This is a genomic window from Streptomyces sp. TLI_185 (genome assembly GCF_003814765.1).
GTDB lineage: Bacteria > Actinomycetota > Actinomycetes > Streptomycetales > Streptomycetaceae > Streptomyces.
In genome coordinates this window covers 230,687-343,993 of the sequence record NZ_RKRB01000001.1, presented here as the reverse complement: position 1 = coordinate 343,993, position 113,307 = coordinate 230,687, and the positions used below count along the sequence as shown (strand labels likewise).

The following is a 113,307-nucleotide window of genomic DNA, read 5'->3' as shown; positions in this document are numbered from 1 at the left end:
GGTCGCGGCGATCCTCACCTTCGACGACGAGGACGAGGTCGTCCGGCGCGCCAACGACACCCCCTGGGGGCTCGTCGGCTACATCTTCACTGAGGGCCTCGACCGCGCCCTGCGCGTCAGCGAACGCCTGGAGGTCGGAATGGTCGGCCTCAACACCGGTCTGGTCTCCAACCCGGCCGCGCCCTTCGGCGGCGTCAAGCAGTCCGGGCTGGGCCGCGAGGGCGGCCGCGTCGGGATCGACGAGTTCCTGGAGTACCAGTACCTGGCCGTGCCCGTGCGGTGATCTGCGCCCCGGTGTTCCCGCCCGCCACCTGCCCCGGCGTCCCCCTCAGCGCAGGTGGCGCGCGGTGATCTCCGCCGTGGTGTCGGTCCGGCGACGCGGAAGTGGCCGCCCTGCTCACCACCAAGGCATACGAAGTCCGAGCATCGACGGGGAATGGCCGGCGCCTGGGCATCAGGCGCGCTCGGTTCCCGACCTCGACTTGATGTATTCCGATATCGGAATATGATGGCTGTCATGGCACGAGCAGCGACGACGTCGGACGTGTTCAACGCGATCGCCGAGCCGCAGCGCCGGGACATCCTGGCGCTGTTGCGGGCGGGCGAGCGGCCGGTGAGCGGCCTGGCCCGGGAGCTGGGGATGAGTCAGCCCGGGGCGTCCAAGCATCTGCGGGTGCTGCGGGAGGTGGGGCTGGTGCGAGTCCGAGGGGCGGGCAGGCAGCGCCTGTACGGCCTCGACGCCCGCGGGCTGCGGCCGGTCCACGAGTGGGTCGGCGGGTTCGAGCGGTTCTGGAACCAGACTTTCGACCGGCTGGACACCTACGTGCAGGACCTCAAGCAGACACGGCAGGAGGAATGACCGATGGCACAGGCACGGCAGGAAACGCCGGCGGAGCCGCCGACGGCCGACCGGGAGATCGTGATCTCCCGGGTCATCGACGCCCCACGGGAGCTGGTGTTCGAGGCATTCACCGAGGTCCGGCACCTGTCGCGATGGTGGGGTCCGGAGGGGTTCACCACCACCACGCGGTCCTTCGCGTTCCGTGAGGGCGGGGAGTGGGACTTCGTGCTGCACGGGCCGGACGGGACCGACTACTTGGAGTGGATCCGCTGGCTGCGGATCGTCCCGCCGGAGCGGATCGAGCTGCTGCACGGTGAGTCCCGCGACGACCCGAACGCCTTCGAGTCGGTCCTGACCTTCGCGCCGGACGGCGCGGCGACGCGCATCGAGATGCGCACGGTGTTCCCCACCAAGGAACTGCGCGACGAGGCGATCGAGAAGTACCACGCGATCGAGGGCGGCCGGCAGACCCTGAGCAGCCTGGCGGCCTACGTCAGCGACCTCGCGCGGAATGGGGCGCAGGACCGATGACCGGGAAGGTGTTCTTCACCGTGACGATGTCGCTGGACGGCTTCATCGCGCCCGAATCGGTGCCCGCTGACGGCTTCTTCGCCCCCGACCGGCAGGACGAACCGCAGGTCCAGCGCTGGATGGCGCAGTGGACGGAGCTGCAGCAGTGGGCCTTCCCGCTGCGGTTCTTCCGGGAGAACCTGAAGCTCGGCGAGGGCGGCGAGGAGGGCCGCGACAACGACATCGCGCGGGAGACTTTCGAGCGCACCGGCGCGAGCGTCATGGGCAAGCGCATGTTCGACCTCGGCGAGCAGGCATGGCCCAAGGAGGCGCCCTTCCACACCCCGGTCTTCGTCGTCACACACACCAGGCGTGACCCGTGGCAGCGGCCCGGCGGCACCACGTTCCACTTCGTCAACGACGGCATCGACCACGCCCTCGACCAGGCCCGCGCAGCCGCCGGCGACCGCGACGTCCGCATCGCCGGCGGCGGCGCGACGATCCTGCAGTATCTGAACGCCGGCCTGGTCGACGAGTTCTCGATCACGCTGTCACCGGTGCTGTTCGGCGCCGGCACGCGCCTGTTCGACGGCGTGGACGCAGCCAGGGTCGCGCTGGAACCGGTCCGTTCGGAGTCGTCGCCGCGGGTGACGCACCTGACCTACGCAGTGCACCCACGGTAGCCGCGCCACGCCGACCTCAACTGTCAGGGCCGCTACAGCTTCGCCGCCCGTCCGCCACGCGAGGGCCTGCACCCACTGCGGGACCCGGTGACCGTCCACCTCGACGAGGACGACGAGGGCACCGGCGAATGACGCGGCGTCAGGGCGCGTATGGGGTCGTGATCGATGAGCATCGCAGCTTCCGGGGCGCGTGCCGCGTGGGGTACGGGGCCGGCCCGGCGGTCTGCTGCTGCGCTGGGTGGGCGCGAGTGCCCCGAAGCACTGCCGCCCGCAGGCAGCGGCGGGGCCCTGGGGCTCCGGCTGCGTGCCCGCCGGGATGGTGTGTCAGACCACGGCGAGCCGGTCCACCAGCAGTTCCACCCTCTGCTCGGTGTCCTCCGGCGGCAGTCGTCCCTCCCGCGTCAGGGTGGCAAGCCCGTGCAGGGCCGCCCAGAACGTCTCGGTGAACAGTCCTGGGTGGACGCCGTCCCCGGCGACCTCGCCCAGGCTCTCCAGCAGGGCGGCGAAGGCGTCCTTGAGGGGTTGCGGGGTGTCCTCCTGCGCGTACGCCAGGCCGCCGTCGAGCTGGAACAAGGCGTCGTAGACCGCCGGGTTGCGCTCGGCGAAGTCCAGGTAGGCGTGGGCGAGGGCGGCGACCCGCTCGCGCGGGCCCTTCGCTCTGGAGGTCGCGGCGCGCACCGCCGCGGCCATCTCGGCGGCGCCCTGGAGGGCGACGGCGCCGATGATCTCCCGCTTGCCGCGGAAGTGGCTGTAGAGGACGGGCTGGCTGTACTCGATGCGCTCGGCGAGCCGGCGCGTGGTCACCGCGTCCCAGCCCTGCTGCTCGGCGAGTTCGCGGGCCGTCGCCACGATGAGGCGCTCGCGGTCCGCCCGCTCGCGCTCCTTGCGTTCCTTTACCGACATGATTCGATCCTAGCACCGCTAGACAACAGAGCGGCAGTAGTACTAGCGTTGCCTCATCGGCTAGCAACGCTAGATTCTGGAGGGGTCGTCATGCCCAGCGCTCTCGAGGTCGTCACCACCGTGGTCGTCGGCGTGATGGTGGGGGTGGAGTTCTCCGTCGCCTTCGTCATCAACCCGATCCTCAACGCCCTCCCGGAGGACAGCAGCCAACTCGGCCACGCCCACGGGGGCCGGATGCTCGGCGCCGTGATGCCGGTCTGGTACCTCACTTCGCTCGCCCTTGTCGCGGTCTGGGCCATCGCCGGACGGCACGACCACGGCACCGGCCTCGTCGTCACGGCCGGCGCGCTGCTGATCCTCAGCGTGGTCATGTCGCTTCTGCTGCTCGTCCCGATCAACAACCGGAACAAGACGTGGACCGCCGAGAACCGGCCCGCCGACTGGAAGCAGCAGCTGAACCGCTGGCTCCGCTGGCACTACGTCCGCGTCGCCGTCATCGTCGCCGCCTTCACCCTGCTGGCCGCCGCCCTCACCTGAGCCCGCGGGCACACCCGCCCGGTCGTCAGCCGAACCGCTCGACGGTGCGCCCGAAATGTGGCAGCGCCACCTTTCATCTGCATCCAGGACCCGGACACCCACCCCTTCGAACTCCGCTGGTACTCCTCAGGACGCGGGCGCCGGCGACACCCACTGACCGATAGCGAGAGGAAGGGCCGAGATGGCCGAGTTGCAGAGTCTCGACCCGAACACGCCGATGTTCACGCAGTTCACGGAGAAAACCGGGCCCATCGTCCCGGCCGATACCTTCGTCGTCCCGAAGGAGAGCACTGAGGCGTTCCTCGCCCTCTTTCGGAGGCAGGCGGAGTTCATGAAGGCTCAGCCGGGATTCGTCTCCCTGCAGATGCACAAGGGAACGGCGGGCAGCCGGCTTCTGATGAACGTCGCGGTCTGGGAGTCGACAGAGGCGCTCGCCACAGCGTTCGCCAGCCCGGACTTCCAGCGCATGGCTGCCGGGTTCCCCGACGGCATCGTGTCGTACCCGCACATCTTCGAGCAGATCGACATATGACACGGCAGTGGTAGCCAGGGGAGGGCAGCCGGAGAAGCCCTGCCCTCCCCTGGGCACTCACGCATCCCCGCCATGCCGCGGGGTCGCCGAGACTGCCGACCAACCCACCACGCGTAACCCGTCCTTGATGAGGAGTCCCTATGGCCGTGGAACTAAATCACACCATCGTCCCTGCCCGTGACCCGCAAGCCTCGGCGCAGTTCCTGGCCGACATCCTCGGCCTGACTGTCGATCCGCCGGTGGCGCACTTCTTTCCGGTCACGCTGGCCAACCAGGTCAGCCTGGACTACGACCAGCTGGACGCCTTCGAGCCGCACCACTACGCGTTCATGGTCAGTGAGCAGGAGTTCAACGCCGCCCTCGCCCGCATCGGACATGCCGGGGTCACCCACTATGGCGATCCTGCATGCCAAGAGGGCGGGCAGATCTATCACAGCGAGCGCGCCGAGGGCCGCAGGGGCACTTACTTCCGCGACCCCGACGGACATCTCATGGAAATCCTCACCCCGGGCTGTACCGGACCGTGAGGCCGATGGCGGCCCAGCGGACCACGAATCCACTGGCGGTGGCGAGTGGAGTTCGCCGTCGCGGGCGAGGTAGCGACGCTCAATCAGCCACGTCGGTGTCCGTCCGTCCATCTGCAGGGCAGCACGGTCAAGGGTGCCCCGAGTAGGGCGACCTTGTCCGCCCCACCCGCACCAGTTCGCGTCATCCCACCCGCACCAGTCCGCGTCATCTGGCACGTCATCGGCCGCCCCGGCTACGCCCGCCGCTGAACCCTGCCCCACCCCAGTCTGAACAACGATCTGAACAACGAAGGAGAAGCACCGTGTCGCTGAAGAACGTCAACACCTTCCTGGCTACCGCCTGCACCCTGTTCGTCCTCTACCTCGGGCTGTCCTTCATCCTGGCCCCGGTAGCGTCCACTCAAGGCGTTGGCCTGCCGAACTGGCCCGCCGGCAACGGCGACGGCTTCCTCATCATGAAGGGCACCCGCGAATTCTCGATGGGCCTGGTCATCGGCATCCTGCTGGTGACGGGCCACCGCCGCGCCCTGGGCTGGGTTCTGCTGATGGAGGCCGTCGCCCCGTTCGGCGACATGATCAACGTCTTGGCTCACCACGGCCCCATCGCCGCCGCGTTCGGCATCCACGGTCTGACCTCGGCGCTGATCGCGGTCACCGGCCTCCTGACCCTCCGCGAGACCAGCCAGGCTCACAAGGCCACCGCCCCAGCGCCCGCCTGACAGCTGCACGCCCCGGCGAACCGACGACCATGCCCCCCTGCTCGTGATCGTCACGCACCACCAAATCCGCGACAGAGCCCAGAAGCTGGACCAGAACCCGCTCTCGCATACACAGCCACCCAGACGCCAGCCCATCTGCACTGCTTCCCTTCTGCACTGCTTCCCTTTCTGCCGCCGATGAGTTTCGGTGTGCCGGACGGTCCAAGCCGGCACACCGAACAAAAAGGGAGAACCCGATGGGCACGACGCGCTTGCACCCGATGGCTCACATCGCCCGCCGCATGTTCGAGCTCCTGGAGCCGATCTGCCTGGTCACCTACCTCGCCGACGAGTGCAACGAGGAACTGGCCGCACTGGGCCACCGCACCTACTGGGACGGCTACTTCGCCAGCCGCGCCGCCCCACTGGGACGGGTGCCGGCCCACGTCGTGCACGCAGCCTTCTACAACTTCGCCGACGGGGAAGCCGCACGGCACATCCCCAGCGCCTGGCAGACAATCCCGCCCGAGGCCTCCATCGCCGCACGGGAGCGGGGCAGCGCGGCCTCCCTACGACGCATCCTCGGCGACGAGCTGGCCCACTCCCCGGGCATGGTGCGCGCCGCAGACCTGACCACCAAGGCCGCGACCAGTGCCCCCACCGAAGGCCGCGTGATGTACGCCGGCATGCGCACCCTCGAGGTACCCAGCGACCCCGTCGCCCGGCTGTGGCACTCGGCGACCATGCTGCGCGAGCACCGCGGCGACGGGCACATCGCCGCTCTCGTCGGCGCCCGCATCGGCGGCACGCAGGCCCACGTGCTCTCCGCTCTGGAGATGGGCATCCACCCCCCACAGTCGTTCGGACGCATCCACCACCTGCCCGAAGAGCACCTGACCGCGGTCATGGACGGCCTGCGCGAACGCGGACTCATCGACACCGACGGCCACTTCACCAACGCCGGCCGCGCAACCAAACAACGCATCGAAACCCTCACCGACGAACTCGCCACCCCGCCCTACGACGCCCTGACCCCCGCCGAACTCGACGAACTGATCACCGAGCTCGAACCCCTCACCGCGACCCTGGTGGCCACAGGCTCGCAGTGACACGCAGACAATTGCGACAGATCTTCACCATCATCAAAGAAGGCACCGGACACCGACGCCCCCGCAAAGGACGCGAGTGTCATCTCCAGGGATCGGGACGCACGACGGACCACGCGGCTCGACCCACCCCCGCCCGTACTCCTGACGCAGCACCTGCACCGTGGCTTCGTCGTCCAGGAACGCAGCGACGATGCCGCCGTGATCGGCAGGGCGCGGATACTCTGATCATCCTGTCGAGTCGACGAGCATCACACTGCTTGCCTGCTGCCATGCCGCATCCGAGGCCGGCGCGGTCAAGGCCAACGAGTCCGACTCCAAGCCGCCTCTCCCGCCGACACCGCGCGGCCTCGACGGCCCTCTCAGCCACCGCTGCCGTGCTCAGCCCCCGCCCCTGGCGCCGCGCGCACTCCCGGGCCAGGCCTTCGCCCCCCCACATCACCGGATCCCCCTCTACGCAGCCCAGTCGAGCCCGAGCGCGGCCAGCGCCTGGAGCTTGTCGGCGGTCAGCTTCGCGCGCCTCGACTTCGTATTCGACAGAAACACCCCCAGCTTCACAGGGTGCTCCTGGCCGTCCACCACGATCGTCTCCGTGTGCCCTCGCGGGACCGTCACTGAATTGGTGCGGGCCTTGTACTGCACCAGGGCCGCAACACCCCGCTCGAAGGCACTCAGAGTCATCCGAGGCACTGCTGCGACGGGCCCCTCCGGCGCCGGAGCCGAAGGGACAACACCGACCGCCTCCAAACGCTCGCGCTGCCCCTCCGCCAGCGCCGCCCACACCTCGGGCATCCGCTGCCGGGCCAGCCACTTCCCCACGTCCATGCCGTGGACCGTGAACCCAGGCAGGACCTCCGCCGGGCCCTCCTCACCGCGCAGCAACTCCCGTACGGCCGCGTAGTGACGCTGCCAGTCGGCCGACCACGACGGGTTCCAGTCCTCATCCACGGCCGCCAACGCAGCCCCCCACTCCGGATGCCCGGCCAGCGCACCCGGGCGGCGCAGGTTGGACAGCCACTGCCCCACCGGCTTGTCCAGCACGGACGCCGACCGGGGCGCGCACAACGTCCAGTGCTCCGCGAAGTACACCCGGGCCGCCGCCAAGTTCTCCTGGAACCGCGCATCGACGGCCGACCAGGCCATGCCCAGCTTCTCCAGCCGCTGCGCCCGCTTGCCGGTCATCTGCCCGGCCCCGAACGCCCGCCGCTGCTCCGCCACCCAAGTCCCCAGCGGGAACGCGCCCTCCTTGTGCTCGTACGGCACACGGGCATGGCCCTCACGCTCCGTGAACTCCTTGAGCTTCACCCAGCCGCGCGCCCAGTCCTGCCGCTCCGTGTCGATCACATTGAAGCTGACCCAGTTCGCCACCATCGCCGGGTCACGCGGAGCCGCGAAACGGAGCAGCAGCCGGGTTTCTTCCCCATCATCACCGGGCGCAGCACCGATGTACTCGGACGGCTGAACCACGCCCTTCTGCGGCTCCTGGGGAATGGCGAGTAGCTCCACAACCTCTTCATCGTGGGCCCGCAGACCCTCCAAGACTTTCACCAGGGGCCGGTATGAGCCGGAGGTGAACATGTCCTCCGGCTCTTCCCCCGGCTGGAGGAACACCGGCACGATCAGAGAGGCGAGCTTGCCCTGCCCGGGCCTTTGACGAAGCGCCCGACCGATGGCTTGGACGATGTCGTGCGGCGCCCCCTTGGGGTCCAGCAGGGCCACGGAGTCCACGGCGCGGATGTCCACGCCCTCACCCAGGACACGGCAGTTCGAGAGCACGGCCCGCTGCGCCGTGGATCCGAACGAGCTGAGGACCTCCCGCCGACGTTCAGGGGCGTGATCGCCGCACAGCCAGTCCGCCCAGATCCGAGCGGGATACCTCTCGGGCTGGTCGGCGTGCAGTTTGGCCGCGACACGCTCCAGGCCTTCCGCGTATGCCTGGGCCTCGATGGTTCGGTGGTGGAAGGTGATGCAGGTCGACAGGTTGTGCTGCGTCATCGTGTGCAGGAGCGCGGCCTGGAGCGCGCCGAGACGCTGCCCGCGTACTTTCTCCGTGTGCCGGTCCTCGCCCATCAGCCGCTCGGGCGTGACGACGGGATCCTTCAGCTCCAGAACGATGATCTGGTAGCGCGCCAGCAGCCCCCGGGCGACGGCCGATGCGAGCGAGAGCTTGTACAGGACGGGCCCGAAGACGTTCTCGTCGTCCATGGAAGCCGCCATCTCCCGCGGCAGCGGATCCCGCACCTCCTCAGCAACCTCGCGGCTGAGCCGCTCTTCCCAGATCCGCGGCGTCGCCGTCAGGTACAACCGCCGGAACGCCGGGATGACACTCTGGTCGTGGATGTCCGCCCACGCCTTACCCATCGAACCGGAAGTCCTGTGCGCCTCATCAACGACCGCGAGGTCTACTGGATCAAGCTTCTGACCGTAAGCACCCTCGAACGCCTCCGCCAGGACACCCAGCGAGGCGTACGTCGCATAGATGGTGACCGGCCCGGAGCCGTGCCACAGCGCCAACTGGATCGGATTCGTGGTGGAGCGCACCTTCAGGCCCCACAGCTCCGGATCGTCCTGCAGCGAGCACACCGCAACCGCCGGCCCCTTGTGCCCGACGTCGTGCCACGCCTTCACCGTCTGCGCCAGGAGGTCCAGCGTCGGTACCAGAACGAGAGTGCGGCCGTGGGGCACAAGCCGCTTGGCCGATGCGGCGGCGATGATGGTCTTCCCCGTGCCACACGCGGCGTGCACCTGCCCGCGCAGACCATTCCAGCGAATACCGCCCGGCGGGATGTCGAGGCCGCGCACAATGGCGGCTACGGCCTCGATCTGGTGGTCACGCAGTTTCACGGCCATGCCCCGTGGTCTCCTTTTCGCGGAATGTGGCATGCAATCCTAAAAGAGAGCACCGGAGCGGCGAGGGTCCAGGGGAGTTGGTGCTGTCTCGCGGACGGCGCTGCCGTCAGGGCGTGCGGCCGCACCGCCCGGGAGTCGGCCTGCGCTTGATCGGTGAGCAGACCTGGCTTGACTCTGTCGGGGATCTTGGAATTGCCGAGGTCAGCTGCCCAGGGTTCGCCAGGACTTCGTCCGGGCTATCTCGCGCTGGTCGAGGTAGTTCTGGAAGGCAGTCGGCCGGCGGGGCGGGGGTGCTTCCTCGGCCGGCGACAGTCCGCTGAGACGCTCGATGTTGACGGCGATGGCGGTGAACACGTGCTGTAGGTGGGCTTTGTGCTGTCCCCGGTAGTGGCAGCGGCGCATGCCGTGCCCGTGGGCGGACTCGTTGACCGTGCCCTCCACTCCGGAGCGGACCGCGTAGCGGGCCTTCCACTCGGGCGTCTGTTGCTCGGTGCGGACGCGGAGTTGCAGGTCGCGGAGTTCTCGTGGGGGAAAGCCCACGGTCCGTGCGCTGTCACGGGTGGTGGTGCACTGGGTACGGGCCGGACACGGTCGGCACTGGCTCTTGGTGAACCGGGCCACGATCAGCGGGGCCGCGGTGGGCGAGGACGTCGGGTAGGGGCCGTGCCAGCCCTGGCTGACCTGGCCCTGGGGGCAGGTGACCTGCTGCCGGTCGTAGTCGATGTGGAAGTCGTCCCGGGCGAAGCCCTCGTTTTGGCGGTGTTGCCGGGTGGGGTTTGCCCCGGAGCGGCCCGTCGACGGTGACCTGGTGTTCACGGGCGCCTTGTTCCAGGTGGGGCAGCGAGGTGTAGCCGGCGTCGACCAGGCTGCTCGGCGGGCAGCAGCCCGCGGCGCGCGAGGCGGGTGTGAATGCCGGGCAGAGGGCGGTGTCAGTGCCGCGGGCTACGGTCGTCGCGTCCCGGTGTGGACGTTTGCGCTCTCGCCCGGCCTCCTACAGCGGCCGGGCGAGAGCGGCGATGCTCGCCCCTCAACTACTCGGCACGGGGGCGGGCAGCCGCTGCACCCCCGGCATCCCCGCACCGGCCACCGGCTCCGCCCCTGCCAGGCAGGTGATCGTCTTGTTCCGCTCCCGCGGCGCCAGCAGCCCGGTCAGGTACTCACGAAACCCCCGCCGCTGGGCCAAGCTGAAGAAGAGGTCGTCGAACCGTGCCACGTACTCCTCCAACGGCCCCGGCGCGGGCGGACACGGACGGCGAGCAGTCATCTTCAGCCCCCAGCAAGGCAGTTGACTCCTGCCACCGACCTACGACCAACCCGATCTGCCGTCAACCCACACCACCGCCGGATTTAACGAACTACCGGTAACAGCCCCCGCACCGACATCCAGTTCAACAAGCGGCTGCGGGTCGTCTTTGACGATCTCCAGAAGGCGTTCGGGGACGTGGCGCTCCGTCACGGCATCACGCACGAGGAACTGGGCCAGGCCATCACCTACGTGACGAAGCTGGTCGAGTACGGCCCGTGACGCGGGCTCGGCGATCACGGTGGAGGGGATGCCCGCGTGCGTGGCCAAGCAAAGTGGCGAGACCGGTCAGGATTCGAGAAGCCCAGGCCACCGCCCAGCCCCTAGCGTGAAGGACATGGCAACCACCACTTCCACCGCAGCCCACACGATCCTCGCGTCCGTCACCCTTGAGGTAGCCGACCCCGAGGCCGCCCGCCGCTTCTACAGCGCCTTCGGCGTGGACACGTACATACGCCTGCGGGCGTCCGAGGCGCACTCGACCGGCTTTCGCGGCTTCACCATGGCGCTCACGGTGTCCGGGCCGGCCACCGTCGACGGCTTCGTCGCCGCCGCCGTGGACGCCGGTGCCGCGGTGCTCAAGCCCGCCACGAAGTCGCTGTGGGGTTACGGCGGCGTAGTCCAGGCCCCGGACGGGACGATCTGGAAGATCGCGACCTCGGCGAAGAAGGACACCGGCCCCGCCACCCGCGAGATCGACGAGGTCGTCCTGCTGCTCGGTGTCGAGGACGTGAAGGTCACCAAGCAGTTCTACGTAGGCCGGGGCCTGACCGTGGCCAAGAGCTTTGGCGGCAAGTACGCCGAGTTCGCCCCCGGTCAGTCCAGCCCCGTCAAGCTGGCCCTGTACAAGCGCCGCGCGCTGGCCAGGGACCTCGGCGTCCCCGCCGACGGCACCGGCTCGCACCGCATCGTCCTCGGCAGCACTGCCGACGCCTTCACCGACCCGGACGGCTTCGCCTGGGAAGCCGCCGCGCCGCCCGCCTCCACACCGTCCTGACTTCCGATCCTGTACTTCCGCACCGCCCTGTCTCACCTTGTGCGAGAGGAAACCTGCTATGCCGTCCTCGAAGTCGTCCGCCGAGAACGCCGGCACGACCGCCGAGAAGTACGACGGCTTCACCGCCGAGGAGCGGGCCGCGATGAAGGAGCACGCACGCGAGCAGAAGAAGACGGCGGCGCGGCGTGGTTCGTCCCGGGCGGAGAAGGAGGCGGCAGCGGAGCAGGGCGTGCTCGCGAAGATCGCCGAGATGCCGGAAGCGGACCGGGTCCTCGCCGAGCGGATCCACGAGATCGTCAAGATCGCCGCTCCCGACCTCGCGCCCAAGCTCTGGTACGGGATGCCCGCGTACGCCAGGAACGGCAAGGTCGTCTGCCACTTCCAGAGCGCGCAGAAGTTCAAGTCGCGGTACGCCACGCTCGGCTTCAGCGACCAGGCGGCACTCGACAAGGGCGCGATGTGGCCGACCGCCTACGCCGCCCTGAAGGAGCTGACCACGGCCGACGAACAACTCATCAGCGCCCTCGTGAAGAAGGCAGTGGGCTGAGGCCGACCGGGGGCGGGACCGGCGGCGAAAGTCAGGGCAGGAGCCTGCCGTTGTACCTTCGCCAGATCCACCCCTGGTTGCCAGCCCATAAGGGGCGCGCCGCCATGGGGGCGGCGGGCTGGTCCGATTCCACATCCACGCCGTAGTCGGTGGCTAGACCCGACAGGCCGGAGGCATACCCCTGACCCACTGCGCGCACTTTCCACCCGCCGCCACGGCGGTAAACCCCGGCCACCACCACGACCGTCTCCCCGACATGAAGTCCAGCGGGGTGAACGTCGCCGCGCCGCCACTAGGTTGTGTGATTGTCAGGCGGGATGCGCGCGTGAACACCGCCCGGGGCTGCAGCGGGTCCGTACTCGCCACGACCACGACCTTGTCCAACGTCCCCGGGGTTAGGCATGCCAGGCTCAACTCCCAGCTCTGGAAGGCCACTTGGCGAAGTACCGGCGGCCCGCCACCCGTTACGACGTGGGCAAGACCGTGAAACGACCCGAGAGCATCACTGAACGAAAACCTGCTCAGACCATGAAAACTAGGGCTGAGCGGTCCGCTGGGGAGCCTCGTGAAGCCCGGCGATGTTGCGCTCTGCGAGAGCGGCGGCTTCAGGGCGGTCGAGAAATACCCACCAGTCCCGGGCTCGAGTGAAGGCCGCGAGAGCCTCACTGTGCAACCCGAGCTCTACCCAGGTCAGCCCCAGATCGCTCCAGACGCCGGCCCTGCCGTACCAGTCGCCGAATTCGGCGCACAGCCCCAGGCAGCGGGTGAGGGCGGTTACGGATTCCTCAAGGCGACCCAGTTTGCGAAGGGTGACGCCAAGACTACTCTGAACCGACGTCTCGGCGTCCTTCGCGCCCAGTTCCACAAACGTGACGAGGGCTTCTTGCAAGACGTCGTGTGACTCTTCCAGGCGACCCGCTCGGGCAAGGACGCGACCGAGATTCTGGCTCGCGACTGCTGCTTGATGCCGCATGCCCAACTCGGTGTAGATGCACATGCTTTGGGTGTAGGCGTCGATGGCGTTGCTGTGCCGCTGCAGTGCTTCCAGGGTGAGCCCGAGGTTATTCCAAGTCATGGCCTGTCCGTCGGGCTGGCCAAGCTGTGTGTAGAGGTCCAGTGCTCTTCGGTGGGCGAGCACTGCCTCGGTGAGTCGATTCAGGAAGTGGAGGGCGGTGCCGAGAGAGCCCTGGGCCATCGCTTCGCCTGTGGCGTGGCGGGCCCTGCGAGCTGCCTGGCATGCGGCCGCCGCTGCGATGCCCAAGTCGTCGAAGGCCCGCAGGTGCTTCAGGTAGCTGTCCAGGGTGAGGGCGAGCCACATAACGGCCTGGAGCTGCTCCTGGTCGTCGGTATCGGTCCACTGGGTGGCGGCCAGTAGCCCGGTGCGCTCGTCGTCGAGCCATTGCAGGGCATGTTCGCGGTCGTCGAAGAGTGCGAGGGGCGCCTCATCGGGGCGCCGCCCGACGTACGCCTTGGCCGACAACGACACTTGGGAGTAGTAGCCCAGCAGACGCTTCCGCCCCTCGGTCGCCTCGTCCCGCACTCCGGGATCGTCGGCGACGATCCGGGCGTAGAGCCGTACGAGGTCATGCATCTGCCAGCGCCGGTCACCCGAGACCGCCGTGAGGAGCGAGACAGCGGTCAGTTCGTCGAGGAGCGGTTCCAGTTGCTGCGGGACCAGCCCGGTGAGGTTGGCCGCCGGCCCGATCCCGATGCTGTCCCCCGGAGCCTGCCCCACCAGCCGGAAAACCCGTGCGAGTTCGGGCTCCAGCCGCTCATACGTCACGTCGAACACGGGCCGCAGGCTCAACTCCTTCCCGTACTGATCGACTCCCCGCGCCCGCAACGCCCGCACCCGATCACTCGCCGCCCGCAACTCACCCACCAGCGTGGACACCGGCCGGTGCCGGCGCCGTCGTAGCAACGCGGAGACGATCAGCAGAGCGAGCGGCAAGTGTCCACAGAGGTCGGCGAGTTGACGTACCGCGTCCGGTTCCTCCGCGACCCGGCGATCATCAGGGTCATACCGCCGAAGCGACCCGTCGACCAGATCCAGCGACGCGTCAGGCGCCAGCCCTGTCACGCTGAACTGCCGTACCGGAAGCGAGTCCTGGACCTCCCGCGAGGTCACGAGCACCCGATGCCCGCCCCCTTCGCCCGGCAGCAAGGGAGCGATCTGAGTCGGATCCGAGGCGTTGTCCAGAAGAATCAGCACAGGCTCGCGGGCACTCAACTCGGCCCGATAGTACGCGTATTGTTCCTCGGCCGTCGGCGGCAGGTCCGCATCCCCGACCCCCAGTGCCCGCAACAACGCAAGCACGGCCTGATCAGCCGTCACCGCGACCTCGTCGTACCCCCGCAGATCGACGAAGAGCGCACCTCCGGGAAACCACCCCCGCTCCCGCGCCGCATGCGCGACAGCCAGCGCGAGGGCCGTCTTGCCGACGCCGCCCAGCCCCGCGACGGCGGAGATGACGACCGACTCCGAACCCTCACCCACCCTGGGATCGAGGGCTCCCAGCAACTCGGCGACCTCGTCCTCGCGGCCCCTGAAGACGGCCGGCGCGGCAGGCAGCGCGGACAGTGCGGTGGGCGAGGGAGCGGCACGAGGGGACTCCACCTTGCCGGTGACGGGGCCGTGGAACGTACTGCCCCGAAAGTCGAAGTAATCGCCACCGCTCACGTGTCCACCCTCTGGTCCCCGTGCCCCACTGTCCAAGGTCCATAGTGCCCGCGATCGTCGGCACTGTCGGGAAACCAGCCCTGACCTCTGGTAGCCACCGTGACCGGGCTCTTCGGTTGAGCCAGCCGTGGTCCTGGCCGAGGGACGCCGGGCCCGACTCGACAAAACCATCGCCACGATGGCCACCAACTCACCGTCCTCCAGCGGCCAGTCGCGTTCGCAAGGACCGATCACCAAGACCGGCAACTCCCATGCCCGCAGGCTGTTGGTCGAAGCCGCCTGGCACCACCGCAAGCGCTACCGGGCCGGGGCCACGATCCGAGCCCGCTGGCAACGCGCACCGGCCGCAGCACGCGCCCGCGGTCACCTGGGCAACCAGCGGCTCAACCAGCGCTGGAAGACCTTCATCGCCCACCACAAACGGCCCGTCGTCGCGAACGTGGCCATCGCCCGCGAACTGGCCGGCTGGTGCTGGTCACTCTGCCCGACTGAGACCGGCCTCCAGACCGGCCGGCCAGCGACCTGGTGACGGCAGCGTGAGGAGCGACCCGCGACAGCACTATGAGCAGCGGCGGCAGCCGCCACGCTCGATCTCCAGACCCGCGGAAGCGCTCCCGCCGAACAGCCCGTCCTGCGGTAACCAACCCGGGTATATCAGCATGTACCACGCGTCGAGGCGGACACGCGCGTCACCAGGCACCGACCGGCCCCATGCACACCAACGGCGCCCGAGACCCGTATCCCGGATGCCGCTGAGCCGCGGGTGGCTGAGCCTGTTTGTGTGCACAGACTGACCGACCAGGTGGGGCAGAAGCTGCAGCAGATCGTGCGCCGCGGCAGTAGGCAACTGTGGGTCAGATAGTCGGCTTTGGTGAAGCCCGCGTTCCGCGTAATTCAGCGGCCTGGAGTGCCGAATCAGGGGTCTGACCTGGGCGGGCATGGGTGCGGCGGCCTGGAAGGCGTTTCTCTAGGGGGTGGTGTTCTGGCTGGTCAGCGGGTTGTGGGTTTACGCTCCCGGTGGCGGCGTCAGCCCGAACCGCGCGATGACGTCCGGCAGCCACTCCGGCTGGCCGAATTCGAGCCCGTACTTGGCCACGAGTGCCGGGATCGCGTCCGCGGACGGCGGCGGGCCGTCGGCGAGCATCTCGGCCATCTCGCGGAAGCAGTTCTCGAAACCGGCCGGGCTGATGATCTCGATCATGCGGGCAGGGACCGAGCCGGCGTTCCACATGGCGTGCAGCTCGCCGCGCGGCTTGGTGATGTAGCCGCCGGGGCCCAGCACGGCTTCGCGGTCGCCTGAGCGGAAGCCGATCTCGCCTTCGGTGACGATCGAGTACTCGTCCTCGCGGGTGTGCAGGTGCGGCGGCACCAGCGCGCCGACCGGGAACGGGTGCTCGACGACCGACAAGGCGCCGTTGGTATCGGCACCCCAGAGCTTGAAGACCACCCCGATGGAACCGAGGAAGCCCTCGGCGCCCTCGCCGGGGCGGACGACCGTGAGCGGAGGGACCAGTTCCTCGGTCATGACGATCACTCCTCTGATCGATTTCGAGAGACACTGGTGTCCTGCTAAAAGTGTCCACCCCGAACTTCCTGGGTCGCATCTTGGCGACCTCGACGATGTACGCCTCGTCGGCCTCGGTGATCCGCCACGGTCGGCCGCAGGACCACCGCGGCTCCAACGCGCCGGCCCCCGGTCGTTGAACGCGTGGATCACATCGCGGACGATGTCCGGATCGGCCGCGACCAGCGCGGCGATCGCCTCGCTAGTGTTGCCCGAGGACGACGCGAGGATCATCATCCCCCTACGGACCTTGATCGTGCCGTGCCGCCCCCGCCGGTCCTGCACCTGACCGGAAACCGAGATCGTCTCACCCCAACCCGGCCGACCATCGCGGTCAACGCACTAGTGTCCTGAGTCGTTAGTTCGCTTGCGGTTGTAGAGTGGGGCGGTGCCTGGTCCGAAGCCGTTGCCGCTGGAGTTGTCCGATCACGAACACCGGGTGCTGCGGGGCTGGTTGCGCAGGCAGAACGCCTCTCAGGTGGTGGTCCCGGCGGGTCCACGCGCCCCTATGACCCCTCAGCCTCGATCAGCGAGGATCTCTGAGAGCACGCGTCGCGCGTTACGGGCGTCAGCGCCGTCCTCGCCCAAGCTGTTGGCGCACGAGACGAGCGTCTTCCACAGCGCCCAGCCGCGTCCGCGCGCCCACGTCGCATCGTCGACACCGAGCCGCTTCCGGAACAAGCCGCGGCCGTCGGCCGAAAGCAAGGTCCACGCGATCGCGAGGTCGCAAGCGGGGTCCCCCACGCCACACGTACCGAAGTCAATGACGGCGGTGAGCTGTCCCTCCTCAAGGAGCAGGTTTCCCTGGGCAAGGTCGCCGTGGAACCAGACGTCGGCCCCGTCCCACTGCGCCTCGAGCGCCCGAGCCCACAACTCGCGTGCCAGCGCGACGTCGATGTGGCCGCGCAGCTCGTCCAGCGCACCGAGCGCCTGCGCCTCGTAGGTCCGCAGCGTTGCTCCACGAAACCAGTTGTGCTTGCCAGGCTGTGGCCCCTCCGAGGCATCGATGCTCTGCAACGCGGCGACGAAGTTGGCCAGCTCCTCGGCGAAGCGGATCGGATCGACAACGGACTCGAACGTCGCGGGCGTGCCGTCGATCCACCCGTAGACCGACCACGCGAACGGGTAGGTCGCACCAGGGCTCCCCTTCGCCAGCGGCACCGGGATCGGCAGCGGGAGAGCGGGTGCCAGCTCGGGTAGCCAACGGTGCTCCTTCTCCACGGCCAAGGCGTACTCCTCCGCGCTGGGCAGGCGGAGCAACATGTTGTCGCCCAAATGGAAGGTCCGGTTGTCCCAGCCGCCGTTCTCCACAGCCGTCACAGGTAGTGCGGCCCATTGTGGGAACTGCTCGGCCACGAGCCGCCCTGCCTGTTCGGCACTGATGGTGACCCGCTGGGGCATGGGTCCAAGATCTGGAACATCGTTCAACAGGTACACCCTTGTCTAGGATTTATTGTCCTGAGTTGTTAATTCATGTGCAGTACGCGGCAAGGGTGTCGAGGATGTCGTCGGCGGTCTTCGTCCAGACGAACGGCCTGGGGTTCTTGTTCCACTCGTTGATCCAGCCTCGGATGTCCCGTTCCAGTTCGACGACGCTGCGGTGGGCCGAGCGGCGGAGTTTGCGGCAGGTCAGCTCGGCGAACCAGCGTTCGACGAGGTTGAGCCAGGACGTCGAGGTGGGGGTGAAGTGCAGATGGAAGCGGGGGTGCCGGAGTAGCCACTTCTTGACCGGCTCGGTCTTGTGAGTGGCGTAGTTGTCCAGGACCAGGTGGAGTTCGAGGTGCTGGGGGACGGCGGCGTCGATGACCTTCAGGAAGCGGAGGAACTCCTGGTGGCGGTGGCGGCGGTAGTGCTGGGCGATGACCGAGCCGGAGGCGATGTCCAGGGCGGCGAACAGGCTGGTCGTGCCGTGCCGGACGTAGTCGTGCGTCATCCTTGCCGGTGTGGCCGGCGCCATCGGGAGCACGGGCTGGGTCCGGTCCAGGGCCTGTATCTGTGACTTCTCGTCCACCGCCAGGACCAGGGCGTTCTCCGGCGGCGACAGGTAAATGCCCACCACGTCGCGGACCTTGGTCACGAAGTGCGGGTCGGTCGACAGCTTCCACGTCTCCACGATGTGCGGCTTGAGGGCGAACGCCCGCCAGATCCGGGAGACAGCCGACTGCGACATACCCGCCGCCTCGGCCATCGAACGCGTCGACCAGTGCGAATCACCCGTCGGCGGCGTCTGGCCGAGCGTCCTGGCGATCAGGGCCTCGACCTGCTCGTCCGTGATCTTCCGTGGCGCCCCCGAACGTGGCCGGTCCACCAGGCTCTCCAGCCGGTCCGCCACGAACCGGGACCGCCACTTACGCACCGTCTCCCGTGAGACGCCCAGGTCATCCGCGACCCGCGCGTTCGACAGGCCCTCCGTGCACGCCAGCACGATCCTCGACCGCAGCACCAGCGCCTGAGAGGCGGTCTGCTTGCGCAACCAGCCCCGCAGCACCCGGTGTTCGTGATCGGACAACTCCAGCGGTAACGGCTTCGGACCAGGCACCGCCCCACTTTACAACCGCAAGCGAACTAACGACTCAGGTCACTAGGCCCGTCGGCGTGGTCTCTTTCGCTCCGGTATCCGGCTCCCAAAGCGAGCACCGCTGCCGCGGCGGAGGCCAGTGCGAGTACGGCGAACAGGCCGGGACGCACAGGGGTTGAGCCGAGCTCGTTCAGACACGAACGGGAACGGGCGTCGCCTTCACCCGGGCGACGGTGACGACGTACAGAAGCAGGCCCGCGGTGGTGAGAACGAAGCCCGCCCAGACGGTGGACAGGGTCCCCCAGCCGGCGTCGAGGACGATGGCGCCGCCGATCGCGCCGAGGGAGTTGGCGAGGTTGAGGGCGGCGAGGTTGAGGGTTCCCATCAGGGTCGGGGCGTCCGGTGCGATGGCGGTCAGCCGGACCTGGATGGTGGGAATCGCGAACATCATGGTGGCGCCGACGCCGAAGAGGCAGGGCAGCAGCACCACCAGGTTGCTGCCGGCCACGCCGATCAAGGTCAGCAGCGCCAGTACACCCCCGTAGCCCCAGATCAGGCCGCGGTTGCGGTACTGGTCGGCGACCCGTCCGCCGAGGTGGTTGCCGACCGCCATGCCGAGGCCGAAGACGGCGAGCGCGATCGGGATCAGCGAGGCGTCCCGCAGTGCCGCGTCGGTGATGAACGGGCCGATGAACGTGTAGACGGCGAAGATGCTGGAGATGCCGAGCGCCGCGACGGTGACCATGAGCCAGACCTCCCGCCGTCGCAGGGCGCCCAGTTCGCTCGTGATGGAGTTGCCGCGCAGGTCGTCGGTGCGCGGCAGCCAGGCGATCAGGGCGGCTGCGGCGAGCAGTCCGACGGCGACCACGGTCCAGTACATGACGCGCCAGCCGGCGTGCTGGCCGATGAAGGTACCCAGTGGGGACCCGGCGATGGTGGCGACGGTGAGCCCGCCCATCACGGTGGCGAACGCCTTGCCGCCCTTGCCCGGGCCGTATGTGTACGCGGCGACGACGGCCCCGGCACCGAAGAACGCCCCTTGCACGCTGCCGGTGACGAACCGGAAGGCGACGAGCAGTGCGATGTTCGGTGCCAGGGCGGAGAGGGCATTGCCGACCAGGAACAGTGCGATCAGGCCGACGAGCAGAGTGCGCCGGTTGGCCCTGGCCGCGAGCAGGGTGATCGCCGGGGAGCCCAGCATGACTCCGAAGGCGTAGGCGGTGATGGGGTAGGTCGCGACCGGAACAGACACGTCCAGGTCGGATGCGATCAGCTGGATGATGCCGTTGCTGCCGAACTCGCCGGTGCCGATCGCGAAGGTGCCCAGGGCCAATGCGAACAAGGTGAGCTTCGGATTGCGGATGGGCGTGGTCGCGAGCGTGTGCCGGTTCTCCTCGGCGACGCACTGGCTGTCGTACGCGTGCTGATGCATCGGCTCGTCCTTTCCACGGGTTCAGCCGGTCAGCCCGCGGCGCGCCTGACGACGTCGGCCGCCGCGGCGGGGTGCGAGATCATGGCCACGTGCGAGGCGCTGACCTCCCGGACGTGTGCGCCGGACCGTTTCGCCATGAACCGCTGTGCCGCGGCGGGCAGTACCTGGTCGTCGCGGGCCACGAGATACCAGGACGGAACGGTCCGCCAGGCCGGGGCTCCGGAGGGCTCTTGCAGGGTGCGGGCGTCGGCCGGTCGCTGGCCGGCCCACATCAGTTCGGTGGTCGCCCGCGGCACGTCGCCGGCGAAGACGTCCCGGAAGACCTCCTTCTTGATGTAGCCGTCGACCAGGCCGCCGCCGTAGGGACGGAAATCAAGTGCGGCCTCGTTGAGCCGGCTTCCCGGGTACCGGGTCTGCAGGCCAAGCAGCGTCTCACCCTCGTCCGGCATGAACGCCGCCACATACACCAGCGCCTTCACGTTCGCGTTGCCGGTCGCGGCGTTCGTGATGACGATCCCGCCGTAGGAGTGCGCCGCCAGCACCACCGGTCCGGCGATGGTGGCCAGGACGCTGGCCAGGTAGGCGGAGTCGGAGGCCACGCTGCGCAGCGGGTTGGCCGGAGCGAGGACCGGGTAGCCGTCGTGGATGAGCCGGTGGGCGACGCCGTTCCAGCCGGAGGCGTCGGCGAACGCGCCGTGCACGAGCACCACGGTGGGCTTGGGGCCGTGCGCCCCGGTGTGCGCCTGCGCGGCCGGTGTACTGAGCACACTGCCGGCCGCGATCGCGGCGGATCCGGTCAGCAACGTACGGCGAGTGGTCGTCATGAAGACACGCCCCTTGGATGGAATGCGCTGCGGAGTGATGGTGGGTGAGCCTAGGGACGGGCTCTTGACGTGCCCTGGACGGTGCCCGTGCGCGTGTCCACGCGCAGTTCAGTCCTCGTCAAGTGCGTGGACCCGGCGGGCCGCGAGGGCCGGCCGACGTCACTCGCGGGCAGTGTCAGCGGGATGTGCCGGCCCTGAGTGCAGCCAGCAGTTCCTCGGCGCGGCGGGCGAACAGGTGGGCCTCGCGCTCGACGGACAGGGCGCGCGCCCGTTCGGCAATGGCCCGGACGGTGGCGACCGGCTCGCCGCTGGCTCGCATCAGCCGCGCCCGTAGCAGGAGCAGCAGACCCTCGGCGTAGCGCTGGCCGTACGTGTCGATGGCCGAGTCCGCCCGGCCAAGGGCCACGGCAGCCTCGTCCAGCTTGCCGGCCGCCAGCCACATCTCGCCGAGCAGGCCGTACCAGGTGGCCAGGCCCGAGCGCGGTGGGTCGGCCAGCGCCGCGGAGATCAGTCGCTGAGCTTCCGCCGCGGCGCCGACCGGGTCTTCTCCGGTCACGGCGCGTGCCCAGCACAGGGCCAACCGCAGCTGATAGCTGCCGAAGTAGGCGAGGGAAGACTCGGGGTCCACCGCCATCCCCCGCTCCGCCACGTGCAGCACTCGCGCCGGGTCTCCGGCCACAGCCGCAGCCGTGCAGGCGAAGGCGGCGCAGACCGTGATCACGTAAGGGTCGTCGTCAGCGGTGGCCTCGATGGTGTCGAACAGCGCCCGCGCCGCGTCGACGTCACCGTGCAGTGCGGTGATCAGCGCGAGCATGACGGGCCCGAGCAGCCGCAGGTCGCGCCGCAGCGGATCCTCCCCGCCATCTGGCAGGTGGTCCAGAACGGTCGGGTCGGGTCGGCTCAGGTACCTGAACGCCTCGCCGATGTTGCCCACGCCCCACTGGTAAATGCCCCAGGCGTATTGGCCATACACGCGCACGACCGGGTCGGCGGACGCCCCGCCCTGCTCCAACAGTCGCCGCGCCAGCTGGCCGGCGCGGTCGAGCTGGATGCTATGGGCATAGGCGGCAAAGCGGGAGAAGAGGAAATCGGTGGCCTCTCGTTCCCGGCCGAGCCCTCGTGCCAGGTGCTCGGCCCGCTCCAGCAGTTCGAGCATCGAGCCGAGGTACCCCACGCCTGTCCCGCCCACTTCGGTGAAGAGCGACAGAGCGGACAGTTCCAGTTCCGCCATGCCCGCTCTCCGCGCGACCTGCGCGGCCGACTCCAACTGCCGCGCGGCAGCTTCGAGCGCTGACTTTCCCGCCGCGCAGCGGCCCGCACGCACGAGCGCGGTCGCGGTCCGGGCCGGATCCGCGAGCGGGCCGGCAGACCACAGGTGATGCGCCAGCCGCTCGGCCATCGGTTCGATGTCCGCGGACCTGTGCTCCAGGGCGTCGGCAATCAGCAGGTGCAGCCGGGCCGCGCGCGGCGGGGGTATGTCCTCGGCCACCGATTCACGGACCAGGTCGTGCGGAAAGCCGAACGAGTACGGGTCTCCGGGCAAAGGTTCGAGCAGACCGAGCCCCTGGTACGACTCGAGACGATCCAGGAACGTTGTGTGGTCCAGACCGGCGGTACGGGCCAGGAGCGCGAGGTCGACGGTACGGCCGATCAGCGCTGCGATCTGCAACAGGTTCCGGGCGTCGTCCCCCAGCGCGGTCATCCGGTCGCGGACGACGTCCCGGACGGTGGCGGGCACCGCGGTCCGGGCCGCGGTGGCCTCCGTGAGGACGGCGCCGTCGGAGTCGGCAAGGAACCGGGTCAGCTCACGGACGAAGAAGGGGTTGCCGGCGGTGCGGGTGTGGATGAGGCGGGTGGCCCCCGGGCCCGGGTCCTGGCCCGTCTCTTGGCGGACGAGTTCGGCCACCTCGGTCGGGGCGAGCGGGCCGAGCGGGATCCTGCGGTGCCGGGGGAGCCGACTCGCCGCGGCGAGCATCCGCCCCAGTTCCGAGCTCGGTGCGGGTGCCCGGTCGCGCAGCGCCCCGACCACGACGGTGCCGTCCGGCAGCCGGGCCATGAGGTGACTGAGCAGGTCCAGTGAGGCGGTGTCGGCCCACTGGAGGTCGTCGATGACGAGCATCACCGGTCGCCGCGCCGATGCCTGACGGACGAGCGCGACGGCCTGCTCGAAGAAGCGGAACCGGACCCCGCCGTCCGGAAGCACCGACGTCGTGGGGCCGGCCGCGTGCGGGGTCACGAGGCGACCGAGTTCGCCCGCCTGCCAATCCTCCCGCGCAGCAGCTGGTACGTCGTCCAGGAGCGTGCCGACGATCTGCACCCAGGGCCACATGGACGGTGTGCCGTCCCTCGGCAGACAGTGGCCCCAGACGACGAGCGCACCCTGCCGGCCGGCCTCGGCGCCGGCTTCCTCGATCAGGCGGGTCTTGCCCACGCCGGGTTCTCCCTCGACGACCACAAGCCCCGTTGAGCCGGCGAGTGCCGATTCCACCGCGTGCCGCACCACGGCCAGTTCCTCGGCCCGGCCGACCAGGCCGTCGGCGTTCGGATCCGGGGCAGCGCGGGGCGCCGGCCGCTCGGGGGCCGCGTACTCGGCCGGTGCCCGTTCCAGCACTCGCAGGTGGGCCGCCGCCAGGGCCGGGCCGGGATCGATGCCCAGTTCCTCGGCGAGCCGGGCGCGGACGGTCCGGAACACCGACAGTGCTTCGGCGGGCCGGCCGGCGGCGTCCAGGGCAGCGATGAGACTGGCCTGCACCGTCTCGTGCAATGGCGCCATGCGGGCGGCCATGTGCAGGCACGGGAGCACCCGTTCGGGCCGGCCGAGCGTGGTCGCCAGGTCGGCCGCCGCCATGCAGGCGTGGCGGAACTCGTCGTCCAGCCCCGCGAAGATCGCCATCCCGGTCGAACCGTAGGCGACTCCGTCCCCGGCCGAGCCGTGCCAGAGCCCCACGGCCTCCAGATACCCGTCGAGCGCCGCTTCGAGCCGCTGCTCCTCGACGTCGCTCCGGGCCGCGTCGACGAGTTCTCGGAACCTGACGACGTCCAACGTCTCGGAATCGGCCACGAACAGGTAGGCGGCACCCCGGCGCTGCAGGTACGAGCCGGGTTCACGCGCGGGCAGCGCCGGCTCCAGCAGGCGCCGCAACGCACCGACGTACTTCTGGAGAATGTTGACCGCCGAGGCCGGGACGTCCTCGGCCCAGATGAGGTCCACCAACTCGCTCATACTGATCGGCTCGCCCGCACGGGCGAGGAGAACGGCGAGCAGATACGCCTGCTGTGGAGGCCCGGCGTCCATTTCCACGCCGTCTCGCCATACCCGTAGCGGACCGAGAACCTGTAGCCGCAGAGCCGCACCGGAGGAATCCATTCCATTTTCCATTCCGTGTCCCGGGCTGCTCTCGCCGCCATCCGCAGTCCATGGTGACTCAGATCCCGTGGCGGGGAAAGCGGATACTGGTAATTGCTGACGGGAAATGCCACAGAAACAATCAGAGACGACCAGGGTGGCAGGGGAATCGCGGGCAGATTTTCATCAGGGGGCCTCTGCAATGCGTTCAAGTCCGGCAGTACCCGGTGAGGGCCGAGATGGGCCGGACCCGCTTGACGGCGACTGAATGATCCGTGAAGGCCGTCGGGAACCGCGTCCCGGTCTCATTCAATTCGCGTCCAGTGCGACGTCGTAGCTTTGGGCCGAGCCCAAGGGAGTTGAGCCGTCGCATACGTCGCTGCCCTGATCCGCCAAGCCCACCCCGGCCGCCGCGATCGCGCACCCCGTTCGTCGAGCGGCTCGTGCGGACGCTGTCCGGCGCTCGATGTCGGGTCGGCGGTCGCGCCCTGTAGCCGCGGTTCGAAGAAGTGGTCGTCAGCCGGACGGCGCGAGTGAAGCTGCCAACCGCTCCGGCCCGTGTCGGCCCTCGTCCGAAGGAGAGGTAGGTCCATGGTGAGCGGAAACCCGACGATCGTACTCGTGCACGGAGCCTTCGCCGACAGCAGCGGTTTCAACGCCGTCGTCAAGCGGCTGGTCGCCGACGGCTATCCCGTGGTCGCCGCGCCGAATCCACTTCGGGGGCTCGCCATCGACGCGGCCAACGTCAAGGCACTGCTGGACAGCATCGAGGGACCGATCGTCCTGGTCGGGCACTCCTACGGCGGTGCGGTCATCTCCACCGCCGCCGAGGGAAACGAGAATGTGAAGGCCCTGGTCTACCTGGCGGCGTTCGTGCCGGATACGGGCGAGAGCGCGCAGGCGCTGGTCGAGAGGTTCCCCGGCAGCACCGTGGGCGAGTCCCTGAAGCCGGTGCCGCTGCCCGACGGGCAGGTGGACCTCTACATCGACTCCAAGGTCTTTCATCCCCACTTCGCGGCCGACGTGTCCGAGGAGGAAGCCGTCCTCTACTCGATCACGCAACGCCCGGCCACCGGTTCGGCCCTCGGGGAGCCCGCCACGGGTCCGCAGGCTTGGCGGACGATCCCGAGCTACAACCTGATCAGCGGCGCCGACAGGATCATCCCGCCGGCGGCGCAGGAGTTCATGGCCGAGCGCTCCGGCGCCAAGACCCAGGTGGTCGAGGGCGCTTCCCACATGGTGTTCGTCTCTCGACCGGGCGCGACGGTGGCTCTCATCGAGACAGCTGCGCAGGAGCACGCGCCCCCGCAGTGACAGCGCCGCGCCCCGGAGAGCCAGGCGGCCACTTCCCTCTGAAGCCACTGAAGGCAGAGCACCATAAGTCACACCCGGCCCTCCCGGGCCGCCAAACAACTTACGGAGAATCATGCCCGAGAAAGTAGTACAGGGTCGCAACACCGCCGCCGCCGAAGGCGATGTCGTCGTCTTCCACATCGGGCTACGCATCAACCGACTCCTGGCATTCTCCAGCTGGTTGCCGGCCTTCATGTCGATGCCACGAATGCTGCGCGAGCTGTCACAGGAGAAGAGCAGCGGGCTCCTCGGCTACAAGGTGCTCTACGGCGGCCTCCGGGAGTTCTACGTCGTCCAGTACTGGACCGACAAGGAACGGCTCCTCACCTACGCCCACCAGCAGGACAAGGAACACCGGCCCGCATGGACGGCGTTCAACCGACGAGCACGTACCGGGAAGGGGCACGTGGGCATCTGGCACGAGACGTTCATTGTCCCGGCAGGCTCCTACGAATCGGTGTACGACGACATGCCCGCGTACGGACTCGCTGCCGCAACGGGTGTCGTGCCGGTCGGCCGACGCGGCGACACGGCGGCCCAGCGGCTGAGCGCGGCGAAGGAGTAGGCAAATGGGCTCGGAGGATCCGAGCACCGCTCACGCTGAACCGCCTTGGCCCGCCCAGCGAAAACAGTCGGCGCCGGGATGAACCGTGGATGCTCGGCGCTTGCGGTTCTCCCATTTAGCTGCCAGAGGGTCGGCCCATGCGGCGTCTTTCTTGCGGCTGATGCCAACTGCGCCGCACGAACAGCACGCCTTGGCGTGTCAGGCCGCCGCGTAGCTCGCGCGAACTGGCCTTGGGCGCGCTCCGCATCCCGTGGGGGCGCGTAGCTGCTGTTCCAGGTCACACGTCCCGTGGTGGCCCAGCCCCATCACGTCCCGGGTGAACCCGAAAACGAGGTCGACCCGCCTTGGGTCCGCCTTCAGACAGACCACGAGCTTGGTCCTCTGCGGCGGGCAGACGCCGGCGAAGTACCACAGATGCTGACACGCCAAGTAGTGCTTGCGCTGGACACGCAAGGTCGGCCAGCGCCGCGCACCGCCGGCGCCCGGCCACGGACGGAGGCCACCGCCTCAAAGGCCAGCAGGTCGCTGCCGAAAAGGCGGTAGCGGATCGAGTCGATGCTGCGGATACAGATCAGCCTCGGTCCGCTCCACACCACCCGGGCCGCGGCTGGCGCCCCGAGCCGGTCGCGAGCCAGGCGCTCGAACTCCGCGCAGCGTTCCATCAGCCACGACAGATAGAACAGGCCCTGGTTGACGACACCCGAGTCGACACCCCGCTTGACGAGTATGACTGGCGATCCGTTCTCGTCGAGACCGAGCGAGTCGATGTTCCCACCCTGGAACGGCCCGCCCCCATGCCGTACACGCTCGCCAGGCAACGGACCCCGAGCAGCGTCCATGTCGGTCTCGACCAGGCCCTGCACATCCGCCTCGGCCTCAGCAAGACGCTACGAGACCTCGGCCACACCGTTACCTGTCGTGTGGGACAGCTTCAGGCCCGACACCTTCACAGTTCCACCCTGCCGACGCTCCGACCGGTCCACGGGCCGAGCGCCTCCAGCAGCCTGATCGGCCCTGCCTGGTGACCAAGCTCCGTCTATCCCAGCCCATGCCAAGAGCCCCCGGAAAACCGAGGGCTCGGGGCTGATGTCAACCCTGGTGGCTGACACCAGTTGTTGACATCAACGGGGGCCGACAGCGCCGGACAGGACCAGACAAGACAAGACGTCAAATCGGGCCATGCCTGGACGATTGCCAGGTCAGACCGGTCGTAGCGAAACCGTTGCCGTTCCATCGGAAAGCCCCCACAGCGAGCGCATAATGTGTGATGCCGTTCCGCCACTCAGATGGTCCGACGGGTGCGCGGGTGCCCGCCTGCCGGGCGGGGAACGCGAATTCGGTCCAGAATCGGGTTATCGGACTTCGGTTGTGCCTGCTTGCGTGCGCCGGCAGCGTACTTGCGGGCGCGGCACACGGTGGAGTCCACACTCGCCATGGACCAGTCGATGCAGCCCCTCCGTGTCCCACGTGCTGAAAAGGCTCACGGTCGCACTTCCGTTTTGGATGCCCCTCCCTCTCTGCGATCACGCCCCGGCACGCCAAGAAGCCCCTGTTCAACGAACAGGGACTCCCTTTGTCGCCACACACTGATTCCGGTGATCAGCGACAAGGCGCTGCCAGTCCAGCTCGTCACGCGTGAGGAGCCGCGACTTGGTCGATGGGATCCTCAGGTCCCGATCACAGCGGGAGCACGACGCACTGTAGTCCGGTGTTGACGTCTACGTCGTTGACGTTCGCCTGCGCCCCGACACACGCGACCTCGTCTGCGCTCGCCGCGGAAGCACTCACGGTCAACGCGGCTACCGACACGACAACCGCACCGGCGATCCGGAATATTTGCCGACGGAACATAATACGCCTTTCCCTGGCATGCCAAGTGAACTCTCGGATGGTTGACCATAAACGGCCTTCGGTGCCCGCAATATCGCAGGAAAAGACTGCACCGCAACCATTGCCTACATCAATGACAGAACACACTCGCGACTCGGCCTTCATGAATTTCCAACCTCGTGGTGAACTGGGCTGCAAGCACCTTTCCCGTTTGATTTCACTTTGAGGTTCATCACGTCGTGGCACGTGATCGAGTTATGCGCTTTCACCGTCTGGCAGTGGCTGCCGGACGATTCCTGTGAACCGTTCCGACATTCCTGACTATGCGCCAGCAGAATCATTCCGGCCAGTCCCGTGACTGGGGCGCGCGGTAGTGCACCCACGGCTCAGAAGTGCTCATGCACGCCTTCTAAAGATCTTTAACGGTGCGGGTTACGTCGGGTCGTGACGGTTGGTGTCGGCCGCGCTATGCCGGAGGAATGAGATATGCCGATGGTGGTGGGCTGACGGCCGAGGAGCGGGCTCGGCGTGAGCGAGTCCGGCTCGCAGCGGCTGATTTGATCGAGGCAGGGGCCAGTGACCGGGAGGAGGTGGCCCTGCGGTTCAGGGTGACTCGGATGTCGGCGAACCGCTGGCGCCGTGCCCTGGTTTCAGGCGGTCGACAGGCACTGGTCTCCAAGGGGCCTGGCGGCGCAAGCGGCAAGCTCAGTGCCGGTCAACTGCACGCTCTGGAGGCGGTGTTGGAAGTCGGACCGGCCGACTGCGGCTGGAGGGATCAGTGCTGGACGCTGGCGCGGATCGTTTACGAGCTCTACGCATGCATCGCGGTGGTGAAGTACCACACCAGGAAGGCTGCCATGGCGAGCATGACCGGCACGCCGAGCAGGAGGCGCAGCAGCAGGAGCAGGATTCTGGCCCATGGGTGTGCCGGCCCCCTGGCGAAGTCGGGTCTGGCCGGGTCGTAGGCGATCCTCTTGTCGAGCCCTGTGGTCCAGCCCGTGCGTTCGAATGTGTGATCGGTGCCGCTGGTGTCGGTGAACGAGAACACCATGGTTCCCGGGGTGTTCACGTCGGAGCCGGGGTAGTAGCTCGCGCATCTGGCCTCGGTCGTCACGCCGTAGCGGTGCAGCAGCCACCACGTCACCGTGGCGCGCCAGGTGCCGTGGGCGACGTAACAGCCCATCAGGGTCCCCACGAAGCCGCCGATCCACAACTGGGTGAGGCGCCCGTCGCCCGCCTGCACGGGAGGCAGCAGGCCGAGGACGAAGAGGCAGGCGAGCACGCTGCTGGCCCATGACGCTTCCTTGGACGGGAGCAGGGCGCGTGGTGTCCAGGGTCCGATGAAGCGTTTCTCCGCCTTCACCAGGGCCGCGCCGTCGACGTGTCTTTCGGCCTTGTCCCGCTGCGGGAGCGCCGCATTGACGGCGCGTGCGAACGCCTTTGTCTTCTCTGTGTCGCGGGAGCTGATCGTGCAGAGCATGGTGGGCCGGGCTTTGGTGGCCGTCGAGTTCAGCCGGATCTCGGCGGTGGGGCGCTTGCCCCTGGTGACATGGACGCTCTGGATCGCTTCGAGGGGGATGACCAGTCGGATCCCCGCCCGGTCGAGCGCGACGCTGTCCCGTTGCAGGTGCGCGGTTCCGCCTCTGCCGCGCAGCATCGTTTTGTGTGCGGGCTTCGCATCTCGGACAGTCATGTCTGGGTACCGCCCATGGTCGATCGGGTTGGTTTCCGGGGGAGTCGTGCGTGGTCGGGGCGGGATCAACGGTGCGGCCACAGCCGTATCGTGCGGTCGAGGCCGGCCGAGGCCAGCGTCTTGCCGTCCGGGCTGAAGGCCACCGATGTGACCTTGTCGGTGTGGCCGGTGAGGGTGTCGAGGTGGTAGACGCCGAGCGTGCTCGTGTCCCACAACCGCACGGTCTTGTCCTCGCTCCCGGTGGCCAGGGTGTCTCCGTCCGGGCTGAACGCCACCGTCGTGACCGGGCCGGTATGGCCGGTGAGGGCTGTGGGGGCGGTGCCTGTCGACGCGTGCCACACACGCACGAGGTGGTCGCCGCCGCCGGTGGCCACCATGTCGCCCACTTGAGAGAACGCGACAGGCTCGAAGCCGGGCCGGTGGGGGGTCGAGAGGGTGACGTCGACCAAGCGTTTGTACAGGTCCCACAGCCGCACCGGGTTTTCCGTGCCGTCCGCGCTGCCGGTGGCCAGGGTCAGGTTGTCCGGGCTGAACGCCACCGCGTTGACCTCGCCCATGCCCTGAGTCGTCAGCGTGCTGGTGACCGTGCCGGTGGTCAGGTCCCACACTCGGGCCGCGCCGTCGCGGCAGCCGGTGGCCAGGGTCTTGCCGTCCGGGGCGAACGCCAGGTCCAGGGTGGGCCCGGGATGCTGCAGCGCGATGCCGCCGCGGTCCGCCAGGTTCCACAGGGACACGGAGGAGAAGCCGGTCATGGCCAGCGTCTTGCCGTCCGGGCTGAAGGCGACCTTGGCCAGGTCTTCGATCTGGTCGGGCCAGGGGGTGGTTACCGTGCCCTTGGCCACGTCCCACAGCCGCAGGGTGCTGCGGATGCCCTGGACTCCGGAGAGTCCGGCGGCCAGCGTCTTGCCGTCCGGGCTGAAGGCCACACTGTCGGCGTGGCCGTCGGGGATCGTGAACACAGTCACGCGGGGGCCGGGGCCGTTGGCTCTCGCCTCCAGCATCACGAACGGGGCGGCCGCGGCACTCGCTCCGAGCGCGGCGAGCAGCAGCGTGCGGCGCCGAACCCTGGCCGGGGGCCTGACCGGCGGCCGGCCGGGGTGTGGTCCTGTCCCAGGGGCCACCGAGGCGGGAGGGGCGATGTTTGAGGGTTCGACGGAATCCATCGGCGTACATCCAGTCCTGGGGAAGAGGGATCAGTACGAGCGGAGCAGGGGTACGTGTGGGGCCGTACGAAGGGGAGTTGCGAGCGGCGGCGACTCAGCCCGGCCGGACGGCCCCGGCGACCAGGGCGGTCGCGGCGTCCGCGCAGCCCCAGGCCAGGGTGACGCCGGCGCCCCCGTGGCCGTAGTTGTGCACCAGCCGTCGCACCCGGCCGTGCGGGTGCGGGTCGGCCTCCAGGCGGACGCCGCCGTCTCGCCAGGGCCGTAGGCCCACCCGGTGGCCGAGGACCGGGGCGCCGGCCAGTTCCGGCAGCAGGTCGGTGCAGCGGCGCAGGATCGAGGCGGCGGTCGTCGGGGACGGCGTGGTGTCCCACTCGCCGACCTCGAAGGTGCCGCCGAGGACGACGTCCGTGCTGCGGGGGTGGATGTAGGTGTGGCCCTCGGCGTTGTCCTCGTCGCGCAGGGAGGTGTGCAGCCCAGGGTTGGCGACGAGGACCAACTGCCCTCGTGCCGGGTGTACTTCGGTGTCGCCGCACAGGGCGCGGGCGGCCAGGCCGGAGGCGTTCACCACCGCGGGAGCCCATACGCCCGCCTGTTCCAGGGCGTCGATACGACGCCGGATCAGCGTGCCGCCCGCCGCGGCGAAGGTCTGCTGGAGCCAGGGCAGGTAGCGGGACATCTCCACGGTCGGAACGGTGAACGCCCAGCCGTCCGTGAACGGGCTCTGTGCCTCGTCTGCGCGCAGGTTGCGCAGGTCAGGGACGGCCGAGGCCCACCAGGGGACGTCGTGACTCCGGCCGCGCAGCAGCATCCGGGTGCGGCGCATGACCACGCCGGGTACCCCGTCCGCCGCCTGGCGGGCGAACTCGGCGTAGGTGCGGGTGGCCCAGTCCAGTACGCGCGGCTCGAACCGGGTGCGGGTGGGGTACCAGACGGCCGCGGCGACGGAGGACGTCGTCTCGTCCGACGGCTCGGCCGTGAGCACGGCGACGCGGGCACCGGCCTGCTGCAGGCGCAGCGCGGTGGTGAGCCCGATGACCCCGGCGCCGACGACGACCGCGTCGAACCTGTCTCCCATGCCTCCCCCTTGATCGCCGAACCGTGTGCGTTCCACTGTCGGCGGGGAGTTGGCGCACTGTCCAAGACCAGTCATGGCCAATCCCATAAGAAACACTTATCGTTGGGGGATGGACCTGCGCAGGCTGCGGTACTTCCTGGTGCTGGCGGAGGAGTTGAACTTCACCAGGGCCGCGCATCGGCTGCACATCGCCCAGCCTGCCCTGAGCCAGCAGATCAAGGCACTGGAGCGGGGCATCGGCGCTCCGCTGCTCGAACGCGGCAGCCGGGGCTGCCGGTTGACGGCCGTCGGCGAGGTCGTGGCCCGCGAAGCCGGTGAACTGCTGGCCCACGCGGACGCGTCACAGGAACGCATCCGGGCGGCCGTCAGCGGACGGCAGGGAAAGCTGCGCCTGGCCCTGACGCGATCGGCCCGCGGCGGTCCCGTCGACGCGCTGATCGCCGCGTTCCGTACGCACCATCCGGAGGTCGATCTCGTCGTACGGACCGGGTGGACCGCACACAACATCACCGAACTGCTCGCCGGGAGGCTGGACGCCGCCTTCGTCCGTCCCCCGCTGGACAACGCGGGGCTGGAGTGCCGGCACATCGCCCGCGAGGAACTCCTCCTGGCCGTCCCCGCGGGCCATCCCCTCGCCCGCGAACGCAGGATCACCCGCGGCCATATCGCCGCCGAACCCGTGATCCTCTGGCCGCGCGAGAACGCCCCGGGAATGCACGACCTGATCACCCGGCAGCTGTGGCCCGCCCACGGGCCGCGCATCGTGCGGGAAGAACCCGACGACGAGCAACTCCTCCTCAGCGTCGCCGCCGGCGCCGGCATCGCCCCGGTGCCCGAGGGACGTGCCCGCGCACTGCGCATACCAGGAGTCCGGCTCAAACATGTGACTGCACCCATGCCCACCGTGGACCTCGCCCTGGTCCACCCTTCCGCGGATGCCACACCGGCACTGCACGGACTCCTCAGCCTCGTCGGCACCTTGCCCGGGCTATCGGCTGCCGCCCCATCAACACGTCCATGACCAAGCCCAGACAATCCGACGCCATGGCCCGCCCGGCTGACGAGGCCGTCGAGTGTCAGGCCGGATGAGCGACACCGACCGGCGTCGAGTCAGCGTCACGGACATGTGTTCTATGAATCGTCGCAGTTCAGAGCCGGTATCCGGGCTCCTGCGGTCGGTAATGTGGAGTACAGGCGCGGCACCGACGCAGGTGTGATCAACCAGGGCCTCTATTACATGGCCTGGCTGAGGAACCATAAGGACGCGTTCCGGAACCTGGTCCGAGACCGGCTCGGGGTGACGGCCGCGTCCCAGATCCTGTGGAGCGCACCCAGGCTGATCTGCGTGGTCGGCGACTTCACCCGCTACGACGCGCATGCCGTACGCGAGCACCGTCGCTCGATCGACCTGGTCCGCTACCGGTACTTCGGCAACGACCTGATCGGGCTTGAGACGGTGGCCTCTGTCACAGGGCACTCGGTCACGGCCAGGCGGCTGCGCCGGCGCACGGCAGGGTTGCCGCCGGCCCGGAGCGAGGGCGTGGCTATGGCAGAGCTGGCTGAGGCGGTCGACGAGGTGCTGCTCGGCCTGGGGGACGGGGTCACCCGTGTCCAGCGCAAGCAGTACCTGGTCTACCAGCGGCTGCGGAACTTCGCATGCGTGTGCCCGCCGCAGCAGACCAAGCTCCTCGTCTACCTCAAGGCCGACCCGAAGTCGGTCGACCTGATTCCCGGCTTTACCCGGGATGTGACGGGGCTCGGTCACCACGGCACGGGTGACCTGGAGTTGCAGCCGCGCACGGAGCGGGATCTGGAGCCGCTCAGGAGCTGTTCCGTCTCAGCTACGCCGCGGCGTAGCAGGCGTACGCCGCTCCGGCCTTGGGCGGCCGGGAGCCCGCTTGAAGTTGTTGACTTTGGTGGTGGTTCCCTTCGACGTGGCGGTCAGGGGTGGCGGTGGATCTCCAAGGATGCGGCCGCATCCCCGGTTTCGGTAACCGGGGATCCGCCGCTATATTGCCGTGCGCAAGGGGCGGCTGAGTGGGCGTACCACCTCCTGGGTGCCAGTTCCTTGCAGGCGACGGCTGCGGCGACAGGGGATGGCGTAGGCAGCGGGTCGACGTTCGCATCGAGGTCCTGCCAGCCGGTCCACTTCCCGGTCACGGCGTCGCGCGTGCGCACCTGGGCCGCGCCTGCAGCCGCTTGGTGGCGCCCGTCCAGGAGACGCCCAGCATCGAGAACTGCTTGGTGTCCGTGCGCGGCAGCTCCCCATTCCCGCCCGCGGCGCTTTTCAGCGCCAGGTCCCAGACCTTCACCGGCCGTTTGGCCTGTCCCTCGGTCCCGTGGCTGGAGGACGGACTGGCGACGGCATACGTCACGGCGCCACCGCCGCCCAGGACCACCGCCCCGATCGTCAGCCACGCCCGTCTCTTCATGCTCAGCTGTGTGTACGCACGCGTACCGCGAGGACGCAACTACCCCACCCCGAGAAAAAGACTATGAGTGCCACACCTGTCACTCCAGGTGGCACGTACACACAGCGTTCGGCCCTGACCAAGCGTCACGCGAGGGTCGGCGCGTGTGTGTGAAGTGCGCGGTGTGCACGCACACTTGGGAGGTATCGGTTTTCGGAAAGGACAGTGCATTCATGGGCCTGACCCGTCGGCTTCTCATGCTGCTCTTCGCACCCCTGCTCGCCCTGATGGTGGCGCCCGTGCTGGGGACCGGTTCGGCAGTCGCCGCACCGCAGGCGAAGACGATCTCGATCGCCCAGGCCCGCGGCCTGCCGGTCGGGACAGTGGTCACCGTGGCGGGCTCGGTGACGACTCCCTCCGGTGCCTTCGAATCCAGCTTCGGCGACAAGGGATTCGGGCTCCAGGACAGGACCGCCGGTATCTACGTCAGCCTGCACAGCGACGTGCATGCGTACCCGTATCGGCGCGCACGCATCACCGGCACGCTGCGGGACAGCTCCGGACTGCTGACCCTGGTCCCGGCAGATCCTTGCGATGTCGAGCTCGGTCACAAGGGCCGGCCGGTGAAACCGGAGCGAGTCGGCACTGCCGGGGTCGGAGAGGCCACCGAGGGGCGGCTCGTCAAGGTCGTCGGCAGGATCACTCAAGCACCCACGAGCGACCTCCCCTACGGGTACAAGCTGTCCGTCGACGACGGTTCGGGCCCCGTGCCGGTCTTCGTCAATGTGCAGACGGGCATCGACGTCTCCGGCCTGAAGCAGGGGCAGAGGGTGCGAGTGATCGGCTTCAGCAGCCAGTTCGGCACCCACTACGAAATCGATGCGCGGTCGCCGCACGACATCGCGGTGGTCGGGGCCGACTAGAGGTCGTCTGAAAAGCCTGTCAGTGGGCTGATCTCGCGAGGCGTCGCACGAGGAGCATGGCCATAGTGAGGTAGATGGCGTTCTCCGAACACACGCGCAGGTACTCGTAGTCCTTCGACAGGCGACGGCACCGTCCCAGCCAGGCGGATGGGTCGGCCGCGCGGTGAGGGGGCTGCCGTGGCAGGTCCTTTTCCGCGCGGCCTCCCGCCGAACCGGACGTGACGGTTTCCCGTCATCCGGCTCTCCAGTGACTACAGCGTGAGCGATTCAGGCTGCTCGCGCAGGACACACAGCGCCGTTGCGGCGATCTGCATTTCGCATACCTCCCGCGTCTGGTGTGTCCGAGTCACCTGGCCCCCTTCGCCCGATGCGGACGGCTTTCCCGTCCTCCCTGGCCGGTCGTGACTCCGGCGACTACTACGGGGCCTCCGTCGCCATAGGACTCGCGTCCCGTAGGCGATCCCACGTTCGTCTCTGTCTGTACGTTCTAGCGCGAGTTAGGCGTCCCACTCATCTCCTTGAATGCCCTCGCTGGGCATCGCTCCGCACCCCGGAGGTGCACGGGGGCACGATCGAACCCCGTGCAGGGTGCGGCGCCGGTTTCAGCTGTCCTTCCGGCGGATGAGAACTTGCATCTGCTGGAGATTGGGCTTCAAACAATCCAGTCTTCGCCATATCGCGCGGGCCTCCCAGCACACCGTCTCCGACAACTGAGCCCGGTCACTGGTTTCCTGACATGCTGTTGTCCCCTTCACCTTTCGGATCCAGGTAAGCCATCAGGCCCAAGAACCTCCCTCCGAGTTCCTCCCGGCTGAACCGGGGATACAAACAGAGCGCCTCGTGGCGCACAACGTCCGCTCTACCACCCAACGCCGCGGGACCACCGAGAAGAGGGGCACTGCCGGAGGCGGTGCCCCCACCCGAGTCCAGGCCGAGCGGAATCCTCCGTCGCGGCGCTGTACGACCTCCACGGCGATACCGGTGGCCTCCCGGGCCCAGGCGTGGAAGTCGGCGCCGCGGTATCCCTGGTCCGCCCAAACGTGCCGCAGACGCGAAAAGGCACCAACAGCCCGGGAGAACAGCACCACGGCGCCGTCGCGATCGCCGACGCTTGCCGAGCTCACACAGGCCACCAGGACCGTGCCGCGGGTATCGACGAGCAGGTGGCGCTTGATGCCGCTGACCTTCTTGCCGCCGTCGTACCCGTGCAGGCCACCGCGCTCACTGGCTCGGACGCTCTGACTGTCCACGATGGCCGCGCTGGGCGTGGGATCACGGCCGAGTTGCACCCGCTCGCGCTCGCGCAGCGCCGTCAACATCCGCTCCCACACACCTTCTTGCTGCCATCGCAGCCAGTAGTGGTAGACGGTCTGCCACGGCGGCAGGTCATGCGGCAACAGCCTCCAGGCACAGCCGGCCCGCAGCCAGTACGCCAACGCGTTGAGGATCTCCCGCCTGGTGTGTCTCGCCGGTCGTCCACCGGGCTTCACCGCCGGAACCAGCGGACAGAGAATCTCCCACTCCGGATCGGACAGATCCGTCGAGTAGCGGGTACGCAGCCCGCACACCCCAGCCCCCCGAAAGTGCGCACCACCCCGCCACCAGGCAACTTGCCCACTGACAGGCTTTTCAGACGCCCTCTAGAACGAGCCGGGACTGGAGCGGTGCGGGTCAGGAGTGGCAAGGCGACCTGGTGGTGCTTCGCAGGACGAGGTGTGGTGTGACGACAACTTCTCGTTCGTCGTCCGTCGCCCCACCCTCCAGCCGGGCAACGACCCGGCTCACGGCCCGGCGCGCCAGCTGGCGGGCTTCTTGTCCGACCGTGGTGAGTTGGACGTGGGCGAGGCGGGCGAGGTGGCTGTCGTCGAAGCCGACGACCGAGATCTCGTCGGGCACAGGGATACGGGCGCGCAGGAAGGTGTCGAGGACGCCGATCGCGCAGTGGTCGTTGAAGGCGAGGACAGCGGTGGGGCGGGCAGCCTCGGCGAGGAGTTTTCGTGCGGCTGCCGCGCCGTGGTCCTCGGTCAGCCCGCCCGGCACGAGGCGGACGCGGTCGGTGAGGCCGTGGTGCTTCATGGCCGACTTGTAGCCGCGGCGCCGGTCCGCCGCGCCCGGTGCCCTGCCCCCGTCGATGTGGACGATGTCGCGATGGCCGAGTGCCACGAGGTGGTCGACCGCCTGTCGGGCGCCCTCGTCGTCGGCCGCGCGGACGACGTCGACGCCGTCGGCGAGCGGGCGCAGCCGGCGGGCCACGGAGACAACGGGCAGCTGCGCCGCGAGTTCTGCCAGCCGGGCCGCCGGGGCATGGGGGCTGAGCAGGATCAACGCCTCGCAGCGGTCGGCGAGCAGCGTCTCCACCGCCTCCTGTTCGCTGCGGCTCGCGGCGACGGCGCTGAGCGCGATCTGATAGCCGGCCGCTCCCGCCGCGGCGTAGAGCGCCTCAACCATGTCGGCGTGGAAGGGCTGTTGGAGGTCGAACTGCACTCCCACCAGGTGCGAGCGGCTGCTGCGCAGGAGGCGGGCCCTGCTGTCCGGCCGGTAGCCGATCTCCTGCGCGGCCCGCAGCACGCGCTCGCGACTTGCCGCGCTGGGCCCCTTGGCACCGCGCATGACCATGGAGGCAAGCGGCACGGAGACACCTGCCCGCGCCGCGAGGTCGCTGAGCGTCGGCCGCTTTCCGTCCGGTACGGCAGAGCGCGATGGCACCGTCGGCCTTCCTGCTCGAGGGTCTTCTCCGAGGTGATCGTAGACCGAGCCAAGCAGGACACACACTGGTCAACGTTGTTACAACGTTATAAATCAAATGTCCGCACAAACCCTTGACAGGCCGCCCGGTGCCTGGCGTACTGCTCCTGTTCTCTTAGAACGTTATAAGTCTGGAGCTGCGATGTACACGTTGGCGGTCTGTGCCGAGATGGTCTTCCGGGACCTGCCGATCGAGGAGCGGGCCCGGCGTATCCACGATGCCGGCTTCCAGGTGGAGATCTGGGACTGGACCCGGCACGACCTGAACGCGCTGGCCAAGACCCCCGCCGAGTTCTCCTCGGTGACCGGCTACGTCCGCGGCACCCTGACCGACCCGGACGGCGCAGCCGAACTCCTGCGCACAGCCGAGGAGTCGATCAAGGCCGCCGAGCATCTCGGCTGCCCCGGCTCAACCTGCACGGCACCGGCCTGGACGGCGAAGGACTGCCCGTGGTGCCGGTGACCGGCGACGCCACCGGCGAAATGTGGTTCACCGCCCACCGCACGCTCACCAGCCTGGCCGAACTGGGCGAAAGCGCGGGCGTCACCTTCACCCTGGAGAACCTCAACACCGCCGTCGACCACCCCGGCGTCCCGTTCGCCAAGGCCGCCGACACCTTCTCCCTGGTCGCGGCAGTCGATCGGCCCGGCCTGCGGATGAATCTGGACCTGTACCACGCCCAGATCGGCGAGGGAAACCTCATCGAGCTCGTCCGCCGCGCGCACGGTGCGGGGCTGATCGGAGAGATCCAGGTCGCCGACGTGCCCGGCCGCCGCGAACCCGGCACCGGAGAGATCAACTATCCGGCCGTCGCCCGCGCCCTTACCGACCTCGGTTACGACGGCACCGTCGCCCTGGAGGCATGGCCCTCCGGTGACAGTCACACCGCCATGGAGCGGTTCCGCGCCGCGTTCACCTTCTGATCCCCACCCCGAGCCGCACAGCCGGCCACCCAGTAACTCCCCGTCCGACCCACGACGGGATGCCTTGCATCTCGCTGGTGGATCACCCTTCCCGCAAGTCAGCACAGTGAGGTGCCGAAATGAACCGCTCGCTTCCCTCCCGCTCCCGCAGATTCACCGTCCTGGTGGCCCTGACCGCCAGTACCGTCCTCACGGTCGCCGGCTGCTCCAGCAGCTCGGGCGGCAAGAAGTCGGAGGAGAGCGCCGGTGGCGTCTCTGCCGGCAAGGCCACCACGCCCCGCATGACCATCGCGATGATCACGCACGCCGTCCCCGGTGACACGTTCTGGGACACCATCCGCAAGGGCGCCCAGGCCGCCGCTGCGAAGGACAACATCAAGCTGGTCTACTCCTCCGACCCGAACGGGGGCAACCAGGCCAACCTGGTGCAGAACGCGATCGACCAGAAGGTCGACGGCATCGCCGTCACCCTCGCCAAGCCCGATGCCATGAGGGACACCGTGGCCAAGGCGGTGCAGGCCGGTATACCCGTGGTCGGCTTCAACTCCGGTGTGGACGACTGGAACAAGCAGGGCCTGATCGAGTACTTCGGCCAGGACGAGACCGTCGCGGGCGAGGCGGTCGGGAAGAAGCTGAGTTCTCTCGGTGCCAAGAAGGTCGCCTGTGTCATTCAGGAACAGGGCCAGGTCGCCCTCGAGGCACGCTGCGCGGGCGTCAAGAAGGGCTTCTCGGGCACGACGGAAAACCTGTTCGTCAACGGCGCGGACATGCCGTCCGTGAAGTCGACTGTCACCGCCAAGCTCAAGCAGGACCCTTCCATCGACTACGTCGTCACCCTCGCCGCCCCGGTCGCGCTGACCGCCACGCAGGCGGTGTCCGACGGCGGCAGCAAGGCCAAGGTCGCCACCTTCGACCTCAACAAGGACCTCGTGAAGGCCATCCAGGACGGCAGCATCCAGTTCGCCGTCGACCAGCAGCCCTACCTGCAGGGCTACCTGGCTGTCGACTCCCTCTGGCTCTACAAGAACAACGGCAACTACAGCGGCGGCGGCGTCGCGCCCGTGCTGACCGGCCCGGCCTTCGTCGACAAGTCCAACGTCGCCGCCGTCGCCGCGTTCGCCGCCAAGGGAACACGGTGACGCGTACGACCCGGGTCACGGCCGGACCCGTGTGGGTCCGGCCGGCCCACTGCTGTCCGTCACCGCCGCCCCCATCCCCCTAGGCAAGGAACCACATGACCCACCACGCCTCCCTTGGAGTCGCCGTGATCGGCGCCGGCCGCATGGGCGCCGACCATGTACGCCGGATCAGCGACGTGACCAGCGGCGCCCATGTGGCCGCCGTCGTCGACGTCGACATCGATCGCGCCAAGACGGTCGCCGCCGACATCGACGGATGCGCGGCCTACGGCGACGTCGCCGAAGCGATGGCCTCACCCGACGTCGACGCCGTAGTGCTCGCCTCCCCGGGCATCGCCCACGAGGCGGCCCTGCTCACCGCGTTCGAGCACGACCTGCCCGTCCTGTGCGAAAAGCCCCTCACCCCCGACGCCGCCTCCGCCCTGCGCGTGCTGGAGGCCGAGCAGCGGCTCGGGCACCGGCGGGTGCAGGTGGGCTTCATGCGCCGCTACGACCACGAGTACCTCAAACTCAAAGCGCTGCTGGACAGCGGGGAACTGGGCCGGCCGCTGATGCTGCACAACCGGCACCGCAACCCGTCCTGCCCGCCGGACTTCACCAGCGCCATGCTCATCAACGACTCCGTCACCCACGAGATGGACATCACCCGCTGGCTGCTCGCCCAGGAGATCACCTCCGTCACCGTCATGCGGCCGCGGCCCTCCGGCAACGCGCCCCAAGGACTGGCCGATCCCCAGTTCGTCGTCTTCGAAACCGACGGCGGCGCCCTCGTCGACGTCGAGATCTACGTCAACGCCCGCTACGGCTACCAGGTCCAGTCCGAGGCGGTGTGCGAGCACGGCACCGCCCGCATCGGCGACCTGCACGACATGCTCGTCAGCACCGGCGGACGCTGGGGCGGCACGGTCACCCCCGGCTTCGTCGAGCGGTTCGAGGAAGCGTACGACCGCGAGGTCCAGGCATGGGTCGACGCCACCCGACGCGGCGAGGTCACCGGCCCCAGCGCCTGGGACGGCTACGCCGTGGCCGCGGTCTGCGAGGCGGGCATCCGCGCCCAGACCGAGGGCGGCCGCGTCGAGGTGGAACTCGCCGACCGCCCCGCCTTCTACAGCTGACCCCCACCGCCGGCGCACCGAACCACCGGGGAACGACCGCTCCCCGCCTACGACGCCGCAGACAGACAGGAGGCATTATGAAGATCGGCCTGAACACCGACAGCGTCGGGCAGCTCACGCTCGACGAGACCCTGGACCTGGCCGCCGAACTCGGCCTGGACCACGTCGAGTTCGCCACCGGCGCCTGGTCCACCGCCCCGCACATCGACATCGACCGGCTTCTCGACAGCGACGGCGCCCGCCGCGAACTGCTGGCCAAGGTCGCCGACCGAGGGCTCACCATCAGCGCCCTCACCTGCTCAGGCAACCCCCTGCACCCCGGGCCCAGCGGCCACGAGCACGACCAGGTCGCGCGCAGGACGATCGCTCTCGCCCCGCTCCTCGGCGTCGACCGCGTGGTGATGATGTCCGGGCTGCCTGGCGGTCCGGGCGACGCCAACCCCAACTGGATCACGGTCTCCTGGCCGCCGGAGACCACACAGATCCTCGACTGGCAATGGACCGAAGCCGTACTCCCGTACTGGCGAGACCTCGTCACCCACGCCCGCGACCGGGGCGTGCCCAAACTCGCTCTGGAGATGCACGCCCACCAGGCGGTCTACAACGTCCCCACCCTCCTGCGCCTGCGCGAGGAGGTCGGGCCCGTGGTCGGAGCCAACTTCGACCCCAGCCACCTGATGTGGATGGGCGCCGACCCGCTCGCCGCCATCGACACCCTGGGCGAGGCGATCTACCACGTGCACGCCAAGGACACCCGTCTTGAACCCTCCCGCCAGGCCCTGACCAGCAGACTGGAGACACTGCCCGTCATGGCCGCCAAGGAACGCTCCTGGAACTACGTCACCCTCGGCTACGGCCACGACGACGCGTTCTGGCGCGCTTTCTGCCTCGCCCTGCGCCGAGCCGGCTACGACGACGTCCTGAGCATCGAGCACGAGGACGTCCTTGTGGCCCCCGTCGAAGGCGTCACCAAAACCGTCGACCTCCTGCGCCGCGTCATCCTGCGCGACCCCAGCTCCTACAAGCCTCAGGAGATCTGAGCCGTCCGAAGCCGCACAGACACGAGTTCCGCGCGGCTGGGTCCGCCAGGCCGAGGTCGACCGCGGCGAGCGGGACGACGGGTTGACCACCGCCGAGCATGAGGAACTGAGAGTGCGGGATGTGAGCTGATGTCCGTTTCGGGGTTGGGCCTGGGTTCGGAGCCCTGGTCGGCGGGGCGAGTGGACGGTCAGGGGCAGGGCTGAGCGAACAGGCCGGGCTCGGGTTCGGTGAGGATGCCCCGTGTGATCAGGCGTTTCAGCTTGGAGCGGATGCCTTCGGTGTTCTTCGGGACGATGGGCAGATCGAGGGCCTGGCAGAGGTCGCGGGCACGCAGCGGCTTTCCGGTGTCGGCGAAGGTGGTGAGGATCTACTGGTAGGCCGGGTGGTCCGGGACGTCGGGTCGGGCCGGTTCGTCGGTGGGGGCCGGTGCGGGGATGTCGAGGAGGGTCTTGCGGGTGATGCGCAAGTTCTCGCTCTCCGCGTCGAGTGCCCCCGGCCGGGCGGTGAGATCCGCCGGCGCCGCAGCCTGACCAGGCCCGGACGGCGGGCAGCCGCCCAGGACTTCGTGCGCCGGGACTACACCGCCGAGCACCGGACCAGGTGTGGTGCGGCGACATGCCCGAGATCGACACCGGTGAGGGCAACCTCTGCCTATAACCGTGATCGACCTGTTCTGCCGCCGCCTGCTCGGCTACGCGATGGGCGAACTCCACGACGCCGAACTGATCGTCGCCGCCCTGCACATGGCCGTCGCCACCCGCGGCGGCGAGGTCAAGTGCGTGATCTTCCCTAGTGATCGCGGCAGCGAGTACATCTCCCGCCGCTTCCGCCAGACCTGCCGGAAACACGGCGTGACCCAGTCCGCGGGCCGGGGCACGCCGTGTTTCGACAATGCCGTCAGCGAGGCGTTCAACAGCGTGCTCAAGGTCGAGTACATCCACGGCCCCCCTTCGCCACCTGTACCGAGGCCCGACTGAAGATCGCCACGTGGATCACCGGCTTCTCAACGCACGTCGGCTACACAGCGTGTGCGGCTGGAAGAGCCCGATCGACTACGAACACGGCTACTGGCCCGGCTTCACAGAGGAGCTGGCTGCATAGGAAGGTCTCCACGAAACCGGGGCATTGACATCGGGACTGATGCTGAACTCGACAGAGACCGCCAACCCGTCCTCGGCGGCCTCCAGCCAATGGAGGCGGTGCGGTGGGTCAGCTGCGGTACCACGCCGGTGCGGTCACTTCCAGTCGCTGTCCGATGGTGCCGTCGCTGTTGGCTCCGTTTCTTGGGCGGCCGCTTGCTTGTGCTCGATGAGGGCCGTGGTACCGGCCACAACTGCAGAAAGAGCCACGGCGGCGGACAGCATGGTCGACTTACGGCTGACGTCGCCCCGCAGGCCCGCGGCCAGGAAAGCGGCGGCATCGACCGAGTCCATGACGATGTTCACCGCAAGAAACTGCTGCTGCTGGGGCCGGGTGAGACCGTCCATCCGTAGCAGTCCAAGCCCGAGAGCAGCGTTGCGGATCGCGAACATCCGCGCATAAGGGATCGCGGGGGTACCGCTAGCCGTGAGCTGGAAAACCCGCGCGGCCAGCCGCGGGGTGAACAAGTGGGTGGCCGCGACGATGAAGCGCCCAGTCGTCAGCGCTCTGCGAGAAGGAACCAGGTGGAGGGGGAATTTGGACATGGAAAATCCTTTCAATCCGGAACGGACGGGTCGGTTGTTCAGGAGGTGGCGGGTCAGGAATTCGACCTGGTCCGCAACGACGGCGTCGAACGGCTTCCCCAGGTAGTTCAAGTACGTTGATCAACAATGACGCCGGTACGCGATCCGCGCCGGGATCGAAGCCACCCCCTCCCAGAACGTCCGCGCCTGCGGCCTGCGCCGAACCCGCTACCGAGGCCCGCCGAAAACGCACATCGGGCACGTCCTGACCGCGCTGGTCTGCAACGTCACCCGCATCGTCGACTGGATCGCCGAACCGCCCCGCCCCCCGGCGGGCACCAAGCCGCTTCCGCGCCCCCTGCACCGCCCGCAACTGACCCCGGCAAGATCACCAACAGAGTCACGGCGTTGGCCTAGGTCGAAACGGCTCCTTGCCTTCGGCTTCGCGGGAGACGGGAGCCCGCTCGGTGAGGTGTGCTGGGGAAGGGTTTTCTATGGGGTTCAGAGCTCGGCGACGACGCGTCGCAGTGTGCCCGGCGCGATGCGCAGCATGGCGGGCATGACTTTCGTCTGACCGGGGAATGCCATGTTCCGCCCCCGCCGAAGAGCCTTCATCGTGACCGCCGCCACCTGCTCGGGAGTCAGTTTCTTCCCCGTGGCTTCGGCGTTCATGGGCGTGTCCGTAGACGGTGGGAGGACCTCGAGGACATGGGTGCCCTGCGGGGCGAGTTGACGGCGCAAGCCGTCCGCAAAGCCGTGCAGGCCGGCCTTCACCGCGCCGTGGGTCGGCGCGCGAGTGGGCGAGACCAAAGCGAACCCCGAGGTGATGAATACGATCGCGTCGGGCTCTGGCCATCGCTCGAGCACTTCACCCGTCAAGTGGATGGGGGCGGTGAGGTTCAACGCCACCTCCGCATCGAGAGTCGCATTGGGGTTCTTGCCGGCTGCATAGTCTCGTTCCTCGAACGTACCGGCGTTGTTGACCAACACGTCCAGACACCCGAAGCGATCAGCGATTGCTTGCAGCAACGCTGCACGGTCAGCTGCGTCCGTCACATCGGCCCGCACGGCCAGCGCCTGCGGGTGTGCCTGCGCGAATCGGTCAAGCGCAGCCTGCGAACGTCCGCAGACGACGACAGACGCCCCGAGCTCCACGAAGGATTGCGCGAGGCTCAAGCCGATGCCTGAGGTTCCGCCAGTGATGAGTACGGTCTGTGACACGAGATCACCCGTCTGTATAGCGTACCGATTGGTACGAAACACTGTAGCGCATCCGTACCGATCGGTACCGAAGGAGTAGCATGAAGAAATGACCTCGCCAACACCGGTCCCTCCTGGCAGGCCTCGCGCGTTCGACATCGACGAGGCACTCGATCGTGCAGTCCTGGTGTTCTGGTCAAAGGGTTTCGAGGGTGCCAGCCTTGACGACCTCACCGAGGCGATGGGTATCAGCCGCCCCAGCCTGTACAGGGCGTTCGGCAGCAAAGAAGACCTCTTCTACAAGGCGCTGGAGCGCTACACCGAGGGCTTGACCGCCTACTTCGCCCGAGCTCTGGCAGAGGCCACAAGTGCAGCAGTGGCTACTGCCGTACTCCACGGGACGGTCGAGGCGGCAACCATGCCGGGATTTCCCACGGGCTGTCTTGGCGTGCATGGTGCGTTGGCCACCGGGGATGACAGCCGCCCAGTCCGAGACGCACTCATCGCATGGCGTGAGGACGGGATAGCCCATTTGACGCGCCGGTTTCAACAGGCGGTGGACGCCGGTGACCTTCCGCCTTCCACAGATCCTCATCTTCTCGCGCTCTACCTGAGAACCGTCGCCAATGGGATTGCCGTCCAGGCCGCGAGTGGTAGTTCCCGCCCTGAGCTGCTGCAAGTCGCGAACCTCGCGCTGGGCAGCTGGCCAAAGCCGTAGTCAGTCAGCCCGGGATCTGCGCACGCACTTCGGTTTTCCGTGGTTCGCGCGAGGCCGGCGTGACTGGCGCGACGGGCGGAGGAGCTGCGGGTGCGGCGGTAGTGGGCGGTTCCGAGGGTGCGCGGGATGCCGGCGCTTCGACGGGGGCTGGCGAGACAGCGCGTGCCGGGGCCGAGGCGCGCAGCTACCGGTGATCAACTGTTCATCAAGCCGTGCGTGTCGGCGGCATCCCGGCTCCCGCCCTTGTCGCATCGGTGCCCCAGCTGGCCAGCAGTCGTAGTGCCTCCGCGGACGGGGAACCGGGTTCGGCGTGGTATGTCGCCAGTGTCTGTTCGTGGTCGTCGGCCAGGTGGAACGACTCGAGGCGGAGGTCGAGTTCGCCGACGAGCGGGTGGTGCAGGCGCTGGATACCGTGGCACTTGTCCTTGACGCCGTGTGCGGCCCACAGCCGCCGGAACTCCTCGCTCTTCACGGAGAGTTCGCCCACCAGCGCGGACAGCCGGGGGTCGTTGGGATGGGAGCCGGCGTCCATACGCAGCTGAGAGACGACGTCGTTCGCTTTTTGCTCCCAGTCCACGAACAGGTCGCGGTACTCGGGCCTGAGGAACACCAGCCGCGCCCAGTTCCGCTCCTGCGCGGGCAGCTCGGCCCAGTCGCCGAAGACCGCCGCGGCCATCCGGTTCCAGGCGAGGATGTCCCCCCGCCGCCCCACGAGGATCGCCGGGCCGCCTTCCATGGTGTCCAGCAGCGTCCGCAGGGAGCCCCGCACCCGCTGGGTGCGGCCCGCCGGCTTCTTCTTCTGTTTCGGCTTCGCCAGGTGTGTGAGGTGGGCGTGCTCGGCGTCGCTCAGCCTGAGCACGCGGGCAATGGCGTCGAGGACCTCCGCCGACACGTGCCGCCCGTTGCCCTGCTCCAGCCGCGTGTAGTACCCCACCGACACCCCGGCCAGCTGCGCCAGCTCCTCGCGGCGCAGCCCCGGCACCCGCCGGTACCGCCCGAAGTCCGGCAGCCCCACGTCCTCCGGCTTCAGCCGGGCCCGCCGGGTGCGCAGGAACTCACTGAGCTCGGCACGCGGGTCCAGAGCACCGTCGGCGGGCTCGTGCACCGGTTCGGCGTATTCGTCCATGCCTTCGAGTATCCACGGTCGGACACACACCAGCCTGCACCAGTCAGTGGTAGGCACAGCGGATGTACACAAAGCCGTGACCTGGGTGAATACCGGATCATCCAGCACGCTGGAGACCGTGCCCGGCTGGATGGCAGCCGCGGCGTGGCTTGCATCAAGAACGGAGTACACCCCATGACCGCAACACAGGGGACCGAGTCGAGGACGCACCAGAGTGAAACGGCCGCGGAGGTGGTCGGCCGTCTTCGTGCGACGTTCAACACCGGCGTCACCCGCCCACTGGACTGGCGCATCGACCAGCTGCGGCGGCTGAGGGCACTGCTGGTCGAAAACGAGGAGGAGCTGATCGAAGCGCTCTGGGCGGATCTGAGGAAGAACCCCGCCGAGGCGAAGACGCAGGAGATCGACTTCACCGTTGCCGACATCGACGAGACGCTGGCGAATCTCGAGAGCTGGCTTCAGCCTCGCCCGGTGGAGGTTCCCGCCCACTTCGGTCCCACGACCACGGCCTACACGACGTACGACCCGCTCGGGGTCGTCCTGGTGATCGCTCCGTGGAATTTCCCGCTGCACCTTCTCATCGACCCCATCATCGGCGCACTGGCCGCCGGCAACACCGTGGTGGCCAAGCCGAGCGAGATCTCGGTTCACACATCGGCGGTCGCTTCACGCCTCCTGCGACAGTACTTCGACGCCGACGTGCTCACCGTAGTCGAGGGGGGTGCCGAGGAGACCACGGCCGTCCTGGCACAACGCTTCGACCAGATCTTCTACACCGGCAATGGCACCGTCGGCCGGATCGTCATGGCCGCAGCCGCCAAGAACCTCACCCCCGTCACGCTCGAACTCGGAGGCAAGTCACCGGTCTTCGTGGCGCCCGACGCCGACGTGGACGAGACCGCCAGGCGGCTGGTCGGCGCCAAGTTCGGCAACGCGGGGCAGCAGTGCATAGCCCCCGACTACGTGCTGGCCGATCCCGCCACCGCCGCCGCACTGGTCCCCGCCCTGCGCACGGCGGTCGACGCCCAGTTCGGCTCCACCCCGCAGACCTCAGCCGGCTTCGGCCGGATCATCAACGAGCGGCACTTCGACCGCCTCACCCGGCTGCTGGACTCCGGCCGGGCTGCGGTGGGAGGCCAGCACGACCGCGACGACCTGTTCATCGCACCGACCGTGCTCACCGATGTCGACCCCGCATCGCCGGTCATGCAGGAGGAGATCTTCGGTCCGATCCTCCCCGTCGTCGAAGTCGAAGACCTCGATGCCGCCATCGCCTTCATCAACGAACGCGACAAGCCACTGGCCCTCTACGCCTTCACCACGTCCGAGGCCACCAAGTCGCGCCTCGTGAACGAGACGTCCTCCGGCGGCGTCGCCTGGGGCCAGCCGGTAATGCAACTGCTCATGCCCGGCCTGCCTTTCGGTGGCGTCGGCGAAAGCGGCATGGGCCGGTACCACGGCCGGTATTCCCTCGAGACGTTCAGCCACCTCAAGGCCGTCGCGGACGTCCCGCTCAACTAGCCTCGCGTTTTCGTGAAGCAGGCTGTCCGATGGGCGATCGGCTGGCGGAAGTGCCTCAGGGCGGTGGGAGTGAGGATCGCTGAGATCGCCGGGCCCGCCACCCGGAAGCGCGTTCCAGATGAAACCGTGTATCGGTCCTCTTCGCGGGGGCGCGAAGAGGGAGTCGGTCGCGGTGCGGCCTGCAGACACCGATCCGTACCGACTCCGGCGGCGGCACCCATGACTTCCTCACCTGCCTGACTGCTGATCTTGGGCAAGGAGCGAACGCCCATACTCCGGCGGGCAGTTGCGCTTGACCGGCGTCGACGCTGACGCCGACGGCATGCGGCTCTCACCGCGTTCGCCCCCGCGTTCGCCGCCAACACCACCCACACCCCGATCGCGGCCCTGGAACCGCGTCACGTCAGCGGGCCCGCGCCTGCCCGAGGACCGCATCCGCGCCTCCTCCGGGACAGCGTGGACCCCCTGCGTCGCAGACCTTCATCCCGTTTTCCTCCGTATTGCAAAAGAGAGAAACCCATGACTATCAACATTTCAGAAGTTTCGCCCGTTCCATCGCTTTTCTCCCCCGTCTCCCTCGGGAAGATCGAGCTCGCCAACCGCATCGTCATGGCACCGCTGACCCGGGTCCGGGCCGGTTCCTCCGGCATTCCCGGGGACCTGATGGTCGAGTACTACCGGCAGCGGGCGAGCGTCGGAATGATCATCACCGAGGGCACCTACCCCGACCACGCGTCGCAGGGGTATGTCGGCGAGCCGGGCATCGCCACCGACGAGCAGGCGGCCGGCTGGCAGCGGGTGTTCGAGGCGGTGCACGCCGAGGGCGGCCGCATCGTCCTGCAGATCATGCACGCCGGCCGCGGCACCCACCCCGACATCAACGGCGGCCGCCGCATCCTCGCCCCCAGCGCGATCGCCATCGACAATAAGACGTTCACCGAGAAGGGCGAGCAGCCCTACCCCGTACCGGAAGCGATGACCACCGCAGAGATCCGGGCAGCCCTGGAGGACTTCGTCGCCGCGGCCCGCCGGGCCATCGAGGCGGGAGCGGACGGCGTGGAAATCCACGGCGCCAACGGCTACCTGCTCCAGGAGTTCCTCTCCCCGGCGGCCAACCAGCGCACCGATGGATACGGCGGCTCGCCGCACAACCGCGCCCGCTTCGTCGTCGAGGTCGTCACGGCGGTCGCCCAGGCCGTCGGTGCCGAGCGGGTCGGGCTGCGGATCTCGCCGGAGGTCGACCTCGGGGACGTCTTCGAGACCGACCGGGACGACGTCCTGGCCACCTACGGCACCCTGATGGACCAACTGCGCCCCCTGGGCCTGGCCTACCTCTCCGTACTGCACGCCGAGCCGGGCGGCGAGCTGGTACAGGAACTGCGGCGGCGCTTCGACGGCAAGCTGATCGTCAACAACGGCCCCTTCGGGGGGCAGACCACCCGCGAGCAGGCGCTCCAGCAGGTCGAGGCCGACCACGCCGACGCCGTGGTCGTGGGCCGGGCCCTCATCGCCAACCCCGACCTGGTCGAGCGCTGGCAGGGTGGCCACCCGGAGAACGAGCCGCGCCCGGAACTGTTCTACGGCCCGGGCGCCGAGGGCTACACCGACTACCCCTTCCTCGAAACGGCTTGAGGCCCACGGTCACGCCTGTCCATGCGGCAGCCCCACTCACTCATGGACAGGCGCCCGACCGGCGACACTGTGCCCGCCCCTTTGAGCCCGCGGTCACACCGGCGATCACCGCCTCGAGGACCGTCGGGTCCGTCAGGGCGTTGACGGTCCGCAGGTTCCTGGTCAGCAGCCTGCGCTGGGCTCCGCCGTCCATCTGAAATTTTCCGGCGGCGGCCTCGGAGGCGGTTCACGAGCTACTCGGCACATGATTCGCCGCTCGTTGTCGGCTCTCCAACCGACGCCACGACTGGTCCAGGGCCCTTCACCCCGGAGGGCCCTGAGCCATGCCTGCAGTGGACAACGGACAGAACGAAACCGGCATCCATAATTTCGGCTCGCCCACCCAGCCCGGCTGCAGATCCGGCGTGGGTACGGGAGTGCTCAGCATGGGCTCCGGCAGCGTCCGGTCACACCGGATCCCTTTCACTGTGAGACGACGAACCATCCACTGCGAACTTCGATACGAGACCGTCCTTCAACTTCGGGCGTTGGGGCACTTCGAGTCCTGGTTCTTGCACGACACGGGCGACGAACTCGACAGCTGGACCAACGGCCTTGGCTGCCAGGAATTCTGGATGATCGTCCGCAGCTTCCATCCCCAAGAACTCAGGGTCTACCAAGAACAGGTGTGATCACAGCCGCGAAGCGTCACTGAAGAGTCCCGTCTCTATCGATCTGGTTCGGTCTGGGTCCTGTCCCTCCGAGGGTGTAAGCGAGGATCACAGGCATGACGACCGCCACCGACTACATGTGGTTCGAGGAACGTTTTGGGCGACGGTGTCCACTACGCGATCTTGGGTATCGCCCACCTGCACAACCTTCGCCAGGCACGCTGATCGGACGGCCGACCGGCTACAGGAGCGCACAAGATCAATTGCGGGACAGCCCTTAGTAGGACTCCGTTAGGTCTTCCTGTCGGGCCTGTTCAGGAGCATGTTGAGCGTGTGGACGCACATGAAGTGAAGCGTGTACGGGCGAAGTTGGCGTTCTTCGTGGCGGATGTGTTTGCCTCGGTGCCGCGGAAGGACCAGCGCGCCAAGAGCGACTGCTATCTGCGGGGACTGATGCTGGACGGCCGCCGCAAGTCCATCCAGGCCATGGCCTTGCGGCTGCCGGACGGCAACGAGCAGAACTTGCAGCAGTTCGTGAACCAGTCCACGTGGGATCCGGTGCCGGTGCAGCGGCGCATCTGCGAACGGATGCTGCCACTTCGACCCGGCGGCGTGGGTGATCGACGACGTGTCGGTTCCCAAGGACGGGATGATGTCGGTCGCCGTGGCCCCGCAGTACTGCAGGGCTCTGGGCAAGTGTGCCAACTGCCAGGTCGCGGTCAGCGTCCACGCCGCCACCGATACGGCCTCCTGCCCGCTGCAATGGCGCCTGTATCTGCCCAAAGAGTGGGCATCGGACACCGACCGCCGGGCGAAAACCCGCGTTCCACCTGAGGCCACGCACCGCGAGAAGTGGCGCCTGGCCCTCGACATGCTCGACACTCTCGCCGACTGGGGCATGACGCCGCCGGTCGTGGTGGCCGATGCTGCCTACGGAACCAACGCCCGTCTGCGGGCCGCACTGGCCGAGCGTGGCCTTGCCTACATGCTGGCCGTCCGCGCCGATGTCGTCGCACACCCCTTCGATGCTGAGCCCGTCGCTCCGGCCCGCAACGGGCCCGTCGGCTGCTGGCCCCAGCCCCGCTACCGGGATCTCGCGCCCTCGGTGGCAGCCCTTGCCGCCGGCCTCGGTGCCACGGCGTTCACCTCTGTCACCTGGCGGCACGGCTCGCGCGGCGAGTTACGCTCCCGCTTCGCCGCCGTGCGCGTCCGCCCGGCCGGCAAGGCTGTCGAGCGTCCGATCAAGGCCGCTGCCCCGGCCGAACAGGGCTGGTGGGACGGGGTCCTGCCCGACTGCTGGCTGCTGATCGAGTGGCCCGCCGATGCCGAGGCACCGACCGATTACTGGCTGTCCAACCTGCCGGCCGACACCCCGATCGCTGACCTGGTCCGTCTGGCCAAGGTTCGCTGGCGCATCGAGCACGACTATCGCGAACTCAAGCACGGTTTGGGCCTGTACCACTTCGAGGGCCGCTCCTGGGCGGGCTGGCACCACCACGTCACCCTCGTGACCGCCGCCCATGCCTTCCTCACCGAACAGCGCCTAGTGGCTTGGCTCGGAAGTTTGGACGGCCTTGAAGCCTTCCTGCCGTGAGGGCCACCTGCACCCTGGAGGCTGTTCAGTTCGGCAGCTTCGCTGCGTAGATCCAGTCGTGGCCGTCGTATCCGGTGCCGTCGAGGTGCTCCGCTCGAGTCAGGCCAGCGCGGATTGCCACGCGTTGGGAAGCGGTGTTGGCCGGCCGGACGCGGGCGATCAACGGCAGGTCTGGAACATGGCGGGATGCCCAGGTGGTCACCGCGGTGGCGGCTTCGCCGGCGTAGCCCTGGCCCCAGGCCGAGGTGGCGAAGCGGTAGAAGAGGTTAAGGACCTTAAGGCCCTGCAGTTCCATGGGCTTGATCCCGCAGAAGCCCAACTGTTGATCGGAGTCGTGGCGCCGGACAACCCAGTACCCGTATCCGTATCGCTGCCACTGCTCATTCCAGCGTCGATACAGCTCCCCGGCCTCGTCGGGGCGGGCGAGCGCATCGGAGGGGTTGTGCAGGCAGGTCTCGGGATCATGGTGGATTGCGAAGATCGCATCGATATCGGCTTCGGTCGGACGCCGTAGCGACAGCCGGGCCGTCTGCAGCTCATCGGCCGTCAGGTTCCGGTCACTCATGTGAAGATCGTAGAGCTGGGTCAGGCCGCCCTGGCGGGGTATTCGGTCCAACTGCGGATCGAAGAGTCGGGCGCGAAGGCGGTCTTCGGTTCGGCACGGGCGTTGCGCCAGCGGACGTAGGCGGCGATGGCGGCGTTCTGCTCGTTGTGGCTGCGGTGGTCGGTGCCGTTGAGCGCGAAGTAGCGCAGCGCCGCGAACTCCGCTTCGATCCAGTTCAGCCATGAGCCGTAGGTCGGAAGGAAGACCAGCTGGACGTCGTTGTCAGCGGTCCAGGTCCGCACCTCGGCATGCTTGTGCGGGGAGAAGTTGTCCAGCACCACGTACAGTTTCTGACCGGGCCACCGCGCACGTAGGGTCTTGAGCAGGCCGAGGAACTCGCGCCAGCGCTTGCGCGGGCGGATGCGGTAGTACAGCTTGCCGGTGGCCAGATCGAGGGCGGCGAGCATGTGCATCACGCCGTTGTAGCGGTTGTAGGTGGCCCGCAGCCTGCGCGGGCGCCTCACCGGCCCCATGCTTTGCCCTTGCGGGGCATCAGGTTCAGCGGCCCGAACTCGTCGACGCATATCACCCGTCCGTCGTCGGGCGGGGTGTCATACAGCGCCAGGACACGCTGCATCTTGGCGATGAAGTCCGGGTCACTGGACGCCTTCCATGTGGTGGTGGTCTTCCAGGAGACCTTGCCGGTGTGCAGGATCCGGCGCAGGGTCTCCCGGCTGATGGCCGAGGTCACCTTCTGCTTGACCAGGTGGTCGGCGAGCTTGCTCAGGCTCCAGGTGGAGAACGCGGTGATCTTCCAGTCAGCGGGGGACGTCCGGGCGATCAGGCAGATGTGCTCGCGCACCTCGTCACTGATCGTTTTGGGGCGTCCCCCGCTCCATTTTGGGTCCAGCGCGTCGAACCCCCGCTCATTGAAGGCGTGGATGACATCGCGGACGTAGTCCTCACCGACCTGTATCAGCGAGGTGATGTCCTTGACCGTCTGGCCCTGGGCGGACATCAGCACCACGATTGCCCGGCGGAGTTTGACCGGGTCCTGCGCAGTCCGGCTGATCCGCTGCAGCCTACGACCCTCGTCGATCGTGACCGGCCGGACGAACACACTCGGTCGACGCCCCACGACCACCTCCAAGATCAGGTCTCGGAGACAGTCTGCTGGCTGACGCGCGGTGGGTCGATTACCCGGCCAAGGCTGCGTGACGAGCCACTAGATCTCAAACGCGGTCTCAGGGACTTACTCTACCTGCACGACAACGAGTTGTCGGACATCCCTGACTCGCTGGGAAACCTGACGCGGCTTCGCTACCTCAACGTGAGCGAGAACGTCCTGACCCGCCTGCCCGAGGCGATCGGCCGGATGACCGGCCTGATCGAACTCCGGGTCCAGCACAACCAGTTGATCACGCTGCCCGACACCATTGGCCAGCTTGGCAACCTGCGCGAGCTCTGGCTTCGGGGCAACGCGATCGAAACCCTGCCGTCATCCATGACCGGCCTCCACAAACTGCGCCATCTGGACCTGCGGGAGAACGCTCTCCTCGAACTGCCGCAACCGCTGGCAGGCTTGCCCCGGTTGCGCCACCTCGGCGCGAGAAGCAACCGCCTCACCGCGCTGCCGGATTGGGTCATCGACATGCCCTCCCTGGAGAAGCTGGACCTGCGCTGGAACGCCTGTGCGCCTTCGCGATCATTGCTGATCGAGCTCGAGCGGAGGGGCTGCGTCGTGCTGCTGTGAGGCCCTGGACTCTTATCCGTGACCCACGGTGCAAAGACAGGTTCACACTTCCCAGATGGTGCGCCGGTCGTTGTGCCCATGCAAGACACAGTGAACCTTGTCATAACACTGTTTGCAAGGAATCGGCGCACAAAGGCCCACCAAGGTAATCACACGGCAAAGAAAGCTGACGGCCGGTCACACGGGCGAGACGTTGCCGGTCAGTGTGGGCATGAGTCACTCCCTGGAATCGAAGACCGGTGTTGACGGCCCGGTCACTGTGATCAAGAGCTACACCGTGCCGGCGGAGGAAGCCGACTACTTCACCGAGGCGTACCAGGAGAACGCGCGGATCATGTCGACCCAGCCCGGCTTCGTCCGCTCACGCCTGCACCGCCCCCTGGCCGACGCCCCGGAGACACGGTTTGTCCACGTGGCCGAGTGGACCTCGGGGACCGCGCTGGACAAGGCCACCGCCAACCCGGAGTGGCATGCGGCGTTGCAGCGCCTGTTCGACGACCCAGGTCTTCACATCACGTCGGAGCCTGCCAGCTACCGGGTTGTCGTCGAGCTTCACCCCTCGTGACACCAGTTCCTGTGGCGCACGTTGGTCGCCCAGAACCGACGGCACTGTCCAACGTTGTCAGTTCGTGGGCGGATGGCACCACTGTTGCTTGAGACGGTGTCAAAGTGCGGTAGCATCATCACAGTGTTTCGGCGCCGGGCGGGCCACCCGCGAAGCTGCCGTTGACACGGAACCATCCATTGCGTGAACCGGATGGGTGTGGTGGCCCTGGATGCCTTTCGATCCCCCGCGAGCCGGCGTCCGGGGCCACTCCGCTGCAGCCCCGACGCGGTTCAGGACCGTTGGGCGCGGTATAGCCCTCGACCGGTACGCCTGATGCGGGACGCGCCGACAAGACGGTCCAGTGTGCTGCGGATCGCGTTGATGCTGCCGCTGTCGGTGGCGCGTCCCAGCGCCGTCGCCACATCGCGGGCACGCACATCGGTGTCACCGACCTGCGCGAGGTACTCAAGGATCTCTTCGGTCAGCCTGCCGTACGCGCGCTCCGTGTCGGCCTGCGAGCGGGGCGCCTTCTTCCTCCCGGTCCCCTTGCGGACTGCGGGCCGCCGAGCGACCCGGGAGACGTCGCGCGAGGCGGCGACAGGGGCGCCCGCCGACCGGGTGTCCGTGCTGACCGGCATCGCTTCCGCCGGGGTCGCCAACACGGACTCGAGGGCGCTCAGGGCCCGCTCGACGGATCCCAGATGGGCGACGACGGCGGCCAGTTCCCGCTCCAGCGCCCGCTTTTGCAGTTCCAGGCGGCTGAGATCCTCCTGGAGGCTCTCAGCGGTGATCTCAATGTTGTGTGCCGCGTGAGATGCCGGAACCATGTCTCCCTCTCAACCTCGCCGAAGCCCCGCCGTCACCGCGGTGAAGATGCAGCAATGCCTGTGTGAAACCTTGTCCGCCCATTGTTGCCACTGTCGCAGGCGCGGCGCAACGGGGAGCGCGTCCGCCGTGACCTGGCGCCCCGGCGATATGAGGACGTCGCACGGTTCTGTGCGTCGCTCAGCCGCCGGGTGCGTCGTGTTCGCCGACAGGGTGGCGGGACCGGTTCCAGGCCCGCAGTTTGTCGGGGTTGAGGACGGCCCAGATGTGGGTGGCGTGGTGACCGGCGACGTCGAAGCTGATCACGGCGGCGACCTGGTCGCCGTAGCGCACGACGATCGCGGTGCGGCCATTGGCGGAGCAAAGGTGCAACGTGGTGTGGGGGCGCGGGGCGAGGAGTGTGAGGAGGGCGCGGACGACACGCTGATTGCCATGCACCGGCCGGGTCAGGGCGCGCACTTTGCCGCCACCGTCGAAGAACGCGGTGACTTCGGGGGCCAGCAAAGATGCCAGGTGCTCGACGTCGTGCGTGGCGCAGGCTTGGCGGACGCCACGGACGACCTTGTCGTGCTGCTGCGGTGCGTCGGGACGTGCGCGGTAGGTGCGGTAGGTGTGCACAGCGCGACGGGCGGAGTCGGTGAGTTCCTCGGGTACGGCGGGTGTTGTCCCCGTGACGTCGGCGACGGTCTGGCGCGGAAGGGCGCAGCCGTCGTCGAGGATGAACGCCGCCTGTTCGGCGGGGGAGAGAGTGCCCAGGGTTTCGAACAGTACGTTGTTGATCTCTTCCGTCAGTGCCCGGTCGTGTGTGATCCCGGTGGCGTTGCCCTTTGCCTCGGCGTTCGCCGCCCGGTGCTCCGGCAGCGGCAGACGGGTCAGGCAGATGATGCCCGTCGTTCTGGTCAGCCAGCTGCGCGGCTCGGTGACGCGTGTTCTTTGGACGTCCGTCAATGCGTACCACCGCCGGTAAGCCTCGGCGACGGCGTCCTCGGCTGCGAGGCAGGTGCCCAGCATCCAGTAGGCGACGTTGAGCAGGTGCCTTCGTTCGTCGAGCAGGTCCGCGATGGGTGCCGTGTCACCGCTCTGTCCCATGAGGCGTCCCTTCCTCCCGTCAGGCGCCCCGTTGCCGTTCACCGTGATCGGCCGGCGGCGCCCTCAGCAGTGCTGACCGGGCAGGCGGGGTTCATGTGACATGCCTCCACGAACGACGACCATTCTGCCGGCGGTGGACGATGCGCCGTGCCCCCAGTGGGGATCGCTCACCGGAGAGCCGAACGGGTCACACCGTGTGACAAGATGTGGTGAGATCTCTCGCGCACCATGCGCCGTCGCCTGATGGAGGAATGCACTCATGCCCGCGATCTTGATCCATGGCGTTCCCGACACCCACCACGTATGGGACGGCGTGCGACAGCACCTGTCCAGGACCGACCTGGAGGCCTGGGATCTTCCCGGGTTCGGCGCCCCCCGCCCGGTCGGGTTCGGATCCACCAAGGAGGAGTACGTCGACTGGCTCAGCGAACGGCTGGAGCGGATCGGTGAGCCGGTGGACCTCGTCGGGCACGACTGGGGCTGCATCCTCACCCTCCGCGTCGCCTCCCGGCGTCCCGATCTGGTCCGCACCTGGGCCGGAGGCAATGGACCGATCAACTCGGGCTACGTGTGGCACCCGTTGGCCAAGATCTGGCAGGACCGGGTGGAAGGCGACCAGTTCATGAGGGAACTGCGAACGGAGTCCTTCGCCACCGACGTGGCGGCGGGCTTCGACGTGCCCATCGACCTGGCCAAGGACATGATGAGCCGCCTGGACGAGCCGATGAAGGACTCCATCCTCAGGCTGTACCGGTCCGCGGTCACCATGGGGGCGGAGTGGGAACCAGGCCTTGCTGCAGTGTCGGCGCCGTGCCTGGTCTTCTGGGGCAGGCTCGACCCCGCCTGTCAGATCGAGTTCGGCCGCAGGCTCGGAGCTTCCCTGCACGGATCAGAGGTGATCGAGATGGAGTGCAATCACTGGCCGGTACTCCAGCGGCCCGCGGAGGTGGCCGCGATCCTCGAGGGGCACTGGAAAGCGCACGCGAGCGTGTGACGAGGCGACGCGGGGCGCGAGTGCGGCAGCGCCCACGGGAGGGCAGCGGGCGGCTGGTGTCGGACCAGGGTGTCACACCGAGCCGTTCCTGCCGGTCTAGAGGGGAGAACCGAGAGGAACAGAGGACACCGTGCGCGAGATCTTGATCGTGGGTGGGGGCTATGCGGGCTTCTACACCGCCTGGGGCCTGGAGAAGAAGCTGCGGCGGGGGGAGGCACATGTCACCGTCGTCGACCCTCGTCCGTACATGACGTACCAGCCGTTCCTGCCCGAGGTGGTCGCCGGGTCGGTGGAGGCGCGCCATGCCGCGATCTCGCTCCGGCGGCATCTGCGGCGGACCCGGGTGATCGCGGGCGCGGTGACGGAGATCCGCAACAGCACGCGTACGGTGACGGTCCAGCCGGAGACCGGACCGGCGTTCGACCTCCACTACGACGTACTGGTGGTCACGGCGGGAGCCGTGACCCGCACCTTCCCGATCGCCGGACTCAGTGAGCAGGCGTACGGGTTGAAACACGTCGAGGAGGCCGTGGCGATCCGCGACCGGCTGCTCACCTCGTTCGACCGGGCGGCGACACTGTCCCGCGGACCGGAGCGCAGCAAACTGCTCACCGTCACTGTCGTCGGCGGTGGTTTCTCCGGGGTCGAGGGCTTCGGTGAGCTGCTGAGCCTGGCGACCGCGCTGCTCAAACGCTATCCGGAGATCGCAGCGGAAGAGCTGTCGTTCCATCTGGTCGAGGCACGGGACCGTATCCTGCCCGAGGTCACCGACCGGCCGGGTGCGTGGGTGGTGCGCTCGCTGGAGAGGCGGGGCGCACGGGTACATCTGAACACCCAGCTCGTCTCGGCGAAGGAGGGACATGTCGTGCTCTCCGACGGGACGGAGTACGACGGCGGTCTGTTGGTGTGGACGGCGGGCAACGCCTCCAACCCGATCGTGCACAACCACACCGACCTCCCTGTCGACGCACGGGGCCTGCTGACCGTGCGTGCGGATCTGCGGGTCAGTACGGACACCGAGGTGGTCGCGGACGTCTGGGCGGCCGGCGACGACGCCTCCGTGCCCGATCTCGCGGTCGGACGACCCGATGCCCGCACCGTCCCCAACGCTCAGCACGCCGTCCGCCAGGGAAAACGTCTGGCGAAGAACATCGTGGCGGCACTGCGCGGCCGACCGACCAAGGACTACGTGCACCGCAGTCTTGGGGTGGTGGCCACGCTGGGGCTGGGCCGGGGGATCTTCCAGTACCGGCGCCTGGTCATCAAGGGCTTCCCGGCCTGGTTGATGCACCGGGGCTACCACGTCCTGGCCATACCGAGCTGGGAGCGCAAGGCCCGGGTGTTCGCCGTGTGGGCCACCGCCGCCTTCTACGGCCGGGACATCGTGTCCCTCGTCTCGGTACAGCACCCGAGGGAGGCCTTCGTCACCGGCGGGGAACCGCACCGGAGTGCGGAACCCACGGAAGATCCCGATCCGCTCAGGGCTTGACCGCGCGGTAGAGACCGCGGCCGGTCCGCCGGATGCGGGAGGTGCCGACCAGCCGGTCGAGCGTGCTGCGGACGGCATTGATGCTGCCGCTGTCGGTGTCGCGTCCCAGCGCGGAGGCGACATCGCGGGCACGGACGTCGACATCCCCGGCGTCCGCGAAGTACGCCAGGATCTGTTCGGTGAGCTTGCCGTACGTCTTGCCGCTCGCGGTGTCGACGTCGGCGAGGGCGGCCGGCGCCCGGCTCTCGCCGGCGTCTTCAGGCGTGTTGGCCACAGCCGTGGACTGCGTGGGTGCCGGCTCCACGGGCCGCGCATCCTCCCGGCCGGCATCGGAGGCAGACGCGGAGGCCCCCGTCACCAGAGACTGAAAGGCGCCGAGGGCCAGTCGTACAGAGGCGAGATGAGCGGAGACCGCGGCCAGTTCCCTCTCCAGCGCCTGCTTCTGGATCTCCAGCCGTACCAGGTCCTCCTGGAGACTCTCGGCGGTGATCTCGATGTTGCGAGCCGTCGGGGTCACCTGGGTTACGGAGACCATGGGTTCCTCTCGTCCTCAACGTTGTGATGGCGGCCGGCCGCCCCATCCGATGCCGACGGTGCCGTGTCGGGCACGGCACCGGGGGATGCTACCCGGACATCATATGGAGCGGCTCACGCCTGTTGAGAACGGAAAGGGCGTTCAGCAGGCACACCGTTCACGGCCATGGCTCACCGTGTCCACCCGTACGGTGCGTCAAGGACGGCCTGTCACCGAGTGATCGAGCCCGGCGTCGCCTCCTCCGCCGGCAGGTACCTGGCCGTCAGGAGGTCCGGGCACCGGGCGCCGCAGACGCCTGAGTCGGGTGGAGACCGCGTTGATGCGGGCGTCCACCGCGTCGATCGCTTCCCTGAGAACGCTCAGCCGCTCCTCAAGGAGGGCGGCCTCCGCGGCGAGCGACGCGGTGGCGACGGCGGGATCGGTCCGGGCATCTCTCGCCCAGTGATCGCTCGCTACGCATCGGCTGACATGTGTCCCTGCCATGGTCCTCCTCCTTCACCGCGGGGCCCGGGCGGATACCCGCCGCGGGCCGTCGACACGGGATTGACCGGGTAGTGAGGGAAGTTGTGACAACCGTCGCGCAGAGGCTCCGTCAGGGCAGTTCGCAGCCGAGGTCCGGGGCGTCCTGGGAGAAGGGGGCGCCGTGTGGCAGGACGTAGAGGACGTCCAGGACGAGGTCCGTCGTGCCCCGGTTCTCGCCGACATGGACGTGGTCCGCGCCCGGTGGTTCCGTGAGGAAACTGCCCTTCTTGTACACGCCGTCGGACGCGCACGTGGCATCGAAGTGGCTCAGGGTTCCCTGCTTGACGTAGGCGTACAGGTACCCGTCGTGGTAGTGCCACCCGGTCGCCTGACCCGGTGGAATGGTGATCTCGCGGAGGGTGTAGTCGCGTGACAGAGCCACGAGTGCGGCTCCGACGGCTGCGGCACGCACTGTATTGCGCATGACGATTCCCTTCGGGAGATGAGGAAGAGGAAGGCGACGAACATGTGAGGGGTCGCCCGGGGTAAGTGGACTACGTGGGCCGCCTGTTCACTCACACTGTATTGCCATTGATTATGTCATTGGGCAGTGGGATCGCGTAAAAGCGTGTTTTGTTGGGTGGGTGGGCCGTTCGGAAGGAGGGGCGGTATGGAACGTGTCGGTGACGCCATGCCGATCGCGGAGCTGCTCGACGAGCGGCGGCATCTGCTGGAGGTCGCTCGCTGGATGCTGGGCGACCGTGTCGCGGCGGAGCGCGTCACCGACGAGGCGTACCGGCAGTGGTTCGGGCTCTGCGCGCACGAGCGGGCGCGGATACGGGTGCCACGAGCCTGGCTGACCCAGGCCGTGGGCCGCATATCGTTGGAGAGGCTGGGCCCGTCCGGATCACAGGGCTCCGTGCCCGGCAGCGGACCATGCGACACGTGTGTCGAGGACGAAGTCGGCGACCTGCTGTTGCGACCGGAGGACATCGTGCGTGTGCGGCGCGAGAGTCCGGCATCAGCAGGTCTGCAGTACGAAATCGCCCACGCCGTACGGCAGGCCTGCGCGGAGGACGACAGCGATCGCCTGGTGTCCTTGCTGGCCCCCGACGTCACCGCGGTGTTCGACGGGGGCGGCAAGATCCGAGCGCTGACGAGCCCGGTCATCGGCAGCCAAGAAGTTGCCCTGAGCCTGCTGAGTTTGCTGGCCCGGCACCCACGCACCACCCTGCGCACCTGGCCGGTCAACGGGGCCACCGGTCTCGTCGCCCGCTACGGCGATCAGGTCGCCGCGGTCGTCACCCTCGATGTGGCCGGGCCGCGGGTCGTACAGGTCTGGGTCGTCCTGAACCCCGACAAACTGCGTTCCTGGAACCACTCTCGCCCCTGACCGGTCGTACCGGAGGGTCATGCGGCACTGAGGGCGGCGCAGCGGGCGCGGGAGCCGAGAAAGGCGGCGATCTTGCTCGGGTTGAAGACCCACATCACCTGGTGGATGCCCCGGCACGTGGCCGCTACGGTCATGAAGGTGGCGGGCCGACCGTCCCGGTGGAGTATGACCCCGCTTCGTCCGTTGGCCGCGACCGGTTCCACCTCGACCGTGTGTCTGGGGCGGTACGACGGAAGGGGAGCGTCGCGTCATGCGACTGCGCGACATATGCGGGCCGGCGGTGACGGAAACGGCCGCGTGAACGTCGCCCGAGCGACTGTGGGGTGGTCCGTGGTCAGGACCACCCCGCCCGCACTTCTCGGTGTCCGGTCAGGCCGCCGTTTCCCATTCGGTCCGCACCGCCGAGATGTCCAGCGTCAGCGTGACCTTGTCACTGATGAGGACGCCCCCCGTCTCCAGCGGCGTGTTCCAGGCGAGCCCCCAGTCCGAACGCCGCAGCGTGGCCGAACCCTCGAAGCCGACCCGGTGCTGCCCGGAGGAGTCGTCGCCGGCGCCGCCGAAGACGACGTCGATGTCCAGGGGCAGTTCGATGTCTTTGATACGCAGGCTGCCCGCGAGGCGGAACTCGTCGCCGCCGACCGGGAAGATGCCCGTGGAGCGGAACGTCATCAGCGGATACGTCGCGGAGTCGAAGAAGGTGGGGCCCGCCAGCTGCGTGTCGCGGTCCCGCATGCCGGTGTCCACGCTGTCGGTCTGGACGCTGACATACGCCTCGGAGCGGGACGGGTCGGAGCCGTTGAGGAGGACAAGGCCCTCGAAGCGGTCGAACCTTCCGCGGACGTTGGAGATCATGGCGTGCCGGACGGAGAAGCCAAGTGTGCTGTGGACCGGGTCGATCGTGTAGGCACCGGTCACTGCCGGGTACGTACGAGGGCCGGAGTCAATGGTCCGGGCGTGGTGGGCGGGCATCGTGTGGTGCTTCCTTCGTGTGCTGTGCGTGTCGCAGATGCGCAAAAGGCGGGGCCCGTCGTGCCGCGATGCACTGTGCGGCGCGGACGCACGACGGACCCCACGTGAACAGTCGGCCACTCAGTGCTGCTGGGCGATCCAGTCGGAGAAACGGGTCTCCGCGATGTGCGCGTCGGGACCGGGCAGCAGCGTGTCCTCGCCCAGCTCCGCACCGAAGTACGGCGCGTGCACGTCGGCCACCACCTTGCGCGGGTCGCCCTTGGCGGCGAGGCCCTTGCCGATCAATTCGTCCAGCTGGAACACCTCGGGACCGGCGACCTCGACCACCCCGTTGACGGGGGTGCCGACAGCGGTGCGGCCCACGGTGGCGGCCACGTCGTCGGAGTAGACGGGACGGATCTTGACCGGGGCCAGACGGACGGTGTCACCGTCGGTCGCCGACTCGGCGATGCCCTTCATGAACTCGAAGAACTGCGTGGCGTGAACGATGGAGAAGGGAATGCCCGAGTCCTTGATGAGCTTCTCCTGTGCCTGCTTGGCACGGAAGTAGCCGCTCTCCTGGAGCCTTTCCGTGCCGACCACGGAGAGCGCCACGTGGTGGGTGACGCCGGCGTCCGCCTCGGCCTTGAGGAGGTTGGTGGTCGAGGTGTGGAAGAACTCCATGACGTCGTCGTCTGCGAAGGAGGGCGAGTTGGAGACGTCGACCACGACCGAGGCGCCGGTCAGGACCTCGGCCAGGCCCTCGCCCGTAAGGGTGTTGACGCCGGTGTTGGGGGCGGCCGCCACGGCCTCATGCCCGTGCTCGTTGAGCTTGGCGACCAGCTTCGAGCCGATCAGTCCGGTACCGCCGATGACTACGACCTTCACGAGGGAAATCCTTTCGGGAGTGTGCAATGTCCTGTGCATGAGGAAAGACCAGGTAGGTGCGGTTTCTGTGACAAGGTGCTGTCCGTCCCTGCCCTTGCCGGCTACTCGACGAGCTTTCCGTCGGTGGAGACCTCGGCCATGAGAGCGGCGATCTCCTCCGGGACGGGCGGAATGCTCTCGTGGGTGATGCCGGTCGCCGGAGACCAGACGAGGTTGACGCGGAAGGCGGGGTCCATGTCGGGAAAATCGCTGCGGTTGTGACAACCGCGGGTCTCCCGGCGTTCCAGTGCGGCTTCGAGCGTGGCGCGGGCCGCCAGGGCGGCCGACTTCAGGTCGAAGGCGTGCGCGAGATCCTGGAAACCGGCGATGTCGGGGTGGACCCCGACGTTCTCCATGCGCTTCTCGATGAGGTCCAGCTCCGCCAGACCGGTGCGCAGCCCCTGCTCGTCACGGACGACGCCGGCGTGTTCGGTCATGGTGTTGCGCAGGGCGCGCTGCAGGGCCCGGACGTTCTCGGGGCCGTCGGCGGCGAGCAGTTCGTCGACCTCGGCGCGGGCCTGCGCCACGGCGGACGCGCTGCGGGGCTGTGCGGTGAGTGAGTCGGAGTAGGCGGCGGCGGCCTGGCCGGTGATGCGCCCGTAGACCAGGAGTTCGATGAGACTGTTGCCGCCGAGACGGTTGGCGCCGTGCAGCCCGCTGGAGGCCTCGCCGATGGCGTACAGGCCGCGGACGTCGGTGCTGTGGTCCTCCGGGCGGACCCAGACGCCGCCCATCGAGTAGTGCGCGGTGGGCGCGACCTCGATGGGGTCACGGGTGATGTCCAGCATCTGCAGGTCGAGGAGGGTCTGGTAGACCCGGGGGAGCCGCTCCATGATGGTCTGTCGGGGCAGGTGGGAGACGTCGAGCCAGACCCCGCCCTTGGGGGTGCCGCGGCCTTCCTTGATCTCGGTGTAGGAGGCGAGCGCCACGCGGTCGCGCGTGGACAGTTCCATGCGCTGAGGGTCGTAGCGGTTCATGTACCGCTCGCCGAGGGCGTTGCGCAGGATGCCGCCCTCGCCGCGGGCCGCCTCGCTGACCAGCGTGCCGGCGGCGTTCTCCGGCTCGATGATGCCGGAGGGGTGGAACTGCACCAGCTCGGGGTCGCGCAGCCGGGCACCGGCCTCGACCGCCAGGCGGAAGGAGTCGCCGGTGTTCTCGTCCCGTCGCGAGGAGGTGCGGCGCCAGATACGCGTGTGGCCGCCGGCGGCGAGGATGACGGCGTCCGCGTGGATGAGGTGGCGCGTGCCGTTGTTCAGGTCGAAGCCATAGGCCCCGAAGACGGCGCCCTCGTGCACCAGGAGGCGGGTGATGTAGACGCTGTCGAGCATGGGGATGGCCAGTTGGCTTGCCCGCCGGATGAGGGTGCGCTGGATCTCCAGGCCGGTGTAGTCGCCGGCGAAGGCGGTGCGGCGGTACTTGTGGGCGCCGAAGAAGCGTTGTGAGATGCAGCCGTCCTCTTCGCGGGCGAAGGCCATGCCGTAGCGCTCCAGGTCGTCGATGCCCAGGGCCGCGCCCCGGGTGACGATCTCGGCCGTGCGGGGTCGCCGAGCAGGTAGCTCTCCTTGAGGGTGTCCGCCGCGTGCTGTTGCCAGCTGTCCTCGGGGTCCATCGTGGCCAGGGCGGCGTTGATGCCGCCGGCGGCCAGGGAGGTGTGGGTGTCCTCCTTGGGACGTTTGCCGACGGCCAGGACATCGACGCCGGCCTCGGCCAACTCGATCGCCGCCCGCGTGCCGGCACCGCCGGTACCGATCACCAGCACTGTGGTGGCAAGACGTTGTTCGGTAATGGCCACGATTGCTCCCGTCGCTGTGGATGGTCACTGACTACGACCGGGGCAGGGGGAGGTTTGTGACATCGACACCGGTCCGGTGACCGGAGGCAGTGTGTACGTGTCACAACGTGGTGGTGTCCCCGGTCACACCGATGTCCCCGACGGCCGCACGAGCGGGGTCCGTGACATGTGCGAGAGTGAGGAGGACGGCATGACGTACGTCATCGCGCAGCCCTGTGTCGACATCAAGGACCGGGCAGTGTGACCGAGTGCCCCGTGGACTGCATCTACGAGGGCGCACGCATGCTGTACATCGACCCCGAGGAATGCGTCGACTGTCACGCCTGCGAGCCGGTCTGCCCGGTGGAGGCCATCTTTCACGAGGACGACCTGCCGCCGCAGTTGGCACGCTACCTGGCCGTCAACGTGGAGTTCTGCGACACCGGGGCCGAGGGACGGCCTCGACCGTACGTGTCGCCGGGCGACCACCCCGTGGTCGCGGCCCTGCCGGTGCAGAGTCCGCACAAGAAGGAGATCTCCGCGTTCGCCGTCCGCAAGGAGGAGGCTGCCGATGCGGATCTGTGGTTCCCGTCGTGACGGGCCGGGCCGCGCGGAGCGGACGCCGACCCACGGTGCGCGGCGTTCAGGAGGCGAGCGTGATGGTGGTCGGCGTGCCTTGCCAGGCCATGCGGGCGTAGGGACACAACGCGTCGGCCCGGTCCATCAGGGCGCCGGCCGTGTCGGGATCGACCCCGGGCCATTGCACCACCAGATCGACGTGCAGCAGATAACCCCCCTCCTCGGGATCCCGCCCGAAGGCCACGGTCGCCACGACGGAGATGGCCGCGGGGTCGAGTGCCTCCCCTCGTGCCAGGAGGCTCAGCGCACCGTGGAAGCAGGCCGCGAAACCGGCCGCGAAGAGCTGCTCGGGGTTGGTTCCGCTGCCGTCGCCGCCCAGCTCGGCGGGCATGCGCAGATCAAGGTCCAGGGCACCGTCGGCCGAGCGGGCCCGGCCCGAGGCCCGTCCGTGCGAGGCCACGCCACCGTGGACGGTCACGGACGTCGTGTAGAGGGGCGAGAACTCTTCCCCGGCGTCGTCCTTCTCGGTCGACAGGGTGGGCAACTGGATCCGCTCGGTCACGGCATGACTCCGATGTCGTCGTGGTGGGGCAGTCCGCGGTCCGGACTCCTGCATGACCGACGAGCAACCGTTCCTGTGACGCGAACCGGTGGACGGCGGGCCGGGCGCCGCCGGTGGCTCAGCCGCTCAGCGAGGCCACGTACGGCGCCAGCTTGGCCGGGTTCATCACCCACATGAGCCGGTCGATGCCCTCCGCCGAGATGTCGACGGTCAGCAGGGCGGTCGGCTCCCCGCCGGAGGAGACCAGCACGGCCGGTCGGCCGTTCGCCTCGACCCACCGGATGTCCGTGTGCGGCCAGAAGCGTGGGGCGAAGGCCACCAGGTACCGCGAGACATGAGGCCGTCCGATCACGGGGATCTTGGACGCGCCGCGGATCCCGCCGCCGTCCGAGTAGCTCACGACATCGGCGGTGAGGACGTCCTCCAGGCCCGACAGATCGCCCGTGCGCGCCGCGGAGAGGAACACCTCCAACAGCCGCCGGTGCGCGGCCGAGGTGACGCGCTCCTTGCGTTCGGCGGCCAGGTGCTTGCGTGCGCGGCTCACCAGCTGACGGGCGTTGGCCTCGGTCGTCTCCAGGATCTCGGCGACCCGCTCATAGGGGTAGTCGAACGCCTCCCGGAGCACATAGGCGGTGCGCTCCACGGGATTCAGCTTCTCCAGGAGCAGCAGAACCGCCATCTCCAGGGCTTCGGCCCGCTCCGCGCCGAGCAGCGGATCCTGCGTGGTGTCGACGGGCTCGGGCAGCCAGGTCCCGATGTAGGACTCCCGGCGTACCCGCGCGGACTGGGCCAGGTTGATCGCCAGCCGGGTGGTGACCGTGGTGAGGAAGGCCGTGGGTTCGTTGACCTTGGAGCGATCGGTGTTCTGCCACCGCAGCCAGGTGTCCTGGACGACGTCCTCGGCCTCCACCGCGCTGCCCAGAACGCGGTAGGCGATCCCGAAGATCTGTGGGCGCGCCGAAAGGAAATCCTTCGTTGCTTGATCAAGGGTGCCGGGGTGGGCGCCAGCGTGCATGGAACATCCCTTCTGGCTGCGTGCGCACCATGTTACAAGCGGCGGTGGCCGGGCCGCGGCGGCGGCAACGCAGGATCGCTCGCGATGTCTTCCGTGTGACACACCATGGCAATCGCCTTGCAGTCGCGATCGCACGGTCTCGGGCCGCACCGTGTCACGGATCGATCGCATCCCCGGTCAAGACTGTGACCCGTCATGAAATAGGAAGGCGCACCGTGTCGGAACGGACGCCAGCAGATCACCATGCCGTTCCGTCGCGTCCCACGGTCTGACTGCCCGCATGACTACTCCCGTCGACTACGTGCACTGCGTGCTGACGGTGCTCTTCACTGTCGTGGCGGCGCACGCACTCCGACAGGGCGTCCGGCCGGCCGGGCACCGTGACCGGTCGGACCACCTCTTGCACTTCGCCATGGCCGCGGTGATGGCGGCGATGCCCTGGGGTTTCGGCCGCTCACTGGCCGGGCCGACCTGGACGGTCCTGTTCACGGCCGCCGCCGTGTGGTTCCCGCTGGCCGCGCTGAACGGGCGTACGACGGGCACCGCGGCGCGGATCGCCGCCCGGCTGCCGTCCGCGGCCGGCATGGCGGCGATGGCCTGGATGCTGCGGACGCCCCATGGCAGGGCGGCTTCCTCCCACGAGGCGCCGACCGCCGTCGTCAGCGCTGTGCTGACGGCGTTTCTCCTGGTGTGCGCGGTACGGTCGTTGACCCTTACCATGCCGTCGCTCCGGTGCGCCACGGATCCGGCACACCGCACCGCCGCGACGGACCCGTACGGTCACTTTCGCGACGGGGCGATGGCGCTGGGAACGGCCGTGATGCTGCTCCTGCCTCATTGAGCGCCGGTCACAGGGCGCCGACGACGGCCTTGCTGCGCATCAGGAAGTCCGACAGATAACTGTCGTGCGGGATTCCGGGAGCCATCCAGTACGTTGGATGGTCACCCGTGTGGAGATTGGCGATGGTGGGTTCGGCCAGCAGCGCGTCGAGCAGGGCGCGATCGCGGGTGAGAGCCGACAGGACGAGGGTGTCGCGCAGCGGAGCGATGCCGTCCGCACGCGTCCAGGGCGCCACCCACACGCAGGGGAAGGGGAGTTCGGTCCGCAGTTGCGCGGCTGCGGCGGTCTCCACCTGATGGACGGCGGGACGCAGGACGGCACTTCCGTCACCGAGGTCGTCGACGATGCCGTCGCCGCCGAGCCAGGCCCTGGTGCCCGCCGCCACCGACCGCAGGTAGTGGTCCAGGGCTCGGGCCCGGTCCAGCGGAACCACCGGGAGCACCGCCCGCACATCCTGAGGCGGTAGTCCGGGCAACCGGGACAGACGGGCCGCGACGGCCTCGGCGAGCGGCGCCGGATCGCCCTCGACTAGGACGGCGGTGGCGTTGACGCACGCGGTGCCGCCCTCGTCGGCGACCGAGCCGACGATCGTGTCCAGGTGCTCCCGCCAGTCGGTGTCCGCGGTGACGAGGATCTTGCTGCGGCCGGGCCCCTGCGGCAGCACGCGGGGATCGCGGGCGTATCGGGCGACCACCTCGTCACCGCCGTACACCACGGTGCGATCGGCACCGCGGATCAGCGTGTCGGCGGTGTGATGGTCCGTGGGCAGCAGCACCAGCTGGTCCTGCCGGACACCCGCCCTGTGCAGCGCCGCGACCAGGCGGTGCGGTGTGAACGGCTCCCGTCGCGAGGGACGTACGGCGACGCGGTAACCCAGGGCCAGCGCCTCCAGCCACAGCCGATGGACACCGGGATGGTTGCCGGAGGCGTTGACGGCGAACACCTCGCCCCGGCGGGCCCAGACGGCATGCCCGGCCGCCGACGCCGGGTCCCGGCGGTCGGCGATCGCCCCGCGCGGCCTGCCCTGTTCGGCGGACGAACGGGCCAGCGCGACGAACCGCGCCGTGCCCCGCGTCGCAGCACGCACCACCGTCAGCGGGGTGCCCGAGGTGCGGCTGACCAGGTGTTCGTACGCGCGCACACCCAGTCCGGCGACGGTGCCGGTGGCGAACTCCTCGGCGGCCGCACCCAGCAGCGCGTCGACGTCGGTCGCCGGTATCGCCTCGGCCTTGCGCAGCGCGGCCAGCGCCCGGTTGACGTACACCGGCGGCACCAGACTCAGCAGTGCCACCTCGGCACCCGAGACATCCGTCACGGAACTGGGCACCCGCGTCCGGTAGGGGCCGCCGGGTCCCAGCGCGTCCAGGTGGACCGGCCCGGCGCCCTCGGTGACCGCCATCAGTACACGCCCTCGATCACCGTCTCGCCCTGCACCGCGGGCACGGGCGCCACGTCCGCGACGGCGTCGCCGGCGTGACCGTGGGCCGGTCGCATGCGCACGGCCGTGTCGCGCTCGGCGTTGTTGGGGATGAGCATGGACTTGCTGACGTGGCTGACGACCACCTGGCCGCGCTCTCCGTTCGCGACCCGTTCCCCGGTGCCGGGCGCCACGACCGACAGGAAGACGTACGGCGACGCCGGGTCGAACACGCAGGGCTGCAAGGCGTCGAGACCGGGCCGTTCCAGCAGCGCGGTGAGCATCATGGTGTTGCCGTACATGCCGATGAGCGCCACGTCGGGAAAGACCTCCGTGGCCAGCAGGTGGCGGGTGTCGGGATCCATGTGTGTGCCACCCCAGACGATCGCCTCGACGGAGTCGTTGATCCGCTCCAGGAGGTCGTCCTCGCGGGCGAAGCGCGCCAGCAGCGGGGTGGTGGCGGCGAGCACTCCGATGTCCTGGGTCAGCAGAATCCGCCGGCACTGTTCGACGAGATGGTCGGTGTAGGCCTCGACCTCGTCGGTGCGACCGGCGGCGATCAGCTTCTTCACCCAGCGGGGGTCCATGTCGACGCTCAGCGCCGGGCCGCCGAGGGACGCCGCCGCCCGCTGGAGCACGTCCCCCACCAGATGCGGGCCGGTCGGAGCCACGGTCAGCCACTGGGCACCGACGGGCAGGCCGTGCTCGCGCAGCCGTGCGTCGATCTGGCGGGTGCTGTGCCGCACCCAGTCGTCGAGCTGGACGACCCGCTTGGGGGCGCCGGTCGTTCCGCCGCTGTCGAAGACGTTGACCAGCCGGGCCTTGCCTCCGTAGCCGCGGGGGACCAGGTCCGTCACCGGAACGTCTCGCAGTTCGTCGGTCAGGTCGGGGAAGAGGGACAGGTCGTCCACGCCCTTGACGTCCTGTCGGGGGTCGAAGGCGAGCCGGTCGGCCCGGTCGAGCCAGTAGCGGGAGCCGGTCTCCGGGGCGAAGTGCCAGCGCATGGCCGCCCGTACGAACTCGTCGGGGTCGACCCCGTTGGACGGTCCGGCGTCCAGGACGGCGGGGGACTGGTATGTCATGGATGGTCCTCTGTCGGCACGGTCTCGGGCGCGGGGCCGAGGGTGCGTGCGGCGTGTGGGGTCTGGGAGGTGTGCGGCCACCGGCCGAACGGAACCGAGGGGCCTGGGCGCAGGGGGCCGCGGCAGGGGAGGGGTTCGCGGGTGCGGGCCCCACTGTGTGCCAACGGTGTCGTGCCGGTCTCTCAGGGGATGAGGCTCTCCAGGGGGACGGCGGGATCGCGAAGGGCGGCGTCCTGGGTGGCCACGCCGGACTCGATGAGGGAACGGATCGTCCCGACGACGTCCCACACGTTGACGCTCATGCCCGCCAGGACCTTGTCGCCGGACATCCAGAAGGCGATGAAACGGCGCTCGTCCGGGTCCCCGCGGAAGACGACACGATCGTAGCCGCCCGGCTCGGTGTAGCCGGTGTACTCCATGCCGAGGTCGTACTGATCGGTGTAGAAGTACGGCAGCCGGTTGTAGGCGGCCTCCTTGCCCAGCATGCCCTGCGCGGCGGTGCTCGGCTGGTGCAGGGCGTTGGCCCAGTGCTCGACCCGCAGATGCCGGCCGAGCCGTGGGTGGTAGGCGTTGGCGACATCACCGGCGGCATGGATGTCGGGCGCCGAGGTGCGCAGGTGCTCGTCCGTGACGATGCCGTTGCGCACCTCCAGGCCCGCCTCCTCGGCGAGACGGACGTTGGGTGTGATGCCCACGCCCACGACCACGGCGTCCGCGGGCAGATGAGTGCCGTCGGCGAGCAGGACTCCGTCGACCCGGCCGCCGGTTCCGGTGAGCCGTTCGAGCTGGGCGTGGGGGCGCAGGTCGACGCCGTGCTCCTGGTGCAGGCGGGCGAACACCTCGGCCGCCTCTCGGCCCAGGACCTTCAGCAGGGGCAGCTCGCCGCGTTCGAGGACGGTCACCTCCGCTCCCGCCGCCCGGGCCGCCGCGGCCGTCTCCAGCCCGATCCATCCGCCGCCGACCACCACGATGCGCGCACCTTCGGTGAAGGCCGCCTTGAGCCGCTCGCTGTCGCCCACCCGACGCAGGTACAGCACGTTCTCCAGCTCCGCTCCCGGGACGGACAGGCGGCGCGGCGAAGAACCGGTCGCGAGGAGGAGCTTGGCGTAGGACAGACGGCGGCCGTCGTCCAGTGTCACCGCTGCGGCCCGCGGGTCGACGGATGTCACGCTCGTGCCCAGGAGCAGGTCGACACCGTGTTCCCGGTACCAGCTCTCGGGATGGACGTGGATCGACTCGCGGTCCTCTTTGCCCAGCAGATAGCCCTTGGACAGCGGTGGTCTGATGTAGGGCCGCTCCGGCTCGTCCGCGATGACGACGAGCGGTCCGTCGTGGCCGTGCTTGCGCAGCTCCTCCGCGGCCTTGCCGGCCGCCAGGCCGCCACCGACGATCAAGAAGGTGTTCACATGTGACACGATGATTCCCGCCTTAGTTTCGGGTGTCGCGCACCTCGACCCGCGTGGTGCCTTCGTCCTTGAGACCGGGCGACGACACCGGTTGTGACACGGCCGTACCCGCCTGTGTGCTCCTGCGTGTGATCGGTCGGTTCAGCGGTCGGGCTGTAGTGTCACCGCCAGGACGCCGGGATCGTGCTGCCCCGGCAACGGGGCGAATGCGTGCCGTGCCAGGTCGTCGATGATCCGGGCGCGCGAGGCGGGCCACATCCAGAACGTCTCGGTGTGCTCGCGCAGCACGCCCTGGGCGCCGCGCACCCAGTAGTCCGCGCGGGTGCGGATGCGATTCCCGGCGGCCGACATCGTCAACCGTCCGCCGTACACGTGCTCGCCGACCCGTTTCTCCGGCAGGAGACGCAGAACGTCGCGCACGGGGACGAGGGCGGGCGGCATCTGCAGGAACAGCGAACCGCCGGGGACGAGGGCTTTGCCGATGGCGGGCCAGAGCACCTCCCGCGCGGCCGGGGGGAGACAGGCGACCGTGTTGTGGCAGACGGCCACGTCCGCGACCGCGCTCAGGGGGGCCTCGTCCAAGGCGTGCGAGTGCACGGTCACCCGTTCCCGCTGCCGGGCGGGCAGCGCGGCGAGGCGGGTCATCAGGGAGGTGCGCATGGCCCGTGCCGGCTCGACGGCGTGCACGTCGACGCGGGACCGGGCCAGGCTCATCAGCGTGACCCGTCCCGTCCCGGCACCGATGTCCAAGACGCCGACCCGGGCTCGCGCGACCTGGCGGCCGTAGAGGTGGTGGACGCGCGCCTCGTCCCGGTCGGCCTGGAGGACGTCGTAGAACTCGGCGGTGACCGCGTAGGAGTCCGCGAAGCCCGGATGCGGTCGGCCATTCGGCGCTTTGGCGATGACAGGGTGCATGTCCTGCTAGACAGCGTTCGGGTGGTGCGTGTGACAGCGGTGGGGGGAAGCGGGGTGCCGTCCCGCGCGAGCTGAGGGGGACTTGCGAGCTGAGGGTGACTGCGGTCACTGTCATCCGCTGTCACAGATGGATGGCATGCGCAGTCAATTCTTCGGTGTCCGGCCGCCAGGCCGGACCGGCCCCGGGCCCGGCGCCGCACGCGCCGCGACTCGGCCCGGTGGCCCCATGGCCGCACAGTGGCGGACACACCGTGTGTGCGGCCCGCGAACCCGGAATGAGAGTGGAGTACGTCGTCATGACCGCGAGTTCCCCACAGGTGTGGCTGCCCGCGCAGTTCACCCACCTCGCCGATCTGCCGCCCGACCTGAACTACGCGCGCTGGGACGGTCGTTCGGCCTTCCCGTCGGACCCGGCGGCGGTGGAGTTCTACGCGCCGCCCCTGACCAAGGACATCGATGTCATCAGCAAGCCCCTGGCCGGCATGACCCGGCTCCGCGCCGTCCAGGCACTCAGTTCCGGCACCGACGAACTGCGGGTGGAACTGGACCGGTTGCAGCGCCCCGTGACCCTGTGCGACGCGCGCGGAGTCCCTGCTCGGAGCACGGCGGAACTGGCCCTGACGCTGATTCTCGCCTCTCTGCGGGGCATACCCGAGTCGCTGAGCGCTCAGGAGCGCGGACTCTGGAGCCCGCGGACCTACCAGACCCTGTACGAGCGGTCCGTGCTCATCGTCGGTTACGGCGCCGTCGGCTCCGCGCTGGAAGAGCTTCTGGCACCCTTCGGCTGCGTGGTCATCCGCGTCGCGAGCCATGACCGGAACTCCGGCCGGGGGCCCGTGCACTCGGTCGCGCGCCTGCCCCGACTCGTCACCGACGCGGACATCGTCGTCCTGTCCACCCCCCTGACCCCGAAGACCCGTCAGCTCTTCGACGCCGGCCTGCTGGCCCGCATGAAGGACGGCGCCTTGCTGGTCAACGTCTCCCGGGGGGCCGTCGTCGACACCGACGCCCTGCTGAAGGAGACACACGGCGGTCGGCTCCGGGCCGCGCTCGACGTGACCGACCCCGAACCGCTCCCGTCGGGACATCCGCTGTGGGCGACACCCGGCGTGCTGATCACCCCACATATCGGAGCGTTCACGCCTTCCCTGTGGCCTCGTCTCGAAGCGCTCATCCGGCGCCAGCTGACGCGGTTCGCCGCAGGTGAGGAGCTGGAGAACATCGTGCCCCGCTGACCGCCAGGCCCGGGGCGTGTGCCACACGACCGGCCCGCACGCTTCTTCCGGGAGGACTGCCGATGTCACGCCCGGGCCGCCTCCCCGGTCTTGACTACGACAGAAGTTGGCGAAACATGCCCGAGCGGCACAGTCACGGACGAGTCGGCCTCATCGCGCCCCCTGCCTGCCGAGCGGTCCTCGCGATCGAGGGTCCCCACGGGGACCCGGGCGCACGGTCATGGCTGGACGACGGCCGGACCACACACGCGACCCGCCGACGCCGCGGCCCCCCGGCACACGCCGCGGCCTCGGTGCCGGCGGGACTACGGCGTCGGCGCGGCCGGGTTCGGGCGACGCAGAAACGAATGGTGAAGAGATGGGCAACGACAGCCGGCCGGCCGAGCAGAGGCACGAACGCACGGGGGAGAGGCTCGCTCAGTGGGCGGACAGCCGGCTGGGCCACCGCCGTGCCGTCCGCTCCGTCCGCCGCATGGTCTTTCCCGACCACGCGTCATTCCTGCTGGGTGAGATCGCGCTCTACAGTTTCGTCGTTCTGCTGATCACCGGCGTCTATCTGAGCTTCTACTTCCACCCTTCCTCCGCTCCCGTGATCTACCAGGGCAGTTACACCCCGCTGCGGGGGCAGCTGGTGTCGGAGGCCTACGCCTCGACCCTGCACATCTCCTTCGATGTCCGCGCCGGACTGCTCATCCGCCAGGCCCATCACTGGGCGGCGCTGGTCCTGGTCGCCGCCGTCCTGGTGCACATGCTGCGCGTCTTCTTCACCGGCGCCTTCCGCAAACCGCGGGAGCTGAACTGGGTGTTCGGGTTCCTGCTGCTCGTCCTGGCCATGTTCGGCGGACTGACCGGCTACGACCTGCCTGACGACCTGCTGTCCGGAACCGGCCTGCAGGTCGTGAACGGCACCGTCCTGTCGATCCCGGTCGTCGGGACGTACGTCTCGTTCTTCCTGTTCGGCGGCGAGTTCCCCGGCGAGGACCTGATCGCCCGCTTCAACACCCTGCACGTCCTGGTCATCCCCGGGCTGATGGTCGCCCTGCTCGTCGGCCACCTGGTCCTGGCCGTGCGCCACCGGCACACGCAGTACCCCGGACCCGGCCGCACCAACAGCAACGTCGTCGGTCTCCCGTTCAAGGTGTACGCCGTCAAATCAGGCGGCTACTTCCTCCTCGTGTCCGGCGTGATCTTCTTCATGGCCGCCGTCGCGCAGATCAATCCCGTGTGGAACTACGGGCCCTTCCGCCCCGACCAGGTCTCCGCCGGTTCCCAGCCCGACTGGTACATGGGCGTCGCCGACGGCCTGCTGCGTGTGATGCCCGGCTGGGAGATCGACTTCTGGGGCCACACCCTGGCCCTGGACAACTTCCTGCCCCTGACGGTCGGCGTGCTGCTCTTCCTGGCCATGGGCGCCTATCCGTTCCTCGAGGCATGGGTCACCGACGACGACCGCGAGCAGCACCTGCTGGACCGCCCCCGCAACCACCCGGTGCGGACCGCGCTGGGGGTGGCCTGGCTCAGCGTCTACTCGGTGGCCCTCATCGGCGCCTCGAACGACCTGATCGCCACCCGGCTGCACGTTTCGGTCAACGCCGTGACCTGGACCGTGCGCATCGCTCTGTTCGCCGCACCGGTCCTCGCCTTCGTCGTCACCAAGCGCCTGGCCCTCGGGCTGCAACGGCGTGACCGCGACAAGGTGCTGCACGGCCGCGAGACCGGCGTCATCAAACGTCTTCCCGACGGCGAGTACGTCGAGATCCATGAACCCCTCGACCAGGCACGGCTGCACACCCTGACCGCCCACGAGCAGTACCGGCCCCTGCGGGCCACACCCGCCCGGCACCCGGTGGCGGCCCTGCCCGGCCGAACCCAGCGCCTCCGCTTCATGCTCAGCCGTGCCCTCTACGGCCCCGGCACACAGGTGCCCAAGCCCACGGCGGCCGAGTACCGGGAGATCACCGGCCGGCACGGGTCCTGACGCGACGCGTGCCTGCACACCGCGAATCCTGACATGTCACACATCTACCCGGTCCCCGGTCTCAGGTGTGGCAAGCGACGCGGCGTGCGGTCGGCACAACCGGCCCCGCCCACACGGCGGTTGGCCCGCGCACGAACACGACACCGTGCCGACGGGAACGACCGCCCTTCCGCTCAGCCTCCCCTCCCTACCGAAAGGCATACGACATGAACCGAACGTCCGGCACCAACCTGACCCGCACCGCACTCACCGTGCTGGCAGGCGCCGCCGTCACCGCGGGCCTGCTCGTCACCACGGTCGGCCCGGCCTCCGCCGACAAGGACACCACCGCCAAGGGACCCAAGCCCACGGTCGTCCTGGTCCACGGTGCCTTCGCCGACTCCACGAGCTGGAACGACGTCATCGCCCGGCTCCGGCACGACGGTTACCCGGTCGTCGCCGTCGCCAACCCGCTGCGCTCGCTGAGCGGCGACTCCGCCTATCTGAAGGACGTCCTGGATAACATCGACGGACCCGTCGTCCTGGCCGGTCACTCCTACGGCGGCTCGGTGATCAGCAATGCCGCCACCGGCAACAAGAACGTGAAGGCACTCGTCTACCTCGCCGCCTTCCTACCCGAGAAGGGCGAGAGCGCGGTCGACCTGTCGGGACGGTTCCCCGGCAGCACCCTCGGCGAGGCCCTGCGCTCCGTACCGGTCACGAACGCCGACGGCACGCAAGGCACCGATCTCTACATTCAGAACGACAAGTTCCGCCACCAGTTCGCAGCGGACGTACCCCGCAACAAGACCGACCTGATGGCCGTCACCCAGCGTCCGGTCACCAACGCCGCCCTGGCCGAGGGTGCGGCCGAGCCGGCCTGGAAGACCATTCCGTCCTGGGTTCTGGTGGCCACGCAGGATCTCAACATTCCGCCCGCCGCACAGGAGTTCATGGCGAAGCGGGCCGGCGCCCACACCACGGAGGTCCGGTCGTCCCACGCGGTGAGCGTCTCGCGGCCCGGCAAGGTTACCGACGTCATCGAGGACGCCGCTCGCTCGGTGCGCTGACCTTCCGCGGCGGACGGCGCGGTGTCCACCACCGCTTCGCACCGCTGACACAGCGTTCGACGGTCAGGTGCCATCCGCACACATCCCGGCGAGGGCCGGCGGTCCGCCGCCGGCCCTCACCCGTTCCCAGCCACACAAGGGCACACTCATGCGCCGCGAACCGCGGATCATCTCCCTAGGCCCCGGCGACCTCGCACGCACCGTGGCACTGCACGACCGCTGCTCGCCGCAGACCCTCTGGAGCCGTTACCACCGGGCGATGGCCGACCCTCGGACTTATCTGCCCGACCTGCTGTCCCGCGCCGGGTCGGTCCACCTGGCCGCGCAGGACACCACCGGCCGCATCGTCGCCGTGGGTCACCTGATGCCGGACAACGCGGCCGCGGAGGCCGCGCTCCTCGCGGAGGACTCCTGGCAGGGCCGCGGCCTGGGCACCCGCCTGCTGCGACACCTGGGGCGCCATGCGCTCACGGGCGGCTGGGCGACGCTCTACGGCCTCTTCCAGTCCGGCGACGAACGGATCGAGGCGATCTTGCATCACGTCGACGTCCCCGTGCACCGCAGACAGGAGGACGGCGCCGTCACGGCCTGGGCGCACGTCGACGACCTGGCAGCCGGAACGGCTTCCGCCCCCGTCCCTGTCGGGAGCGGGGGCGGAAGTGGTCGGGCAGCCGGTGCGGGCGGTGGCCCGCACCGGCGTTTGCTCATGCCTTGGCGTCGGGGTACAGGTCGTCCTCGAACGCCGCGGACTCCAGGATCGCCTTGACCGTGGTCAGGTAACGGGCCGCGTCGGCGCCGTCCACCAGGCGGTGGTCGTAGGACAACGACAGGTGCACCAGGTCCCGGATGCCGATGACCTCGTCGTCACCGCTCCGTACGACTCCGGGCCTTCTGACCGTCGCGCCCACGCCCAGGATCGCGGCCTGGTTCGGCGGCACGATGACCGTGTCGAACAACGCGCCGCGCGAACCGGTGTTGGAGATCGTGAAGGTGGCCCCCGACACGTCGTCGGGAGTGAGGTGACCGCCGCGGGCCCGGTCGGCCAGGTCGTGGACGGCGCGGGCGAGTCCGGCGACGGTCAGGTCTCCGGCGGCCTTGACCACCGGGGTCAGCAGACCGTTCTCCGTGTCGACCGCGATGCCGATGTTCTCGGTGTCGAAGTAGGTGATGGTCCCCGCGGCCTCGTCGAGCCTGGCATTGACGACCGGATGCGCCTTCAACGCCTGGGCGGCGGCCTTGACGAAGAAGGGCATCGGCGACAACTTGAGGCCCTCGCGGGCGAGGAAACCGTCCTTCGCCAGGGCGCGCAACCGCATCAACCGGGTGACGTCGGCCTCCACCGTGGTGGTCAGCTGCGCCTGCTCTTGCAGGGCCCGCTTGAGGTTGTCCCCGATGGCTCTACGAAGGCGGGTGATCGGGACGGTCCGGCCGCGCAGGGAGGGTGCTCCCGCTGCGGGGGCCGCGGGGGCTGTGGGGAGGGCCGGAATCGGCGCGACCGGCGTCGGCAGCGGCGGTGGTGCTGGGGCCGGGGCGGCGGGAGCGGGGGGAACCGGGGCAGCCGGCGGCGGGAGCGTCTCAGCCGGTGGCGTGGACGGTAGGGGAGCGGCCGCCTCCGGGGCGGCGTCCGGCGTACCGATGACGGCGAGGGCGGCGCCGACCTCGACGGTCTCGTCCTCGGCGACGGTGATCTCCAGCAGAACGCCGGCGGCGGGGGACGGGATCTCGGTGTCGACCTTGTCGGTGGAGACCTCCAGGAGAGGCTCGTCGGCCTCGACGCGCTCGCCGACCTGTTTCAGCCAGCGGGTCACGGTGCCTTCGGTGACGGACTCGCCGAGGGCCGGCAGGGTCACGGAAACCGTCATGATGGTTCAACTCCTCAAGGGCCGGCAGAGCGCGACGGCTCTCCGGAGCTGTTGCTCATGGCCTGTGTCGTGCACGTGCGGGATCGGTCGCGTTCCGGGCCCGCTCACCGGTCCAGGCCGTAGCGCGCGCGGGCCTGCGCGACGGTCGCCGGGGCGACCTGCCCGGCCCTTGCCAGCCTGTCCAGCGCGGTCACCACGATCGACTCGGCGTCCACCCCGAAGTACCGGCGTACGTCCTCACGTGTGTCCGACAGGCCGAAACCGTCGGTGCCCAGGGAGTAGTAGTCCTGCTCGACCCACTGGCTGATCTGGTCGGGCACCTGCCGCATCCAGTCGCTGACCGCCAGGACCGGCCCCGGCGCACCGGCCAGGGCCCGGGTGACGAACGGAGTGCGGTCCTCGCCGCGCATCCGGGCGTCGTCGGCGCGCAGCGCGTCCCGGCGCAGCTCCGTCCAGGACGTCACCGACCACACGTCGGCGTGCACGTCCCAGTCGGAGGCGAGGAGTTCCTGCGCCCGCAGGGCCCAGTGGATGGCCGTACCGGAGGACAGCAGCTGTAGCCGGGGCCCGCCGACGGCGGGTTCTGCGGGCCGGAAGCGGTAGATGCCCCGGACGATGCCCTCCTCGATGCCCGGCACCGCGGGCATGGCGGGCTGGAGCTTCGGCTCGTTGTACACGGTCAGGTAGTAGAAGACGTCCTCGGGCCGCTCGCCGTACATCCGGCGCAGCCCGTCCCGGACGATCACCGCGATCTCGTAGGCGAACGCGGGGTCGTAAGCGACCGCGGCCGGGTTGGTGGCGGCCAGCAGGTGCGAGTGGCCGTCGCCGTGCTGGAGTCCCTCGCCGGTCATCGTCGTGCGTCCGGCGGTGCCGCCGACCACGAAGCCCCGGCCCATCTGGTCGCCGAGGGCCCAGAACTGGTCGCCAGTGCGCTGGAAGCCGAACATGGCGTAGAAGATGTAGAACGGGATCATCGGCTCGCCATGCGTGGCGTACGAGGTCGCCGCGGCGGTGAACTCGGCCACCGAACCGGCCTCGGTGATGCCCTCGATGAGGAGCTGTCCGGTGGTGCTCTCCTTGTAGTGGAGGAGCTGGTCCGCGTCGACCGGATCGTAGGTCTGGCCCTGCGGCGAGTAGATGCCGGCCGTGGGGAACATCGACTCCATGCCGAACGTACGGGCCTCGTCGGGGATGATCGGCACCCAGCGGGCCCCGTTGAGGGGATCGCGCATGAGGTCCTTGACCAGCCGGACCAGCGCCATCGTGGTGGCGACCTCCTGGTGACCGAAGCCGGCCAGCAACGCTTCGAAGGGCTTGGCGGGCGGTTCGGGCAGCGGCTTGGCGATCACCCGCCGAGCAGGAGCGGGGCCGCCCAGCGCGGCCCGGCGCTCGCGCAGGTACTGCACCTCGGGGGAGTCCTCTCCCGGATGCCAGAACGGCACTTGGTCCCCGGCGAGCGCGCTGTCGGGGATGGGCAGCTCCAACAGATCGCGCAGCTCCCGGAACTGAGGCATCGTCAGCTTCTTCATCTGGTGGTTCGCGTTGCGCGACTCGAACGCCGAGCCCAGGGTGTGCCCCTTGACCGTCTGCGCGAGGACCACCGTCGGTGCGCCCCGGTGTTCCACCGCGGCCCGGTAGGCGGCGTACACCTTCAATGGCTCGTGTCCGCCGCGGGAGTTCTCGAACAGTTCCACCACCTGCGCGTCGCTGAGGGAGGCGGAGAGCACGGACAGGACGTCACCGGTGAAGAAGCTCTTACGGATGTACGCCGCGTCCCGCGCAGCCAGTGTCTGCAGTTGCGCGTCGGGCACCTCGCCCAGGCGCCGCACCAGTTCGCCGGTGGTGTCCTGCGCCAGCAGCGGGTCCCAGGCCTCGCCCCACAGGGTCTTGACCACGTTCCAGCCCGCGCCGCGGAAGCGTGCCTCCAGCTCCTGGACGATCTTCGAGTTGGAGCGCACGGGGCCGTCCAGGCGCTGCAGGTTGCAGTTGACGACGAACGTCAGGTTGTCCAGGCCCTCGCGGGAGGCCAGCGTCAGGGCGGCCGTGGACTCCGGCTCGTCCATCTCACCGTCGCCCAGGAACGCCCAGACCCGTGAGGCGGAGGTGCCCCTGATACCTCGCGCGTGCAGATAGCGGTTGAAGCGCGCCTGGTAGACCGCGCCGAGCGGACCCAGTCCCATGGAGACGGTCGGGAACTCCCACAGCCAGGGCAGCCGCCGGGGGTGCGGATAGGACGGCAGGCCGTGGCCGCTCGCCTCCCGCCGGAAAGCGTCCAACTGCTGTTCGCTCAGCCGTCCTTCGAGGAAGACCCGGGCGTAGATGCCCGGGGAGGCGTGCCCCTGGAGGAAGAGCTGGTCGCCCGAGCCGTCGCCGTCCTTGCCGCGGAAGAAGTGGTTGAAGCCGATCTCGTAGAGCCAGGCCGCCGACGCGTAGGTGGAGATGTGGCCGCCCAGTCCCAGCCGGGCTCCGCGGGTGACCATCGCCGCGGCGTTCCACCGGTTGACGGCGGTGATCCTGGACTCCATATCCAGGTCACCTCCGAACCGGGGCTGCGCGTCGGCCGGGACGGTGTTGATGTAGTCCGAGGACAGCAGCCCCGGCAACGCCGTCCCGGACCGTGCGGCGAACTCGTGCACCCGCCGGATCAGGTAGGCCGCTCGCTCCGGCCCGGCGTTGCGCACGACGGCGTCGAGGGAGGCCTGCCATTCGGCCGTCTCCTCCCGGTCGCGATCGGGTAGTTGGTCGAGTTCGCTGGGCACAGGGGCGGTGGTGGGCCGGGACGGATCACTCATGGCGGGCTTCCTGTCGGGGTGCGGGTGTCGGCGAGGCCGGCCGCGGACATGGCGGGTGTCGTGGGACGACTCGTGCAGGTCGGAAGGTGAATGCCGCGGAACGACGCGTGGAGGTCACGGGCGCCGGTGTGTCACCGCCCGTTGGTCTCGGTGCTCTTCAGCCACTGGGCGAAAGTGTGGTGGCCCAGGTGGGCGTCCGGCCCGGGAAGCAGGGTCCGCTCCTCCAGCACCGCGCCGAAGAAGGGGACATGCGCGTCGGCGATCACCGGTGCGGTCCGGCCCCGGGCGGCCAGCAGCTCGGCGGTGGCGTCCCGCAGGGCGAGCTCTTCGGGCCCGGCGGCCTCGAGCACCCCGAAGTGCGGCAGTCCCATCGCGACATGCGCGAGCGTCGTGGCGACGTCGTCCGTCGAGACCGGCCGGAGCAACAGCGGCGGCACATGCACCCCGTCGGGCCGGGCGCCGGCTGCCGCGACGGCGGCCACGGTCTCGTGGAACGGCGTGGTGCGCACCAGGGAGTACGGCACGGTGGCGCGCCGCGCCAGGTCCTCCTGCGCCGCCTTGGCCCGGAAGTAGCCCGAGCCGACCCGATCGGCGCCCACCAGCGACAGCGCCACATAGTGCTCGACACCCGCCGCGGCGGCGGCCTTGAGGAGGTTGCCCGTCGCCGTGGTGAAGAACTCGGTGCTGACGCGCTTCTCCCGTGAGGGTGCGTCGGTGACGTCCACGACCACCTCGGCGGCACGCAGCGCCCGCTCCAGGCCCTGCCCGGTGCGGAGGTCGACCCCGTCACCGCGGGAAGCCTGTACGACCTCCACACCGTGGTCCCGGAGTCTGGCGACCGTCCTGGAACCGATCAGACCGGTGGCACCTACAACGACGACTCTCATCTGACATCTCTTCCGTCGGGGGCCGGTGACCCTGCGGGGTGTGCGTCGAGGACGGGGGGGACGTTCATGTGCCACCGTGCTCACCACACTTAGACAGACCGCGTTCGGTTCTTGTGACACTGTGCCGGGCACCGTGTTGCCGGTCGGGTCCGATCACCGCCCCGTGTCACAGAATCGGCGGACACCCGGTCAGGAGGGTGAGCGGCCGCTACGGCCGCAGCGACGAGGTGTCGGCGGCGATGCGCCTGGCTGACACGGTTTGACCACGAAAGGTGCGACTCAGTGTCTGCAAACTCACAGCACACCCACCACGGCCACGACGGGCACGGTCACGGAACCGGCGGCGAGGACGGCCCCAGCTGGACCCGCGCGGCGAAGATGCTCCAGGACGCCTCGCCGATCGTCGTTCCCGAAGGCGCCTCGGCGATGACCATCCACGTCCAGTGGGAGCCCGGCGACCCGGGGACCCCGCCGCATCGCCACTCCGGCCCGGCGTTCGGCTACGTCGTCAAGGGCGCCGTCCGCTTCGAACTGGAGGGCGAGCCCGAGCGCATCATCCCGGCCGGCGGCACCTTCTGGGAGCCGGGCGGCGACGCCATCCACTACCAGGACGGCAACGCGCTGGCCGACGAGCGCACCGAGTTCGTCGTCACCATGCTCTGCGCCCCGGGCAAGCCCATGCTGGAGCTGGTCGACGAGGCGGAGCTGAAGGAGCGCGCCCACCTGCGCGCGCCGCGGCCCACTGCCTGACCTTCCACACGGCGGGGCCCCGCGCCCGTGACGTGCCGGCGACAACCGGTGTCACGGGCGCGGGGCCCCGTCCGTCGGCGGTGCACTTCCCTGCCGCCGCCCCTGCATCACTCCTACATCACTCCTGCGTCACTCCTGGTCCACGAAGTACGAGTCGTGCTTGTCGAAGAACGCGGCACGCTCCTCCTCCGAGGCGTGCGCCAGCTGCGACACCTGCTCGAAGTACTCCTCGCGCGGGGCTCCCGGGGTGAACAGCAGCAGCATGTCGGCCGGGGCGTCGGAGTCGTTCCGGAAGGCGTGCAACCCGCCCTGGGGCACGTGCAGGAAGTCGCCCTTGCGGGCGTCGACCCAACGCACCCCGTCGAACACGCGCACCGTGCCGTCCAGGATGTAGAACGATTCCGAGATCCGCCGGTGGAAGTGCGTCTTGGGACCGCCCGCTCTGGGGCGCATCTCCACTCGGTACAGCCCGAACTCACCACGTGTGGTGCCGGTGGTCGCCAGGTAGTGGAGGGCGTCCTTCCCGGTACCGCTCTCTCCCTGTTCCGGCAGTGTGGTGGCCGGACGGAAGACGGCGCTGACCTCACCGTCCTCACCCCAGTACTTCTGCTCCGGGTACGGGTACGACATGACGTGATCCTTTCTCGTACGACAGGACTGGGGAAGCCGATGGCGTGACAGCCCACGGTCCCCGGCCGGGTGTCACTCCGCGCTTGGGTGATGGGCGAAGCGGGACATGAGCGGCGGCTCCATCAGCCAGCCGTGGGTCCGCCCGTGCGGTCGGTGTGCGGCTGTGACGGTCTGGCGCAGCAGACCGAAGGCGATCGACGCGCCGATGGCCAACAGGCCCGCGCACAACGGCATGGCCCGGTTGAACGACGTGTCGAAGGCGGCGTCCGAACGATAGGCGTCCGGTCCCATCCCGACCAGCAGCGGCAGTGCCGCCACGGCCACCAGACCGGCTGCCCGGGCCGCGGCGTTGTTGATGCCGCTGGCCAGCCCGGCGTTCGAGGCGCTCACCGAGGACAACAGGGTCACGGTCAGCGGAGCGACCATGACGACCATGCCGGCGCCCATCACCACCAGAGCGGGCAGGACGTCGGTCACGTAGGAAGCGCCCGGCCCGACCCGCAGCATCATCAGCATGCCCGCCCCGCACACCAGCGGTCCGACGGTGAGCGGGATGCGCGGTCCCAGCCGCTGGGCGAGCACGCCGGAGCCGGAGGAGAACACCAGCATCACCAGGGTGTTGGGCAGCATGGCCGCACCGGCAGCCAGCGCCGAGTAGCCGACGACGATCTGCAAGTGCAGAGCGGTCAGGAAGAAGAACCCGCCCGTGCCCGCGTAGACGCACAGGGTGATCAGGTTGACGGCGGTGAACTGCCGGGACGAGAAGATGGCCGGCGGCATCATCGGGTCGGCGCTGCGCCGTTCCACGCTCAGGAAGGCGGCACCCGCCACGATGCCGCCGACGGCCGAGGCGACGGCCACCGGGCCGCTGTGGCGCGCCTCGGTCAGTGCGTAGGTGGCCAGGGCAAGGGCCAGAGCGCCCAGGACGGCGCCGGGTACGTCGAAACCGAACCGCCCTCGGCTTTGCGCGCCGGCCGCGTCGGGGGGTGTGCCCACCGACTCGGGGACATGGCGCAGCGCCACCGGCACGCACAGCAGCGCGGGGACGATGCTCAGCACGAAGGTCCAACGCCAGCCGGGGCCGTCCACCAACCACCCGCCCAGGAACGGCCCGAGGGCCGCGCCGATCCCGCCGAAGCCCGACCAGAGGCCGATCGCGCGCGGCCGGTCGTCCGGGTGGAACGAGGCCTCGATGATCGCCAGTGAGCCGGGGGTGAGCAATGCACCGCCGACGCCCTGGAGCGCCCGGGCGGCGATCAGCGTGGGGGCGTCCGGAGCCAGGGCGCACAGCAGGGAGGCCGCCGCGAACCACACGATGCCCACGACGAAGACGCGCCGCCGTCCGAAGCGGTCGCCGAGGGACCCGCCGAGCAGGATGAGGCCGGCCAGGGTGAGCATGTAGGCGTTCACCGTCCACTGGAGCACGGCGAGATCGGCGCCGAAGTCGTCCCCGATGTGCGGCAGCGCGATGTTGGTGACGGTGGAGCCGAGCAGGACGACACCGGATCCCAGCACGGTGGCCAGCAAGGTCCACCGGCCACGGGCACTGGTGATACGGAGGGAGCCGGCGACGTCTGCGGCGGGGGAGGCCTTCATGGTGTGTCCTGTCGGCGCCCGACCGCGCGGTCGCGGCCCGCGTCGGCCCGCCGTAGTTCGCGCACCTCACGAACGGCCGCCGCGAACGCCGCGGGGTGCTCCTGCGGAAGGTTGTGGCCGGCGCCCGCCACGATGCGGTGGAGGCGGGGGCCGGTGAAGTGACGGGCGGTCGGAGAACCGTCCGTGGCCGGGAAGTTGCCGTCGGCCAGACCGTCGAGGGTGACGGCGGGAACGGTGATCGCGGGCAACTCGGCGAGACGTGCCTCGAGTTCCGCATACGCCTCGGCGCCCGGCGCGAAACCGAGCCGGTGCCGGTACGAGTGGATCACGACATCGGTGTAGTCGGGATTGGCGAAGGCCTCCGCGGCCCGCTCCAGGTCGCGCTCGCCGAACGGCCACTCGGGCGAGTTCCGCTTCCAGATCACCCGCGCGACCCCTCGCGGATCGTCGGCCAGACCGGCTCTGCCGCGCTCGGTGAGGAAGTAGTAGAAGTACCAGAATCCCGCCTCCAGTTCGGGAGCGAGGGGCTTGGCCGCCGCACCGATGTCCTGGATGAGGTAGCTGTTGACCGAGACGAGGCCGAGAACGCGCTCCGGCCACAGTGCCGCGGCGACGTTGGCGGCGCGGCCGCCCCAGTCGTATCCGGCGAGATAGGCCCGTTCCACGCCCAGGGCGTCCAGGAGGGCGACGACGTCGGCGCCCAGGGCGGCCTGTTGACCCGAGCGCGGCGTCGAACCGGAAAGAAACCTCGTGGGCCCATGGCCCCGCAGATAGGGGACGACGACCCGGAACCCGCTGTCCGCGAGCAGCGGGGCCACGTCCACGTAGCTGTGGATGTCGTAGGGGAAACCGTGCAGGAGCAGAACGGTGTCGTTCCCCGCGGAACCCGTCTCGTAATAGGCGACTTCGAGTACGTCGGTGCTGACTCGGCGGAGGGGGGTGAGTGTGGGGTGTGCGGACATGTGAGCCTTTGGGAGTGCGTGCCCTGCGGCCGGCGGACACGGTGGCCGGGTCCGCCGCCCGACCGAGGGCCGGGGCGGCCGGGCGGCGGACGGTGTGTATCCGGGCGGGCCGGAGCGGCTGCCTCAGCCGAACATGCCCGGCGTGTAGCCGCCGGCGGGCTGCTGGTTGATGACGTTGATGCGGTTGTAGGCGTTGATGACGGCGATCAGCGAGATCAGTGCGGCGAGCTGGTCCTCGTCGTAGTGCTTCGCGGCGTTCGCCCATGCCTCGTCCGACACACCGCCCGCGCCGTCCGCGATGCGCGTGCCCTGCTCGGTCAGCTCCAGCGCCGCGCGCTCCGCGTCGGTGAAGACCGTGGCCTCGCGCCAAACGGCCACCAGGTTCAGCCGCTGCTGCTCCTCGCCCGCCACGAGGGCGTCCTTGGTGTGCATGTCGGTGCAGAAACCACAGCCGTTGATCTGGCTGGCACGGATCTTCACCAGTTCCTGCGTGGCGACCGGGAGCGCCGTCTGCACCGCCGCGCCGGTCGAGTTGAGGTGCTTCATGACTTTGCCGGCGAGGGCGTTGCCGAAGTAGTTGATACGCGCTTCCATGACGGATCTCCCTGGGTACGGATGGGTGTTACACCCCTCTGACCGGGAGCCTCCCGAATCTGTGACACCCTGACGCCGTATGGCGCACGTAACACAGTGTGATGCTTCTTGGCCGGCCCGATCCCGAGCCACACTGTCGTGTCCAGCCGCTAGCATCGAAGGCGTAGGCGATGGCCGTCGGCCCGCCGAGTGAGCCGGTACCGGGACCACTGTCACCGGGCACGGCATACACACCATCAGCGAATGCAAGGTGTTGACCATGGCAACCGAAAGTGTTCTGCGCCCCAGCCTCATCGTCCCGGTCGGGCACGTCGAACCTGTTCCCCGCCGTATCCGCGGGATGATCGGAGGCCGGCTCGCCTTCGACACCCGCTGTGCGCTGTACGTGTGGGAATGGCGGGCCTACCCCCAGTTCAGCATCCCGGTCGAGGACCTGGTGGACGGCGTGCTCCACGACGACGGACACACCGAGCACCTCGGTGCCGGCCCCGCACACCTGCACACCCTCCAGGTCGGACCGGAGGTCCGTGCCGGGGCGGCGTGGGTGTGGGGAGAAGGCGCGCCGGAGCCTCTGCACGGCACGGTGCGGTTCGAATGGGAGGCGCTGGACTCCTGGTTCGAGGAGGACGAGCCGGTCTTCGTCCACCCGCGCAGCCCCTACTCCCGCGTGGACGCGCTGCGTTCGGGCAGCAGCGTCCGAGTCGAGCTGGACGGTGTCGTGCTGGCGGAGGCCACCGGCTGCGTGAAGCTGTTCGAGACCGGCCTGCCGACCCGCTACTACCTTGACAGCGCGGCCGTCGACTGGACCCGGCTGCGGCGCTCGGACACGGTGACGCGCTGCCCGTACAAGGGCACGACGAGCAGCTACTGGTCGTTCGACAGCGACACGGCCTCCCATGAGGACATCGCCTGGACGTACGACTTCCCGACCATCCACGCCAACCGCATCGCAGGACTGACCGCGTTCTACAACGAGCACGTCGACCTGTACGTCGACGGCTTCCTGCTGCCGAAGCCGGGCCCCGCGGTCCGGGCGTCGATCGGCAGGTGACGCCGGTTCGGTAAGCCCGGGCGGGGATATTTTCCGGCCGTTTTGGCCGACGCGTCACGCATTGACTCCCTGCCCGGTCTCAGGAGGTGGAAAAGCCTTCAACAAGCCGCCACCTCCTGAAGGAGCTTGCCGTGAGCGACATCATTCTCGAGCCCGCCGCGCAGGAATTCGCCGAGGCGACCGCCAAGCCGCCGCTGCTGTACGAACTCGGTGTCGAGGGCGCCCGGAAGCTGCTCGACGACGTCCAGTCCGGGCCGATCGAGAGGCTCGACGTGGACGAGAAGTGGATCACTGTGCCGGCCGAGGTCGGCGACGTGCGGGTGCGGATCGTCAAGCCCGTCGGCAGCACCGGTGTCCTGCCCGTCATCCTGTACGTCCACGGCGGCGGCTGGATCCTGGGCAACGCCGGCACCCACGACCGCCTGGTGCGCGAACTGGCCGTCGGCGCGGCGGCCGCCCTGGTCTTCGTCGAGTACGACCGCTCGCCGGAGGCGAAGTACCCCGTCGCCATCGAGCAGGCGTACGCGACCGCCCAGTGGGTCACCGCCAAGGGCGGCGAGGAAGGTCTGGACGGCACCCGCATGGTCGTCGCCGGTGACTCCGTCGGCGGCAACATGAGCGCGGCCCTCACCCACCTGGCCAAGCGGCGCGGCGACGTGACCTTCCTGCACCAGTCGCTGTACTACCCGGTCACCGACGCGGCGCAGGACACCGAGAGCTATCGCACCTTCGCCCACGGACCGCACCTGACCGCGAAGGCCATGGAGTGGTTCTGGGACGCCTACACCACCGACCCGGCGGAGCGGGACCAGATCACGGCCTCCCCGCTGCGCGCGACTCTGGAAGACCTCCAGGGCCTGCCGCCGGCGCTCGTCGTGGTCGACGAGAACGACGTTCTGCGGGACGAGGGCGAAGCGTACGCCCGCAAGCTGATCCAGGCCGGTGTACCGACCACGAGCGTCCGCTACAACGCCAGCCTGCACGACTTCATGATGCTGAACACGGTGCGTGGGACTCAGGCCTCCACCGCGGCGATCGAGCAGGCCATTCACGTCCTGCGCACAGCTCTCGGCACCGACTGACTCCCTGCGCAGCGGCATTCGGCGCGGAATCCGACGCGTATCGGCAATGACGCCCGGGAACTTCCCCGCGATCCAGCACAGCCGTACGCCGAATGCCGCACGTAAGCAATCGGCAGAACGAAAGGCCCTTTTCATGAGTGCACAGAAGCCGACCGTCGTCCTCGTCCACGGCGCGTTCGCGGACTCCTCCAGCTGGAACGGGGTCGTCGACAAACTCCGGTCCCACGGCTATCCGGTGGTGGCCGCGAGCAACCCGCTGCGCGGACTCGCGGCTGACAGCGACTACGTCCGCCAGCTCGTCGCGTCCCTCGACGGTCCGGTGGTCCTGGCCGGCCACTCCTACGGCGGCTCGGTCATCAGCAACGCCGCGCGGGGACTCGACAACGTCAAGGCACTCGTCTTCGTCGCGGCCTTCCTGCCTGACGAGGGCGAGAGCGCGGTCACTCTGTCCGGGAAGTTCCCGGGCAGCACACTGGGGGACACGCTGCACCCGGTCCCGATCACCCTGCCCGACGGGAGTCAGGCCGCGGATCTCTACATCGAGCAGAGCAAGTTCCATCAGCAGTTCGCCGCCGATGTCCCCGCCGAGACCGCGGTGATCATGGCCGCCACTCAGCGCCCGGTGGTCGATGCCGCGCTGGCGGAGGGAGCCGCCGCCCCGGCATGGAAGGACATCGCGTCCTGGGTCCTCGTGGCCTCCGAGGACCGGAACATCCCGGCGCAGGCGCAGGTCTTCATGGCCGAGCGCGCGCAGGCCACGGTGCGGACCGTGGCCGCCTCCCACGCGGTCAGCGTCTCGCGTCCCGGCGACGTCGCTCGGTTGATCGACGAGGCGGCGCGGGCCACCGGGTGACCGACCCCGGCCCGGCGCACGCGCAGCCGGGTGGCCGGTCTCCTCGGCGACCGGCCTCCCGGGGCACGCCGTACCGGACCCCGGCCGTGCAGGTGTCGTGCAGGGCGCACGTGGCGGCCGGGTCCTCGGCCCGTTGGCGGAGGTACCGATGTCGAGCGGTGCACAGGGCATCGCGTGACTCCCGCGGCCCGGCCCCGCTCGAGCGCAGGGCCACCGACTACCGGAGGGCATCATGAGCACGGAGAAGCAGGCCGCCCGTGGGCTGGTCGGCATAGAGGCCTACCTGTACCAGCAGGCTCACCTGGGCGCCGCCCGGCGGCGCGTGGCCGCCTTCACCGGGCGGGCCGAGGGGCTGACCCACGAGCAGCAAACTGCCGCGTGGCCTGACCGCCGTGGAGATGACCGCAGGTTTCGAAGGCCTCACGTCCCGGCCGTTGTCCAGCCGCATCGAGGCGGGCTACCTGCGCCGTATCCAGGGCCTTCCGGCGGAGACACAGCAGTTGCTGCTCATCGCCGCCATCGAGCCGATCGGTGACGTGTCCCTGCTGCGGCAGGCCGCCGAGCGCCTGGGCATCTCCCTGGACACCGCCGCCACCCACGCCGAGGCCTCGGGCCTGATGACGCTCGGCACGTGGGTGCGTTTTCGCCACCCGCTGGTCCGCTCGGCTGCCTATCACGCCGCCGGTTTCGCGGAGCGTCGGCGCGTGCACCAGGCGCTGGCGGACTCCCTCGACGCGACCCTCGATCCCGAGCGCCGGGTGTGGCACCTGGCGAGCGCGGCGACGGGACCTGACGAGGCCCTGGCCGCCGAGCTGGAGAAATGCGCGGGCCGGGCGCACGCGCGCGGAGGCATCGCCGCGGCGGCGGCCTTCCTGCACCGGGCCACCGAACTGACTCCTGATCCCGTGCCCCGCGGTGCCAGGGCACTGGCCGCCGCTCAGGCCAAGTACCAGGCGGGTGCCTTCGACGCCGCGCGGGAACTGGTAGAGGCGGCCGAACTGAGCCCGCTGGGCGACGTGGGGGCCGGTCGGGCGACTCTGCTGCGGGGACAGATCATGTCCGCGGCCAAGAGCGCGAGCGCCGGACTGCCGCTGCTGCTCGAAGCGGCCGAGCGGCTCCGGCCGTTCGACTCCGCGCTCGCCGGCCAGACCCTGCGGGACGCCCTCTACGCGGCCCTGACCGCGGGCCGACTGGCCAGGGGGGGTCCGCGACGTCGCCGAGGCGGTGTTGAGCGTCTCGGGCCCCGAGCACACCGCGAGCCGAGAGGATCTCCTCCTGACCGGCGTCGCCCGGATGACCACCGAGGGATACGCCGTGGGTGCGCCACAGGTCCTGGAGGCCGTGACGGCGTTCCGGACGGACGGCCACGCGCGGGACGGCGAGCAGGGATGGCTTCCGCTCGTGTGCCGTATGGCGCACAGCGTGTGGGATTTCGCCGCCTGGTCCGAGCTCTCGGCGCGGCTGGTCGATCTCGCCCGCAGCGACGGGGCGCTCGCCGTGTTGCCGCCGGCCCTGCTGCTGCGCCTGTCGAACCGGGTGTTCGCCGGCGACCTCCGCGCCGCCGAATCCCTCAGCGCGGAAGCCGGCGCGATCGGCGAGGCCACCGGCACGAGCTTCTTCGCGCACTACGGCGCGCTCGTCGTCGCGCCTTTCAAGGGACGGGAGTCCGCGACCCGGCAGGCGATCGAAGCCGTCACGCACGACCGGCTCCTGCAGAGCGAGGGCAAGGTGGTGACGGTCACCCAGTGGGCGGCGGCGGTCCTGAACAACGGCCTCGGCCGGTACGAGGAGGCCTACGCCGCCGCGGACCGCGGCTGCGAGAACCCCCAGGAACTCGGACTGTCCCTGCAGTCCCTGGTCGAACTCGTCGAAGCGGCCGACCGGCTGGGACGGACCGCGCGTGCGGCCGAGTCCGTGCGGACGATCGAGGACATGGCCCAGGTCAGCCGAACCCCTTGGGTCCTTGGCATCTCCGCCGCCACCCGTGCCCTGGTGAGCGAGGGGCCGACCGCCGACGCCCTGCACCGGGAGGCGATCGAGCAGCTCGACAGGGCCGGTACCGGCATGGACAGCGCCCGGGCACGGCTTCGTTACGGCGAGTGGCTGCGCTCGGCACGCCTAGGGGCGGACGCCCGCGCCCCGCTGAGCGAGGCGTACGAGAGGCTCAGCGACGTCGGGGCCGAGGCGTTCGCGGAGCGCGCGCGACGTGAACTGCAGGCCGCGGGCGTGAAGGTGCGCAGACGGGCCGCCACGTCGGCGACTCTCACCGCGAAGGAAACAGAGATCGCGCGGCTCGCCCAGGACGGATTCACGAACGCGGAGATCGCCGCCCGGCTGTTCCTCAGCCCGAACACCGTCGAATGGCATCTGCGCAAGGTCTTCGCGAAGCTGGGGATCTCCTCCCGCAAAGAGATCGCCTCGGTGCGCCTCGACACCCTGGCCACCACGTCCTGACGCGGCCGGCTGCATCCTGCCCGCGCCCGCTCACCGGGGCAGGGGCGCGTCGCCGGGCTCACCCGACGACACGGGCTCGGTGACGATCGTGACCTCCCTGGTCAGCAGGCGGTGAACGGGACACCGCCCGGCTGCCGCCAGCAAATGCTCCCGCTGAGCCGACTCCAGGTCACCGATCAGCCCGACGTTCTTGACGATGCGCCCCTGAGACACGAACCCTACGGTCACGTCGACCCGGTCGAGTCGCCAGCCGTGCCGGTCCGCCATGGCCCGCACGGCCATGGAGGTACAGGACCCCAGCGCGGCCAGCAGCAGCTCTCCTGGGGTGGGTCCCGCATCGGCGCCGACGGGCTCGGGTTCGTCGGCCGTCAGTGTGTGAGTGCCGATCGCGATGGAACGGGTGAGCCGTGCGCCTTCGGAGACGGATACGAGACGCGTGATCATGGGTGTTCCTCTCGGCCGAGATCCGGGGACCCTGACGAAGGTCGTCCCCCTTGTCCGCACAGACCGAGCGGCACGGCCGGATGTGACAGATCGGTTCAGGCGGTGACGCGGATCATGGGCATGGGAGGGCATGGATACCGCCCGGCGACCGATGTTCCGTTGTCGGCATGAACGAAGAATCTGCGGTTCCCTTCCCCGCTCCGTCCCACTGGATCGACGGCCGTGCCGTCCAGGGCTCCGGCCCGCTGATCGACGTGGTGAACCCGGCCGACGCATCGGTCGTCGCCACCCTGCACGAGGGCACCACCGCAGAGGTGGACCTGGCGGTGGACGCCGCGCTCGCCGCGTTCCCCGCATGGGCGGCGACGTCCGTGGAGCACCGGGCCGACCTCATGCGACGCCTGGCCGAGGGAGTGGAGAAGCACCGCGAGGAACTCGCGGCCACCATCACCTTGGAGATGGGCGCGCCGATCGTCTTTTCCCGGCAGGCGCAGTCGGTTTCCCGGTCGCCTCGATCCTGGCCGCGGTCACGGCGGCGGAGCAGTTCGAGTGGACGTCGGTGATCGAGAACTCGCTCGTCGTGCGCGAGCCCATCGGTGTCGTGGGAGCGATCACCCCGTGGAACTTCCCGCTCCAGCAACTGGTCACCAAGGTCGTCCCCGCGATGCTGGCGGGCAACACCGTCGTACTGAAGCCGTCGGAGATGTCCCCGCTCAGCGCCCGGATGTTCGCCGAGACCGCCACCGAGGCAGGGCTGCCCGATGGTGTGTTCAACGTGGTGCAGGGCACCGGACCGGTCGTCGGCGAGGCCCTCTCCCGGCATCCGGAGGTCGACATGATCTCCTTCACCGGCTCCATCCGGGCCGGCCGAAGCGTCTCCGTCGCCGCTTCCGGCACGATCAAACGTGTCGCCCTCGAACTGGGCGGCAAGGCGGCCCACATCGTCCTGCCTGAGGCCGACCTCGACCTTGCCGTGACCCGTGGACTGGCCCTCGCCTGGGCCAACGGCGGCCAGGCATGCGGCGCCTACGTACGCATGCTTGTTCCCGAGGAGCTGCAGGAGACCGTCGTCGACAAGCTCCGCATCGCTGCCGCGGAATACGTGGTCGGTGATCCCGCGGAGGAGGGCACAAGGATCGGCCCGCTCGCCTCGGAGACCCAGCGCCGGCGCGTGGAGGGCTACATCCGGCAGGCCATCACGGACGGCGCCACGCTCGTGGTCGGCGGCCCCGGCCGGCCGGAGGGCCTGGAGACGGGTGCCTTCGTCAGGCCCACGATCTTCTCCGACGTCGACCCGCAGTCGATCATCGCCCAGGAGGAGGTCTTCGGCCCCGTCCTCGTCGTGATCCCCTACGTCGACGACGACCATGCCGTCGAGATCGCCAACGGCACGATCTACGGGCTGAACGCCGCGGTGACCGGTGACGAGGACCACGCCATGGCGATCGCCCGGCGCCTGCGTGTCGGCCAGGTCGACGTCAACGGTGGACAGCACAACTTCCAGGCCCCGTTCGGCGGGTACAAGCAGTTCGGCAATGGCCGCGAGATGGGCCGTGCCGGTCTTGAGGAATTCCTGGAGACGAAGGCGATCACTCGCTGACGCGGGGCGTCGGCGGCACGCCGGGAGGGGAAGGGGCGGATGGCTCGTTCCCCTCCCGGCGTGCACGTAGTCGCGCATGCATGACCAACCGTGTCACGGGAATGTGCGACGCCGAACGCATTGTTAACACGGTGAAAATGTTGGATGACGACCGCCCCGTCGCGGACCCGTCGGGGCCTCCACGGACGGGCTGCGTCGGAGACGGCGTTGTCCCTGGAGAGAGGACGGCCATCGCGGACCGCGCAGCATTGGCGGCCTTCCTTCGAGCCCGGCGTGAGGCCCTCCAGCCGGAGGATGTCGGCCTGCCCCGTGGGCGTCGCAGGCGTACCGGGGGGCTTCGGCGCGAGGAGGTCGCGGCACTGTGCGACATGTCGGCGGACTACTACAGCCGGCTCGAACAGCCGCGAGGCCCCCACCCCTTGGAGCAGATGCTCGCCGCGCTGGCCCGCGGCCTGCGCCTGTCCCTGGACGAGCGTGACCTCCTCTTCCCGCTTGCGGGGCATGCCCTGCCGTACCGGGTGCGGCGCGGGGATCACATCAGCCCGGGGATGATGCGCATCCTGGACCGGCTCGGGGACACCCCCGCTCAGGTGATGAACCACCTGGGCGAGACGCTGAGACAGACGCGTCCGGCCGTGGCGCTGCTCGGCGACGAGACGGCCCATACCGGGCCGGCGCGCAGCTCCCACTACCGCTGGTTCACCGACCCCGTCTCCCGTCTGGTCCACCCCGAGAGCGACCATGCCGAGCAGAGCCGGCTGAGGGTGGCGGACCTGCACGGTGCCTACACCCGCGGCGGCGCCGACTCGCGTGCCGCCGAGCTCGTCGACGCGCTGCGCGAGGAGAGCCCCGAGTTCGCCGGTATCTGGCGGGAGCGTCCCGTGCTGGGGCCTTCCTGCGCCGCCAAGCGCTTCCTTCATCCGCAACTCGGGGCACTGGACCTGCATTGCCAGACCCTGGTCGACCCCGACCAGTCCCAGCGGCTCGTGGTCTACACCGCGACGCCGGGGACCGGGAGCCACACCAACCTCCAGCTGCTGTCCCTCCTGGGCGGTCAGCCCGGGGACGCCCGACCCGGTCGCACCGTGTGACATGTACTCGAGGCGGCCGAATCGCTGTCGCCGTGGAACCCGCCGGTTGGAGCGTGGCGGCCCGGCTCAGACCCAGTCGATGACGTGCTCGTGCTCCAGACGAGGCAGGCGGTCGAACTCCGGAGCGCCGGCCGGGTGGCCGATGTTCACGACGAGCACGGCGTGCCAGTCGTTGTCGGGGAAGAACTCCTTGTCGATCCCGGCCGCGTCGAAGCCGCCCATCGGTCCGGCGGCCAGGCCAAAGGCGCGTACGGCGAGGATGAAGTAGCCCGCCTGGAGCGGTCCGTTGAAGGACGTGATGCTGTCGCGCTGAGCGGAGTCGCCCTCGAAGTACTCCTTCATCTGCGGACGGATCGGCAGGATGCGCGGGATGTGCTCGTGGAAGCGGTTGTCGACGGCCAGCACCGCGACGACCGGCGCGGAGGCCGACTTGGGCCGGTTTCCCTCGTCGAGGTGCGGCAGCAGTCGCTCCTTGCCCTCCGGTGTCCGGACGTACAGGACACGCAGCGGCTGCAGGTTCGCGGCGGTCGGGGCCCAGCGCGCCAGTTCCCAGATCCCGGTCAGCGTCGCGTCGTCGACAGGCGTGTCGGCGAAGGCGTACGTGGTGCGCGCGTCGGTGAAGAGCGCGGCCCTGGCCTCGGCGCCGACGCGGGGAAGGGATGTGGAGATGGACATGCAGTCTCCTTGCTTGTAATGATGAAGTCACTTCGAAGGAAGTGGTCACTTCGAAAAACAGAGCGACACCGGGCAGAGTAGCACCCGGTTATCCTTGGTGCATGAAGGAAGCAGCGGATACCTCGTCTGCCGACACGGGCGGAGCCGACGCCGGGCACCACCCGGCGGCCTGTGACGGGGCCTTGGCCCGGGCCTTCGGCTTCCTCGGCAAGCGGTGGAATGGCGTGATCCTGGCCACCTTGCAGCACGGACCCCTGGGCTACGCCGAGTTGCGGCGCGCGGTGGAAGGGATCAGCGACTCGGTGCTTTCGGAGCGGCTGTCCGAACTGTCCGCCGCCGGACTCACTCTGCGAGAGGTCGAGCCCGGCCCACCCGTCACGGTCCGCTACCGCCTCACTCCGGACGGTACGGCCCTCATGCCGATCCTCAGCGAGTTGGCGGGATGGGCGTCCCGTCACCTGCCCGCGGCGCCGGCGGCGTCGCGGCGCGGTGGCCGTTGAGCTGCGCGTGAGCCGCGGTGCCGTTGCGAGGCGGCCACCGACCTACTCGGGCGACGCGGCGTCGGCCGAGACGTCCCGCATCAACTGCGCGAGGTGGGTCGGGACGGGCGGGACGGGTTCCCGGCGCACCCCGGTCGTCGGCGACCACACCAGATTGACCGTCAGATCCGGATCGACGTCGGGGTAGTCGGACCGGTGGTGGCTGCCACGTGTCTCCCGCCGCTCCACCGCGCACTCGAGCGTCGCACGGGCGGCGAGGACAGCGGACCGGAAGTCGTAGGCGTACGCGAGCTCCTGGAAGCCACCGATGTCGATGTGAACTCCCACGTGTTCCGCGCGCGCCTCGATCTCGGCGAGACCGGCGAGCCCGGCACAGAGCCCGGCCTCGTCGCGCACGACGCCGGCGTGCTCCGTCATCAGATGACGCACCGACTGCAGCAGCGCGCGGAAGTTCTGGTCGCCCTCGGCCGTCAACAGGCGATTAACGTCCGCCTCCGCGGCCCGCACCGTGGCCGGCGAGCGCTGCTGAGCGGTCAGGCGCGCCGAGTACTCGGCCGCGGCACGGCCGGCGATCCGGCCGTAGACGAGGAGTTCGATCAGCGGGTTTGCCTCCAGCAGGCCCGCGCCGTGCAGACCACTGGCGGCCTCCCCGACCACGAACAGTCCGCGGACGCCGGTGCTGTGGTCCTCGGGCCTCACCCAGACACCGCCCAGCGAGTACTGAGCGGTCGGCGCGACCTCGATCGGATCGCGGGAGATGTCGAGGGCCTGCACGTCCAACAAGGTCTGGTGGACGTGCGACAGCCGCGCCTCCACGGTCTCGCGCGGCAGGTGGGTCAGATCGAGCCACACCCCGCCGGCCCGGCTGCCGCGCCCCTCCTTGATCTCCGTGTAGGCGGCCGGCGCGACCCTGTCCCCGCTGCCCAGTTCCATGTGCTCGGCATCGTAGCGCGTCATGAACCGCTCACCGAGGTTGTTGAGCAGGACCGCGCCCGCGCTGCAGGCCGCCTCGCCGACCAGCAGGCCTGTGGTGGGCTCCGGCCCGATCAGCCCGAGGGGATGGAAGTGCACCAACTCGGGGTCCCGCAGCCGCGCGCCCGCGTCGACGGCGAGGCGGAAGGAGTCCCCGGCGCTCTCGTCGCGGCGTGCCGACGTGCGCCGCCAGATGCGCGTGTGCCCTCCGGCCGCGAGGATCACGGAGTCGGCGTGCACGAGATAACGAGAGCCGTCGGCCAGGTCGAACCCGTAGGCGCCGAACACGGCTCCGTCATCGACCAGCAGCCGGGTGACATAGACGCCGGTCAGGACGGGGATGCCGAGTTCCGCGGCGCGTGCCCGCAGCGCCCGTTGCACCTGCGGCCCGGTGTGTTCGTCCGCGAGCGTGACGCCGCGGTACGGGTGTTCGCCGGACCGGGGCAGGGCGGGGCCACCGGGGTCGTGGCGGTCCCGGTGCGAGCCGTAGCGGCTCACGTCGTGCAGTGCCCGCCCCGCGTGGCGTGCCACGACCTGTGCCGTGCGAGGGTCGGCGAGCAGACGGCCCTCCCGCAGTGTGTCGGCCGTGTGCCGGTCCCACACGTCGTCGTCGCCGACGGGGGCCGCCCATGCGGGATTGCTGTACGCCACGGGCGGACGCGCGCTCATGGCCGTGTGTTTGGCCACGGCGATGACCGCGACGCCGGCCTCCGCGACCTCGATGGCCGCCCGGAGGCCTGACCCACCGGCTCCCACCACGAGAACGGATGTGGCGAGCTGGTGTCCGAGCGAAGACATGGGGACCTCCTGCGACGGCGGACGGATGAGATCGTCGGCAGTCATCGACCGGACAGCGACCTCATTTGTGACAGCTGCCGGATACTTTCCTCGTGGAGTCCGTCACACTGAATTGACACACGGTGTGCGCAGTGTCCCAGGTATCGTTGCAAGGCTCGTTCCAACAACGTTGTGGGAGCTTTTCATCCCCCGCCCTCCCCGAGGAGCCGCGTCCCATGATCGTCAGCCCGCTTCCCGACCTCGTCGGCCGGCAACGCGAGTGCGCGGCACTCGACGAGCTGCTGGTAGGTCTGCGCGCAGGCGGGGCCCGCGTACTGGTGCTCCGGGGTGAGGCCGGAATCGGGAAGTCGGTGCTCCTGGAGTATGTGGCCGCGCAGGCGTCGCGGGTGCGGGTGACCCGGGCGCACGGCATCGAGGCGGACATGGAGCTGCCCTACGCAAGCCTGCACCAGCTGTGCACGCCGTTCCTGGACGAGCTCGACAACCTGCCGGAGCCCCAACGCGACGCGCTGCGCGTGGCGTTCGGCATGGCCGCTGGAGATCCCCCCGACCGCTTCCTCGTCGGTCTCGCCGTGCTCACCCTGCTCACCCGCGTCTCGAACACCCGGCCGGTGCTCGTCCTGGTCGACGACGCTCAGTGGCTGGACCAAGTGTCCCTGCAGACCCTGGAGTTCGTCGCACGCCGACTGCTCGCGGAGGACGTCGCCATGGCGTTCGCAGTGCGCGACCCCGAGGGGGAGTCCACGCTCAGCGGTCTGCCGACACTGCGCCTCGACGGTCTCGACACCGGCGCGGCCGGCCGGCTCCTGGAAGCCGCCGTCGGCGGACGGCTGGAGAAGCGGGTCCGGGACCGGTTCGTCGCCGAGATGCGCGGCAACCCACTGGCGCTGATCGAATTCTCCCGCGGTCGCAGCGCCGCCGAGATGGCGTACGGCCTGGACGCGTCGAGCCACCCGAGCCCCCAGGGGCCGGTCGCGAGCCGTGTCGAACGAGACTTCGCCAGCCGACTCGGCGCGCTCCCGGCAGACACCCGCACCCTGTTGCTGATCGCCGCGGCGGAACCGGTCGGTGACGCGCGCCTGCTGGTCCGCGCGGCCGCCCGGCTCAAGATCGTCCCCTATGCCGCACCGGCCAAGGCGGCCGGCCTGATCGAATTCGGGGAGTCCGTCAGGTTCCGGCACCCGCTGGTGCGTTCCGCCGTCTACCACGGGGCCGAGCCCGAGGAACGCCGCGCCGCGCACCGGGCATTGGCCCAGGCCACGGACCCGGTCCTGGACCCCGACCGGCGCGCCTGGCACGCAGCTCAAGCCGCCGACGGGCCGGACGAGGAGGTCGCCGCGGGGCTGGAGCAGACGGCCGACCGCGCGCGTCAGCGCGGCGGCATCGCCGCCGAGGCGGTGTTGCTGGAACGCGCGGCCGAGGTGACGCCGGACCCGTGGCGGCGGGGCCGCAGAGCCCTCGCGGCAGCCGAGGCGCACTTCTCGGCCGCCGCACCCGACCGGGCCACCGAGCTCGCCACCGTGGCCGAACTGTGTCCTCTGAGCGCCCTGGACCGCGCCCGGCTGATGCGGCTGCGAGCCAGGATCCTGTTCGCCCGCAGCCGCAGCGACGAGGCGGCACCCCTGCTGCTGGACGCCGCCGCGCAGTTCACCGCCGCCCAGTCACCGCTGGCGCGGGAGACGTACCTGGAAGCGATCAGCGCCACCATCTTCGGCGGCCGGGTGCACGGTCCGACGGGCGCCCGCGCCGCCGCGATCGCGGCCCGGGCGTCCGGGGCACCGCCCTCCGGCTCCGAGGCCGCCGACCTCCTCCTCGACGGGGTGGCGGCGCTCCTCGCGGACGGATACGAAAGCGGTCTCGCGGCGCTGCGCGGCGCGCTGGACCTGCTCGCGCACGAGGAACTCGGCACCCGGGAGGCGACCATGCGCTGGCTGCTGCTCGCGCCGGTCGCGTTGGAGGCGTTCATCCACTACGCCTGGGACCTGCACGCCTGGGACACGCTGTCGAGCCGAGCAGTGCGCCTGGCCCGCGACATCGGCGCGCTCGGCGCGCTGCAACCGGCCCTCATCTACGCCGCCGGGGTGCACATCCACTACGGGGACTTCGCCGAGGGCGCACGGATGATCGAGGAGGCCGACGCGCTCGCCGCGGCGACCGGTCACGCCCCGCACAAGTACGCGACGTTGGTGCTGGCCGCGTGGCGGGGCGAGGCGGACGTCGCCGCCAGGATCATCGACGAAGCCAGAGAACGCGCCGAACAGCGCGGCGAGGTATCCCTGTTGGGCGCCATGGGCTACATCCAAGGCCTGCTGTTCAACGGCCTGGCGCGCTATGAGGACGCCCTGGCGGCCGCGCGCACGGCCATCGACCACGACGGGTTCAACTTCACCGGACTGTCGCTGGTCGAACATGTCGAGGCCGCCACCCGCTGCGGTGAAGCGGACCAGGCCCGAGCCTCCCTGGCCCGGCTGCTCGAACTCACCCGCGCCGCCGACTCCGGATGGGCCCGCGGCGCGGCCGCCCGCTGCCAGGCGCTCCTCGCCGAGGGCGACGAGGCCGACCGCCTCTACCGGACCGCGATCGAGGAGTTCCGCCGCGGCGGTGTGGCCGTGGAGGTGGCACGCACCCACCTGCTGTACGGCGAGTGGCTGCGCCGCAACCAACGACGTGCACCGGCCCGGGAGCAACTGCGCACGGCGCACCGGATGTTCGACGGCATGCGCGCCCACGCCTTCGCCGAGCGGGCCCGCCGCGAACTGCTCGCCACCGGCGAACACGTCAGGGCACTGGAGGACAGGCCGGCGAGCGCCCTCACTCCCCAGGAGTCGCAGGTCGCGGCGCTCGCGGCCGACGGCATGACGAACGCGAAGATCGGGGCGGAGCTGTTCATCAGCCCGCACACCGTGGAGTGGCATCTGCGCAAGGTGTACACGAAGCTCGGCATCAACTCACGCCGCGCCCTGCCGGGAGCCCTGGCGAACGCCGCGGCCGCGGACCTCGGTGACGAGGGCACCGGGCGTACCGCCTGAGAACCGTGGCGGGACCCGGCGACCCAAGGCGCCCCGGATCCCGGGACCCCGGGGCCCCACGGGGTCCCCCACGGTGTGCCACGGACTCGACCACGTGAACCAAGGGCGCGGAGCACGGTGTCACGAAACGAGGGTGGACGCATCGCCCGTCACGGGCGGCCTACCACCCTGAGGAGTTCCCGATGCCCGCTCCGTGCACGGAGACGACGACACCGCCCCACCCCCCGGTCGCCGGTCCGGCCGAGGACGATCTGCACAGCGCCCTCGACATCTTCCTGGCCCAGCGGACACGGCTCTTCCGCATCGCCCACCGCATTCTCGGCGACGTCACCGGAGCCGAGGACGTGGTCCAGGAGGTGTGGCTGCGCTGGCAGGTCTCGCGGCGCGCGGAGATCGACCACCCGACCGCGTTCCTGGTCACGGCCACGACCCGACTGGCCCTCAACGTCGTCCAGTCGGCGAGGTACCGCCACGAGGTGCCGGTCGAGCCGCAGTTGGCCGACCTCGGTGACCGGAGTGCCCAGGATCCCGTGCTGAACGCCGAGCAGGCCGTGGCGGTCGAGGGAGCCCTGACCCTGCTCATGACGCGGCTGACACCGAACGGGCTGGCCGCCTACGTGCTGCGCAAGGGGTTCGGCTATGCCTACGCCGATCTCGCGGCGCTGCTCCGGATCAGCGCTCCGAACGCACGGGTGGTGGTCCACCGCGCGCAGACCCGCCTGGAGCGCGACCGCGAGCGGCCGGTCCCCGCCGAGTTCCGCCGTCGCCTCGTCGCCGCGTTCCGGGCTGCGGCGGGCACGGGGGACCTCGAAGGTCTCCTACGGCTCCTCGCCCCCGAGGACGAGGACAGCCACGGCTTGCTGCCGTCGTCCCGCACATCGCCGGCCCCCCGCCTTCGACCCGTCCCGCACGCCGCGTGAGGAAGGGGCGGGACGGGCGGGACGCCGCCCCGCACCGGAAAGCCGAGACGGCAACGGAAACGGCCAGCCTGCCGGGTGACGGACACCGGCAAGGCCGGCCACGGTGGGGACGGACGCCTTCCGGTCAGGCGAGCGCGAGGGACGGGTAGTCGGTGTAACCGGCGACGTCACCGCCGTAGAAGCGGGCCGGGTCGGCCGTGTTGTACGGGCCCTCGGTCCTGAGCCGGGTGAGGAGGTCCGGGTTGGCCAGATACGGTCGGCCCAGGGCGACGGCGTCGGCGAGCCCCTGCCCGAGCACCTCGGCCACCGCCGCGTGCGGTGCGGCCTCGTCGTAGCGCGGGTTGAGGACGAACGGGCCGGACCACGCGGCACGCACCTGGCGAGTGAGGTCGCGCTCTCCCGTCTCCCGCATGTGGACATAGGCGAGGGGCACGTCGGACAGGGCGTCCAGGAGCGTGGTGTACAGGCCGGCGGGGTCGCTCTCGTGGATACCGAGGTCGGTGTTGCCCGGCGAGATGCGCAGGGCGACCCGCTCGGGCCCGACGGCCGCCGCCACGGCCTTGACCACCTCGACCGGGAAACGGATGTGGTGGGCGATGCCGCCGCCCCATCGGTCGGACCGCACATTGGCGTTGTCGGAGAGGAACTGCTGGAGGAGATAGCCGTTGGCGGCGTGGATCTCCACACCGTCGAATCCCGCCTCGACCGCGTTGCGGGCGGCGTAGGCGTGATCCTCGACGGTCTGGAGGATCTCCTCGTCCGTCATCTCGTGGGGGACGGCGTTGTCCTGGGGACCCTGCGCGGTGTAGGTGACACCGGGCGCGGCCACGGGGGAGGGGGCCACCGGTGTGAGGCCGGTCAGCAGGCGGTGTCCCACGCGGCCGGCATGCATGAGCTGGGCGAAGATCTTGCCACCCGCCGCGTGCACGGCGTTCGTCACCGGCAGCCAGGCGGTGACCTGCTTCGGGGTGTGCAGCCCGGGTGTGGAGAGGTAACCCTGTCCGACCACGCTCGGCTGGATCCCTTCGGTGATGATGAGACCGGCCCCGGAACGCTGTGTGTAGTAGTCGACCATGATGCCGGTCGCGCACCCGTCCGAGGTGGCACGATTACGGGTCATCGGGGCCATGAACACACGGTTCGCCGCGGTGACGCCGCCGATGTTCACGGGTTCAAAAGCAGTGGTCACAACTTTTCCTCTCGTCGGACAGCCCCGCACGATGCTCTCGGTCGGTCGGCGGGCCGGCGGCGCGAAGAAGGCCTACGCCGCCGAGACGGGAGCCGGGCGTCGTCGCCCGGTACCGCCCGCACCGAGAGCCGGGGTCCTTCACCTGAGACCGGGCGGCACGCCCACACGTGACAGTCGGCGCCACCCCGGGCGGCTTGGCCGACCGGCGAAGTCCCGGCGGGGATCCGCCGACCGGGCAGCGGGCCGACGGCGTCGGCGTGCAGGTCGCGGTCCGGGCTCCCAGGTCGGGCCGCGGGTCAGCCGGGGAACCCGAACAGCCGGTACGCGGACGTCGTCGTGAAGCCGAAACGCCGGTACAGCGGTTCCCCCGCAGGGCTGGCCATCAGCGCGGCGCAGCGCATCCCGCGCTCCCGCCCCACCTGGAGCGCTACGGCCGTCAGGGCCGCACCGACACCCCGTCGGCGATGCGCCTGGGCCACGTGGACGAGGAAGATCCCGGCCACTCCATGAGCGGTGATCAGCACGGTCGTCCCGACAACCCGGCCGTCCAGCACGGCGGCCAGCCGCACGATGTCGGCGTTGTCCTCGCGCCGCGACTCGATGCGCACCATCGCGGCCTGCAGACCGGGCCCGACACCCATCGACGTCCGGTACGTGCGGACCAGTTCCGCCAGTTGCTCGCCGTCCCGGACCGGCTCCACCCTCAGGTCGGTGAGAGCGTCGTCAGGGTCGGTGCCCGGGCGGGCCGGTTCGTCGAGGGGGAGCACCATCACCGGGAGGGCCGTGAGCTCTCGTCCACCGTGGCGCCGCAGCACGTCGGCGGTGTCCTCGGGGCTGTCGGGCCCGACCCACCACCACCAGGGAAGGTCCGCGAACTCCTCGCGGACGGCCGCCACGTCCGCCTCGCTCGCGGACTCGGACCGCACGCGCACGACGCCGTTGAACTGCGGGGTGGCGAGCCCACTGCGGAACCGGTCGACGCCGCTGTCCGAGCGCCGTGTGCCCCATCCCATGAGGTACTGACGGAAGTTGGCGAACACCGGCGCCATCGCGCCGAGTTCCGGCGACGCCCCGGGCCCCCGTGTTCCGTCGTACGACGTGCTGATCGCGCTTGCCGGATCCACCATTGACACTGTTCTCCTCGCTTCGTGGTTCTGCACAACACAGTGTGCGTTATCGTTACGGCTGGCGTTCTGCGGCGCATGGCTGTCCTCCGGCGCGAGGATCGTCGACGTCTTCTGGCAGAGGCCGTCCCCCAGCCCGAAGACCGCCTTCAGCGTTTTCACCCGATCACGTCAGAAAGAATCGGATGCGCATCAAGAACGCGAGCGTCGTGCTCGCAGGCACCGCCGTGCTGGCCGCACGGGCCGTGACGCCCGCCGGGGCCGCCACCACCAGTCTTCCCAACCCCTCACTCACGGGCGTAAGCGCCGTGCAGAAGCAGGCGATGGCCTACGGGGCGCCCGGGGTGCTCACCCGTGTCGACTCCGCCACCTCCAGCTACAAGATCTCCATGGGCAAGGCGGACACCGCCACCGGAACCGCGATGGAAGCCGACCGGAGCTTCCGTGTCGGCAGCGTCACGAAGAGTTTCACCACCGTCGTGCTGATGCAGCTCGTCGCCGAGGGCCGCATCGACCTGGATGCGTCGGCGAACGACTATCTTCCCCAGCCGCTCCCGGACGACCGCATCACCGTGCGGCACCTGCTGAGCCACCGCAGTGGCCTGTGGGACTACACGAACGACATGTTCTATCACACTGTTCCGGGCTTCGAGGCGGTCCGGAACAAGGTGTTCACCTACCAGGAACTCATCGACCTCTCGACCGCGCACCAGCCGGTCAACGAGCCGGGGGCCGCCTACAGCTACTCCAACACCAACTTCGTGGTCCTGGGCGAGTTGATCGAGCATGTCACGGGCGAGCCGATGGCCACACACTACGACCGACGGATCTTCCAGCCGCTCGGCCTGAAGAACACCTCGTACGTACATCCGCGCACGACCCTTACCGGCTCCTACGCGCGCGGTTACGTCCGCGACGACGACGCCACGCTGCCGCTGGTGGACTCCACCGAACAGACCGTCTCGTGGGCCCAGTCCGCGGGAGCGGTGATCTCGAACGCGTCGGACCTGAACCGGTTCTTCGCCGCGCTGGTGACCGGCAGGCTCGTCCCGCAGCCGCAGTTGCGGGACATGATGAACATGGTCCCGGTCAACGCTGACGGCACCCAGTTCTACGGGCTCGGCCTGCGCGCCAGGAAACTCTCCTGCGGTGTGACGGTCTACGGCCACACCGGCACCGTGCAGGGGTACTACACCTATGCCTTCACGACGACTGACGGCAAGCGCAGCATGACGTCGATGGCGAACACGTCCAACAACGGCACCGTGAACACCGTCCTCGCGGGCACGTTGGAGGCCGCCTTCTGCGGCGTCGACCCCGTCACGAACGGCAAGACCGCCCGCCTGGCCGGTGAGGCGGCCACCGAGGACATCGCCCCTCAGGTCGTCCGTCCCTGAAGCCGGTACACGCCTGTGGGGTGAGCAGCACATCTTGAGCTGACCATCTCCGGCGTTGCGTGGTGCCGGCCTCCAGGGGCCGGCACCACGCGTCGACTCGCCGCACGGCCGGGGGTGTCACACATCGGGCATCCGCCCGGTCAAACCCCTCGGCTGATGCGAGCGGAGCGACCGGCACAGCCCGTGGCCCCGCGCGAGGTCCGTTCGACAGAGGAGGGTTCTGGCATGAAGGTCGTTGTGTTCGACGACGGCGGACTCATGGGCGTCGAGACCGCGCTCTGGATCCAAGATCACGGACATGAGGTGGATCTCGTCTCGGCGCCCGTGGGAGTCGACTCGCTCACGCACAACGCGACAGCCGACGTGCTGCGCTCCTGCGCGGTGGTCGTCGACCTCGTTGACCCACTGCCCTCGGTCACCGGAACGCTCACCGAGGAGATCGGCCCCGTCGAGGACGAGGCGGACCTGACCGGATCGCGGCTCGGTGCCACCGGGCAACTCCTCAGGGCCGGGCTCGCCGCCGGCGTCAAGCACCATGTGTGCCTCTCGACCGTGGGTGCGGACCGGGTGCGAAACGAAGGTGAATTCCGGGCGCTGCAGGCTCGGGAAGCCATGATCAGGCGGTCGGGAGCCACCTATTCCATTCTCCGCGCCACGCAGATGTTCGAGGCGGCCGAAGGGATCGCACGCGCGAGTACCGCGGACGGGATCGTCCGGGTACCGCCGGTGGAGGTGCGCCCGGTCGCCCTGACCGAAGTGGCCATGCTGCTCGCGCACACAGCCGTGTCGCGCCCCCTGAACGGCGTCCGTGAGATCGCCGGCCCCGAGCAGTTCGGGCTGGACGCGTTCGTGCGCACCGCACCCACGACGCGGACAGAGCACCAACGTGTCCGCACGGACGCCCGCACACCGTTCTTCGGTACGCGCCTTCGGCCCCTGGACCTGCTTCCGAGTGCCGACGCCTTTGTCGCGCACACCAGTTACCGGGAATGGTTCGCCAGTCGCCCCACGCCCGAGATCACCTCCTGACCGCGGGCGACGGCCGCCCGCCCCAGACGAAGAACCACGCACACGGCAGGAAAGGGAGCCTGTGATGGCGACACTTCACATCGGGTTGCTGGGTGCGGTCCGCGAACTCGCGGCCGTGCAGCTGCCCTCCGCCACCTCCGTCCACAATGGCCGGCCCCTGCGCCGGTTCGGCCTGGAGTTGCACGTCCCGGATGACCGGCACGAGGAACTGGACGCCGAACTCCAGGCAGCCGCCACGGTCGACGGACAGTACCTTCAAGGCCAGGACGCGGCTTGGCGCGTCCTGGAGGGCTGGACCGCGGCCTCGCAGGGACGCACACCCGAGATCTACATCTACCGGATAGAGGTCCAGGAGATAGAGGTCCTGCATGCTTCGGCGCTGGAGATCGAGGGGCTGAGCATCCTCCCGAGCAGGTACCAGGAGCAGGTCCACGAGGACATCCTCACGGTGACGGTGGTCGCCGACGTCACCGGCAAGGACGATGACCGCCTGGAGGAACTCCTCAGGGCCCCGGACACGTCGTACGACGTCACTCGCCCGGGGATCAGCGACACACCTGCGGATGCGATTCGGACGATGTGTCTGGCAGCGGACCGAGAACGGGGCCCGGCGCCACCACCTGGAACTGGTCGCCGACGAGGGCGCACCAGCGACACCGCTCTCCGCGTTCGCCCTCGCCGGCCAGCCGCGACTCGACCGGACCGCGGAGAGGGTCATGGCGCACGCCGACGCCCTGGCCAGACTTCTGGAGGAGATGCATGCCCGTGGCGTGCTGAGTGAGAGCGCCCTGCAGGCGGTCAACGCCGCCGCGCGCCCGCGGGCGTTGACGCACGCGGAGGAGCGCGAACTGTCCCGCACCGATCGACTCAGCGACTACTGGCGCTGAGTCCGGCTTCTGCTGCTGCGGCGAAAGGAACGATTCATGTCCGGTGACGCCATCGCACCAGTGCCTCAGATGGTGCTGTCTCCCTTGACCCATGCGGCGATCTTCCTGGTCGTCACGATCGACGGCGGCGGTGAGGACACCGTTCGTGAACTCCTGACCGACATCGGCTCATTGGAACGGGCCGTGGGATTCCGCGCCCAGCCCGCCGGCATGCTCAGCTGTGTGACGGGCATCGGGTCCCACGCCTGGGACCGCCTGTTCACCGGGCCACGCCCAGCGCATCTGCACCCCTTCAAAGAACTCAACGGCCCGGTGCATCGGGCCGTCGCCACCCCGGGCGACCTGCTGTTCCACATCCGCGCCTCGCGCCTGGACCTGTGCTTCGCGCTCGCCACGGAGATCATGAGCCGACTGCGCGGAGCGGTCACGGTGCAGGACGAGGTGCATGGCTTCCAGTACTTCGACGAACGCGATCTGCTCGGCTTCGTCGACGGCACGGAGAATCCGACGGGCCCCGCGGCGCACGCCGCGGTCCTCGTCGCCGGCGAGGACCCCGACTTCGCCGGCGGCAGCTATGTCGTCGTGCAGAAGTACCTCCACGACCTCGACGCCTGGGAAGCCCTCACGGTCGAAGCCCAGGAGAGGGTGATCGGCCGGCGCAAACTCTCCGACGTGGAACTGGCGGACGACGTCAAACCCGCGGACTCGCATGTCTCCCTCACCAGCGTGACCGACGCGGACGGCAACGACCTTGAGATCCTCCGCGACAACATGCCGTTCGGGTCCGTGGGCCACGAGGAGTTCGGCACCTACTTCATCGGCTACGCGCGCGATCCCGAGGTCACGGAGACCATGCTGGAGCGCATGTTCCTCGGCACGCGGTCGGCGAGATACGACCGCATCCTGGACTTCTCCACCGCAGTCACGGGCTCCTTGTACTTCACCCCCTCCGCGGACTTCCTCACGGACCTGCCCGCGTCGCCGACCGGCGTGCCCCGCCCGGGTGTCACAGATGTCCGGTCTCGTCGGTCAGTGGAGTGACGTATGACCTCGAAAGGGTGCGTCCGTTCTGCCAACGTCTCTCCTGCACCTCCGAAACGAAGTGAGCTCATCCAGCATGCCTCAAGACCAGTCCGACACACTTGACAGCACGTCCACGACCGGCATCGCCACGCTGGAAGACCTGCGCAGGCACCTGCAGTGGGCGATCGAACTCGAACATTCCACACTGCCGCCGTACCTGACGGCCCTGTACTCGCTCGACCCCGAGCGGAACGCGGATGCCGCGGAACTGCTCGGCGGCGTCTTCGTCGAGGAGATGATCCACCTCGCTCTGGCGGCGAATCTGCTCAACGCGGTGGGTGGCCGCCCGCTTCTGGACGCACCGCACATGTTGCCGCCGCACCCGCGGACCATGCCGCACGCCGATCCGTCCATCCAGTTGTCCCTGCTGCCGTTCGGTCCGCAGGCGCTCGACATGTTCCTCCGTCTCGAACAGCCGGCACACCCCGGAGATCCGGCCGAGGGCGACAGCTACGAGACGATCGGGCAGTTCTACGACGCGATCGAGAGGGGGCTGCGGCGCCTGTGCGCCGAACTGGGGGAGGACCAGGTCTTCACCGGAGACCCCGCCCGCCAGGTCGCCGGCGGCCCGTTCGCCCATACCGCAGGGCGCCTCGCACCGGTCACCGACCTCGGCTCGGCACTCGCGGCGCTGGAGGAGATCGTCGAGCAGGGCGAGGGGGCGGCCCGCGCCGCGGTCTGGGACGGGGACAAAGACCTGTTCCACTCCGGGACCAAAGCGGTCTCCCACTACTACCGGTTCCAGGAAATCGCCTCGGGCCGGCGCTACCAACCCGGCGACACACCCGAGTCCGGCCCCACCGGAGCGGCCGTGACGGTGGACCCGGCCGGTGTCCGCCCCGTGCGCCCCAACCAGCGCGTGGCGGACCAGCCCGAGGGCAGCCCGATCCGCAACGCGCAGGAAGCGTTCAACCAGACGTACTGCAAGATGCTGGACATGCTGCAGCAGGCATTCAACGGCAACCCGGCGATGCTGGGCATGTCCGTGGGCACCATGTATGCGGTCAAGGGACAGGCGCAGAGCCTGATGGCGTTGCAGGACGACAAAGGCCAGGTCGCCGGCCCGACCTTCGAGTACGTGGCTCCTGAGGACCGCGCTTAGAGACGAAACGGCCTGGGAACGCGCCGCGCGAGGACGAGGTGTGCACCGATCAACAGCGACGCGATGACACCTGTGCAGGGTACGGCGAAGGTCGTGAACGTGGCGGCGAGGATGGCGAGGGCCGCCGTCGGAGCAAGGACGTCAACATTGGTGGACGCCTTCGCCGCCCGTCGGTGCAGAAGCCACACGCTGGTGATGAAGAGGGCGACGGGCACGGTGTAGGTGGCTGCGGCCTCACGGTCGGTGAGGCCGTGGTGGCCGGTGACATGGGCAACGTTGACGACGAGCCCGGCTCCCACGGCAGCCGCGGCGGCGAAGACGACGTAGTGTCCGTATCCCCACAGCATGGCCGTCTTTTGAGTCTTCAGGCGACGGGGCGCGTCCTGGGCGAAGTACAGCCACCACAGTGCGAAGACGGTCAGCATCCCGCCCAGCGCGATGGTCAGGACGGAGCGGGGCGCCCTGTGGGTGTCCAGGGCGGTGCCGACGGCGATGCCGGCAGCCGTGACGGATTCGCCGAGCACGATCAGAGTGAACAGCCCGTAGCGCTCGGCGATGTGAGTCGGGTGCCACGTGGTGCCCTCGGCACGCTCGGCCCAGACCGGCACGGCGAGTTCCCCGATCGCGAGAACGGCGAACGACGCGACGCCACCGTCGTGGGGCAGGACCAACCGCGCCAGCCAGCCGATCTCCAGGACATGGATGCCGAAGGCATACCGCAGCGCGGACCGCCGACGTTCCCGGTCCGTGTATGCGGCCCGCAACCACTGGCTGACCAGGGCCAGTCGCATGACGAGGTAACCCCAGGTGATGATCGCGAAGTCACCGTGCACCAGGGCCTCGGAGGTCCCCGCGGCCATGACCAGGGCCCCGGTGATCTGAACCAAGGTCAGGACGCGGTAAGGCACATCGTCCGTGTCGTACGCGGAGGCGAACCAGGTGAAGTTCATCCAGGCCCACCAGATGGCGAAGAACACGAGTACGTAACCGAGCAGGCCGCGCCCGGGGCGACCTGCGGCGATCTCGTGCTCGAAGGCCGACGAGGCCTGGGCGATGGCGGCGACGAAGCACAGGTCGAAGAACAGCTCCAGCGGGCTGGCGGTGCGGTGTTCCTCACCAGGGTGGCGCCCCCGCATCGGGCGGTACCAGGCACTGGATGTGTAGGGAGGCTGACTCATGGTGTCCTGATCTGAAGGTCGGAGATGTCGGAGAACGGGTGCGGACAGGCGGCCGTTCGCACGGCTCCGGGCGGGCTTTGACTACGACCGTTCACGACGAAGAGTTGTGACAGCATCGCTAGGACCGATGCCGCGCGCGAGCAGTGACAGAAAACACTGTGTGTCGACTGCCGGGGGACTCGCACAAGCCCTCGGATTTTTGCGGAACTTCGGCCGGTATAGGCTCCGCCGTTACCATCACTGCACGGTGCCAGCAAATGACAACATGTGATGCGATAGTGTTTTCGCTGTCTCTCGACGGCGGGTGCTCTCTCGCCGTCTCAAGTCACCAGTGAAGGGATCACCATGGCCAAGATGTTCTACGACGCCGACGCCGACCTGTCCGTCATCCAGGGCCGCAAGGTCGCGGTCATCGGTTACGGCAGTCAGGGCCATGCTCACGCCCTGTCACTCCGTGACTCGGGCGTCGACGTTCGTGTCGGTCTGCACCAGGGCTCCAAGTCCAAGGCGAAGGCCGAGGAGCAGGGCCTGCGGGTGGTGACGCCGTCGGAGGCCGCCGCCGAGGCCGACGTGATCATGATCCTGGTGCCGGACCCCGTCCAGGGCGAGATCTACGAGAAGCACATCGCCCCGAACCTGAAGGACGGCGACGCGCTGTTCTTCGGCCACGGCTTCAACATCCGCTTCGATTTCATCAAGCCCCCGGCGGGCGTCGACGTTTGCATGGTCGCGCCGAAGGGCCCCGGCCACCTGGTGCGTCGCCAGTACGAGGAGGGCCGCGGCGTTCCCTGTCTGGTGGCGGTCGAGCAGGACGCGACCGGCAATGCCTTCGCGCTGGCGCTGTCGTACGCCAAGGGCATCGGTGGCACCCGCGCCGGCGTCATCAAGACGACCTTCACCGAGGAGACCGAGACCGACCTGTTCGGTGAGCAGGCAGTCC

104 protein-coding genes and 6 pseudogenes (2 of these 110 only partly in view) are annotated in these 113,307 nt (G+C 69.3%); 56 read left to right on the top strand and 54 right to left on the bottom strand.

From position 1 onward, the window contains the following. The 4 genes from EDD92_RS01545 to EDD92_RS01530 form a co-directional block, all read left to right on the top strand. Positions 1–283, top strand: partial view of an NAD-dependent succinate-semialdehyde dehydrogenase gene (locus tag EDD92_RS01545; protein WP_123962504.1) — the 3' portion only. 1,157 nt of this gene lie to the left of the window's left edge; the window shows 283 of its 1,440 coding nt (coding positions 1,158–1,440); the start codon falls outside the window, past its left edge; the stop codon is at positions 281–283. A 234-nt stretch (positions 284–517) separates the two neighbouring features. Continuing rightward, a complete protein-coding gene (locus EDD92_RS01540) occupies positions 518–859 on the top strand; it encodes a helix-turn-helix transcriptional regulator (protein ID WP_123962503.1) in 342 nt (113 codons plus the stop codon). Between the two features lie 3 nt (positions 860–862). Further along, the gene (locus EDD92_RS01535) at positions 863–1,372 is read left to right on the top strand and encodes an SRPBCC family protein (protein ID WP_123962502.1); all 510 of its coding nucleotides are present in this window, start codon (positions 863–865) and stop codon (positions 1,370–1,372) included. Beyond that, complete coding sequence (locus EDD92_RS01530; protein WP_123962501.1) at positions 1,369–2,034, top strand: dihydrofolate reductase family protein; 666 nt, start codon at positions 1,369–1,371, stop codon at positions 2,032–2,034. Before EDD92_RS01535 ends, EDD92_RS01530 begins: the two co-directional genes overlap by 4 nt. A 324-nt stretch (positions 2,035–2,358) precedes the next feature. Here the strand turns inward: EDD92_RS01530 and EDD92_RS01525 are convergent, their stop codons facing one another. Next, complete coding sequence (locus EDD92_RS01525) at positions 2,359–2,937, bottom strand: TetR/AcrR family transcriptional regulator (protein WP_123962500.1); 579 nt, start codon at positions 2,935–2,937, stop codon at positions 2,359–2,361. 90 nt (positions 2,938–3,027) lie between these two features. Between EDD92_RS01525 and EDD92_RS01520 the strand changes: the two genes are divergently transcribed. From EDD92_RS01520 to EDD92_RS01500, 5 genes are all read left to right on the top strand, one after another. Then, positions 3,028–3,474: a DUF1772 domain-containing protein gene (locus tag EDD92_RS01520; protein ID WP_123962499.1), complete on the top strand. Its 447-nt coding sequence runs from the start codon at positions 3,028–3,030 to the stop codon at positions 3,472–3,474. Positions 3,475–3,655: 181 nt separating this feature from the next. After that, positions 3,656–4,006: an antibiotic biosynthesis monooxygenase gene (locus EDD92_RS01515; RefSeq protein ID WP_123962498.1), complete on the top strand. Its 351-nt coding sequence runs from the start codon at positions 3,656–3,658 to the stop codon at positions 4,004–4,006. 140 nt (positions 4,007–4,146) lie between these two features. Then, on the top strand, positions 4,147–4,533 hold the full coding sequence (locus tag EDD92_RS01510) for a VOC family protein (RefSeq protein ID WP_123962497.1): 387 nt from the start codon (positions 4,147–4,149) through the stop codon (positions 4,531–4,533). 302 nt (positions 4,534–4,835) lie between these two features. Then, positions 4,836–5,252, top strand: coding sequence for a DUF4267 domain-containing protein (locus EDD92_RS01505; protein ID WP_123962496.1), 417 nt, complete (start codon positions 4,836–4,838; stop codon positions 5,250–5,252). Between the two features lie 236 nt (positions 5,253–5,488). Further along, complete coding sequence (locus EDD92_RS01500; RefSeq protein WP_260326274.1) at positions 5,489–6,340, top strand: SCO6745 family protein; 852 nt, start codon at positions 5,489–5,491, stop codon at positions 6,338–6,340. A gap of 450 nt (positions 6,341–6,790) precedes the next feature. On the opposite strand, the gene EDD92_RS01495 is transcribed toward EDD92_RS01500, so the two are convergent. The 4 genes from EDD92_RS01495 to EDD92_RS01480 form a co-directional block, all read right to left on the bottom strand. Beyond that, positions 6,791–9,187, bottom strand: coding sequence for a DEAD/DEAH box helicase (locus tag EDD92_RS01495; protein WP_123962495.1), 2,397 nt, complete (start codon positions 9,185–9,187; stop codon positions 6,791–6,793). Between the two features lie 201 nt (positions 9,188–9,388). Next, positions 9,389–10,003 carry a transposase gene (locus EDD92_RS01490; protein ID WP_260326273.1) on the bottom strand — a complete coding sequence of 205 codons (615 nt, stop codon included), beginning with the start codon at positions 10,001–10,003 and terminating at the stop codon, positions 9,389–9,391. 211 nt (positions 10,004–10,214) lie between these two features. After that, a complete protein-coding gene (locus EDD92_RS01485) occupies positions 10,215–10,400 on the bottom strand; it encodes a hypothetical protein (protein ID WP_260326272.1) in 186 nt (61 codons plus the stop codon). Between the two features lie 90 nt (positions 10,401–10,490). Continuing rightward, positions 10,491–10,730, bottom strand: coding sequence for a hypothetical protein (locus tag EDD92_RS01480; RefSeq protein ID WP_123962494.1), 240 nt, complete (start codon positions 10,728–10,730; stop codon positions 10,491–10,493). A gap of 97 nt (positions 10,731–10,827) precedes the next feature. Here EDD92_RS01480 and EDD92_RS01475 point away from each other — a divergent pair, with 97 nt between their 5' ends. After that, positions 10,828–11,487 carry a glyoxalase gene (locus EDD92_RS01475; RefSeq protein ID WP_185123893.1) on the top strand — a complete coding sequence of 220 codons (660 nt, stop codon included), beginning with the start codon at positions 10,828–10,830 and terminating at the stop codon, positions 11,485–11,487. A 58-nt stretch (positions 11,488–11,545) separates the two neighbouring features. Further along, positions 11,546–12,034, top strand: coding sequence for an iron chaperone (locus EDD92_RS01470; protein ID WP_123962492.1), 489 nt, complete (start codon positions 11,546–11,548; stop codon positions 12,032–12,034). A 31-nt stretch (positions 12,035–12,065) separates the two neighbouring features. On the opposite strand, the gene EDD92_RS01465 is transcribed toward EDD92_RS01470, so the two are convergent. Both EDD92_RS01465 and EDD92_RS01460 read right to left on the bottom strand, forming a co-directional pair. Beyond that, a complete protein-coding gene (locus EDD92_RS01465; protein WP_399185358.1) occupies positions 12,066–12,269 on the bottom strand; it encodes a TerD family protein in 204 nt (67 codons plus the stop codon). 300 nt (positions 12,270–12,569) lie between these two features. Next, positions 12,570–14,555, bottom strand: a complete 1,986-nt coding sequence (locus EDD92_RS01460) for a tetratricopeptide repeat protein (protein ID WP_185123892.1) — start codon at positions 14,553–14,555, stop codon at positions 12,570–12,572. Positions 14,556–14,898: 343 nt separating this feature from the next. Here EDD92_RS01460 and EDD92_RS52315 point away from each other — a divergent pair. Next, positions 14,899–15,007 (top strand): annotated as a pseudogene (locus EDD92_RS52315) (transposase); the annotation flags it as partial. Positions 15,008–15,720: 713 nt separating this feature from the next. On the opposite strand, the gene EDD92_RS01450 reads toward EDD92_RS52315, so the two are convergent. From EDD92_RS01450 to EDD92_RS01425, 6 genes are all read right to left on the bottom strand, one after another. Continuing rightward, positions 15,721–16,239, bottom strand: coding sequence for a cupin domain-containing protein (locus EDD92_RS01450; RefSeq protein ID WP_123962489.1), 519 nt, complete (start codon positions 16,237–16,239; stop codon positions 15,721–15,723). Positions 16,240–16,794: 555 nt separating this feature from the next. Continuing rightward, positions 16,795–17,679, bottom strand: coding sequence for an aminoglycoside phosphotransferase family protein (locus EDD92_RS01445; protein WP_123962488.1), 885 nt, complete (start codon positions 17,677–17,679; stop codon positions 16,795–16,797). A 70-nt stretch (positions 17,680–17,749) separates the two neighbouring features. Next, entirely contained in the window at positions 17,750–18,817 is a 1,068-nt protein-coding gene (locus tag EDD92_RS01440; RefSeq protein ID WP_123962487.1) for an IS630 family transposase, read from the bottom strand. Positions 18,818–18,986: 169 nt separating this feature from the next. Continuing rightward, positions 18,987–20,228, bottom strand: a complete 1,242-nt coding sequence (locus tag EDD92_RS01435) for an MFS transporter (protein WP_123962486.1) — start codon at positions 20,226–20,228, stop codon at positions 18,987–18,989. Positions 20,229–20,257: 29 nt separating this feature from the next. Continuing rightward, on the bottom strand, positions 20,258–21,052 hold the full coding sequence (locus EDD92_RS01430; RefSeq protein WP_123962485.1) for an alpha/beta fold hydrolase: 795 nt from the start codon (positions 21,050–21,052) through the stop codon (positions 20,258–20,260). Between the two features lie 175 nt (positions 21,053–21,227). Continuing rightward, entirely contained in the window at positions 21,228–24,347 is a 3,120-nt protein-coding gene (locus EDD92_RS01425) for an AAA family ATPase (protein ID WP_260326271.1), read from the bottom strand. Between the two features lie 642 nt (positions 24,348–24,989). Here EDD92_RS01425 and EDD92_RS01420 point away from each other — a divergent pair. Continuing rightward, positions 24,990–25,712, top strand: coding sequence for an alpha/beta fold hydrolase (locus EDD92_RS01420; protein WP_123962483.1), 723 nt, complete (start codon positions 24,990–24,992; stop codon positions 25,710–25,712). A 112-nt stretch (positions 25,713–25,824) separates the two neighbouring features. Next, positions 25,825–26,316 carry a DUF4188 domain-containing protein gene (locus EDD92_RS01415; RefSeq protein ID WP_123962482.1) on the top strand — a complete coding sequence of 164 codons (492 nt, stop codon included), beginning with the start codon at positions 25,825–25,827 and terminating at the stop codon, positions 26,314–26,316. Positions 26,317–28,957: 2,641 nt separating this feature from the next. Here the strand turns inward: EDD92_RS01415 and EDD92_RS01400 are convergent. From EDD92_RS01400 to EDD92_RS01390, 3 genes are all read right to left on the bottom strand, one after another. Next, positions 28,958–29,803, bottom strand: coding sequence for a hypothetical protein (locus EDD92_RS01400; protein ID WP_148096470.1), 846 nt, complete (start codon positions 29,801–29,803; stop codon positions 28,958–28,960). A gap of 101 nt (positions 29,804–29,904) precedes the next feature. Next, on the bottom strand, positions 29,905–30,804 hold the full coding sequence (locus EDD92_RS01395) for a WD40 repeat domain-containing protein (RefSeq protein WP_185123891.1): 900 nt from the start codon (positions 30,802–30,804) through the stop codon (positions 29,905–29,907). Positions 30,805–31,096: 292 nt separating this feature from the next. Next, complete coding sequence (locus EDD92_RS01390; protein WP_123962479.1) at positions 31,097–32,077, bottom strand: FAD-dependent oxidoreductase; 981 nt, start codon at positions 32,075–32,077, stop codon at positions 31,097–31,099. Positions 32,078–32,186: 109 nt separating this feature from the next. Here EDD92_RS01390 and EDD92_RS01385 point away from each other — a divergent pair, with 109 nt between their 5' ends. Both EDD92_RS01385 and EDD92_RS50445 read left to right on the top strand, forming a co-directional pair. Then, the gene (locus EDD92_RS01385; RefSeq protein WP_260326270.1) at positions 32,187–33,098 is read left to right on the top strand and encodes a LysR family transcriptional regulator; all 912 of its coding nucleotides are present in this window, start codon (positions 32,187–32,189) and stop codon (positions 33,096–33,098) included. Positions 33,099–33,260: 162 nt separating this feature from the next. After that, positions 33,261–33,934 (top strand): annotated as a pseudogene (locus EDD92_RS50445) (DUF5655 domain-containing protein); the annotation flags it as partial. A 299-nt stretch (positions 33,935–34,233) separates the two neighbouring features. On the opposite strand, the gene EDD92_RS01375 reads toward EDD92_RS50445, so the two are convergent. Further along, positions 34,234–34,509, bottom strand: coding sequence for a hypothetical protein (locus EDD92_RS01375; protein ID WP_123962478.1), 276 nt, complete (start codon positions 34,507–34,509; stop codon positions 34,234–34,236). A gap of 212 nt (positions 34,510–34,721) precedes the next feature. Between EDD92_RS01375 and EDD92_RS01370 the strand changes: the two genes are divergently transcribed. Then, entirely contained in the window at positions 34,722–35,411 is a 690-nt protein-coding gene (locus EDD92_RS01370; RefSeq protein ID WP_123962477.1) for a hypothetical protein, read from the top strand. Positions 35,412–36,187: 776 nt separating this feature from the next. Here the strand turns inward: EDD92_RS01370 and EDD92_RS01365 are convergent. Both EDD92_RS01365 and EDD92_RS01360 read right to left on the bottom strand, forming a co-directional pair. Continuing rightward, entirely contained in the window at positions 36,188–36,979 is a 792-nt protein-coding gene (locus EDD92_RS01365) for an IS5 family transposase (protein ID WP_221268065.1), read from the bottom strand. Between the two features lie 103 nt (positions 36,980–37,082). Beyond that, complete coding sequence (locus tag EDD92_RS01360) at positions 37,083–38,117, bottom strand: LacI family DNA-binding transcriptional regulator (protein ID WP_123962476.1); 1,035 nt, start codon at positions 38,115–38,117, stop codon at positions 37,083–37,085. A gap of 181 nt (positions 38,118–38,298) precedes the next feature. On the opposite strand from EDD92_RS01360, the gene EDD92_RS50755 reads away from it, so the two are divergent. The 5 genes from EDD92_RS50755 to EDD92_RS01340 all read left to right on the top strand — a co-directional run bounded on the left by EDD92_RS50755 (position 38,299) and on the right by EDD92_RS01340 (position 42,374). Continuing rightward, complete coding sequence (locus tag EDD92_RS50755) at positions 38,299–38,619, top strand: hypothetical protein (RefSeq protein WP_260326269.1); 321 nt, start codon at positions 38,299–38,301, stop codon at positions 38,617–38,619. Continuing rightward, positions 38,607–39,080: a TIM barrel protein gene (locus EDD92_RS50750; RefSeq protein ID WP_260326268.1), complete on the top strand. Its 474-nt coding sequence runs from the start codon at positions 38,607–38,609 to the stop codon at positions 39,078–39,080. Before EDD92_RS50755 ends, EDD92_RS50750 begins: the two co-directional genes overlap by 13 nt. 119 nt (positions 39,081–39,199) lie before the next feature. Beyond that, positions 39,200–40,219, top strand: coding sequence for a sugar ABC transporter substrate-binding protein (locus tag EDD92_RS01350; RefSeq protein WP_123962475.1), 1,020 nt, complete (start codon positions 39,200–39,202; stop codon positions 40,217–40,219). 95 nt (positions 40,220–40,314) lie between these two features. Further along, entirely contained in the window at positions 40,315–41,334 is a 1,020-nt protein-coding gene (locus EDD92_RS01345; protein ID WP_123962474.1) for a Gfo/Idh/MocA family protein, read from the top strand. 77 nt (positions 41,335–41,411) lie between these two features. Next, complete coding sequence (locus EDD92_RS01340) at positions 41,412–42,374, top strand: sugar phosphate isomerase/epimerase (protein WP_123962473.1); 963 nt, start codon at positions 41,412–41,414, stop codon at positions 42,372–42,374. A gap of 368 nt (positions 42,375–42,742) precedes the next feature. On the opposite strand, the gene EDD92_RS01330 is transcribed toward EDD92_RS01340, so the two are convergent. After that, a complete protein-coding gene (locus EDD92_RS01330) occupies positions 42,743–42,967 on the bottom strand; it encodes a hypothetical protein (protein ID WP_123962472.1) in 225 nt (74 codons plus the stop codon). Between the two features lie 67 nt (positions 42,968–43,034). Here EDD92_RS01330 and EDD92_RS01325 point away from each other — a divergent pair, with 67 nt between their 5' ends. Beyond that, the gene (locus EDD92_RS01325) at positions 43,035–43,352 is read left to right on the top strand and encodes a DDE-type integrase/transposase/recombinase (RefSeq protein WP_123962471.1); all 318 of its coding nucleotides are present in this window, start codon (positions 43,035–43,037) and stop codon (positions 43,350–43,352) included. Between the two features lie 258 nt (positions 43,353–43,610). Here EDD92_RS01325 and EDD92_RS01320 read toward each other — a convergent pair whose 3' ends face one another. Beyond that, positions 43,611–44,171, bottom strand: coding sequence for a hypothetical protein (locus EDD92_RS01320; RefSeq protein WP_221268063.1), 561 nt, complete (start codon positions 44,169–44,171; stop codon positions 43,611–43,613). 31 nt (positions 44,172–44,202) lie between these two features. Between EDD92_RS01320 and EDD92_RS01315 the strand changes: the two genes are divergently transcribed. Next, entirely contained in the window at positions 44,203–44,613 is a 411-nt protein-coding gene (locus tag EDD92_RS01315) for a transposase (RefSeq protein ID WP_123970214.1), read from the top strand. Here EDD92_RS01315 and EDD92_RS01310 read toward each other — a convergent pair. Beyond that, complete coding sequence (locus tag EDD92_RS01310; RefSeq protein WP_185123890.1) at positions 44,541–45,260, bottom strand: SDR family NAD(P)-dependent oxidoreductase; 720 nt, start codon at positions 45,258–45,260, stop codon at positions 44,541–44,543. The genes EDD92_RS01315 and EDD92_RS01310 overlap by 73 nt on opposite strands. Positions 45,261–45,348: 88 nt before the next feature. Between EDD92_RS01310 and EDD92_RS01305 the strand changes: the two genes are divergently transcribed. Further along, on the top strand, positions 45,349–45,957 hold the full coding sequence (locus EDD92_RS01305; protein WP_123962469.1) for a TetR/AcrR family transcriptional regulator: 609 nt from the start codon (positions 45,349–45,351) through the stop codon (positions 45,955–45,957). A 205-nt stretch (positions 45,958–46,162) separates the two neighbouring features. Here the strand turns inward: EDD92_RS01305 and EDD92_RS01300 are convergent, their stop codons facing one another. Further along, a complete protein-coding gene (locus EDD92_RS01300; RefSeq protein WP_123962468.1) occupies positions 46,163–47,083 on the bottom strand; it encodes a helix-turn-helix domain-containing protein in 921 nt (306 codons plus the stop codon). Positions 47,084–47,257: 174 nt separating this feature from the next. Between EDD92_RS01300 and EDD92_RS01295 the strand changes: the two genes are divergently transcribed. The 4 genes and pseudogenes from EDD92_RS01295 (at position 47,258) to EDD92_RS01280 (ending at position 52,480) form a co-directional block, all read left to right on the top strand. Beyond that, the gene (locus EDD92_RS01295) at positions 47,258–48,604 is read left to right on the top strand and encodes an aldehyde dehydrogenase family protein (protein WP_123962467.1); all 1,347 of its coding nucleotides are present in this window, start codon (positions 47,258–47,260) and stop codon (positions 48,602–48,604) included. 519 nt (positions 48,605–49,123) lie between these two features. Then, on the top strand, positions 49,124–50,236 hold the full coding sequence (locus tag EDD92_RS01290; RefSeq protein ID WP_123962466.1) for an alkene reductase: 1,113 nt from the start codon (positions 49,124–49,126) through the stop codon (positions 50,234–50,236). Positions 50,237–50,559: 323 nt separating this feature from the next. Beyond that, on the top strand, positions 50,560–50,907 hold the full coding sequence (locus tag EDD92_RS50745; RefSeq protein ID WP_260326267.1) for a hypothetical protein: 348 nt from the start codon (positions 50,560–50,562) through the stop codon (positions 50,905–50,907). Between the two features lie 312 nt (positions 50,908–51,219). Next, positions 51,220–52,480 (top strand): annotated as a pseudogene (locus EDD92_RS01280) (IS701 family transposase). Positions 52,481–52,505: 25 nt separating this feature from the next. On the opposite strand, the gene EDD92_RS01275 reads toward EDD92_RS01280, so the two are convergent. The 3 genes from EDD92_RS01275 to EDD92_RS50435 are packed head-to-tail and all read right to left on the bottom strand — an operon-like array spanning position 52,506 to position 54,162. Continuing rightward, positions 52,506–53,045 carry a GNAT family N-acetyltransferase gene (locus EDD92_RS01275; protein WP_123962465.1) on the bottom strand — a complete coding sequence of 180 codons (540 nt, stop codon included), beginning with the start codon at positions 53,043–53,045 and terminating at the stop codon, positions 52,506–52,508. A gap of 20 nt (positions 53,046–53,065) precedes the next feature. Further along, positions 53,066–53,557, bottom strand: a complete 492-nt coding sequence (locus tag EDD92_RS50440; protein WP_221268062.1) for a transposase — start codon at positions 53,555–53,557, stop codon at positions 53,066–53,068. Further along, positions 53,545–54,162 (bottom strand): IS630 family transposase, encoded by a 618-nt coding sequence (locus EDD92_RS50435; protein WP_260326266.1) that lies wholly within the window; start codon positions 54,160–54,162, stop codon positions 53,545–53,547. The genes EDD92_RS50440 and EDD92_RS50435 overlap by 13 nt, the downstream gene beginning before the upstream one ends. Between EDD92_RS50435 and EDD92_RS01260 the strand changes: the two genes are divergently transcribed. Both EDD92_RS01260 and EDD92_RS01255 read left to right on the top strand, forming a co-directional pair. Next, positions 54,079–54,777 carry a leucine-rich repeat domain-containing protein gene (locus EDD92_RS01260; RefSeq protein ID WP_123970213.1) on the top strand — a complete coding sequence of 233 codons (699 nt, stop codon included), beginning with the start codon at positions 54,079–54,081 and terminating at the stop codon, positions 54,775–54,777. The two genes, EDD92_RS50435 and EDD92_RS01260, sit on opposite strands and share 84 nt — an antisense overlap. 211 nt (positions 54,778–54,988) lie before the next feature. Next, positions 54,989–55,342, top strand: coding sequence for an antibiotic biosynthesis monooxygenase family protein (locus EDD92_RS01255; protein ID WP_123962463.1), 354 nt, complete (start codon positions 54,989–54,991; stop codon positions 55,340–55,342). A gap of 272 nt (positions 55,343–55,614) precedes the next feature. On the opposite strand, the gene EDD92_RS01250 is transcribed toward EDD92_RS01255, so the two are convergent. Then, positions 55,615–56,151 (bottom strand): hypothetical protein, encoded by a 537-nt coding sequence (locus EDD92_RS01250; protein WP_123962462.1) that lies wholly within the window; start codon positions 56,149–56,151, stop codon positions 55,615–55,617. A 178-nt stretch (positions 56,152–56,329) separates the two neighbouring features. Next, positions 56,330–57,238, bottom strand: coding sequence for a sigma factor (locus tag EDD92_RS01245; RefSeq protein WP_123962461.1), 909 nt, complete (start codon positions 57,236–57,238; stop codon positions 56,330–56,332). A 259-nt stretch (positions 57,239–57,497) separates the two neighbouring features. Between EDD92_RS01245 and EDD92_RS01240 the strand changes: the two genes are divergently transcribed. Continuing rightward, the gene (locus EDD92_RS01240; protein ID WP_123962460.1) at positions 57,498–58,232 is read left to right on the top strand and encodes an alpha/beta fold hydrolase; all 735 of its coding nucleotides are present in this window, start codon (positions 57,498–57,500) and stop codon (positions 58,230–58,232) included. Positions 58,233–58,362: 130 nt separating this feature from the next. Further along, the gene (locus tag EDD92_RS01235) at positions 58,363–59,721 is read left to right on the top strand and encodes an NAD(P)/FAD-dependent oxidoreductase (RefSeq protein ID WP_123962459.1); all 1,359 of its coding nucleotides are present in this window, start codon (positions 58,363–58,365) and stop codon (positions 59,719–59,721) included. Here the strand turns inward: EDD92_RS01235 and EDD92_RS01230 are convergent. Then, complete coding sequence (locus tag EDD92_RS01230) at positions 59,711–60,256, bottom strand: hypothetical protein (protein ID WP_123962458.1); 546 nt, start codon at positions 60,254–60,256, stop codon at positions 59,711–59,713. The genes EDD92_RS01235 and EDD92_RS01230 overlap by 11 nt on opposite strands. A 592-nt stretch (positions 60,257–60,848) precedes the next feature. Then, a complete protein-coding gene (locus tag EDD92_RS01220) occupies positions 60,849–61,202 on the bottom strand; it encodes a cupin domain-containing protein (RefSeq protein WP_123962456.1) in 354 nt (117 codons plus the stop codon). Positions 61,203–61,388: 186 nt separating this feature from the next. Here EDD92_RS01220 and EDD92_RS01215 point away from each other — a divergent pair, with 186 nt between their 5' ends. Then, a complete protein-coding gene (locus tag EDD92_RS01215) occupies positions 61,389–62,111 on the top strand; it encodes an RNA polymerase subunit sigma (protein WP_123962455.1) in 723 nt (240 codons plus the stop codon). Between the two features lie 369 nt (positions 62,112–62,480). On the opposite strand, the gene EDD92_RS01205 is transcribed toward EDD92_RS01215, so the two are convergent. From EDD92_RS01205 to EDD92_RS01195, 3 genes and pseudogenes are all read right to left on the bottom strand, one after another. Beyond that, positions 62,481–63,080, bottom strand: a complete 600-nt coding sequence (locus EDD92_RS01205) for a YceI family protein (protein ID WP_123962454.1) — start codon at positions 63,078–63,080, stop codon at positions 62,481–62,483. 120 nt (positions 63,081–63,200) lie between these two features. Beyond that, positions 63,201–63,947: an SDR family oxidoreductase gene (locus EDD92_RS01200; RefSeq protein WP_123962453.1), complete on the bottom strand. Its 747-nt coding sequence runs from the start codon at positions 63,945–63,947 to the stop codon at positions 63,201–63,203. A gap of 101 nt (positions 63,948–64,048) precedes the next feature. Further along, positions 64,049–65,778: pseudogene (locus EDD92_RS01195) on the bottom strand (L-aspartate oxidase). A gap of 190 nt (positions 65,779–65,968) precedes the next feature. Here EDD92_RS01195 and fdxA point away from each other — a divergent pair. Next, a pseudogene (gene fdxA, locus EDD92_RS01190) lies at positions 65,969–66,354 on the top strand (ferredoxin). A gap of 46 nt (positions 66,355–66,400) precedes the next feature. On the opposite strand, the gene EDD92_RS01185 reads toward fdxA, so the two are convergent. Together EDD92_RS01185 and EDD92_RS01180 are read right to left on the bottom strand one after the other, a co-directional pair. Next, positions 66,401–66,898, bottom strand: a complete 498-nt coding sequence (locus EDD92_RS01185) for an Ohr family peroxiredoxin (protein ID WP_123962452.1) — start codon at positions 66,896–66,898, stop codon at positions 66,401–66,403. A 118-nt stretch (positions 66,899–67,016) separates the two neighbouring features. Then, a complete protein-coding gene (locus tag EDD92_RS01180; protein WP_123962451.1) occupies positions 67,017–67,913 on the bottom strand; it encodes an RNA polymerase sigma-70 factor in 897 nt (298 codons plus the stop codon). Positions 67,914–68,193: 280 nt separating this feature from the next. Here EDD92_RS01180 and EDD92_RS01175 point away from each other — a divergent pair, with 280 nt between their 5' ends. Then, on the top strand, positions 68,194–68,754 hold the full coding sequence (locus EDD92_RS01175) for a DUF5134 domain-containing protein (RefSeq protein WP_123962450.1): 561 nt from the start codon (positions 68,194–68,196) through the stop codon (positions 68,752–68,754). 7 nt (positions 68,755–68,761) lie between these two features. On the opposite strand, the gene EDD92_RS01170 is transcribed toward EDD92_RS01175, so the two are convergent. From EDD92_RS01170 to EDD92_RS01155, 4 genes are all read right to left on the bottom strand, one after another. Then, positions 68,762–70,153, bottom strand: coding sequence for an aldehyde dehydrogenase family protein (locus EDD92_RS01170; protein WP_123962449.1), 1,392 nt, complete (start codon positions 70,151–70,153; stop codon positions 68,762–68,764). Further along, positions 70,153–71,253: a phenazine antibiotic biosynthesis protein gene (locus tag EDD92_RS01165; protein ID WP_123962448.1), complete on the bottom strand. Its 1,101-nt coding sequence runs from the start codon at positions 71,251–71,253 to the stop codon at positions 70,153–70,155. Before EDD92_RS01165 ends, EDD92_RS01170 begins: the two co-directional genes overlap by 1 nt. Positions 71,254–71,435: 182 nt before the next feature. After that, the gene (locus EDD92_RS01160; protein WP_123962447.1) at positions 71,436–72,668 is read right to left on the bottom strand and encodes an NAD(P)/FAD-dependent oxidoreductase; all 1,233 of its coding nucleotides are present in this window, start codon (positions 72,666–72,668) and stop codon (positions 71,436–71,438) included. A gap of 132 nt (positions 72,669–72,800) precedes the next feature. Next, positions 72,801–73,574, bottom strand: a complete 774-nt coding sequence (locus tag EDD92_RS01155) for a bifunctional 2-polyprenyl-6-hydroxyphenol methylase/3-demethylubiquinol 3-O-methyltransferase UbiG (protein ID WP_123962446.1) — start codon at positions 73,572–73,574, stop codon at positions 72,801–72,803. Positions 73,575–73,870: 296 nt separating this feature from the next. Between EDD92_RS01155 and EDD92_RS01150 the strand changes: the two genes are divergently transcribed. From EDD92_RS01150 to EDD92_RS01135, 4 genes are all read left to right on the top strand, one after another. Continuing rightward, positions 73,871–74,809: a 2-hydroxyacid dehydrogenase gene (locus tag EDD92_RS01150; RefSeq protein ID WP_123962445.1), complete on the top strand. Its 939-nt coding sequence runs from the start codon at positions 73,871–73,873 to the stop codon at positions 74,807–74,809. 358 nt (positions 74,810–75,167) lie between these two features. Next, positions 75,168–76,787 (top strand): ubiquinol-cytochrome c reductase cytochrome b subunit, encoded by a 1,620-nt coding sequence (locus tag EDD92_RS01145; RefSeq protein ID WP_123962444.1) that lies wholly within the window; start codon positions 75,168–75,170, stop codon positions 76,785–76,787. A 206-nt stretch (positions 76,788–76,993) separates the two neighbouring features. Further along, positions 76,994–77,836, top strand: a complete 843-nt coding sequence (locus EDD92_RS01140; protein ID WP_123962443.1) for an alpha/beta fold hydrolase — start codon at positions 76,994–76,996, stop codon at positions 77,834–77,836. Positions 77,837–77,984: 148 nt separating this feature from the next. Further along, entirely contained in the window at positions 77,985–78,602 is a 618-nt protein-coding gene (locus tag EDD92_RS01135; RefSeq protein WP_260326265.1) for a GNAT family N-acetyltransferase, read from the top strand. On the opposite strand, the gene EDD92_RS01130 is transcribed toward EDD92_RS01135, so the two are convergent. The 3 genes from EDD92_RS01130 to EDD92_RS01120 all read right to left on the bottom strand — a co-directional run bounded on the left by EDD92_RS01130 (position 78,541) and on the right by EDD92_RS01120 (position 83,377). Further along, entirely contained in the window at positions 78,541–79,698 is a 1,158-nt protein-coding gene (locus tag EDD92_RS01130; protein ID WP_123962442.1) for a 2-oxo acid dehydrogenase subunit E2, read from the bottom strand. The genes EDD92_RS01135 and EDD92_RS01130 overlap by 62 nt on opposite strands. 104 nt (positions 79,699–79,802) lie before the next feature. After that, entirely contained in the window at positions 79,803–82,490 is a 2,688-nt protein-coding gene (gene aceE / locus EDD92_RS01125) for a pyruvate dehydrogenase (acetyl-transferring), homodimeric type (RefSeq protein ID WP_123962441.1), read from the bottom strand. A 131-nt stretch (positions 82,491–82,621) separates the two neighbouring features. Next, the gene (locus EDD92_RS01120) at positions 82,622–83,377 is read right to left on the bottom strand and encodes an SDR family oxidoreductase (protein ID WP_123962440.1); all 756 of its coding nucleotides are present in this window, start codon (positions 83,375–83,377) and stop codon (positions 82,622–82,624) included. A 282-nt stretch (positions 83,378–83,659) separates the two neighbouring features. Between EDD92_RS01120 and EDD92_RS01115 the strand changes: the two genes are divergently transcribed. Next, complete coding sequence (locus EDD92_RS01115; RefSeq protein ID WP_123962439.1) at positions 83,660–84,127, top strand: cupin domain-containing protein; 468 nt, start codon at positions 83,660–83,662, stop codon at positions 84,125–84,127. Positions 84,128–84,256: 129 nt separating this feature from the next. Here the strand turns inward: EDD92_RS01115 and EDD92_RS01110 are convergent, their stop codons facing one another. The 4 genes from EDD92_RS01110 to EDD92_RS01095 all read right to left on the bottom strand — a co-directional run bounded on the left by EDD92_RS01110 (position 84,257) and on the right by EDD92_RS01095 (position 87,909). Then, complete coding sequence (locus tag EDD92_RS01110; RefSeq protein WP_123962438.1) at positions 84,257–84,757, bottom strand: cupin domain-containing protein; 501 nt, start codon at positions 84,755–84,757, stop codon at positions 84,257–84,259. A 72-nt stretch (positions 84,758–84,829) separates the two neighbouring features. Further along, complete coding sequence (locus EDD92_RS01105) at positions 84,830–86,353, bottom strand: MFS transporter (protein ID WP_123962437.1); 1,524 nt, start codon at positions 86,351–86,353, stop codon at positions 84,830–84,832. Continuing rightward, positions 86,350–87,315 carry an alpha/beta fold hydrolase gene (locus tag EDD92_RS01100; RefSeq protein WP_123962436.1) on the bottom strand — a complete coding sequence of 322 codons (966 nt, stop codon included), beginning with the start codon at positions 87,313–87,315 and terminating at the stop codon, positions 86,350–86,352. Before EDD92_RS01100 ends, EDD92_RS01105 begins: the two co-directional genes overlap by 4 nt. A gap of 123 nt (positions 87,316–87,438) precedes the next feature. Next, a complete protein-coding gene (locus tag EDD92_RS01095; RefSeq protein ID WP_123962435.1) occupies positions 87,439–87,909 on the bottom strand; it encodes a carboxymuconolactone decarboxylase family protein in 471 nt (156 codons plus the stop codon). A 259-nt stretch (positions 87,910–88,168) separates the two neighbouring features. Here EDD92_RS01095 and EDD92_RS01090 point away from each other — a divergent pair, with 259 nt between their 5' ends. From EDD92_RS01090 to EDD92_RS01080, 3 genes are all read left to right on the top strand, one after another. After that, positions 88,169–88,960: a DUF427 domain-containing protein gene (locus tag EDD92_RS01090; RefSeq protein WP_123962434.1), complete on the top strand. Its 792-nt coding sequence runs from the start codon at positions 88,169–88,171 to the stop codon at positions 88,958–88,960. Positions 88,961–89,091: 131 nt separating this feature from the next. Next, positions 89,092–90,042, top strand: a complete 951-nt coding sequence (locus EDD92_RS01085; RefSeq protein ID WP_123962433.1) for an alpha/beta hydrolase — start codon at positions 89,092–89,094, stop codon at positions 90,040–90,042. Positions 90,043–90,175: 133 nt separating this feature from the next. Next, positions 90,176–90,895, top strand: a complete 720-nt coding sequence (locus EDD92_RS01080; RefSeq protein WP_123962432.1) for an alpha/beta fold hydrolase — start codon at positions 90,176–90,178, stop codon at positions 90,893–90,895. Between the two features lie 332 nt (positions 90,896–91,227). On the opposite strand, the gene EDD92_RS50740 is transcribed toward EDD92_RS01080, so the two are convergent. Then, a complete protein-coding gene (locus EDD92_RS50740) occupies positions 91,228–91,773 on the bottom strand; it encodes a hypothetical protein (RefSeq protein WP_260326264.1) in 546 nt (181 codons plus the stop codon). 415 nt (positions 91,774–92,188) lie between these two features. On the opposite strand from EDD92_RS50740, the gene EDD92_RS50735 reads away from it, so the two are divergent. Further along, entirely contained in the window at positions 92,189–93,349 is a 1,161-nt protein-coding gene (locus EDD92_RS50735; RefSeq protein WP_260326263.1) for a LuxR family transcriptional regulator, read from the top strand. Positions 93,350–93,379: 30 nt separating this feature from the next. On the opposite strand, the gene EDD92_RS01070 is transcribed toward EDD92_RS50735, so the two are convergent. Then, positions 93,380–93,793 carry an OsmC family protein gene (locus EDD92_RS01070; RefSeq protein ID WP_123962431.1) on the bottom strand — a complete coding sequence of 138 codons (414 nt, stop codon included), beginning with the start codon at positions 93,791–93,793 and terminating at the stop codon, positions 93,380–93,382. A 167-nt stretch (positions 93,794–93,960) separates the two neighbouring features. Between EDD92_RS01070 and EDD92_RS01065 the strand changes: the two are divergent. Continuing rightward, a pseudogene (locus EDD92_RS01065) lies at positions 93,961–95,393 on the top strand (aldehyde dehydrogenase family protein). A gap of 230 nt (positions 95,394–95,623) precedes the next feature. Next, positions 95,624–96,484 carry a helix-turn-helix transcriptional regulator gene (locus tag EDD92_RS01060; RefSeq protein ID WP_123970212.1) on the top strand — a complete coding sequence of 287 codons (861 nt, stop codon included), beginning with the start codon at positions 95,624–95,626 and terminating at the stop codon, positions 96,482–96,484. Positions 96,485–96,550: 66 nt separating this feature from the next. Here the strand turns inward: EDD92_RS01060 and EDD92_RS01055 are convergent, their stop codons facing one another. After that, positions 96,551–97,159: a malonic semialdehyde reductase gene (locus EDD92_RS01055; RefSeq protein WP_123962430.1), complete on the bottom strand. Its 609-nt coding sequence runs from the start codon at positions 97,157–97,159 to the stop codon at positions 96,551–96,553. Positions 97,160–97,260: 101 nt separating this feature from the next. On the opposite strand from EDD92_RS01055, the gene EDD92_RS01050 reads away from it, so the two are divergent. Next, complete coding sequence (locus EDD92_RS01050) at positions 97,261–97,659, top strand: helix-turn-helix domain-containing protein (protein WP_123962429.1); 399 nt, start codon at positions 97,261–97,263, stop codon at positions 97,657–97,659. 42 nt (positions 97,660–97,701) lie between these two features. On the opposite strand, the gene EDD92_RS01045 is transcribed toward EDD92_RS01050, so the two are convergent. Beyond that, complete coding sequence (locus EDD92_RS01045; protein ID WP_123962428.1) at positions 97,702–99,429, bottom strand: FAD-binding protein; 1,728 nt, start codon at positions 99,427–99,429, stop codon at positions 97,702–97,704. 215 nt (positions 99,430–99,644) lie between these two features. Between EDD92_RS01045 and EDD92_RS01040 the strand changes: the two genes are divergently transcribed. Together EDD92_RS01040 and EDD92_RS01035 are read left to right on the top strand one after the other, a co-directional pair. After that, positions 99,645–102,458, top strand: coding sequence for a LuxR family transcriptional regulator (locus tag EDD92_RS01040; RefSeq protein WP_123962427.1), 2,814 nt, complete (start codon positions 99,645–99,647; stop codon positions 102,456–102,458). Between the two features lie 182 nt (positions 102,459–102,640). Beyond that, the gene (locus tag EDD92_RS01035; protein ID WP_123962426.1) at positions 102,641–103,378 is read left to right on the top strand and encodes a sigma factor; all 738 of its coding nucleotides are present in this window, start codon (positions 102,641–102,643) and stop codon (positions 103,376–103,378) included. 124 nt (positions 103,379–103,502) lie between these two features. Here EDD92_RS01035 and EDD92_RS01030 read toward each other — a convergent pair whose 3' ends face one another. Continuing rightward, complete coding sequence (locus tag EDD92_RS01030) at positions 103,503–104,567, bottom strand: alkene reductase (RefSeq protein ID WP_123962425.1); 1,065 nt, start codon at positions 104,565–104,567, stop codon at positions 103,503–103,505. Positions 104,568–104,863: 296 nt separating this feature from the next. Continuing rightward, entirely contained in the window at positions 104,864–105,694 is an 831-nt protein-coding gene (locus tag EDD92_RS01025) for a GNAT family N-acetyltransferase (RefSeq protein WP_123962424.1), read from the bottom strand. Between the two features lie 182 nt (positions 105,695–105,876). On the opposite strand from EDD92_RS01025, the gene EDD92_RS01020 reads away from it, so the two are divergent. Both EDD92_RS01020 and EDD92_RS01015 read left to right on the top strand, forming a co-directional pair. Next, positions 105,877–107,088, top strand: a complete 1,212-nt coding sequence (locus EDD92_RS01020; RefSeq protein ID WP_123962423.1) for a serine hydrolase — start codon at positions 105,877–105,879, stop codon at positions 107,086–107,088. A 225-nt stretch (positions 107,089–107,313) separates the two neighbouring features. Further along, the gene (locus EDD92_RS01015; RefSeq protein ID WP_123962422.1) at positions 107,314–108,117 is read left to right on the top strand and encodes a hypothetical protein; all 804 of its coding nucleotides are present in this window, start codon (positions 107,314–107,316) and stop codon (positions 108,115–108,117) included. Here EDD92_RS01015 and EDD92_RS50730 read toward each other — a convergent pair. Beyond that, entirely contained in the window at positions 108,107–108,550 is a 444-nt protein-coding gene (locus EDD92_RS50730) for a hypothetical protein (RefSeq protein ID WP_260326262.1), read from the bottom strand. The two genes, EDD92_RS01015 and EDD92_RS50730, sit on opposite strands and share 11 nt — an antisense overlap. A gap of 130 nt (positions 108,551–108,680) precedes the next feature. On the opposite strand from EDD92_RS50730, the gene EDD92_RS50725 reads away from it, so the two are divergent. The 3 genes from EDD92_RS50725 to EDD92_RS01000 all read left to right on the top strand — a co-directional run bounded on the left by EDD92_RS50725 (position 108,681) and on the right by EDD92_RS01000 (position 111,189). After that, positions 108,681–109,004 carry a hypothetical protein gene (locus tag EDD92_RS50725; protein ID WP_260326261.1) on the top strand — a complete coding sequence of 108 codons (324 nt, stop codon included), beginning with the start codon at positions 108,681–108,683 and terminating at the stop codon, positions 109,002–109,004. A gap of 36 nt (positions 109,005–109,040) precedes the next feature. Next, positions 109,041–110,045, top strand: a complete 1,005-nt coding sequence (locus EDD92_RS01005) for a Dyp-type peroxidase (protein ID WP_123962421.1) — start codon at positions 109,041–109,043, stop codon at positions 110,043–110,045. 76 nt (positions 110,046–110,121) lie between these two features. After that, positions 110,122–111,189, top strand: a complete 1,068-nt coding sequence (locus EDD92_RS01000) for a ferritin-like protein (protein WP_123962420.1) — start codon at positions 110,122–110,124, stop codon at positions 111,187–111,189. On the opposite strand, the gene EDD92_RS00995 is transcribed toward EDD92_RS01000, so the two are convergent. After that, positions 111,186–112,367 (bottom strand): low temperature requirement protein A, encoded by a 1,182-nt coding sequence (locus EDD92_RS00995; RefSeq protein ID WP_123962419.1) that lies wholly within the window; start codon positions 112,365–112,367, stop codon positions 111,186–111,188. The two genes, EDD92_RS01000 and EDD92_RS00995, sit on opposite strands and share 4 nt — an antisense overlap. Positions 112,368–112,712: 345 nt before the next feature. Between EDD92_RS00995 and ilvC the strand changes: the two genes are divergently transcribed. Then, positions 112,713–113,307 carry the 5' portion of a ketol-acid reductoisomerase gene (gene ilvC / locus EDD92_RS00990; RefSeq protein WP_123962418.1) on the top strand. Its footprint extends 410 nt past the window's final position, so 595 of the gene's 1,005 nt are visible here — the first part of the coding sequence; its start codon is at positions 112,713–112,715; its stop codon lies off the right edge, out of view.

What these genes read in the sequence shown, in the direction of transcription:
- EDD92_RS01540 (WP_123962503.1), top strand. Translation starts at nt 518, where the DNA reads ATGGCACGAGCAGCGACGACGTCGGACGTGTTCAACGCGATCGCCGAG.
- EDD92_RS01535 (WP_123962502.1), top strand. Translation starts at nt 863, where the DNA reads ATGGCACAGGCACGGCAGGAAACGCCGGCGGAGCCGCCGACGGCCGAC.
- EDD92_RS01530 (WP_123962501.1), top strand. Translation starts at nt 1,369, where the DNA reads ATGACCGGGAAGGTGTTCTTCACCGTGACGATGTCGCTGGACGGCTTC.
- EDD92_RS01525 (WP_123962500.1), bottom strand. Translation starts at nt 2,937, where the DNA reads ATGTCGGTAAAGGAACGCAAGGAGCGCGAGCGGGCGGACCGCGAGCGC.
- EDD92_RS01520 (WP_123962499.1), top strand. Translation starts at nt 3,028, where the DNA reads ATGCCCAGCGCTCTCGAGGTCGTCACCACCGTGGTCGTCGGCGTGATG.
- EDD92_RS01515 (WP_123962498.1), top strand. Translation starts at nt 3,656, where the DNA reads ATGGCCGAGTTGCAGAGTCTCGACCCGAACACGCCGATGTTCACGCAG.
- EDD92_RS01510 (WP_123962497.1), top strand. Translation starts at nt 4,147, where the DNA reads ATGGCCGTGGAACTAAATCACACCATCGTCCCTGCCCGTGACCCGCAA.
- EDD92_RS01500 (WP_260326274.1), top strand. Translation starts at nt 5,489, where the DNA reads ATGGGCACGACGCGCTTGCACCCGATGGCTCACATCGCCCGCCGCATG.
- EDD92_RS01495 (WP_123962495.1), bottom strand. Translation starts at nt 9,187, where the DNA reads ATGGCCGTGAAACTGCGTGACCACCAGATCGAGGCCGTAGCCGCCATT.
- EDD92_RS01475 (WP_185123893.1), top strand. Translation starts at nt 10,828, where the DNA reads ATGGCAACCACCACTTCCACCGCAGCCCACACGATCCTCGCGTCCGTC.
- EDD92_RS01470 (WP_123962492.1), top strand. Translation starts at nt 11,546, where the DNA reads ATGCCGTCCTCGAAGTCGTCCGCCGAGAACGCCGGCACGACCGCCGAG.
- EDD92_RS01450 (WP_123962489.1), bottom strand. Translation starts at nt 16,239, where the DNA reads ATGACCGAGGAACTGGTCCCTCCGCTCACGGTCGTCCGCCCCGGCGAG.
- EDD92_RS01445 (WP_123962488.1), bottom strand. Translation starts at nt 17,679, where the DNA reads ATGCCCCAGCGGGTCACCATCAGTGCCGAACAGGCAGGGCGGCTCGTG.
- EDD92_RS01435 (WP_123962486.1), bottom strand. Translation starts at nt 20,228, where the DNA reads ATGCATCAGCACGCGTACGACAGCCAGTGCGTCGCCGAGGAGAACCGG.
- EDD92_RS01430 (WP_123962485.1), bottom strand. Translation starts at nt 21,052, where the DNA reads ATGACGACCACTCGCCGTACGTTGCTGACCGGATCCGCCGCGATCGCG.
- EDD92_RS01425 (WP_260326271.1), bottom strand. Translation starts at nt 24,347, where the DNA reads ATGGACGCCGGGCCTCCACAGCAGGCGTATCTGCTCGCCGTTCTCCTC.
- EDD92_RS01420 (WP_123962483.1), top strand. Translation starts at nt 24,990, where the DNA reads ATGGTGAGCGGAAACCCGACGATCGTACTCGTGCACGGAGCCTTCGCC.
- EDD92_RS01415 (WP_123962482.1), top strand. Translation starts at nt 25,825, where the DNA reads ATGCCCGAGAAAGTAGTACAGGGTCGCAACACCGCCGCCGCCGAAGGC.
- EDD92_RS01400 (WP_148096470.1), bottom strand. Translation starts at nt 29,803, where the DNA reads ATGCTGCGCGGCAGAGGCGGAACCGCGCACCTGCAACGGGACAGCGTC.
- EDD92_RS01390 (WP_123962479.1), bottom strand. Translation starts at nt 32,077, where the DNA reads ATGGGAGACAGGTTCGACGCGGTCGTCGTCGGCGCCGGGGTCATCGGG.
- EDD92_RS01385 (WP_260326270.1), top strand. Translation starts at nt 32,187, where the DNA reads ATGGACCTGCGCAGGCTGCGGTACTTCCTGGTGCTGGCGGAGGAGTTG.
- EDD92_RS01375 (WP_123962478.1), bottom strand. Translation starts at nt 34,509, where the DNA reads ATGAAGAGACGGGCGTGGCTGACGATCGGGGCGGTGGTCCTGGGCGGC.
- EDD92_RS01370 (WP_123962477.1), top strand. Translation starts at nt 34,722, where the DNA reads ATGGGCCTGACCCGTCGGCTTCTCATGCTGCTCTTCGCACCCCTGCTC.
- EDD92_RS50755 (WP_260326269.1), top strand. Translation starts at nt 38,299, where the DNA reads ATGTACACGTTGGCGGTCTGTGCCGAGATGGTCTTCCGGGACCTGCCG.
- EDD92_RS01350 (WP_123962475.1), top strand. Translation starts at nt 39,200, where the DNA reads ATGAACCGCTCGCTTCCCTCCCGCTCCCGCAGATTCACCGTCCTGGTG.
- EDD92_RS01345 (WP_123962474.1), top strand. Translation starts at nt 40,315, where the DNA reads ATGACCCACCACGCCTCCCTTGGAGTCGCCGTGATCGGCGCCGGCCGC.
- EDD92_RS01340 (WP_123962473.1), top strand. Translation starts at nt 41,412, where the DNA reads ATGAAGATCGGCCTGAACACCGACAGCGTCGGGCAGCTCACGCTCGAC.
- EDD92_RS01305 (WP_123962469.1), top strand. Translation starts at nt 45,349, where the DNA reads ATGACCTCGCCAACACCGGTCCCTCCTGGCAGGCCTCGCGCGTTCGAC.
- EDD92_RS01300 (WP_123962468.1), bottom strand. Translation starts at nt 47,083, where the DNA reads ATGGACGAATACGCCGAACCGGTGCACGAGCCCGCCGACGGTGCTCTG.
- EDD92_RS01295 (WP_123962467.1), top strand. Translation starts at nt 47,258, where the DNA reads ATGACCGCAACACAGGGGACCGAGTCGAGGACGCACCAGAGTGAAACG.
- EDD92_RS01290 (WP_123962466.1), top strand. Translation starts at nt 49,124, where the DNA reads ATGACTATCAACATTTCAGAAGTTTCGCCCGTTCCATCGCTTTTCTCC.
- EDD92_RS50745 (WP_260326267.1), top strand. Translation starts at nt 50,560, where the DNA reads ATGCCTGCAGTGGACAACGGACAGAACGAAACCGGCATCCATAATTTC.
- EDD92_RS01275 (WP_123962465.1), bottom strand. Translation starts at nt 53,045, where the DNA reads ATGAGTGACCGGAACCTGACGGCCGATGAGCTGCAGACGGCCCGGCTG.
- EDD92_RS50440 (WP_221268062.1), bottom strand. Translation starts at nt 53,557, where the DNA reads ATGGGGCCGGTGAGGCGCCCGCGCAGGCTGCGGGCCACCTACAACCGC.
- EDD92_RS01255 (WP_123962463.1), top strand. Translation starts at nt 54,989, where the DNA reads ATGAGTCACTCCCTGGAATCGAAGACCGGTGTTGACGGCCCGGTCACT.
- EDD92_RS01250 (WP_123962462.1), bottom strand. Translation starts at nt 56,151, where the DNA reads ATGGTTCCGGCATCTCACGCGGCACACAACATTGAGATCACCGCTGAG.
- EDD92_RS01245 (WP_123962461.1), bottom strand. Translation starts at nt 57,238, where the DNA reads ATGGGACAGAGCGGTGACACGGCACCCATCGCGGACCTGCTCGACGAA.
- EDD92_RS01240 (WP_123962460.1), top strand. Translation starts at nt 57,498, where the DNA reads ATGCCCGCGATCTTGATCCATGGCGTTCCCGACACCCACCACGTATGG.
- EDD92_RS01230 (WP_123962458.1), bottom strand. Translation starts at nt 60,256, where the DNA reads ATGGTCTCCGTAACCCAGGTGACCCCGACGGCTCGCAACATCGAGATC.
- EDD92_RS01220 (WP_123962456.1), bottom strand. Translation starts at nt 61,202, where the DNA reads ATGCGCAATACAGTGCGTGCCGCAGCCGTCGGAGCCGCACTCGTGGCT.
- EDD92_RS01215 (WP_123962455.1), top strand. Translation starts at nt 61,389, where the DNA reads ATGGAACGTGTCGGTGACGCCATGCCGATCGCGGAGCTGCTCGACGAG.
- EDD92_RS01205 (WP_123962454.1), bottom strand. Translation starts at nt 63,080, where the DNA reads ATGCCCGCCCACCACGCCCGGACCATTGACTCCGGCCCTCGTACGTAC.
- EDD92_RS01180 (WP_123962451.1), bottom strand. Translation starts at nt 67,913, where the DNA reads ATGCACGCTGGCGCCCACCCCGGCACCCTTGATCAAGCAACGAAGGAT.
- EDD92_RS01175 (WP_123962450.1), top strand. Translation starts at nt 68,194, where the DNA reads ATGACTACTCCCGTCGACTACGTGCACTGCGTGCTGACGGTGCTCTTC.
- EDD92_RS01170 (WP_123962449.1), bottom strand. Translation starts at nt 70,153, where the DNA reads ATGGCGGTCACCGAGGGCGCCGGGCCGGTCCACCTGGACGCGCTGGGA.
- EDD92_RS01165 (WP_123962448.1), bottom strand. Translation starts at nt 71,253, where the DNA reads ATGACATACCAGTCCCCCGCCGTCCTGGACGCCGGACCGTCCAACGGG.
- EDD92_RS01155 (WP_123962446.1), bottom strand. Translation starts at nt 73,574, where the DNA reads ATGCACCCTGTCATCGCCAAAGCGCCGAATGGCCGACCGCATCCGGGC.
- EDD92_RS01150 (WP_123962445.1), top strand. Translation starts at nt 73,871, where the DNA reads ATGACCGCGAGTTCCCCACAGGTGTGGCTGCCCGCGCAGTTCACCCAC.
- EDD92_RS01145 (WP_123962444.1), top strand. Translation starts at nt 75,168, where the DNA reads ATGGGCAACGACAGCCGGCCGGCCGAGCAGAGGCACGAACGCACGGGG.
- EDD92_RS01140 (WP_123962443.1), top strand. Translation starts at nt 76,994, where the DNA reads ATGAACCGAACGTCCGGCACCAACCTGACCCGCACCGCACTCACCGTG.
- EDD92_RS01135 (WP_260326265.1), top strand. Translation starts at nt 77,985, where the DNA reads ATGCGCCGCGAACCGCGGATCATCTCCCTAGGCCCCGGCGACCTCGCA.
- EDD92_RS01130 (WP_123962442.1), bottom strand. Translation starts at nt 79,698, where the DNA reads ATGACGGTTTCCGTGACCCTGCCGGCCCTCGGCGAGTCCGTCACCGAA.
- aceE (WP_123962441.1), bottom strand. Translation starts at nt 82,490, where the DNA reads ATGAGTGATCCGTCCCGGCCCACCACCGCCCCTGTGCCCAGCGAACTC.
- EDD92_RS01120 (WP_123962440.1), bottom strand. Translation starts at nt 83,377, where the DNA reads ATGAGAGTCGTCGTTGTAGGTGCCACCGGTCTGATCGGTTCCAGGACG.
- EDD92_RS01110 (WP_123962438.1), bottom strand. Translation starts at nt 84,757, where the DNA reads ATGTCGTACCCGTACCCGGAGCAGAAGTACTGGGGTGAGGACGGTGAG.
- EDD92_RS01105 (WP_123962437.1), bottom strand. Translation starts at nt 86,353, where the DNA reads ATGAAGGCCTCCCCCGCCGCAGACGTCGCCGGCTCCCTCCGTATCACC.
- EDD92_RS01100 (WP_123962436.1), bottom strand. Translation starts at nt 87,315, where the DNA reads ATGTCCGCACACCCCACACTCACCCCCCTCCGCCGAGTCAGCACCGAC.
- EDD92_RS01095 (WP_123962435.1), bottom strand. Translation starts at nt 87,909, where the DNA reads ATGGAAGCGCGTATCAACTACTTCGGCAACGCCCTCGCCGGCAAAGTC.
- EDD92_RS01090 (WP_123962434.1), top strand. Translation starts at nt 88,169, where the DNA reads ATGGCAACCGAAAGTGTTCTGCGCCCCAGCCTCATCGTCCCGGTCGGG.
- EDD92_RS01080 (WP_123962432.1), top strand. Translation starts at nt 90,176, where the DNA reads ATGAGTGCACAGAAGCCGACCGTCGTCCTCGTCCACGGCGCGTTCGCG.
- EDD92_RS50735 (WP_260326263.1), top strand. Translation starts at nt 92,189, where the DNA reads ATGACCACCGAGGGATACGCCGTGGGTGCGCCACAGGTCCTGGAGGCC.
- EDD92_RS01070 (WP_123962431.1), bottom strand. Translation starts at nt 93,793, where the DNA reads ATGATCACGCGTCTCGTATCCGTCTCCGAAGGCGCACGGCTCACCCGT.
- EDD92_RS01055 (WP_123962430.1), bottom strand. Translation starts at nt 97,159, where the DNA reads ATGTCCATCTCCACATCCCTTCCCCGCGTCGGCGCCGAGGCCAGGGCC.
- EDD92_RS01050 (WP_123962429.1), top strand. Translation starts at nt 97,261, where the DNA reads ATGAAGGAAGCAGCGGATACCTCGTCTGCCGACACGGGCGGAGCCGAC.
- EDD92_RS01045 (WP_123962428.1), bottom strand. Translation starts at nt 99,429, where the DNA reads ATGTCTTCGCTCGGACACCAGCTCGCCACATCCGTTCTCGTGGTGGGA.
- EDD92_RS01040 (WP_123962427.1), top strand. Translation starts at nt 99,645, where the DNA reads ATGATCGTCAGCCCGCTTCCCGACCTCGTCGGCCGGCAACGCGAGTGC.
- EDD92_RS01035 (WP_123962426.1), top strand. Translation starts at nt 102,641, where the DNA reads ATGCCCGCTCCGTGCACGGAGACGACGACACCGCCCCACCCCCCGGTC.
- EDD92_RS01025 (WP_123962424.1), bottom strand. Translation starts at nt 105,694, where the DNA reads ATGGTGGATCCGGCAAGCGCGATCAGCACGTCGTACGACGGAACACGG.
- EDD92_RS01020 (WP_123962423.1), top strand. Translation starts at nt 105,877, where the DNA reads ATGCGCATCAAGAACGCGAGCGTCGTGCTCGCAGGCACCGCCGTGCTG.
- EDD92_RS01015 (WP_123962422.1), top strand. Translation starts at nt 107,314, where the DNA reads ATGAAGGTCGTTGTGTTCGACGACGGCGGACTCATGGGCGTCGAGACC.
- EDD92_RS50725 (WP_260326261.1), top strand. Translation starts at nt 108,681, where the DNA reads ATGCGATTCGGACGATGTGTCTGGCAGCGGACCGAGAACGGGGCCCGG.
- EDD92_RS01005 (WP_123962421.1), top strand. Translation starts at nt 109,041, where the DNA reads ATGTCCGGTGACGCCATCGCACCAGTGCCTCAGATGGTGCTGTCTCCC.
- EDD92_RS01000 (WP_123962420.1), top strand. Translation starts at nt 110,122, where the DNA reads ATGCCTCAAGACCAGTCCGACACACTTGACAGCACGTCCACGACCGGC.
- EDD92_RS00995 (WP_123962419.1), bottom strand. Translation starts at nt 112,367, where the DNA reads ATGAGTCAGCCTCCCTACACATCCAGTGCCTGGTACCGCCCGATGCGG.